This window comes from Streptomyces sp. NPDC058796 (assembly GCF_042745235.1).
Taxonomy (GTDB): domain Bacteria; phylum Actinomycetota; class Actinomycetes; order Streptomycetales; family Streptomycetaceae; genus Streptomyces.
This window is the reverse complement of record NZ_JBHYOP010000004.1, coordinates 1-115,343: the sequence shown is the minus strand read 5'-3', so window position 1 is coordinate 115,343 and position 115,343 is coordinate 1. Positions and strand designations below refer to the sequence as shown.

The window sequence follows — 115,343 nt, the reverse complement described above, 5'->3', positions numbered from 1 at the left end:
GTACGTGGGGCAGCGGCGTCGGTTGATGGAGAGTCTGCGGGAGCGGGCGGACAGTCTGGAGCGGGAGCTGCAGTTGCTCGCGGAGCGGGCGGAGGAGCGCGCGGAGTGGGCGCGTAATGAGGAGCGGACGCGGATCGCGCGGGAGATGCACGACGTGGTCGCGCACCGGGTGAGTCTGATGGTGGTGCATGCGGCGGCGTTGCAGGCGGTGGCGCGGAAGGATCCGGAGAAGGCGGTGAAGAACGCCGCGCTGGTGGGGGACATGGGGCGGCAGGCGCTGACGGAGCTGCGGGAGATGCTCGGGGTGCTGCGCAGTGGCGGGGAGGGTGCGCGGGCGGAGCGGGCGGCGGTGCCGTTGGCCGCGGTGGGGGTGGCCGCGGCGGCGGCGGCTTCGCGGGCGGTGGACGACGGGGAGCGGTCGGGTGAGGGGCCGTGTCTGTCGGAGCTGGACGAGTTGATCGGGCAGTCGGAGGCCGCCGGGATGGTCGTGGATCTGTCGGTGCAGGGGGAGGAGCGGTCGTATCCGGCGGTGGTGGAGTCGACGGCGTTCCGGGTGGTGCAGGAGGCGTTGACGAACGTGCACAAGCATGCGGCGGGTGCGAAGACGTATGTGCGGTTGGCGCATCGGGTGTCGGAGATCGCGATGCAGGTGGAGAACGAGCCGCCGCCGGTGGGGTCGTCGGAGGAGTCGGGGGCGCGGTTGCCGTCGGGTGGCAATGGGCTGGTGGGGATGAAGGAGCGGGTGGCCGCTCTGGGGGGTGTGTTTGTGTCGGGGCCGACGGATGCGGGGGGTTTCCGGGTGTCGGCGGTGATTCCGGCGGTGTCGTAGCGGCGCGGGGTGTGCGGGGTGGTCAGCCCGTGGTGAGGCGGGTGGGCTGGGTGCCGCCGACGAGGGTGGCGAGGGCCTGGTCGATGTCGGGGCCGAGGTACCAGTCGCCGGTGTGGTCGAGGGCGTAGACGCGGCCTTCGGTGTCGATGGCGAGGAGGGTCTGGCTGTCGGTCTCGGTGCCGAGGGGGCAGGCCTGGGTGTCGAGGGCGCGGCCGAGGTCGCCGAGGGTGCGGGCCATGTGGAGGCCGTGGAGGGGGTCGAGGTGGAGTGTGGCGGGGGCGATGTGGCGGCCGGGGCCGGTGGGGGAGATGTGGAGGCCGCCGAATTCGGCCCAGGCTTCCACGGCGGCGGGGAAGACGGTGTGGCGGTGTCCGGCGGGTGAGGTGTGTTCGCGCAGGGTGTCGGCCCAGATCTCGGCCTGCTTGATGTCCCAGCGTCCGGGTTGCCAGCCGGCGTCGCGGAGGGCGGCGTCGACGGGGACGGGGAAGCGGGTGGTGGAGGTGCGGTCGGCTTGCATCTGCCCTTGGTTCGTTTCGGGTGTGTGGTGCGGCGCGGGTGTGTGGTGCGGCGCGGGTGTGGTCGTCCGGTCGGCGGGGGTGCCGGTCGTCGAGGTCAGTCGTCGTCGGTCGTGGGGTCGACGATGCGGACACCGAAGTGGGCGCTGAGGGCGGTGCAGGCGCGGCAGGGTGTGGCGAAGCTGCCGTGGAGGGGGTCGCCGTCCTCGCGGATGCGGCGGGTGGTGAGTTTGGCGTGTTTGAGCGCTTTGCGGGCTTCGCCGTTGGTCATGGGTTTGCGGGAGGCGCGTTTGCTGCGGGCGGCGTCGGCGGTGGCGAGGTGGCGTGAGATGAGGATGGCTTCCGCGCAGCGGCCGGTGTAGCGGTCGCGTTGGCCGCTGGTGAGGGTGTCGAGGAAGTCCTGTACGAGGTGGTGCAGGGCGGGGGGTGTGTCGGCGCGGGTGGCGGTGCCGGTGAGGGTGGTGCCGCGCACGGAGAGGGCGGCGGCGACGGTGGGGAGTATGCCGTCGCGGCGGTGCAGGAGGGTGGGTGCGTGGTGGGCGTCCGCGCTGCTCCAGCCGATGCGGGGATCGCCGCTTCGGGGGTCGTCGGACCGCCCGGTGTGGGGTCCGGTCTGTGTCGCACTCATGATCATTTTCCCCTCCTGAGCATCCCCCCGAAGGTCACAGAGTGCCAAATCGCGTGGCTGCTGCGGAAGCTGGGGCGTGGTGACACGCCCTGTTATGGGCGTTCCGTCACGGGAGGGTGACGTCCGGTCACGGAAGCGGAAGGGTGTGTGCCGGGTGTGGGGTCCGGGCCGGTGACCCCTCTCGTCGTACCGCATAGGCTGTCGGCACCGCGTTCGCGTGCGGTGACCAGACAGTGCAGACAGACAGATCAGGCAGAGCAGACAGACGCCGCAGGGGGCAACCGCCATGACGACAGGTCGGCTCGGGCAAGCGGCCGCGCCGCCGAACGCGGCCTATGCCGGGCAGGTCGTGCATTTCCCGGATCCGGTGCGGGCGGCCCGTCACCCGAGAGGGGTACGGGTGGACGAGGGTGGTTACCCGGTCTTCTCGCCGTACGCCCGTGCGGTGGCGGAGATCGCTGATCCGCCGGAGGGTTTCGGGGTCGACGAGCTGCGGTTGACGGACTACGTGTCGGCGAACGCGGCGTTGTCGGCGTCGGGGCACGAGTTGTGGGACACGGTGCCCGCGGTGGCGACGCCGCACGGCTGGACGTGGCACCACGTGGCGGGCACGCGGCGGATGGAGCTGGTCCCGGTCGAGGTGAAGGCGCTGCTGCGGCACCACGGCGGGATCGCGACGGCGGCGGTGGACCAGGGCAAGCGTGGTACGCGGCCGTTGCAGGAGACGCGTCCGGCGCATTTCGGGCTGCCGAAGTCGGGTGTGGCGGTGACGGAGCAGCAGGTGCAGGGGGTCGAGGAGGACCTCGGGTACCGGCTGCCGGGTGCGTACCGGTCGTTCCTGAAGGCGGCGGGCGGCTGTGCGCCGGTGGGTACGGCGCTGGACGCCGAGCTGGGGCTGCTGGTGGACCAGCCGTTCTTCACGGTGCGTGAGGAGGCGGCGGTCAACGACCTGGTCTATGTGAACAAGTGTCTGCGGGACCACCTGACGAAGGACTATCTGGGCGTCGCTTTCGTGCAGGGCGGTCTGCTCGCGGTGAAGGTGAAGGGCGAGCGGATCGGTTCGGTGTGGTTCTGCGCGTACGACGACGTGCGGGACGTGGATCCGTCGTTGGCGCCGGCGGATCGGGTGGAGCGGTTGCTGCTGCCGTGCGGTGAGGATTTCGACGCGTTCCTGTCGCGGCTGGCGGGTTCTCCGCCGGAGTTGGAGACGGTGGCGAACCTGATGGTGGACGGCGGTTTCGCGCGTGCGGTGCCCGTGTCGGCGTCGGTAGGGGAGTGAGCTGGCGATGGTGACGTTCGCGCAGGCGCAGGAGCGCGCGGAGGAGTGGGTCAACGGCGAGCTGCCGGCGTATCAGCACCGTGAGGTGCGGGTGCGGGAGTTCGACCTGGGGTTCGTGGTGTGGGCCGAGGACCGTGCGGAGGGGCCGCGTTCGGACGGGGGCGCGCAGCGGCTGGTGATCGCGCGGGACAGTGGTGAGGCGACGCTGTGGCCGGCGTTGCCGGTGGGTGAGGTGATCCGCCGGTACGAGGAGGAGTACGGCCGTCCCGAGGAGGCGGCGGAGCCGGGGCCGGCTCCCGCGGCGCGGGTGGACCTGAATCAGACGTCGTTCTTGCTGAGTCCGCCGGAGTGGTTGCAGGAGGCGGCGGACAAGCTGGGGATTCCGGACCGGCGGGGGGATCGCGACACCGCGGGTGCGGGTGCGGGTGCGGGTGCTGCGGCTGGGGCGTTGCCGGAGACGCAGGCCGGTGTGCGGGGGAGCGGTGCGGGGTGGCCTGCGGCCGGTGCGGGTGATTCCGGTGCGGGCGCGGCTGCGTCCGGTGACTCCGGTGACTCCGGTGCGCCGGGTGCGCCTGCCGGGGCGACGCCCTGGGCGGGGACGGACACCAACGCCGATGCCGGTGAGGACCGTTCCGTGCCGCTGCCCGAGACGGTGTTCGCGCCGCCGCTGAGCGATGTGGACGGGGGGACCCCGCCGCCCTCGGCGACGCCGGACGCCAAGACGGCGCTGATGTCGGGCGGCAGTCAGCTTCCGCCGACGGCGCTGGCACCGGCGATCGACGATCCGAACGCGTCGGCGCCGTCCGCGGGGACGGGTGCGCCGTCGGCCGGCCCGGGGCCGTCCGCCACGCCGGCCCGCCCGCCGGCGCCGGACGCCGGGGACATCGCGGACGCCGCGACCAGCAAGGCGACCCCTCCACCGCGCCGCGGCGGTGGTTCGACCACGCCGCCTCCGCCGAGTGCCCCGGGTGTTCCGGGTGCGCGTCCGGGTGCCACGCCTCCGCCTCCGCCTTCGGCGCCCGCCGGTCCGGGCGGGCCGGCCACTCCGGCGGGTGGTTATGTGCCGACGCAGCTGGTGTCGTCGCTCGGTCCCGAGGGTCCGGGCGGCGGTCCCGGGACGCCGCCTCCGCCGAGCGCTCCGAGTACGCCGCCTCCGCCGAGCGCTCCGGGTGCGCCGCCTCCGCCCAGTGCTCCGGGTACGCCGCCGGGCGGGGTGCATCACGCCGCCACGATGCTGGCCGACCCGGGCCGGACGGGCGGCGGGGCGCCGCAGCCGCCCGGTCCGCCCGCACCTCCCGGTCCTCCGGGGGCGCCCGGCGGTCCTGCTGCGCCGCCGCCTCCGGCCGCTCCTGGCGCGCCGGGTGCGCAGGGTGGTCCCGGTGCGCCGCCGCCTCCCGCGCCTCCCGGTGTGCCCGGTGGTTCCTCGGGTGGCGCCGGCGGTGCCGTGCACCATGCGCAGACCATGCTGGCCGCGCCCCCGTCGGGCGGTCCCGGCGCCCCTCCGCCGCCTCCGGGTGCTCCGGGTGTACCCGGCGCTCCGGGCGCCGCGCAGGCCATGCCGCCCGGTGCGATGCCGCCGCCCGGTGCCGTGCCGCCGCCCGGCGGGCCGGTGCCCGGTGCGCCGCCGGCGTACGGCTATCCGCAGCCGCCGGCCGGTATGCCGACCGTCGGTCCCGGCTACCAGGCCGTGCTGCGCTACCGCGCGCAGGACGGTTCCGAGCAGCAGCTGATCCGGCGTTCGGCGCCGGGTACGCCGCACCCGGAGTGGCAGATCTTCCATGAGCTGCGGGCCATGAACGTGCCGCCGGACCAGGTGCTGGAGCTGCACACGGAACTGGAGTCGTGCGAGCTGCCGGGCGCCTACTGCGCGCGGATGATCCGGGAGCAGTGGCCGCAGGCGCGGATCACCTCCATCGCGCCGTACGGCACGGACCACGCGAGCCGGCAGCAGGGCATGCAGCAGCTGCTGGAGCACCAGGGCGAGCTGCACCAGGTGGCCGACGGGCCGGCCCGTCCGGCGCCGGTGCGGGCGCCGTTGCCCCAGGTGCAGCCGGTGCCGCCCGTTCCGCCGGAGGCGATCGGGCAGGAGCTGGCCGGGGCCTTCGGGCCGGGTGTGTTCCGGTTCGAGCAGGCCGCGGTGTCCCGGCAGGGTGTTCCGCCGGTGGTGGCGCACACGCTGGTGGCGGCGGGTCTGCCGATGGACATGGGCCCGTTCTTCTGGGCGCAGGCCCAGCCGGGGCGGCCGGTGCCGACGCTGGCGGAGCTGGCGGCGGAGCGAGGGGTGCAGCCGGCCCCGGACGCGGGTTCGTACCTCGTCGTGGGCAGTGACTTCGGCCGGGCGATCTGTGTGCAGTACGGCACGGCGGCCATCGTGGCGGTGCCGGTGGAGGCGGGGCCGGGCGGTGCGCCGGTGCCGCCGCAGTTCGTGAACACGGGGCTGCCGGAGTTCGCGCGCTGCATGGCGCTGCTGGGCCGTATGTGGCGGCTCAGGTTCGGTCTCAATCAGGAGCAGGCGGGCCGCTGGACGGTGGACTTCCAGGCGCAGTTGGCCGCGCTGGACCCGGCCGCGCTCGGGTCGCCGGAGAGCTGGTGGTCGGTGCTGCTGGAGCAGATGTGGGACGGGCTGCTGTGAGGCTGCGGCGCAGCTGACGTACGCGAGGGTGGGGCCCGGTCGGCCGGTGGGGCGACTGGGCCCCACCCTTTTGTGCGCTGTTCGCGGTCCGGTGTGTCGCATTATGAGGGCTTACATCCGGTCCATAAAGTCGGTTAAGTCCATTTACTGCGGCAGGTTCCCCACAGGGGTGATGAGCATGACCAGCGCATCGGCGTCCCCTCACGGCTTCGTGACCGTACGCGGGCGCGAGCGCGGCTACCGTCCGGCACAGGTGGAGGAGTTGACCGCGGCCCTCTCCGAGGAGCGGGACGCGGCCTGGGAGCGGGCCGCCCGGCTCACCGTGCTCGCCCGGGAGATGGGCACGGAGCTGGAGCGCCTGCGTGAGGTGGTGGCGCGGCTCCCGCCGCAGGACTACGAGGCGCTGGGGGAGGGCGCGCGGTCCCTGTTCCGGCTCGGACAGGAGGAGGCGGAGGCCGTTCGGGAGGGGGCGCGGGCCGAGGCGGACAGGCTGCTGGAGCGGGCGCGGGCGTACGCGGCCGGGGTGCGCGAGGCGGCGCGGGCGCACGCCGACGGCGTACGGGCGGAGGCTGACGAGCGGTACCGGCAGCGGCTGCTCGCGGCGCGGGCGGAGGCCGACGAGGTGCGGATCGCGGCGCGGCGCGAGGTGAAGGCCGGGCGCGGGGAGGCGCTGGCCGCACTGCGCGAGATGCGGAAGCGGACCACCGGGATGCTGGCCGAGCAGAGCAGGGAGCACGCCGAGCGGGAGGCCGCGCAGGACCGTGCGCACGAGGAGGCGTCGCGGGCCGCGGACGCGCACCACGAGGAGCTGCTGGCGCGCGCCGAGCGGGAGCTGTGCGAGGCGAGGGCGGACCTGGCCGGGGCGGAGGAGGCCGCCGTGCGGTGGCAGGAGGAGGCCCGGGCCCGGGCGTCCGAGGTGGTCGCCGGGGCCCGGGCCCGTCAGGAGCGGATCGCCCGTGAGACGGAGCGGGTGCTGCACGAGCACGGGGAGCGGTGGGACGAGCTCCAGGCCCACGTGGCGTCCGTGCGCAGCAACCTCAGTGCGCTGACGGGCCGGGCGGTGGAGTGACGTCGCACCGTCGGTGTCGTCGTCACTCCCCTCTGCGGACCGCGCCCGCCAGGATCCAGCCCTCCACCGCCTCGTAGTGCCGGCGCTGCTCCTCCGCCTTGCGCCGGCCGGAGAGCATGGTGCCCAGCCAGCCGCAGGCGAAGCCGGGGCTCCTTGCGCGGCTCGGGTCCGGTGCGGCGGACCGCAGGGAGGTGGGGGGTGGGGGCCACGCACGCTACTCGCCGGTCATGTGGGGCGCTGCGTTTTGGCCGAACTGATCGGTCGGTATGCGCCTGCCGTGCCGTTCTGGGGGTGTTACCCGCGTTGACCTGCGTCTTCGCCGGGTCCGGCGGCCCGCGAGTTCAGTCCCGGAGCACCGGGAACCGGCGCGGTGCCACCACCAGCAGCACCAGGAACGCCAGCGCCGCCGCACCCGCCGCGCCCAGGTAGACCGCGTGCACGGCGTCGGCGATCGCCCGCCGTACGGGCTCCCCGGCGGCGCCCGGGCCCAGCGCCCGGGTCACGGAGTCGAGGTCCCCGGCGCCACCCCCGCCCGCCCCGCCGAGCCGTGCGGCCAGCACCCCGTTGGCGATCGCGCCGAAGGCCGCCGCACCGACGGTCTGGCCGGTCTGGCGGCAGAAGAGCACGGACGCGGTCGCCGTGCCCCGCTCCGCCCAGCCGACGGTGGACTGGACGCCGACGATGAGCGGCAGCTGGAACAGGCCGAGCGCGCCGCCGAGCAGCAGCATCAGCAGGGTCGGCTGCCAGGCCTCGCCCGGGTAGGGGAGGAAGGGGAACGCGAACAGGAGCAGGGAGGCGGTGCCGATGCCGAGCATCGCCGTGTTGCGGAAGCCGATCCTGCGGTACACGTGCTGGCTCAGGGCCGCCGACACCGGCCAGCTCAGCGTCCACACGGACAGCACGAAACCGGCGGCCACGGGCGCGAGGCCCAGCACCGACTGGGCGTAGGTCGGCAGGAACACGGTCGGCGCCACCATGAGGACGCCCAGCGCGCCGAGCGCGAGGTTCACCGCGGCGATCGTGCGGCGGCGCCACACCCAGCCCGGGATGATCGGCTCCGCCGCGCGGCGCTCGATCACCACCACGGCCGCCAGCAGGACGAGACCGGTGGCGCACAGGGCGAGCGAGGGCGCCGACAGCCACGGCCAGGCCACCCCGCCCTGCACCAGGGCGGTGAGCAGCACGCCCCCGCAGGCGAACACGGCCAGCGCGCCCGGCCAGTCGACCCGCGCGCGCGTGCCGGTCCCCTGCCGTGAGGGCTCGTCCCGTGGCGGCTCGTGCAGGTGACGGACGATCAGCCACAGGGCGAGGGCGCCGACCGGCAGGTTGATGAGGAAGATCCAGCGCCAGTCGGCGTACGTGGCCAGCACGCCCCCGAGGCCCGGGCCCGCGACCGCCGACACCGCCCACACGGTGGACAACCGGGCCTGGATCCTTGGCCGGTCCTTGAGCGGGTACAGGTCGGCGGCGAGGGTCTGCACCGTGCCCTGCAGGGCGCCGCCGCCCAGGCCCTGGAGGACGCGGAAGGCGATGAGGGCGGCCATGTTCCAGGCCAGCGCGCACAGCAGGGAGCCGAGGAGGAACAGCGCCGCGCCCACCACCAGGACCGGCTTGCGGCCGAAGGTGTCGGAGAGCTTGCCGTAGACGGGCAGCGTGACGGTGACGGCCAGCAGGTAGCCGGAGAAGAGCCACGAGAAGAGGGAGAAGCCGCCGAGGTCGCCGACGATCTGCGGGACTGCGGTGGAGACGATGGTGGCGTCGAGCGCCGACAGCGCCATCGCGAGCATCAGCGCGGCGACGACGGCACCGCGCCGGCCTGGGCCCGTGCCGGGTGCGGCCTCGTCCACCGCGGACCTGGTGTCGTCCATCCGCGCGCCCCTTCGGTTGTGTTCCCCCTGCATCCATCCGCGGGGATCAGCTTCCCACTTGCCCCTGACGTCGCGGGAGGGTGGATGCTCGGTGCGTCCTGAGGCGGACGGCACCCTGAGTCCGGCTCCACCGGAGGGTGGACTGCCCCTAGGGGTACCTCCGTACTACGGGTCGGGGAGGGTTCGTACCGACGGAGGACGAGAGGGGCCCGGCGGCGTCCTTAATCTGGCTTTACGCCGCTGGGGGGCGGCGAACCGGACCCGTGGGGGTGGGGTTTTCCCCAGCAGAAGACTGCGCTGTACCTCAGCGCGCTCGGCACCCGGTTCCGGCCAGACTCTTCGACGTAGCAGCGACACGTTCCAGCGCACGACCCGTTGTGAAGCCCGCACCACCAGCGGTACCGCTCAGCGTGCACCGCAGGCACCGGCGGCACAGGTGATGACCGACATAGGAGACTTGACATGACATCGGCCGTAAGTATTCCCGCACACGGGAGCACTGGAGGGCGTACGGCCGTTGCCGCGCGGGCGCGGCAGGTCGTGAAGGCCTACGGGACGGGCGAGACCCGGGTGGTCGCCCTGGACCATGTGGACGTGGACATCGCCCGCGGTCAGTTCACCGCGATCATGGGGCCGTCGGGCTCCGGCAAGTCCACGCTGATGCACTGCCTGGCGGGCCTGGACACCGTCACCGAAGGCCAGATCTACCTCGACGAGACCCAGATAACCGGCCTGAAGGACAAGAAGCTCACGCAGCTGCGCCGGGACCGGATCGGTTTCATCTTCCAGGCGTTCAACCTGCTCCCGACGCTGAACGCGATCGAGAACATCACGCTGCCCATGGACATCGCCGGCCGCAAGTACGACCGGGCGTGGCTGGAGCGGGTCGTGGAGACCGTCGGGCTTGCCGGGCGGCTCAAGCACCGGCCGACCCAGCTCTCCGGCGGCCAGCAGCAGCGTGTCGCCGTGGCGCGGGCGCTGGCCGCCCGGCCAGAGATCATCTTCGGTGACGAGCCGACCGGCAACCTCGACTCGCGCGCCGGCGCCGAGGTGCTGGGCTTCCTGCGCCGGTCGGTGGACGAGTTGGGCCAGACCATCGTGATGGTCACCCACGACCCGGTGGCCGCCAGCTACGCGGACCGGGTGCTGTACCTCGCCGACGGCCGGATCGTCGACGAGATGCACCGGCCGACCGCGGAGGCCGTCCTCGACCGCATGAAGGACTTCGACGCCCGGGGGCGCACGTCATGACCGTCGTGAAGACCTCGATGCGCAACTTCCTCGCGCACAAGGGCCGCATGGCGCTCTCGGCGGTGGCGGTGCTGCTGTCGGTGGCGTTCGTGTGCGGCACCCTGGTGTTCACGGACACCATGAACACCACCTTCGACAAGCTCTTCGCGGTCACCTCGTCGGACGTGACGGTCGCCCCGAAGGACGCCGAGGCCGAGGACACGCCGCAGAGCGGGGTGCCCGAGTCGCTTCCGGCGTCCACCCTGGAGAAGATCCGCGCGGCCGAGGGCGTCAAGTCGGCCGAGGGCGCCGTCGTCTCGATGAACGTGACCGTGGTCAACGCGGACAACGACAACGTGGGAGCCACCAACGGCGCCCCGACCCTCGCCGGGAACTGGACCAAGAACGACCTGCGGTCGATGGAGATCACCTCGGGGCACGCGCCGCGCGGCCCGACCGAGGCGATGGTCGACTCCGACACCGCCGACAAGCACGACCTGAAGATCGGCGACGAGCTGCGCACCATCGCGCAGACCGGCGACTTCAAGGCGAAAATCGTCGGCATCGCCTCCTTCACCGTCACCAACCCCGGTGCCGCGGTCGTCTACTTCGACACCCCCACCGCCCAGCGCCAGCTGCTCGGCGCCACGGACCGCTTCAGCCAGTTCAACGTCACCGCCGCGTCCGGCGTCACCGACGCACAGCTCAAGCAGAACGTCTCCGCCGCCCTGGACGGCGGCTCCTTCAAGGTGCAGACCGCCAAGGAGGCGTCCGACGAAGGCCGCGCGGACGTCGGCGAGTTCATGAACGTCATCAAGTACGCCATGCTCGGCTTCGCCGGGATCGCGTTCCTGGTCGGCATCTTCCTGATCATCAACACCTTCTCCATGCTGGTCGCCCAGCGCACCCGTGAGATCGGTCTGATGCGGGCCATCGGCTCCTCCCGCCGGCAGGTCAACCGCTCGGTCCTCGTCGAGGCGTTCCTGCTCGGCGTCGTCGGCTCCGTCCTCGGCGTCGCGGCCGGTGTCGGAATCGCCGTCGGCCTGATGAAGCTGATGTCGGCGGCGGGCATGAACCTCTCCACCGACGACCTGACCATCAAGACGACGACCCCGGTGGTCGGCCTGGTCCTCGGCGTCGTGGTCACGGTCCTGGCCGCCTACCTGCCGGCCCGCCGCGCCGGCAGGATCTCCCCGATGGCCGCCCTGCGCGACGCCGGCACCCCGGCCGACGGCAAGGCCGGCTGGATACGCGGCCTGATCGGCCTGGTCCTCACCGGTGCCGGCGCGGCGGCCCTGTTCACGGCCGCCGCAGCCGACAAGGCGAGCGAGGGCTCGCTGATGCTCGGCGCGGGCATCGTGCTGTCGCTCATCGGCTTCGTCGTCATAGGCCCGCTGCTCGCCGGCTTCGTGGTGCGGGTGATCAGCGCGGTGCTGCTGCGGGCCTTCGGCCCGGTGGGGCGGCTGGCCGAGCGCAACGCCCTGCGCAACCCGCGCCGCACCGGTGCCACCGGTGCCGCCCTGATGATCGGCCTCGCGCTGGTGGCGTGCCTGTCCGTCGTCGGCTCCTCCATGGTCGCCTCGGCCACCAGTGAGCTGGACAAGACGGTCGGCGCGGACTTCATCGTCCAGGGCAACCAGCGGATCGTGCCGCAGGCGGAGAAGGCGATGCAGGGCACGCCCGGCCTGGAGCACGTCACCCGCTACAAGATGCTCGACGCCACGCTGACCTCGCCCGACGGCAAGACCGACGACGACGGCGTCACGGCCGCCGACCCGACCTACGCCCAGGACGTGCGCCGCGCGACGACCGAGGGTGAGCTCTCCGCCGCCTACGGCACCGACGCCATGTCGGTCGGCTCGGACTACGCCAAGAAGCACGGCGTGCACGTCGGCGACACGATCTCCGTCGCCTTCGAGGGCGGCGAGACCGCGAAGCTCAAGGTCGCCGCGATCACGAGCGACGACGTCGCCATCGACCAGGGCGCGCGGTACATCAGCATCGAGACGATGCGGAAGTACCTGCCGGCCGAGAACATCCCGCCGAACACGATCATGTTCGCCAAGGCCGAGGAGGGTCAGGCGGACCAGGCCTACGCGGCGCTGAAGAAGTCCCTGGACGCCTACCCGCAGTACCAGGTGGCCGACCAGACCGACTACAAGCAGGAGCTGAAGGACCAGGTCGGCCAGCTGCTGAACATGGTCTACGGCCTGCTCGCCCTGGCGATCATCGTCGCGGTCCTCGGTGTGGTGAACACGCTGGCGCTGTCGGTGGTCGAGCGCACCCGCGAGATCGGCCTGATGCGGGCGATCGGCCTCTCCCGCCGCCAGCTGCGCCGGATGATCCGCATGGAGTCCGTCGTCATCGCCCTCTTCGGCGCCCTGCTGGGCCTGGGGCTGGGTATGGGCTGGGGCGCCACGGCACAGAAGCTGCTCGCCCTGGAGGGGCTGAACGTCCTCGACATCCCCTGGCCGACGATCATCGGCGTCTTCATCGGCTCGGCCTTCGTGGGCCTCTTCGCGGCCCTGGTCCCGGCCTTCCGCGCCGGCCGCATGAACGTCCTGAACGCGATCGCGACGGAGTAGCACCCGACCCGCCGGCCACCGCACACGGGGGTTGCGGGGGAAGGGCCCGGCGCCGAGTCCACACCGACTCGGCGCCGGGCCCTTTGTACTGACACGCGGCGCGCCGCCTCTTGCCGCCGAGTCGTCCGTCACCCTGGGCGTTCATCCTTCAGTCCACCGAGTCGGGACGGGGGTCCCCGCGCGAGCGCAGCCGAGCGCGGGGAGGGCGGGCACAGGTCCGGGGGTCCGGGGGTCGGAGCCCCCTGGTACGGCCACCGTGGCGCCGTCCACCACGCGCCCCGCGCCGTCCACAGCCCCCGGCGCACGCGAGCGCAGCGTCGTACGCTGGACACCCCCGGCCCTCACCCCGCCGGGCTACTCGTGTTGTCCACCCCAGCACCCAGGACGGAAGCGCCCCCTCCATGAGCCTGCACGGTCTGCTCGACGCCGTCGTCAAGGACACCGCCCTCGCGGAAGCGATCACGGCGGCCGCAGACGGCAACCGCATGCACGTCGACCTGGTCGGCCCGCCCGCCGCCCGTGTCTTCTCGGTCGCCGCGCTGGCCCGCGAGACGGGCCGCCCCGTGCTGGCGGTGACCGCGACGGGGCGTGAGGCGGAGGACCTGGCCGCCGCCCTGCGCTCCCTGCTGCCCCCCGAGGGCGTCGTGGAGTACCCCTCCTGGGAGACCCTTCCGCACGAGCGGCTCAGCCCCCGCAGCGACACGGTCGGCCGCCGCCTCGCCGTACTGCGCCGCCTCGCCCACCCCCGCCCCGACGACCCCGAGACCGGCCCGGTCTCCGTCGTCGTCGCGCCCGTGCGCTCCGTGCTCCAGCCGCAGGTCAAGGGCCTCGGGGACCTGGAGCCGGTCGCCCTGCGCACCGGCCAGAGCGCCGACCTCGACGAGGTCGTCGAGGCCCTGGCGGCCGCCGCGTACGCGCGCGTGGAGCTGGTGGAGAAACGCGGCGAGTTCGCCGTGCGCGGCGGCATCCTGGATGTTTTCCCGCCGACCGAGGAGCACCCCCTCCGCGTCGAGTTCTGGGGCGACGACGTCGAGGAGATCCGCTACTTCAAGGTCGCCGACCAGCGCTCCCTTGAGGTCGCCGACCACGGCCTGTGGGCCCCGCCCTGCCGCGAGCTGCTGCTCACCGAGGACGTGCGCGAGCGGGCCGCAGCCCTGGCCGAGGACCACCCCGAACTGGGCGAACTGCTCGGCAAGATCGCCGAGGGCATCGCGGTCGAGGGCATGGAGTCCCTGGCCCCCGTCCTCGTCGACGACATGGAGCTGCTGCTGGACGTGCTGCCCAAGGGCTCCATGGCGGTGGTCTGCGACCCGGAGCGGGTCCGCACCCGCGCCGCCGACCTGGTCGCCACCTCGCAGGAGTTCCTCCAGGCGTCCTGGGCGGCCACGGCGGGCGGGGGCGAGGCGCCGATCGACGTGGACGCGGCCTCCCTGTGGTCCATCGCGGACGTCCGGGACCGGGCCCGCGAGCTGGACATGATGTGGTGGTCGGTCTCCCCCTTCGCCGCCGACGACGCGCTCGAAGAGGCCGACACCCTCAAGCTCGGCATGCACGCCCCCGAGACCTACCGCGGCGACACCGCCAAGGCGCTGGCCGACACCAAGGGCTGGCTCGCCGACGGCTGGCGCGCGGTCTACCTCACCGAGGGCCACGGCCCGGCCGCCCGCACCGTCGAGGTCCTCGGCGGCGAGGGCATCGCGGCCCGCCTCGACAGCGACCTGGACACGCTCAGCCCCTCCGTCGTCCACGTCTCCTGCGGCTCGATCGACCACGGTTTCGTCGACCGGGCCCTCAAGCTCGCGGTCCTCACCGAGACGGACCTGACCGGGCAGAAGGCCGCCGGCCGCGAGGGCGCCCGGATGCCCGCCCGGCGCCGCAAGACCATCGACCCGCTCACCCTGGAGGCGGGCGACTACATCGTCCACGAGCAGCACGGCGTGGGCCGCTACATCGAGATGGTGCAGCGCACCGTGCAAGGCGCCACGCGCGAGTACCTGGTCGTGGAGTACGCCCCCGCCAAGCGCGGCCAGCCCGGCGACCGCCTCTACATCCCCACCGACCAGCTGGAGCAGATCACCAAGTACGTCGGCGGAGAGGCCCCCACCCTGCACCGCCTGGGCGGCGCGGACTGGACCAAGACCAAGGCCCGCGCCAAGAAGGCGGTCAAGGAGATCGCCGCCGACCTGATCAAGCTCTACAGCGCGCGGATGGCGGCGCCCGGTCACGCCTTCGGCGCGGACACGCCCTGGCAGCGCGAGCTGGAGGACGCCTTCCCGTACGCCGAGACGCCGGACCAGCTCACCACCATCGCCGAGGTCAAGGAGGACATGGAGAAGACGGTCCCCATGGACCGCCTGATCTGCGGCGACGTCGGCTACGGCAAGACCGAGATCGCCGTCCGCGCCGCCTTCAAGGCCGTCCAGGACGGCAAGCAGGTCGCCGTACTGGTCCCCACGACCCTGCTGGTGCAGCAGCACTTCGGGACGTTCAGCGAGCGCTACGCCCAGTTCCCGGTGAGCGTGAAGGCGCTGTCCCGCTTCCAGACCGACACCGAGGCGAAGGCGACCCTGGAGGGCCTGCGCGAGGGCTCGGTGGACATCGTCATCGGCACCCACCGCCTGTTCTCCTCGGAGACCAAGTTCAAGGACCTGGGCCTGGTCATCGTCGACGAGGAGCAGCGCTTCGGCGTCGAGCACAAGGAACAGCTGAAGAAGCTCCGCGCCAACGTCGACGTGCTGACCATGTCCGCCACGCCGATCCCCCGCACCCTGGAGATGGCGGTCACCGGCATCCGCGAGATGTCGACGATCACCACCCCGCCGGAGGAGCGGCACCCGGTGCTGACCTTCGTCGGCCCCTACGAGCACAAGCAGATCGGCGCCGCGATCCGCCGCGAGCTGCTGCGCGAGGGCCAGGTCTTCTACATCCACAACCGGGTCGAGTCCATCGACCGCGCGGCGGCCAAGCTCCGCGAGATCGTCCCCGAGGCGCGGATCGCCACCGCGCACGGCCAGATGTCGGAACAGGCCCTCGAGCAGGTCGTCGTCGACTTCTGGGAGAAGAAGTTCGACGTGCTGGTCTCCACGACCATCGTCGAGTCCGGCATCGACATCTCCAACGCCAACACCCTCATCGTCGAGCGGGGCGACAACTTCGGTCTCAGCCAGCTCCACCAGCTGCGCGGCCGCGTCGGCCGGGGACGGGAACGCGGCTACGCCTACTTCCTCTACCCGCCGGAGAAGCCGCTGACGGAGACGGCGCACGAGCGCCTGGCGACCATCGCCCAGCACACCGAGATGGGCGCGGGCATGTACGTGGCGATGAAGGACCTGGAGATCCGCGGCGCCGGCAACCTGCTGGGCGGCGAGCAGTCCGGCCACATCGCGGGCGTCGGCTTCGACCTGTACGTGCGGATGGTCGGCGAGGCGGTCGCCGACTACCGGGCCTCCCTGGAGGGCGGGGTCGAGGAGGAGCCGCCGCTCGAGGTCAAGATCGAGCTGCCCGTCGACGCGCACGTCCCGCACGACTACGCCCCCGGCGAGCGGCTGCGGCTCCAGGCGTACCGGTCCATCGCCTCCGCGGGCAGCGAGGAGGACGTCAAGGCCGTACGCGAGGAACTCGTCGACCGGTACGGCAAGCTGCCGGAGCCGGTGGAGAACCTGCTGCTGGTCGCGGGCCTGCGCATGCTCGCGCGGGCGTGCGCCGTCGGCGAGATCGTGCTTCAGGGCAACAACATCCGCTTCGCGCCGGTGGAGCTGCGCGAGTCCCAGGAGCTGCGGCTCAAGCGGCTCTACCCCGGTTCCGTCATCAAGGCGGGTACCCACCAGGTCCTCGTGCCGCGTCCGAAGACCGCGAAGGTGGGCGGCAAGCCGCTGGTCGGACGCGAACTGCTCGGCTGGGTCGGGGAGTTCCTCACCTCGATCCTGGGGTCCTGACCAGGGCTTCCCAGGGGAGTCGCAGAAGAAGCCGTCCACGGGGAAGGTCCCGTGGACGGCTTCGCCGTGTTCGGGGGGCTACTGCTGATCCGGCCGGTTGCCTCCACCCTCATGCCCGAAGCCGAGCCTGTCCTCGGCCTGCTGCTGCGCGGTGTCGACGTGCTTCTCGTACTTGCCGCCGGTCCTCTGGTTGACCTGGCGTTCGGCCGCGTCGGACATCTTCCTGGACCTGTCCTTGTCCTTGCCGGCCATGCTCTTCATCTTGTCGAGGATGCCCATGCAGAGCTCCTTCCGAGACGTGACTCACTGTCGACCGTACGACAGATTTGTCCCGCATGCCCAACAAGGCCACCTATGGCCTGAACCTCTCCCTGGCTACGGTGGTGACCGCGAACGGGCAAGGGGAGGGACGCCATGGGGCGGTACGGCAGGACGCGCAACGGATGGGCCGCGTGCGCGGTCCTCACACTGGCGCTGGTCACCGGGTGCGAGGGCGTCGACGGCGAAGGCCCCACGCCGTCGGAGGAGAACGCCGGGGCGCCGGCCGCGGGCCAGGCCGTCAGCCCGCTGCGCAACCCGGACGGCACCGGGCCCGGCCTGGCCCCGGTCACGGGTGACATCGACGAGGCCACGGCCCGCGAGCTCATCGACGGCCTGAAGACCAAGGGACGCGGCCCGAGGACGGGGTACGACCGCGACGAGTTCGGCTACGCCTGGATGGACACGGCCGACGGCGTACCGTTCGCCCGCAACGGCTGCGACACCCGCAACGACCTGCTCCAGCGCGACGGCCAGGACCTGCGCTTCCGCTCCGGGTCGGACTGCGTGGTCGTCGCCATGACGCTGGACGACCCGTACACCGGCACCACCATCGAGTGGCGCAAGCAGGAGGCGAGCGAGGTCCAGATCGACCACGTCGTGCCGCTGTCGTACAGCTGGCAGATGGGCTCCTCGCGGTGGTCCGAGAGCAAGCGCGAGCAACTGGCGAACGACCCGCTCAACCTCATCCCGGTGCAGGGCCGGGCCAACTCCGCCAAGAGCGATTCCGGGCCGGCCTCCTGGCTCCCGCCCGACAAGTCGGTCCGCTGCGCCTACGCGGTCCGCTTCGCACAGGTCGCCGCCAAGTACGAGTTGGCGGTCACGGCACCGGACAAGCGGATGATGTCCCGCCAGTGCGGCGGCTGACCGGGCCGAGGCGGTCGTCGGTCCGGAGAAAACCGCTGTCCTGCCGCGTGTCCGGCTGTCTACGGTGACGCCATGGAGCCGAAGACATGGAGCTGAGGGTTTCGAGCCTCGCCGAGCGCCCGGAGATGCTGGACCGGGTCCGGGAGATGGCCGACAGCTGGCCCGCGTTCGCCGTCGAGGACCTCTCGGGCAACGCCCACTATCCGCGCATCGCGGTCGAGTTTCCTCAGTACGTGCAGTTCGCCGAGGACGAGCACGGCGAGGTCGTCGCCCACGGCCACAGCGTGCCGTTCGCCCTGCACGCCGAGGGGCGTGGCACGCTGCCCGCCCGGGGCTGGGCCGAGGTGCTCGTCTGGGCCTTCGGCGACCTGCGCCGCGGGGTGCGGCCCGACACCGTCAGCGCCGTCTCCGTCACCGTCGCCCCGCACGCGCAGGGGCGCGGCCTGTCCGGCAGGATGCTCGCCGCGATGCGCGACAACGCCCGCACCCGGGGCTTTTGCGAGGTCGTCGCCCCCGTCCGGCCCAGCGCCAAGCACCTCGAACCCCGCGCGTCCATCGAGGAGTACGCCCGCCGCCTGCGCCCGGACGGCCTGCCCCACGACCCCTGGCTGCGCGTCCACGCGCGGGCCGGGGCCACCGTCGACTCCGTGGCCCCGGCCTCCATGACCGTCTCGGGCTCCCTCGGCCAGTGGCGGGACTGGACGGGCCTGCCCTTCGACACCGCCGGGGACGTCGAGGTCCCCGGCGCCCTCGTGCCGGTGCGCTGTGAACCGGAGCGTGGCTACGCGGTGTACGTGGAGCCCAACGTGTGGATGCGGCACCCGCTCTGACTCCCGAGCCGGGGCGTTCGCGGCGGGTGCCGTACGTCGCTCAGGCGTTGCGCCCGTTCATCGCCTCCAGGTCGATGACGTCCCCGGTGGGGGCGTCGGCGGGCACCGGCTCGTCGTAGTCGCCGAAGGTGAGGGTGCCGGCGTCGTTCTCGGACTTGCTCTCGAAGCGCACCAGGTAGGGCTTGCCCTCGGAGGCGATGTAGAGCTTGCTGCGGTCCGCGCCGTCCGTCTCCCACAGGACGAGCACGGGCGTGCCGTCGACGGTGGTGGCCTCGCCGCGGGTCAGCACCGGATCGCTGTCGTCGGCGTCGCCGTCCGTGCCGTCCAGCATCGTGTCCAGGTCGCAGAAGCTCGTCATGTCCTTCGCGTCCGGACCGGTGGCGGACATCTTGGTCCACCGGCCGGCCAGCAGCGACACGAGGGCCTCCGTGTCCGCCTGCGGCTCGCCCTTGCTCTGCGCCCGCAGGAACCGCTCGTCGTACTTCATGTAGACCGCGTCGCCGGTCTTGATGAGCTCGGCCTGGCCCTGGCCGTCCATGCTCATGGTGCCCGCGCACTCGCCCTCGCGGTCCAGGGCGAGGTCGATCCGTATCGTGCCGCCGCTCTCCTCGTCTGGGACGTCGCCGGTCACGCGCAGCGAGCGGGCTCCGGTGGTGGCCTCGAGGGCGCGGTCGGAGATCTCGTCGGCGCTCAGACCGGCGAACGGCTCCGCGGACGCGGAAGCCGAGGCCGACGGTGACTTCTCCGGGTCCGCGTTCTTGTCCGCGTCCGCCTTCTGCCCGGAAGCCGGTCCGGAGGCGGACGCAGCGGCTCCGGTTCCGTCGGGCCCGTCGGCCCTCCCGAAGCCGTCCTGGCCGGACTGGCATCCGGTGAGACTCGCGGTGGCCACCGCGGTGAGGAAGAGAGCGGTGAACGTGGAGCGGCGCAGGTGCCGGCGCATGGCGGAGTCCCCCCAGGAATCCCAGCGAGCGGTGAAGGACGAACTGGTGAATGTCGTGCTGTGAACCGTGAACAGTGCGGCGGGCGCGGACCGGGGCTCAGAAGTTGCCGTTGCCGAGCAGCTCGCCGTCGGCATCGTAGACGGTCACGAGGCCGTTCTCGCTCTGCTTCCAGTCGGCGAACGCCGAGGCGATGAGCTTGGCCGGGCCCATGCCCTCGCCCATGATGCCGCCGGTGAAGTCGGTGTAGACGTCGGCGGTGTCGAGGACGTCGTTCTGCTCCTCGGCGCCCTGCACCTTGGTGACGTGGGCGACGGCCTCCTTCTCCGACGGCGTTCCGTTCTTCTCCACGAACGCCTTGAACCGGTCTGCCTGGGACGCCTTCTCGGCGGCCTTGTCCTCGGCCGGCTTCGCGTCGGACGCGCCGTCGCCCCCGGTGCCGCCGGGCTTCTCCTCGGCGCCGGCGGAGGTCCGGTTGTCGCTCTTGGCCTCGCCGCCCCCGTCGCCGGAGTTCGCCGAGACCGCCCCGATGACGACGAGCCCCACGACGGCGCCCAGCGCGACCTTGGTCTTCATGCCCATGACTGTGTCCCCTCCCGGTGCGGCAACCGCCATCCCTTGACGGCTGCCTGTTGCCGAGGTCAATAAGACCAGAGCTCGTGAACCGAGTCAACCACGTACACGCGAATGTCCGCGTACACGCCGTGAATCGGGTCGGTGTGCTGTCTCGGTATGCTCGGCGCCACACATGTGACGAGGGGAGCCGCGCCGGTGCAGGACAACGCGACTGAAGTGACCGCTGCCGGAATCGCGCGGCTCGCCGGCGTCGGCCGGGCCGCCGTGAGCAACTGGCGCCGCCGCCACGCCGACTTCCCCAAGCCGGTCGGCGGCACCGAGACCAGCCCCTCCTTCGCCCTCGCCGAGGTGGAGGGCTGGCTGCGCGCCCACGGCAAACTCGCCGAGGTCCCGCTGCGGGAGCGGGTCTGGCAGCAAGTCGTCGGCCACCCGGAAGGGCCGGTCACCGCACTCACCCACGCCGGCTGCGTCCTGCTGCTCATCCACGACCGCCCCACCCTCTGGCTGGAGGTCGGCGCCGGCTCCGACGAACGGCTCGCCGCGATGCTTCCCGAGGCGCTGGACCAGGTGCTGACCCCGCGCTTCGGCACGGTCCGCCCGGGACGCCGCAACCCCGGCGGGCGGACGGCCGCGACCTCCCCCGCAGGGACGCCGACCGGGATGCCGACCGGCACGTCGGCCGCCGCGCCGGCTGTGCCCGCCGTGCCCACTGCTCCCGCTGTGAACCCAGCCACCGGCGACCGTGCGACCCCCGGCGTTCACACGGGGGGCGCCGTCAACACCCCCGCCCTCCAGAACCTCACCGGCCCCGCCGCCCTCGCCTCCGCCCCCCTCCTGCGCGGCACCGCCGAACTCGCCGCCGAACTCGGCGCCCGGCAGGCGTTCGAGTTCCTGCTCGGCCGGCACCTCGACGCCAATCCCCGCCAGTACACGCTCACCCCCGCCGAACTGGCCGGCCTCATGGCCGAACTGGCCGGCCCCGCCCGCGCCGTCCTCGACCCCGCCTGCGGCACCGGCGCCCTCCTGCGCGCCGCCGCACCCGGCGGCCCCGTCCCCCGCGGCGCGCACGACGGCCTGTGCCTCCACGCCCAGGACAGCGCCCCCGACCTCGCCGCCCTCACCGCGCTCCGGCTCGCCCTGCACACCCGGGCCACCGTCCGCGCCGCCGCCGGCGACACCCTGCGCGCGGACGCCTTCCCCGGCCTGCGCGCCGACGCCGTCCTGTGCCACCCGCCGTTCAACGAACGCAACTGGGGACACGACGAACTCGCCTACGACGCCCGCTGGGAGTACGGCTTCCCGGCCCGCACCGAGTCCGAGCTGGCCTGGGTGCAGCACGCCCTCGCCCGCCTGCGCGACGAGGGCACCGCCGTCCTGCTCATGCCGCCCGCCGCCGCCTCCCGCCGCTCCGGCCGCCGCATCCGCGCCGACCTGCTGCGCCGGGGCGCGCTGCGGGCCGTGATCGCCCTGCCGGCCGGCGCCGCACCGCCGTACAGCATCCCGCTCCACCTGTGGGTGCTGCGCCGCCCCGGGAAGGCGCCCGCGCGGCCCGAGGTGCTGCTCGCCGACGTCGGGCAGTACACCGGCGAGGGGCGCGGACCGGACTGGCGGGCCGTCAGGGGCGCCGCCCTCGACACCTGGCGGGAGTTCGACCGCACCGGCCGCCTCGGGGAACGGCCCGGCCTGGCCCGGTCCCTGCCCGTCATCGAACTCCTCGACGACGACGTCGACCTGGCCCCCGCCCGCCACCTGCCGCCCCCCGCCGCCGACGGCCCCGGACGGCTCACGGACGTACGCGAACGCCTCGGCGAGACCCTGCGCCTGGCCACCGACCTCACCCCCGCGCCCGCCGGCATCCCGCAGCCCGGCACCGCGCCGCCCGCGCCCCGCTGGCCGCTCACCACCGTCGGCGAACTCGCCCGCGGCGGCGCCCTGCTGCTGCGCACCGGCACGAACGGCGGGCACGCGCGCGTGCCCGTCCTCACCGACCACGACGTACTCGCCGGCACCACCCCCTCGGGCACCCTCCCGGAGAGCGACGAGGAACCCGTGCTGACCGAACGCGGCGACGTCGTCGTCCCGGTCCTCGGCGGCGGCTCCGTCGCCCGTGTGATCGACGCCGCCACCGCCGGCGCCGCCCTGGGCCGCAACCTGGTCCTCCTGCGCCCCGACCCCGCCGCGCTGGACCCGTGGTTCCTCGCCGGGTTCCTGCGCGGCACCGCCAACAACCGCCAGGCCAGCAGCTACGCCTCCACCGCCACCCGCCTCGACGTCCGCCGCCTCCAGCTGCCCCGGCTCCCGCTCGACGCCCAGCTGCGCTACGGCGAACGGTTCCGCGCCCTCGACGAGTTCGAGCGCGCGCTCAGGCTCGCGGGCCGCCTCGGCGAGCAGCTCGTACGGGGGATGTACGACGGGCTGACGGACGGGTCGGTGGCACCCGGGCCATGACCTGGCGGTGATCGGTACGGCAACGGTTCGGTACAACCGGGGACCACTGTCGGCCCCGGCCTATACGCTCGGACTTTCACGCCGAACAACCCGTTCGCCCGTTCGGCACGGCATCATGGTCCAGGAGCAGTCATGTATGGCAACGGCGCCGCCGGGCCGCCGCCCTCCCGCGGCGCGGCCAACGTCACCTCCCTGCGCGTGCTGTTCGCCGCCGCCGGCTTTCTCACCTGCGGTCTGCTCTCCTGCGTCCCCCTGTTCCGGATCGCCGTGCTGCGCGGCAGCCGGCTCGACTGGACGCTGGCGTGGCTGAGCCTTCCGGCGTCCATCGGCTGCCTCGCCGTGGTCGGCTCCCTGCCGGAGACCGACCGCCGGGGGGACGTCGCGATGGCCGCCCTGCTGCTGATCGGAGCGGCGGCCAGCGCGCACTTCCTGGTGGCCGACATACGCCTGCACGCCGCGCGGCCGCCGTTCCCCGGCCCGCAGTCGTACCCCGGCCACCAGCCGTACGCCGTCCCCGGTCCGCACTACGCCCAGACGCAGCCCGCCGTCGGCCCGTACCCGCCCACGTACCCGTCGCAGTCCCCGCTGCGCCCGGACCCACGGCACGCTCCCCCCGGGGTCCAGACACCCGTGCCTCAGCCGCCCGTGCCCGGACCGGCGGTGGCCCGCACCCCCGTGCCGCAGCCGCCCGCCCCCACGCCGCCTCCCCAGCACCCCGCCCCCGCCCGCATCGACCAGGTCCGTGCCGAGCTCGACGAGCTCAGCGACTACCTGCGCAAGCACGACGGCACGGGCGACGGCCGCGGCGGTGGCAGCCACGAGGGCGGAAGGTGACCGTGGCGACCGGACGCGTCGTCGCCGGCCGGTACGAGCTGTCCACGCTCATCGGGCAGGGCGGCATGGGACAGGTCTGGACGGCCTACGACGGGCGCCTGGACCGGCGCGTGGCGGTGAAGCTGCTGCGCCCCGACAAGGTGGCCGGCCAGGAGGCCGACGAACTGCGGCGCCGCTTCGTGCGGGAGTGCCGGGTGACCGCACAGGTCGACCACCCCGGTCTGGTCACCGTGCACGACGCGGGCAGCGAGGGCGAGGAGCTGTTCCTCGTCATGCAGTACGTCGACGGCGCCGACCTCTCCGACCACCTCGCCGAGAACGACCCCTACCCCTGGCAGTGGGCGGTCGCCGTGGCCGCGCAGCTGTGCGCCGTACTGAGCGCCGTGCACGCCGTGCCGATCGTCCACCGCGACCTCAAGCCGCGCAACGTGATGGTGAAGCAGGACGGCACCGTCACCGTCCTCGACCTCGGCGTCGCCTCCGTCATGGACGCCGACACCACCCGCCTCACCCACACCGGCACCCCCATCGGCTCGCCCGCCTACATGGCGCCCGAACAGGCGATGGGCGGCGCCGTCGGTCCGTACACCGACCTGTACGCACTCGGCGTACTCCTGCACGAACTGCTCAGCGGAGACGTCCCCTTCGCGGGATCGACCGCACTCGGCGTGCTCCACCGGCACCTGTACGAGCCGCCGCTGCCCGTGCGCCGCATCCGCCCCGAGGTCCCCGAGGCGCTCGAAACCCTGGTCCTGCGCCTGCTCGCCAAGGATCCGCAGCACCGCCCCGCCTCCGCCCAGGAGGTCTACGAGCACCTGGCCCTGCTGCTGCCCGCGCGCTCCATGCCCACCGGCGGTCCCCTCGACCCCACCCGCCCCTTCGTACGCCCGCACGCGCCCTGGCCCGACCGGGCCCGCACCCCCGCGCCCCGGCCCGCCCCCGCCCCGCCGGCCGCCGAGGCCGGCAAGCCGGACGTCGCCCGCGCCGTGGACGACGTCAAACGCCTCCTCGGCGAGGGCCGCATCACCCAGGCCGTCGACATCCTCGGCGCGATCCTGCCCGCCGCCGCCGAACAGCACGGCGAGCGTTCCCCGGTCGTGCGCACCCTGCGCAAGCAGTACGCGGCCACCCTCATGGACGACGGCCAGTACCGGCGCGCCCTGCCCGAGCTGCGCCGCCTCGCCGACGAGCGTGCCGCCGAGGCCGGCCAGGCCGACCCCCAGTCCCTGCGTCACCGCTACGACGCCGCCCAGTGCCTGGAACAGCTCGGCGAACCGGCCGCCGCCCTCGCCGAGTACCGGGTGCTGCTGCCGTACTACGAGAACCAGTACGTCGCCGGCGACCCCGACCTCGCCCACGACGTCCGCCGCCGCATCGGCCACCTGCTCCTCGCCCTCGGCGACCGCGCCGCCGCCCACGAGACGCTGGGCCGGCTGCTGCATGACGTGGAGCACCTGCACGGCCCCGGCCACCCGCTCGCGGCGGAGATCCGGCGCACCCTGCAGTGGCTCGGCCAGGTACGCGGCTGACGGCCACCACCCCGGCCGGGGCGCGGCGGTGCCGGAAGTCCCGGTGAATCGTTGGTCGAATGGGTTGGCCAGAGCCGGACCACTGCCTACCATCGATCATCGCAAGACTTTGTGCACCGTCGCACAATCTCCTCGGGAGGTTCCCTTGCACCGCCGCCGTCGCACCGCGCTCCTGTTCACCGCCGCGATCGCCGCCGCGGCGCCCCTGCTCACCGCGTGCGGCAGCGACGCGCACCCGGGAGCCGCCGCCGTGGTCGGCGACCAGCGGATCACCGTCGCCCAGCTGGAGAACCGGGTCGACGAGGTGCGCGAGGCACAGCGGGCCGCCGTCCCCGACGACGCCCAGTACCAGCAGGTCCTCGCCAGGACCGGCAGCCTCACCCGCGACACCCTGCACGGCATGGTCCTCGACCGGGTGCTGCACCGGGCCGCCGAGGACGCGGGCGTGACCGTCAGCCGCAAGGAGGTCCAGGAGCTGCGCGGGGGCCTGGAGGAGCAGGCCGGCGGCCCCGAGCAGCTCGAGACGCTCTGGCTGCAGCAGTACGGCGTGGCCCCCGACCGCCTGGACGACAATCTCCGCGTCCAGCTGGAGGCCCAGAAGCTCGCCGAGAGCCTCGGCACCGACACCAGCCGGCCCGAGTTCTGGCAGGCCCTGGCGAAGGCGTCCGACCAGCTCGACATCGACCTGAACCCGCGCTACGGCGACTGGGACGTCCAGAAGAGCAGCCGCGTCGACACCGAGACCCCGTGGGTCCGGGAGATCACGGCGTCACAGACCCGGCAGACGGCGTAACGGTCCTGCGGGACACCACCCGCGACCCTTGTGGACAAGCCGGCCCGGCCCCCTGTGGACAACTCGGGGGGCCACCGGCCTCGTGCGTTACGTTCTGAAGGTGAACGCAACCAGCGCCGACACCACCTCCGGCACCGCTCCCGACCCCGGCCGCATCGTCCTGCTCACCACCAGCCACCGCGTCGCCCCCGGCCTGCTGTCCTGGCCCGCCTGGCAGGCCCTGCGCACCGCCGACCGCGTGCTGTGCGCCGACGGCGCGCACCCGCAGCTGCCGTACCTGCGCGAGGCCGGCATACGGGTCGACGAGGCCGCCCCGGCCGCCGAGGAGCTGGTCACCGCCTGCGCCGGCGGGCACACCGTGGTCGTCGTCGCCACCGGTGAGGGCGAGCCCGCCCTCACCGACGGGCTGGCCCGCCTCGCGGGCTCCGGCCGCGTCTCCATGCCGGACCTGGAACTGCTCCCGGCCTCCTACGACCTCCCCGGCGCCCGCCTGCTCGACCTCGTCCAGGTCATGGACCGCATCCGCGTCGAGTGCCCGTGGTCCTCGCAGCGCACCCACAAGGGCCTGGCCAAGTACGCGATCGAGGAGGCGTACGAACTCGTCGAAGCGATCGAGGACGGCGACCGCGACGAGCTCCGCGAGGAACTGGGCGACGTGCTCCTCCAGGTCGTCTTCCACGCCCGTATCGCCGAGGAGGACCTCGAAGCCCCGTTCTCCGTCGACGACGTGGCCGCGACCATCGTCGACAAGCTCGTCCACCGCCACCCGCACGTCTTCGGCGACGCCACGGCGACCACCCCCGAAGAGGTCAGGGAGCACTGGCTGCGCACCAAGGCGGACGAGAAGCAGCGCGCCTCGGTCACCGACGGCGTCCCCCTCGGCCAGCCCGGCCTGGCCCTCGCCGCCAAGCTCGCCTCCCGGGTCCGTTCCGCGGGCCTCCCGGTCCCCCTGCCCTCCGGCGAGGGCGTCGGCTACGAACTGCTCGCCCTGGCCGCCCGCGCCGAAGCAGAGGGCACGGACCCCGAGGCGGCCCTGAGAGCGGCGGCCCGGGCCTACCGGGACGCGATCAGGGAGGTCGAGGCATGACCGGCCCGGCACCCGTCCCCGCCCCGGCCCCGGGACCCGAGCTGTTCACCTGGGAGTTCGCCGCCGACCCGTACCCCGCCTACGCCTGGCTGCGCGAGCACGCCCCGGTGCACCGCACCCGGCTGCCCAGCGGAGTGGAGGCCTGGCTGGTCACCCGGTACGCGGACGCCAGGCAGGCGCTCGCCGACCCGCGGCTGTCCAAGAACCCGGCCCACCACGACGAGCCCGCGCACGCCAAGGGCAAGACCGGCATTCCGGGGGAGCGGAAGGCCGAGCTGATGACCCACCTGCTGAACATCGACCCGCCGGACCACACCCGGCTGCGCAGGCTGGTCAGCAAGGCGTTCACGCCCCGCCGGGTCGCCGAGTTCGCGCCCCGGGTGCAGGAGCTGGCGGACGACCTCATCGACCGGTTCGCGCAGACCGGGAGCGCCGACCTGATCCACGAGTTCGCCTTCCCGCTGCCCATCTACGCCATCTGCGACCTGCTCGGCGTCCCCCGTGAGGACCAGGACGACTTCCGGGACTGGGCGGGCATGATGATCCGTCACGGGGGAGGACCCCGGGGCGGGGTCGCGCGGTCGGTGAAGAAGATGCGGGGCTACCTCGCCGACCTCATCCACCGCAAGCGTGCCGCGCTGCCGGCCCAGCCCGGCCCCGGCGAGGACCTGATCTCCGGCCTGATCCGCGCCTCCGACCACGGCGAGCACCTCACCGAGAACGAGGCCGCGGCGATGGCCTTCATCCTGCTCTTCGCCGGCTTCGAGACCACCGTCAACCTGATCGGCAACGGCACGTACGCCCTGCTCACCCACCCCGAGCAGCGGGACCGCCTGCAGAGGTCCCTCGCCGCCGGCGAGCGTGCGCTGCTGGAGACCGGCGTCGAGGAACTCCTGCGCTACGACGGCCCGGTGGAGATGGCCACCTGGCGCTTCGCCACCCGGCCTCTCTCCCTCGGCGGGCAGGACATCGCGCCCGGCGACCCCGTCCTCGTCGTCCTGGCCGCCGCCGACCGGGACCCGGAGCGCTTCACGGACCCGGACACCCTCGACCTCGCCCGCCGGGACAGCCAGCACCTGGGGTACGGCCACGGCATCCACTACTGCCTCGGGGCCCCGCTCGCCCGGCTGGAGGGACAGACCGCGCTCGCCACGCTCCTCACCCGCCTCCCGGACCTCCGGCTCGCCGCGGAGCCGGAGGAACTGCGCTGGCGCGGCGGGCTCATCATGCGAGGTCTGCGCACCTTGCCCGTGTCCTTCACACCCGTTGCAACATCGGCGGGTCATGGTCCGCCCCCGAAGTAAAAGTGACACGCGCTCAACTTTGTGATCTTCACGTGATCTGCGCGGCATGAACTTGTGACAAGCGATCATCTGCCTATACGTTCACGGATCAACGTGGCCTGAGCATTACCGCCGCGCGGTCCCCGCTGTCTCGTGAAAGGTCGTCGCATGCTCTCCGGGAACGGTCGTCACCGTCGCCCCCGCCAGGCCCCCGCCCTGGTCGTCGCCGCCGGAGTGACCGGCTCCGCCATCGCGATCCCCCTCCTCGGCGCCACCGGCGCCCACGCGGCCGACGGCGCGAACTGGGACCGGGTCGCCGAGTGCGAGACCGGCGGAGCCTGGAGCCAGAACAGCGGCAACGGGTACTACGGCGGCCTCCAGATCTCCCAGGAGGCCTGGGAGCGGTACGGCGGCCTCGAGTACGCGCGGAGCGCCGACCAGGCCAGCCGCTCCCAGCAGATAAGAATCGCCGAGAAGATACACGCGGACCAGGGCATCGCCGCCTGGCCGACCTGTGGTCTGCTCGCGGGACTGGGCAACGACTCGGGGATCGTGGACGGCGCCACGGGTTCGGCCGGGGACGGCTCGCCGGGGACCGCGGACCCCTCGCAGGCGCCCACCGCTCCGGAGACGAGTGACCCGTCCGGCACGGCCGACCCGTCCGGGTCTACGGGCACGTCCGGCTCGACGGCTTCGGGCGAGGCGTCCGACCCGGCCGCCGGGGCGTCGCCTTCGTCGTCTCCTTCGCCGACTTCTGACCCTTCGTCGACCGATGAGGGCGAAACGCCCAAGACGGGCGCATCGGCCGAATCCGGCTCGGCGGCAAGTGCCGACCCGCAGGAATCCGGCAGCTCGTCCACCGGTACCACCAAGACCGATGAAACGGACAAGGTGGGGCAGAGTGACGGTTCTTCGGCGGCCGCCGGTGGTGGGGAGTCGGGTGCGGGGCGGCACCGTGGTGACAGTGCCGACGAGAGCGCGACGAGCGGCCGCGCGGACGACCGTGCGGACGCCTCTTCGGGCCGGCACGCCTCGCGCGGTGAGGGTGAGGCCCGGGAGGCCGTGGACGGCTCGTACACGGTCCGTTCCGGCGACAGTCTCTGGGGCATCGCCGACTCCCTTGAGCTCGACGGCGGGTGGCGTTCGCTCTACGCCGGCAACAAGGACGTCGTCGGGTCCGACCCGGACCACATCCTGCCCGGTCAGACGCTCACGGTCACGGGCGAATCGGGCGAAAAGTAGGGGGAGTTCACGTCACGGTTAGAGGCTGTATGTCCGTTTTGGATCTCGTGAGAGATAGGTCTCAGAAGCCGTGATCGTCTTTGAAAAACCGCGGAGCGCGTGTCTACGGTCATGACCGCTCGCCACCGCGGGCCCCGGCTGCCGCAACGCCGAATCCTGCCAGCGGCCGTACGGGAACAGTCGTCGCTTCGAGCGCCGCAGGCAGGAGCGGGGGACCCAAGGTAGGTGCCGCACCGGGCAGTTGAGCCGGAGCGGCTAGGGGTGAAGCCGAGTTCCGCGAGGAACCCGGCCGGGCAACTCAACCGGCCCGAACCCGACAGCTCACCTCGCAGGCGTCGGTGAGGGGATCAACCATGCTGTTTTCCGGCAAGGGCAAGCACCGCCGCCCGTCCAAGGCCACCCGTATCGTCGCCGTCGCCGGTGTCACCGGTGCCGCCGTCGCCGCCCCGCTGATGGCGGCCGGCAACGCCTCCGCCGCCACCGCGTCCGAGTGGGACGCCGTCGCGCAGTGCGAGTCCGGCGGCAACTGGTCCATCAACACGGGCAACGGTTACTACGGCGGCCTGCAGTTCTCCGCCTCCACCTGGGCCGGCTACGGCGGCACGCAGTACGCCGCGACCGCCGACCAGGCGACCAAGGCGCAGCAGATCGAGATCGCCGAGAAGGTGCTCGCGGGCCAGGGCAAGGGTGCCTGGCCGGTCTGCGGCACCGGCCTGTCGAACGCCGCGTACACCGGCGGCGGCTCCGAGAGCCAGGACAGCGGCTCCTCGCAGAGCCAGGACAGCGGCTCCACCGCCGAGCGCTCCACCGAGCAGAAGGCCTCCCGCTCCGACGAGCGCCCGGCCGCCGAGCCGAAGGCCGAGAAGCCCGCCGAGAAGAAGACCGTCACCACCCCGACCGGCAAGAAGGTCGAGAAGGGCGACGGCGAGTACAAGGTCGTCAAGGGTGACACCCTCAGCTCGATCGCCGAGGAGCACGACGTCGAGGGCGGCTGGGCGAAGCTGTTCAAGCTGAACGACGACATCGTCGACGACGCCGACCTGATCTACCCGGGCCAGCAGCTGCACCTGAAGTAAGCGGCGGCCCCCTGCTCCCGCCCCGGTGCGTGTTCCCCCGTACGCACCGGGGCGGGTTTTTCACGCCCCGGATCCGTCCGCGATTGCGAACGGGTTTTCGGAAACGTCTTTGTTCCGTTCGGAAACAATTTACTCTCGGTTCTGTCCAGCGGGTGGGCGATCGGCTGGCCGATCGCCCGGAGCCGGTTAGGCTCGGTCCCGCAGAGCCGCCGCGGTCCTCGGACCCGCGCGCGTCACACCGAAGCGTCACATTGAAGAAGGAGATGCTCGTGCCGTCCATCGACGTCGTCGTAGCCCGGGAAATCCTGGACTCCCGAGGCAACCCCACGGTCGAGGTCGAGGTCGGCCTCGACGACGGCAGCACGGGTCGTGCCGCCGTTCCCTCCGGTGCCTCCACCGGCGCCTTCGAGGCCATCGAACTCCGTGACGGCGATGCGGGCCGTTACCTGGGCAAGGGCGTCGAGAAGGCCGTCCTCGCCGTCATCGAGCAGATCGGCCCGGAGCTGGTCGGCTACGACGCCACCGAGCAGCGCCTGATCGACCAGGCCATGTTCGACCTGGACGCCACCGACAACAAGGGCTCGCTGGGCGCCAACGCCATCCTCGGCGTCTCCCTCGCCGTCGCCCACGCCGCCTCCGAGGCGTCCGACCTCCCGCTCTTCCGCTACCTGGGCGGTCCCAACGCGCACCTGCTGCCGGTGCCGATGATGAACATCCTGAACGGCGGCTCGCACGCCGACTCCAACGTGGACATCCAGGAGTTCATGATCGCGCCGATCGGCGCGGAGTCCTTCTCCGAGGCCCTGCGCTGGGGTGCCGAGGTCTACCACACCCTGAAGAAGGTCCTGAAGAGCAAGGGCCTGGCCACCGGCCTCGGCGACGAGGGCGGCTTCGCCCCGAACCTCGGCTCCAACCGCGAGGCCCTCGACCTCATCCTCGAGGCGATCAAGGAGGCCGGCTACACCCCCGGCGAGCAGATCGCCCTCGCGCTCGACGTGGCCGCCTCCGAGTTCTACAAGGACGGCGCCTACACCTTCGAGGGCAAGACGCGCTCGGCCGCCGAGATGACCGAGTACTACGCCGAGCTGGTCGACGCGTACCCGCTGGTCTCCATCGAGGACCCGCTGTTCGAGGACGACTGGGAGGGCTGGAAGACCATCACCGAAAAGCTCGGTGACAAGGTCCAGCTCGTCGGCGACGACCTGTTCGTCACCAACCCGGAGCGCCTGGCCCGCGGCATCGACGAGAACGCCGCCAACGCGCTCCTCGTCAAGGTCAACCAGATCGGTTCGCTGACCGAGACCCTGGACGCCGTGGAGCTGGCCCAGCGCAACGGCTTCAAGTGCATGATGTCCCACCGCTCCGGCGAGACCGAGGACGTCACCATCGCCGACCTGGCCGTCGCCACCAACTGCGGCCAGATCAAGACCGGCGCCCCGGCCCGCTCCGAGCGCGTCGCCAAGTACAACCAGCTGCTGCGCATCGAGGAGATCCTCGACGACGCCGCGGTGTACGCCGGCCGCAGCGCCTTCCCCCGCTTCAAGGGCTGAGCGCCGCTCCTGTAGGCAGCGTCGTACGTACGTCCCCGTACTCGGTCCCGTACCGTGTGCGGGGACGTACGCACGTGTGGACTTAAGGCGGGGACAGACATGGCGGTGAAGGACCGGGACCGTTTCTCCACCGCGACCAGGATCCGGATCATCGGGGAACAGACCGCGGCCCGGGTCTACCGTTCGCAGACCAAGCGCCAGGCCCGCCGCTCCCGCCTGACCGGCCGGGCCGCGCTGCTGGCGATGGTGCTCTGCTCGCTCGTCGTCGCGCTCGCCTACCCGATACGGCAGTACGTCGCCCAGCGTGCCGAGATCGCCGACCTCCGGCGGGAGCAGCAGGAGACCCGGGAGCGGGTCGAGCAGCTGCGCGACCTCAAGGCGCGCTGGCAGGACGACGCCTACGCCGAGCAGCAGATCCGGCTGCGGCTGCACTACGTGATGCCGGGGGAGACGGGCTTCATCGTCGTCGACCCGGACGCGGCCCGGCAGGCCCGCGCCGAGGCGGGTGCCGCCGACCGCCCCTGGTACCGGAACGTGTGGGACGGCATCGACAAGGCCGACGCCGCCGGCCGGCGGTGAACCGGCGGAGCCGGCCGTGAACCGACCGTGCCGGCAGTGACTCAACAGGAAGACCAGCAGAGAACAGTCATGCAGACTCCCCCGCCGACCACCGAGCGCACCGAGCCCACCGACGCGGACGTCGAGGCGTTCAAGCAGCAGCTCGGACGCCCCCCGCGCGGCCTGCGGGCCATCGCCCACCGCTGCCCCTGCGGACAGCCGGACGTCGTGGAGACGGCACCGCGGCTGCCCGACGGCACGCCCTTCCCCACGCTGTACTACCTGACGTGCCCGAAGGCGGCCTCCGCCATCGGCACACTGGAGGCGAACGGCGTGATGAAGGAGATGACCGAGCGCCTGGCCACCGACCCGGTGCTGGCCGCCGCCTACCGGGCCGCGCACGAGGACTACATCCGGCGCCGCGACGAGATCGAGGAGCTGACCGGCTTCCCGAGCGCGGGCGGCATGCCGGACCGCGTGAAGTGCCTGCACGTCCTGGTCGCCCACTCGCTGGCCGCCGGTCCCGGCGTCAACCCGCTGGGCGACGAGGCGATCGCGATGCTGCCCGAGTGGTGGCGCAAGGGACCGTGCGTGACGGTCTCCGAGACGGACGGGGAGGACGCCAAGTGACCCGGGTCGCCGCCGTCGACTGCGGTACGAACTCCATCCGCCTGCTGGTCGCCGACGCGCACCCCGCCACGGGCGAGCTGACCGACCTGGACCGCCGCATGACCATCGTGCGGCTCGGGCAGGGCGTCGACCGCACCGGGCGGCTGGCGCCCGAGGCGCTGGAGCGGACCTTCGCGGCCTGCCGCGAGTACGCCGCCGTCATCAAGGAGCACGGTGCCGAGCGGCTGCGCTTCGTGGCCACCTCCGCCTCCCGGGACGCGGAGAACCGGGACGTCTTCGTGCGCGGGGTGCTGAACATCCTCGGTGTGGAGCCGGAGGTCGTCACCGGCGACCAGGAGGCCGAGTTCTCCTTCACCGGGGCCACCAAGGAGCTGGCGGGACGGGACCACCTCGACAAGCCCTACCTGGTCGTCGACATCGGCGGCGGCTCGACCGAGTTCGTGGTCGGCGAGGACCACGTGCGCGCCGCCCGCTCCGTGGACGTCGGCTGCGTGCGGATGACCGAGCGGCACCTGGTGCACGACGGCGCGGTGACCGACCCGCCCACCCAGGCCCAGGTCGCGGCGGTGCGGGCCGACATCGAGGCGGCCCTCGACCTCGCCGAGGAGACGGTTCCGCTGCGCGAGGCACGCACCCTGGTGGGGCTGGCCGGTTCGGTGACGACCGTCTCCGCGATCGCGCAGGACCTGCCGGAGTACGACTCGGCCGCCATCCACCACTCCCGCGTCTCGCTGGAGCGCGTACGGGAGATCACCGACTGGCTGCTGCGCTCCACCCACGCCGAGCGCGCGGCCGTGCCCTCCATGCACCCCGGGCGCGTCGACGTGATCGGCGCGGGAGCCCTGGTGCTGCTGGCGATCATGGAGCGGACGGGCGCCGAGGAGGTCGTGGTGAGCGAGCACGACATCCTCGACGGCATCGCGTGGTCGCTGGCGTAGGCCTCCGCGGTCGCGGTCTGAGCAGTACGGACGACGATTGAGCGGGCCCCCGGGGGCCCTTCGGGGCCTCCCGATGACGTCCTGTCGGGAAACTTCGTGAAGTTCTTCACAAGGAATTGGGCCCGGTCGGGCGGAGAAAGCGTGCTCGTTGACCCTTTTGGGGGTTCAACTGCCCTTTGAACGTGTTCAGGACGGTGTCCCGGAAGGGGGTCGGAGGGGGTCTCCGGCGGGCTGGTTCACCGTCCCCGGCGGTGCGGAGGAGCAGCTCACGCGGCATTGACAACGGAGTGCGGTACACGCTGGTTCCACTGCTCGCCATGATCTCCGTCACTTGGGCGGCGGATGGTAACACAGCCCTCACATGAGCTTGTGAAGGGGCGCACGATCGACCCCCCTGGGGCGGGTGGATACTCGATGGCATGAGCACCACGGAGCGTCCCAGGATCCTCGTAGTAGGCGGTGGGTACGTAGGCCTGTACGCAGCTCGACGCATCCAGAAGAAGATGCGTTACGGCGAGGCGACCGTCACCGTCGTCGACCCGCGGTCGTACATGACCTACCAGCCCTTCCTCCCCGAAGCCGCCGCCGGCAACATCTCCCCGCGGCACGTCGTCGTCCCCCTGCGGCGCGTGCTTCCGAAGGCGGAGGTCCTCACCGGCCGGGTCACCACCATCGACCAGGACCGCAAGGTCGCCACGATCGCCCCGCTGGTGGGCGAGGCGTACGAGCTGCCCTTCGACTACCTGGTCATCGCCATGGGCGCGGTCTCCCGCACCTTCCCGATCCCCGGCCTCGCCGAGCAGGGCATCGGCATGAAGGGCATCGAGGAGTCCATCGGTCTGCGCAACCACGTCCTGGAGCAGCTCGACAAGGCCGACTCCACCACCGACGAGGAGATCCGCCGCAAGGCGCTCACCTTCGTCTTCGTCGGCGGCGGCTTCGCCGGCGCGGAGACCATCGGTGAGGTCGAGGACATGGCCCGCGACGCGGCCAAGTACTACAAGAACGTCTCCCGCGAGGACATGCGCTTCATCCTCGTGGACGCCGCCGACAAGATCCTCCCCGAGGTCGGCCCCAAGCTCGGCCAGTACGGCAAGGAGCACCTGGAAGGCCGCGGCGTCGAGGTCTACCTGTCCACCTCCATGGACTCCTGCGTCGACGGCCACGTGGTGCTGAAGAACGGCCTGGAGGTCGACTCCAACACCATCGTGTGGACGGCCGGCGTCAAGCCGAACCCGGCCCTGTCCCGCTTCGGCCTCCCGCTGGGCCCCCGCGGTCACGTCGACTGCGCGCCCACCCTGCAGGTACAGGGCACCGACTACATCTGGGCCGCGGGCGACAACGCGCAGGTGCCCGACCTCGTCGGCCGCAAGGCGGGCAACGAGAACGCCTGGTGCCCGCCGAACGCCCAGCACGCGCTGCGCCAGGCCAAGGTCCTCGGCGACAACGTCGTCTCCGGCATGCGGGGCTTCCCGCAGAAGGAGTACAGCCACGCCAACAAGGGCGCGGTGGCGGGCCTCGGCCTGCACAAGGGCGTCGCGATGATCGTCATGGGCAAGATGAAGATCAAGCTCAAGGGCCGTCTCGCCTGGTACATGCACCGCGGCTACCACGGTCTCGCGATGCCGACCTGGAACCGCAAGATCCGCGTCTTCGCGGACTGGACGCTCGGCATGTTCCTCAAGCGCGAGGTCGTCTCCCTCGGCGCCATGGAGACCCCGCGCGAGGAGTTCTACGAGGCCGCCAAGCCTGCTCCGGCCGCGCCGAAGGCCGACCAGAGCGACAAGCCGGCGGCGAAGACCGAGGCCAAGGCCTCCTGACCGCCGGTCGCTGCCAGCCGTAGCAGTCCCCCGAAGGGGCCGCCCGCCATCCGTGGTGCGGGCGGCCCCTTCGCGTTGCCCGCGCACACCCGGCGACAGAGCTGGTGGTGTGTACAAGTATTTTGCTGAGTCGTAACGCGCGCCGGGGACTGTGCGGCGGGCTCCCAGGTGTTTACGTGGTGATGGACATTCCGGGATCGCTCGTCACGGAGGTACGCCATGGCTGATGCCGCGCTGCGGCTGCAGAACCTCTTCGAACAGTTGCTGGGAGCGCCCCTCCCGGTGCGTATCCGCGCCTGGGACGGTTCGCAGGCGGGTCCGCCGGGAGCCCCCACCCTCGTCGTCCGCAACCGCCGGGCTCTGCGCCGGCTGCTGTTCAAGCCGGGCGAACTCGGCCTGGCCCGCGCCTGGGTGGCCGGCGATCTCGACATCGACGGAGACCTCTACACCGCCCTCGGACTGATGGCCGGACTGATCTGGGAGCGCGGCGAGGACGCCCGTACGCTCGCCGGGGCGCTGCGCGACCCCGAGGTGCGGGCCGCCGTGCGCGGCCTGGTGAAGCTCGCCGGTCCGCCGCTGCCGCCCGCCCCGCCGCCGGAGGAGGTCCGCCGGGCCCGCGGCCACCTGCACACCAAGCGCAGCGACCGACGCGCCATCAGCCACCACTACGACGTCGGCAACGACTTCTACGAGCTCGTCCTCGGCCCCTCCATGGTCTACTCCTGCGCCTACTGGCAGGCCCCGGAGGCCGAGGGCGGCACACTGGAGGACGCCCAGCGCGACAAGCTCGAACTGGTCAGCCGCAAGCTCGGTCTGAGCCCCGGTCAGCGCCTGCTCGACGTGGGCTGCGGCTGGGGCTCCATGGCGATCCACGCGGCCCGCGAGCACGGCGTGAGCGTCGTCGGCATCACCCTCTCCCAGGAGCAGGCCGCCTACGCCCGCAAGCGGGTCGCCGACGAAGGACTGACCGACCGGGTGGAGATCCGCGTCCAGGACTACCGGGACGTCGCCGACGGGCCGTACGACGCCATCTCCTCGATCGGCATGGCCGAGCACGTGGGCGCCGAACGCTACCTGGAGTACGCCGCCGACCTCCACAAGCTCCTGAGACCCGGCGGGCGGCTGCTGAACCACCAGATCGCGCGGCGCCCCCAGCGGGACGAGTCCGCCTACAGCGTGGACGAGTTCATCGACGCCTACGTCTTCCCCGACGGCGAACTGGCGCCGCTCGGCACCACCGTGACCCTGCTGGAGCGCGCCGGGTTCGAGGTGCGCGACGTGGAGTCGATCCGCGAGCACTACGCGCTCACCCTGCGCCGCTGGGTCGCCAACCTGGAGTCCGAGTGGGCGGCGGCGCTCCGGCTGGTCAGCCCCGGCCGGGCCCGGGTGTGGCGGCTGTACATGGCCGCCTGCGCGCTCTCCTTCGAGCGCAACCGCATCGGCGTCAACCAGGTCCTGGCGGTGAAGACCCCCGAGGCGGGCGGCTCCGGGCTGCCGCTGCGCGCCCGCACCTGGAACTGACCCGCCCCGCGCGCGACGCCGAAGGGCCCCGCTCCGGTCGGAACGGGGCCCTCCTCGTACGCGCCGGCTGCCCGGCCGCACCGTCGCGCCTCTCACTCGGCCTACTCGGCCTACTCGGCCTTGATCGCCTGGAGCATGTTGAGCCGTGCCGCCCGCCGGGCCGGCCACAGTGCGGCCAGGACGCCCACGACGGCGGCCAGCAGCAGGAACACGCCCATCCGGCCCCAGGGCAGGACCAGTTCGTACGTCGCGATCGTCGAGCCCATCAGCTCACCGGCGGCCCAGCCGAAGAACACGCCCAGGCCGATGCCGAGCACCCCGCCGAACAGGGAGATCACCAGGGACTCCAGGCGGACCATCCGCTTGATGCCCTTGCGGTCCAGGCCGATGGCCCGCAGCATGCCGATCTCCTGGGAGCGTTCGAAGACCGACATGGCCAGGGTGTTGATGACACCGAGCACGGCCACGATCACCGCCATGGCCAGCAGGCCGTAGAGCATGTTCAGCATCAGCGTGAACATCTTGGCGATCTCGTTGGAGATGTCCTTCTTGTCCTGGATCTTGATCGCCGGGTTGGTGTCGAGCGCCTTCTGCAGGCTGTCCTTGGCGGCCGCGGAGGCCCCGTCGGCCATCTTCACCATGACCTGCATGTCGACCGGGTCGGTCAGGTGCGGGGTGAGGACGGAGTTGTCGAGCATGATGCCGCGCAGCATGTCGTTGCCCTCGTAGACACCCGCGACGGTGAGCCGCTGCTTCTCGCCGTCCTCGTAGGCGACGGTGAAGTCCGAGCCGGCCTTCCAGCCGTTCTCCTTCGCGGTGTCGCCGTCCACGACGACCTTGGTGCCGCCGACTTCGAACGCGCCCTGCTCGACCTTCAGGTCGGTCAGCTCGGTGATCGTGGAGCCGTTGACGCCGGTGAGGTACTCCGTGTCGCCGCCGATGCGGGCGGGTGAGTTGCGCAGCGGGCTGACGGCGGTGACGCCGTCGGCCTCGCCGAGCTTCTCGCCCACGTCCGGCGAGAGCCAGTTGCCGTTGGCCATGGAGACCACGTAGTCGGCCTCGATCGCCGCCGACGCCATCTTGTCGATCGACTTCTGCAGGCTGCCGGCCATCACGGTCATGCCGGTGATCAGGGTCAGGCCGATCATCAGCGCGGAGGCGGTGGCGGCGGTGCGGCGCGGGTTGCGCACCGAGTTCTGCCGGGCGAGCTTGCCGGAGACGCCGAACACGCGCAGCACCGGAGCGGCGGCGGCGATCAGCGGGCGGGAGAGCAGCGGCGTCAGGATGAACACGCCGATGATCAGCAGCACCGCGCCCAGGCCCATCGGTGCCTGCCCGTCCGTGCCGCCCATCGTCGTCGCCGCGAGGACGACCGCGATGCCGGCGGCCGAGACCAGCGCGCCCAGCGTGTTCCGCAGCACCAGCGACTTGGTCGTGGCCTTGGCGTGCACGCTGCTCATCGCCGCGACCGGCGGGATCTTCGCCGCCCGGCGGCCCGGCAGCCAGGCGGCCAGCATGGTGACCAGGACGCCGACCGCGAGGGCCGCGACGATCGTGCCGGACGAGACCACCAGCGGGCCGTCGGGCACGACCTCGCCCATCGAGCCCATCAGGGCGCGCATCCCGGCCCCGATGCCGATGCCCGCGAGCAGTCCGGTCACCGCGGCTACCACGCCGACGACGAACGCCTCGATCAGCACCGACCGCGTCACCTGCCGGCGGGAGGCGCCGACCGCCCGCATCAGGGCGAGCTCCTTGGTGCGCTGGGCGACCAGCATGGTGAAGGTGTTGGCGATGATGAACGTGCCGACGAAGAGCGCGATGCCGGCGAAGACCAGCAGCCCCTGCTTCATGCCGCTCATCGACGAGGCGATCGCCTCCGCCTGGTCGTCGGCCAGCTCCTGGGCGGTGGTGGTCTCGACCAGGCCCTTCGGCAGCGCCTTGTCCAGCTCCGCCTTCAGCGCGGCCTGGGTGACGCCGTCCTTCGCCTTGACGTCGATCTCGTCGTACGCGCCCGCCTTGCCGAAGAGCTTCTGCGCGGTCGCCGTGTCGAAGAGGGTGAGGCTGCCGCCGGCCGCGACACCGCCGTCGTCGGTGGTGAAGACGCCGACGACCTTCGGCGTGATGACCGGGCCGTCGACGGACATCCGCACGGTGTCCCCGACGCCGTAGCCGGTGCGCTCGGCGGTCTTGGAGTCGATGAGGATCTCGCCCTCGCCCTTGGGCGCACGCCCGTCGGTCAGCGGGTACCGGGGGTCCTTCTCGCCCCAGTAGTTGCCGCCCTTGGTGCTCCAGCCGTCGCCGATCAGGTCGCCGTCCTTGTCGGCGACCGCCGTGAATCCGGAGACCACGCCGATGGCGGAGGCGGCGCCCGGCACGCGGGCGCTGTCCTCGACGAGGGCCTGCGTCAGCTCGGGCTGCTCGCCGACCTTGTCGCCCTCGGCCTCCTGGAACTCGGGGGTGACGGCCACGTCGACGTGGTCGAAGCCCTTGGCGGAGCTGTTCTGCAGGGCTCCGGAGATGGTGTTGGTGAAGACCAGGGTGCCCGACACGAACGCCACGCCGAGCATCACGGCGAGCACGGTCATCAACAGCCTGGCCTTGTGCGCGAGAACGTTGCGCAAGGCGGTACGGAACATGGGTCTTCTCTGTCCGGAGGTACGTGCGAGGGGGGCGGGGACGGGTCGGCTCAGCTGGTGCGGCCCTTGGCGTCGAACCGCTTCATGCGGTCCAGCACCGAGTCGGCCGTCGGCCCGTACACCTCGTCGACGATGCGTCCGTCCGCGAGGAACACCACCCGGTCCGCGTAGGCCGCGGCCACCGGGTCGTGGGTCACCATCACGACCGTCTGCCCGAGCTCGCGCACCGAGTTGCGCAGGAAGCCCAGCACCTCGGCGCCCGAGCGGGAGTCGAGGTTTCCGGTCGGCTCGTCACCGAAGATGATCTCCGGCCGGGAGGCCAGCGCCCGGGCCACGGCCACGCGCTGCTGCTGACCGCCGGAGAGCTGGGAGGGCCGGTGGCCGAGCCGGCCGGAGAGGCCGACCATCTGGATCACGGAGTCCAGCCACTGCTTGTCCGGCTTGCGGCCCGCGATGTCCATCGGGAGGGTGATGTTCTCCAGGGCGGTGAGCGTCGGCAGCAGGTTGAAGGCCTGGAAGATGAAGCCGATCTTGTCGCGGCGCAGCTTGGTCAGCTGCTTGTCCTTCAGTGAGCCCAGTTCGGTGTCGCCGATGCGCACCGAGCCGGAGGAGAAGGTGTCCAGTCCGGCGACGCAGTGCATCAGCGTGGACTTGCCGGACCCGGAGGGTCCCATGATCGCGGTGAACTCGGCCTGCCGGAAATCGACGGAGACCCGGTCCAGGGCGACCACCTGGGTCTCACCCTGGCCGTAGATCTTGGACAGCTCCGTGGCGCGCGCGGCCACGGTGGTGGACCGGTCGGCTGGGGATCCCCCCGGGCGGAGTCCGGGGGAGGGTGCGGTGGTCACGGGAAGGGTGCTCCTGTCGGTACGGCGTGTGTTCGGGGGCGTTCTCCATCCTTCCGGCCGCGGGGCGCCGTGTAGTCAGCCGCTGTTCCGGTTCCGGGGGGCGACTCCGGTCGGACGGCGAGCACCCGTGTACTACCTGAGGATGACGGGCGACCCTGACCCGCCGGGTGACACGGAGGGGCGCCGTAACGGGGCGGGCGCCCTTGAAGAGACGGTGAAATTCCGTCATTCCGCATGCGTGGCCGGGCGCCACGGGCAAGGCTGTTGGCAAGTGAGGATGGGTACGCCCCGAAGCTGATGACCCCTCAGGCGCCAATAAAATAAGACAACATCGGTCCGCCCGGCCCCTGCGTGAGGGGCGTGCCCCGATAGGCTCAAGGGACTCGACGCGGAGCCCATGGCCTGCCCGGATGGTGGAATGCAGACACGGCGAGCTTAAACCTCGCTGCCCCTTCGCGGGCGTGCCGGTTCAAGTCCGGCTCCGGGCACTCTCCCGCAATGCGCGCCGACCGGCGTTTGACCTCAAGCAAACTTGAGTTTCTAGGTTCCTCCCCAAGCGGCCGTCGAGGCCGTCACCGTGGTCGTCACGAAACGAGGAACCCTCATGTCTGCCATGCCTTCCGTTTCCCGCTCCCCGTTGCGGATCGGTGTGATCGTCGGCAGTGTGCGCCCCGGCCGGTTCGCCGACACCGTCGCGCGGTGGTTCGTCTCCGAGGCGGGCCGGCGCGACGACATGGACGTACACGTCATCGACCTGTCGGAGCCCGCGCTCGCCGCGGAGCTGGGGCTCTCCCCCGGCGAGGCCGGGACGCCGGCCGGTACTCCCGGCCTCGCCGAGCGCATCGGCGGGCTCGACGGCTTCGTGGTCGTCACCCCCGAGTACAACCACGGCTACCCGGCCTCGCTGAAGCTGGCGATCGACCACGTTTACGCCGAGTGGCGCGCCAAGCCGGTCGGCTTCGTCTCCTACGGCGGCATGGCCGGCGGCGCGCGGGCGGTGGAGCAGCTGCGGCAGGTCTTCGCCGAGCTGCACACGGTCACGCTGCGCGACACCGTCGCGTTCCCCATGGCCTGGGAGAAGTTCGACGAGGAGGGCCGCCCGTTCGACGGGGTCGCTCCCGCCAAGGCCGCCGCCGTCCTGCTGGACCAGCTCGAATGGTGGGGCCGGACCCTCCGCGAGGGCCGCGCCGCCCGTCCGTACGGAGGCTGACCGGCACTGCGCGACGGTCCGCGGTGATTCGCCGCGGACCGTTGACAGCGGCGCCGTGCGGCCGGAGACTCACCCCAGCGTTCAGTGAAGGATTTTTCACCAGGCGAACATTTGGCGACGACGCCGTACGACCCATGGAAGGGACGACCGATGCGCACCACCGTCGGGATCATCGGGGCCGGCCCCGCCGGACTCCTCCTCGCCCGCCTGCTGCACAACGCGGGGATCGACTCGGTCGTCCTGGAGAGCCGCGACCGCGCCTACGTCGAGCGGCGGCAGCGCGCCGGAATCCTGGAGCAGGGCACCGTGGACGTCCTGCGCGCGGCCGGGGCGGGGGAGCGGATGGATCGCGAGGGGCTGCGCCACGACGGCATCGAGCTGCGGTTCGACAGGCGCCGCCACCGCGTCGACTTCCCCGCGCTCACCGGCGGCAAGTCCGTCATGGTCTACGCGCAGACCGAGGTGTGCAAGGACCTGATCGCCCTCCAGCTCAAGGAGGGCGGCCCGCTGCTCTTCGAGGCCGAGGCGCTGGCCGTGGAGGGCGCCGAGACCGGCCGCCCGCGCGTCCGCTTCCGGCACGAGGGCGTCGAGGACGTCCTGGAGTGCGATTACGTCGTCGGCTGCGACGGTTTCTGGGGTGTCGCGCGCAAGGCGGTCCCGGCAGGACTGAGCCGGACCTTCGAACGGACGTACCCTTTCGGCTGGCTCGGCATCCTCGCCGACGTCGCCCCCTCGCACGACGAGCTGGTCTACGCCCGCCACGACCGCGGCTTCGCCCTCCTGTCCATGCGCTCCCCGTCCGTCTCCCGCCTCTACCTCCAGGTCCCCGCCGACACGGACGCCGAGAGCTGGAGCGACGAAGAGATCTGGGCCGAGCTGGAGCGCCGCTTCGAGACCGACGACGACTGGACGCTCCGGCGCGGCCCGATCACCCAGAAGTCGGTCACCCCGATGCGCTCCTACGTCCACGAGCCCATGCGGCACGGCCGCCTCTTCCTGGCCGGCGACGCCGCGCACATCGTGCCCCCCACCGGCGCCAAGGGCCTCAACCTCGCCGTCGGGGACGTCGTCACCCTCGCCCGCGCGCTGTCCCGCCGCACGGAGACCGGCTCCGACGACCTCCTCGACGCCTACTCCGCGACCTGCCTGCGCCGCGTCTGGCAGGCGGAGCGGTTCTCGTACGACATGACGACGCTCCTGCACCGCGCTCCCGACGCCACCCCCTTCGAGGACCGGCTCCAGGCGGCCCGCCTCGACCGGATCGCGTCCTCCCGTGCCGCGGAGACCGACCTGGCCGAGGCCTACACCGGATTCCCGATCGGGTGAGCGGCGCGGGGCCGCGCGCACGACCCCGGCCGTGAGGGGAATCACTGATCGGCGTAGCGTGTTGACCCGCAGGTGCAGGGAAAGATCCTCCCCAGGCAGTAGGGTCATTCCTTTGCCGTTCCATTACTCTTGAGCCAAGGCTGCGCAGTGTGGCCATGGAGGAGTGAAATGAGGAGCAGAAACCCGGTCTTCTCGCGACGGGGGTTCAGCCGCGACAACGGCTACGCGGGCTTCAACACCGCGCCGCAGGCCGGGGGTCCCGCTGTCGCCACCCAGGGCAACCCGTACGCCCAGCCCGCGGGGGCCAACCCGTACGCGCAGAACCCGTACGCGACGAACCCGTACGCCCAGCAGGACCTGCAGCACGGCGCGCCGCCGCAGGCGCCGGCCGGCGCCGGCCGGATGACGATGGACGACGTCGTCATCCGCACCGCGAGCACACTCGGCACGCTCATCGTGACGGCCGCGCTCGCGTGGGCGCTGCTGCCCGTGGACGACGCCAACATCGGCCGTTCCTACGGCATCGGTATCGGTGCCGCGCTGATCGGCATGGTCCTGGCGCTCGTCCAGTCCTTCAAGCGCAAGGCGTCTCCCGCGCTGATCCTGACGTACGCGGCCTTCGAGGGTGTCTTCCTCGGCGTCGTCTCCAGCGTGGTCGACAACCGCATCGCCGACGGCGCGGCCATGCAGGCCGTGATCGGCACGATGGCGGTCTTCGCCGGTGTGCTGATCGCGTACAAGGCCGGCTGGATCCGCGTCAACCGCCGCTTCTACGGCTTCGTGATGGCCGCCGCGCTCGGCTTCGTCTTCCTGATGATGGTGAACCTGCTGTTCGCCGTCTTCGGCGGCGGCGACGGCCTCGGCTTCCGCAGCGGCACGCTCGGTGTCGTCTTCGGCATCGTCGGCATCATCCTCGGCGCCTGCTTCCTCGCCATGGACTTCAAGCAGGTCGAGGACGGCCTGGCCTACGGCGCCCCGCGCGAGGAGGCCTGGCTCGCGGCCTTCGGCCTCACCCTGACGCTGGTGTGGCTGTACCTGGAGTTCCTGCGGCTGATCGCGATCCTGAACAGCAACGACTAGCGCCGGTCCGCGACGACGGACGTCGGTCGACAGTGAAGGGCCCCGGGCTTGACGCCCGGGGCCCTTCGTCGTCGTGGCGGCGCGCGCTCAGCCGAGCCTGCGGGCGGCCCTTCTCAGGTCGTACTCGTGGATGATCGCCTTCGCGTGGCCGTACGCGAGGTTGTGTTCGTGGCGGAGCCAGCTGACCTTCTCCTCGAAACGGAAGAGGGCGGGGCCGTCGTCGACGGCGCGCAGCCAGTCGGAGATCTCACGACCGGTGCAGTGGGGGATGCGGGCGAGCATGTTGCGATGGGTCTCCTCGGAGAAGACTTGGGACATCGGCGCCTCCGGACGAAAGGGGATGTAAGCCGGTCCTTCAGGTCACCGTGCCTGAGCGTTCGCCCGTTGGCAACAGTCCCGGAGGGGCGCGTACGCTCGCGCCGTGGTTGATACGACGCCTTTGACCCGTGCCGTGGACGACTTCGCCGACCGGTTGCGGGCCGCCCCGCAGAGCAGGCTGCAACGGGGGGCCGCCGCCGAGGCGCTGGAGCTGGCCAGGGAGTTGGCCCGGCGTGCCCAGCTCATGGAGGAACCGGGGGCCGAGCCCAGACAGATGCCGGACGCGGGGATGTTCGCCGCAGCCGACCAGATCGCCGTCGCCGCGCACGACTTGGCCCTCGTACTGACGGACGAGGGCCAGGTGGAAGAGGCGGTGCGGCTGGTGGAGGAGGCCCGCAAGCGGGCCGGGGTCTGACGGCCCGGGCGGGCCGAGTGGGGGGCGGGTACTAGAGGGACGCGATGACCCGGTCCGCCAGGATGTACACGTTCTCCTCGCCGCACGCGAAGGTCAGCGTGTAGGCGCCGGAGATCCCCGAGCCCCCCAGCAGGTACGGCGTCTTGCCCGCGCCCAGTGCGGCGGCCAGGCGCTCCGCGGTCTCCCGGTGCCCCGGCGTCATGCAGAGGGTGGTCCCGTCGGCGAAGACGTACACGTCCAGCGTGCCCAGCGGGCCCGGGCGGACGTCGGCCAGCGCGACGCTCGACTCGGCCAGCTCCTCGAGGGTGGCGACGGTACGCTCGTGGTCGCCGACGGCCGGTGACGGGTTCGGTACGAAGTCCGGGTGCGAGGGGTGCCGGCGACGGGCGGCGGCCAGCTCCGCGGACTCCCGCGGGCCCGCGTCCTGCGCGGTCGCCTCGTCGGTGTCCGCTCCCGGCTCGGCCACGGACTCCATGCCCGCGAAGTCGGCCTGCCGGGGCAGGAACAGCTCACTGTCGGCCAGGCCGAGCAGCAGCGGCGCGTCGGAGGCGTCGCGGGACTCCTGGGCGGCCCAGAAGGCCCGTGCCTCGGCGAGCTCCCGCTCCCGCTCCTCGGCGAGCGCCTCCGCGACGGCGGCGCGTATCTCCTCCGCGTCGGCGGTGGTGCGGGCGGCGGGCACGCGGCCCCGTGTGGCGGCGGCGTGGCTCTCGGCCAGCTCGGTGCGCAGGGCCGCCACCTGCCGGCGCAGCACCAGGATGCTGCGCAGGACGGCAACGCCCACGGCGCCGGTGGCGGCCGTGGTGAGCAGCAGGGCGATCGGCATGGCGCTCACTGACGTACTCCCGGTTCAAAGTCGACCCCCGACTTCCTACATCAGCTTGAAGGGAGGACTAACCGCCTGTCAGTGCGTAACGTCACGAAACGGACAGGACTTTGGGCCCGGAAGGTAGGGGTGTTGCTGGTCTGACCTGCGTAAATCAAGGGTGCGGGAGAGGTAGGTCACATCCTGGGGGAGTTTGGGTCACAAAACGACCCGGAACCCCGGGGTGAACGGGGCGCCGGGTCGTCGTGTCACGCTGGGTTCCCCAGGCGCTACTGACGGTTCTTCAGTGGTGCGGCCGACGGGTCAGCTCAGGCGCTCGATGACCATGGCCATGCCCTGGCCGCCGCCGACGCACATGGTCTCCAGGCCGAACTGCTTGTCGTGCGTCTGGAGGGAGTTGATCAGCGTGCCGGTGATGCGGGCGCCGGTCATGCCGAAGGGGTGGCCGACGGCGATGGCGCCGCCGTTGACGTTCAGCTTCTCCAGCGGGATGCCGAGGTCGCGGTAGGAAGGGATGACCTGCGCGGCGAAGGCCTCGTTGATCTCGACCAGGTCGATGTCGTCGACGGTCAGCCCGGCGCGGGACAGCGCCTGCTTGCTCGCCTCGACCGGGCCCAGGCCCATGATCTCGGGCGAGAGGCCGGAGACGCCGGTGGACACGATGCGGGCGAGCGGGGTCAGACCCAGCTCGCGGGCCTTGGTGTCGCTCATGATCACGAGGGCGGCGGCGCCGTCGTTGAGCGGGCAGCAGTTGCCGGCGGTGACCAGGCCGTCGGGGCGGAAGACCGGCTTCAGACCCTGGACGCCTTCCAGGGTGACGCCGGCGCGCGGGCCGTCGTCCTTGGAGACGACGGTGCCGTCGGGCAGCGTGACCGGGGTGATCTCGCGCTCCCAGAAACCGTTCTTGATCGCTTCCTCGGCGAGGTTCTGCGAGCGGACGCCGAACTCGTCCATGTCCTGCCGCGTGATCCCCTTGGCGCGCGCCAGGTTCTCGGCGGTCTGGCCCATCGCGATGTACGGGTCGGGGACCAGGCCGTCCTCGCGCGGGTCGTGCCAGGTCGTGCCCTCCTGCTCGGCGACGGCGGCGGTACGGGCCTCCGCCTCGGCGAACAGCGGGTTGTGCGTGTCGGGCAGGCTGTCGGAGTTGCCCTTGGTGAAGCGGGAGACCATCTCGACGCCGGCCGAGACGAAGACGTCGCCCTCGCCGGCCTTGATCGCGTGCAGGGCCATGCGGGAGGTCTGCAGGGACGAGGAGCAGTACCGGGTGACGGTGCAGCCGGGCAGGTGGTCCATGCCCATCTCGACGGCGACGATCCGGCCGAGGTTGTTGCCCTGCTCACCGCCGGGCAGGCCGCAGCCCAGCATCAGGTCGTCGATGTCCCGGGGGTCCAGCTCGGGGACCTTGGCGAGGGCCGCCTGGATGATCGTGGCGGCGAGGTCGTCGGGGCGCAGGTCCTTGAGGGAGCCCTTGAAGGCGCGGCCGATGGGGGAGCGGGCGGCAGAGACGATCACGGCTTCGGGCATCACGGCTCCAGTGGCGTCGCGGGGATGAGGCGGCTGGTTGGGAAGTTACCCGGCCGTATGGCCTGGGTCACGGGTGCGGGGGTGTGACATGGGCCGCAACTTTCTAAGCGCTTGCTTTTGCCGTCGCAGGTTTGGCGGCCCCCTGTGCGGCGGGCTCGTGGCGGGGCCTGCCAGGGCTGTGCCCCCGGGCCCCGCTTCGGCCTGGACGGCCTCGGCCTCAAACGCCGGACGGGCTGGTGGGTTCCGCTTCCGCCACCCTCCGGCGCCGGCGCCGCTTGAGCAGCGCCCACGGCCCCCGCGGCCCCGACGGCATCGCGGCCGCGACCTCCGTGCCGGCCTCCGAAGCCGCCTCGGCCGCCGCCCGTGCCACCGGCAGGAAGCCCTCGCGGCGCAGTGCGTCGGGGCGCTCCTCCTCGGCCGGCCACAGGCCGAGCGCGGCGCACACCGAGGGCAGTACGGCCATGGCGGCGGTCGCGTACCCCTCGGCGGAGGGGTGGTAGTTGTCCGGCCCGAACAGCTCCCGCGGGTTCTGCGCGAACTCCGGGCCCAGCAGGTCGCCCAGGGACACCGTGCGCCCGCCCTGCTCCACGACCCCGATCGTCTGCGCCGCGGCCAGCTGCCGCGAGGCCCGCCGGGCCAGCCAGCGCAGCGGCTGCCGCACGCGCTCGATGGTGCCCAGGTCGGGGCAGGTGCCGACCACCACCTCCGCACCGGCCGTGCGCAGCCGCCGTACCGCGCCCGACAGGTGACGGACCGAGCGGGTGGCCGGCATCCGGTGGGTGACGTCGTTCGCGCCGACCATGATCACGCAGATGTCGGGGACCGTGCCCGGGTCGGCGAGCACCAGGGCCACCTGCCGGTCCAGGTCGTCCGAGCAGGCCCCCGGCAGCGCGACCGAGTCCAGTTCCACCGGCCGCTCCGCCACCGCCGCGAGCCCCGAGGCCAGCAGCGCGCCCGGGGTCTGCCCGGCCCGGCGCACGCCCTGGCCCGCGGCTGTGGAGTCACCCAGCATCGTCAGCCGCAGGGGCGGCTCACCGGCCGTCGGCAGGCCGCCGCCGTACAGTCCCCGCGCGTTCGGCACCCGGTCGGGTCCGCCGATGCCCACCCGGCGCCTGGCCAGCTGCACCTCCGCCAGCAGCAGACCGACCGTGGCCGCACCGGCCAGCCCGATGCCGCCGCCGCCGTACGCCGCGCCGGCCGCGATCCGCCGGGCCACCCGCGCCCTCGACATGCTCGTCATACGTCGCCGCCACCTCCTCCAACCCGTACACCCACTCCTTGCCCCGTACGGACGGTCGCCCAATCTCAACGGGGAGTGAACGGAGGAGTGAACGACCGTCACGGGGCACGGGCGGGCCGCCAGGCCATAGGCTGGCCGGACCGATAGACGACCACATCTTTTGCAGCATCCGGAGACCACGGTGCAATTCCACGACTCGATGATCAGCCTCGTCGGCAACACCCCGCTGGTGCGGCTCAACAGCGTGACCAAGGGCGTCAGGGCCACCGTCCTGGCCAAGGTGGAGTACTTCAACCCCGGCGGCTCGGTGAAGGACCGCATCGCCCTGCGCATGATCGAGGCCGCGGAGAAGAGCGGCGAGCTGCGGCCCGGTGGCACGATCGTGGAGCCGACCAGCGGCAACACGGGCGTGGGCCTGGCGATCGTGGCCCAGCAGAAGGGCTACAAGTGCATCTTCGTCTGCCCTGACAAGGTGTCCACCGACAAGATCAACGTACTGCGCGCGTACGGCGCCGAGGTCGTCGTCTGCCCCACGGCGGTCGACCCGGAGCACCCGGACTCCTACTACAACGTCTCCGACCGCCTGGTCCGCGAGACGCCGGGCGCCTGGAAGCCGGACCAGTACTCCAACCCGCACAACCCGCTCTCCCACTACCACTCGACCGGCCCCGAGCTGTGGGAGCAGACGGCGGGGAAGATCACCCACTTCGTCACCGGCGTCGGTACCGGCGGCACGATCTCCGGCACCGGGCGGTACCTGAAGGAGGCCAGCGACGGCGCGGTGAAGGTGATCGGCGCCGACCCCGAGGGGTCCGTCTACTCCGGCGGCTCGGGACGTCCGTACCTCGTCGAGGGCGTCGGCGAGGACTTCTGGCCGACGGCGTACGACCGGGAGGTCGCCGACGAGATCGTCGCCGTCTCCGACAAGGACTCCTTCCAGATGACCCGCCGCCTCGCCAAGGAGGAGGGGCTGCTGGTGGGCGGGTCCTGCGGCATGGCGGTCGTGGCGGCGCTGGAGGTGGCGTCGAGGCTCGGCGAGGACGACGTGGTCGTCGTACTCCTCCCGGACAGCGGGCGCGGCTACCTCAGCAAGATCTTCAACGACGAGTGGATGGCCGACTACGGCTTCCTGGAGGACGCCGGTCCGAGCGCCCGCGTCGCCGACGTCCTGAACCACAAGGAGGGCGGTCACATCCCCTCCCTCGTCCACATGCACCCGGACGAGACCGTCGGCCAGGCCATCGAGGTGCTGCGCGAGTACGGCGTCTCGCAGATGCCGATCGTCAAGCCCGGCGCCGGCCACCCGGACGTGATGGCCGCCGAGGTCGTCGGCTCGGTGGTGGAACGCGAGCTGCTGGACGCCCTGTTCGCCAAGCGGGCCTCGCTGGAGGACCCGCTGGAGAAGCACATGTCCTCCCCGCTGCCGCAGGTCGGCTCCGGTGAGCCCGTCGCCGACCTGATGACGGTGCTCGGCGCGGCCGACGCCGCGATCGTCCTCGTCGAGGGCAAGCCGACCGGTGTGGTGAGCCGTCAGGACCTGCTGTCCTTCCTGGCCAAGGGCAAGTAGGGACTTCGCGGAAGTGGTACGTGCGCGTCACGTCCGCGCAGCAGTCGCTTAACACGGGACCGGCAGAGTGAACGGTGTCGGCAGGGACCGGGTGGGGGCACCTCCCAGGCGCTGAGCACCGGGGGAGGCTCCCCGGTCCCGCCGGCGTCGTACGGCGTCACGGACCTTCCGGAGCGGCTCCCGGACCTCCAAGGCGCCACGGACGCGCCGCCGCCCGGCCGTGAGGCCCGGCACCGCGCGCGTCCACCGCGGGGACCGCCGTCGTCCCGCCCCCCAGCGATGGGGGTGCGGCGGTCCCCGCGCGGTCCTTCCGCAGAGGCTGGGCCTTCACTCGTCCCAGGTGTCGCCCTTGTCGGTCCGGCGGCGGCCCGAGAACAGGCCCGGGTTGGTCCGGGCCACCTGGACGACGTTGACCCCGACGATGCCGGCCCAGGCGACCAGCAGTCCGGGGAGGTCGGCGACGCCGCCGCCGATCGCCGACAGGGGGACCGCGAGCACCAGCGAGACGATGCCGAAGCCGAAGCGCTCCCCGAAGGAGTCCGTCGGCCTCGGCGACCGGCTGTCGCGGGCCGTCGCCATCTGCCGCTCGGCCATCTGCCGCCGCACCCGGCGTTCCACCGCGCCGTCGATGCGCTGGTCGACCTTCTCCAGGAACGAGTCGACCAGCGCGGACTCGTATTCCTCCCCGAGCTCCCTGCGCGTCTGCAGGGTGGCGTCGAGTTCCTTCTTGAGGTCGGTGTCCCGCCCGTCCATTCCCGTCATGCCACCCAAGGTAGGCAGCCGGGACGCCGTCGACACTGGGGTTAGCCCCCGTTTTGCGGCGGGGGCGTACGGGAGGGGCGCCGCACGTCGTGCCGGCCACCGCCCCGCTGTATAACGGTATGCAGGAATCGGGGCACCTGAATAGGGACGAAGTAGGGCGAGGGGGAGCACCTCATGAGCGGGACCAGCGGCACCGGGGGCGGCGGCACCGACAGTCCGGCCGTGCGGCTGCAGGCGCTGTTCGAGGGGCACCGGCTGACGCCGACCCAGCGTCGCATCGCGCACAGCATGGTGCGCCGCGCCTCCGACGTGCCCTTCCTGTCCAGCGTGGAGCTGGCCGAGCTGGCCGGCGTCAGCCAGCCGTCCGTGACCCGCTTCGCCGTCGCCCTCGGCTTCGACGGCTATCCGGCGCTGCGCCGCCACCTGCGCGAGGTGGCCCCGGCCGAACCGGTGGCGGACACCGCCTCCTGGAACGAGTACCAGCAGGCCGTCGAGGCCGAGATCGAGAACCTGCGCCACCTGGCGGAGGCGCTGGCCGACCCCGGGCCGGTGCGGGAGGCGGGCCGGACCCTCGCCGCGAGCCGGCCTCTGCCTGTGCTCGGGCTGAGGGCGGCGGCGGCCCAGGCGCACGGCTTCGCCTATTTCGCCGCCAAGGTCCACGCCGACGTCCGGCTGCTCGACGAGGGCGGCACGATGCTCCACGACCGCATCGACGCTGCCGTCCGGGCGGGGGCGAGCGCCCTGCTCTGCTTCGCCCTGCCCCGCCATCCGCGCGAGGTCGTCGACGCGCTCGCCCACGCCAAGGGGGCGGGGCTGACGGTGGTGGCCGTCGCCGACTCGGCCTTCGCGCCGGTCGCCAAGGTGTCCGACCTGCTGCTGCCCGCCGCCGTCGGCACCGGGCTCGCCTTCGACACCGCCTGCGCGCCGATGCTGCTGGGCCGGGTGCTGCTGGAGGCCATGTGCGACGATCTGCCGGACGCCCAGGCCCGGCTGGAGGAGTTCGACGCGAAGGCGGCGGCGCGGGGGCTCTTCGTCGACTGAGTCGCGTGGGGCGGCCGGGCGCGCCGGCGCCGGTGTCGGCGCCGCGTTCTCAGATTCGTCTCAGCTTTCCCCGCTAACCTGCCTCGCCGCACACCCTTCAGACGCATCGCAGGCAGCACAACGGGACAGGAGGCCGGACGTGGCGCGCGGAGGACAGGGGCTGGCTCGGGTCGCGGTCGTCGTACGGGCGGGGGCGGCGCCACTGTGGTGGCTGGGCGTGTCCGCGGCGGGCATCGGGTTGCTGGTGCCGGGACTGACCGGGCGCCGGATCGGGGTCCTGGCCGGAGCAGCCCTGTTCGTCGTCGCGGTGGCCGTCGTCGCCACCGTACGCCGCAAGCGGTACACCTCCCTGGCCGGCTCGGCCGCCCGCGCGGGCAAGCACGACGTGCTCCAGGACCGCGCGGTGACCCTCCGCAACTGGCGCCGGGGCCACCGCTGGTGGCTGCTCCTCGCCTTCCTCGCCGCCCTGGGCAGCGACTTCGCCGTCCCGGCCGCCGCCGGGCTGCTGATGGCCGGCTGCGGCGTGGGCCTGTGGCTGAAGTCCGCCTGGATCGGGCGCCGCGAGCAGGCCGGGGACGCCCTGCTGTGGGTCCGCGTCGACTGGCTCGCCCGGGGCGGCGGCCGGCCGGCGGGCAAGGCGGTCAAGGCCTACCGCAGCACGGGCATCGCGGCGGGCGACGCCGCACCCGGCGGGGCACGGCGGAAGGCGGCGGCGCTGGTGTGATGCCGGGGTGTCGGTGCGGGTGCCGGTGCGGCGCTGATGGCGGTGCGCCTACCGGTGCGGTGCGGTGCGGTGCGGTGCGGTGCGGGCGCGGGGTGCGACGTGGCTGGTCGCGCAGCTCCCCGCGCCCCTGGGGCGTCACCTCAGCCGTGTCGTGAGCGCGTCCGCGTGCGCCCCGCCCGCCTCCGACACGATCTCCGCCACCGACTGGGCCTCCCGCACGGTCGCGAAGGCGACACCCCCAAAACCGTCCGTCCTGAACCCGTACACCCCGGGACGCGCCAGCGAGTTGTACGCGTAGTGGTGCGCGAAGTAGTACGCGCCCGTGTCCAGCGCCGCCGCGTAGTCCCCCTGCTCGAGCAACGGCAGGGCACGCCCCGCCGCCAGCAGGTCGCCCGCGAAGCACGCCGGGCCCGCCACGTCCTGCACCACGTCCGGCCCCGCCTTCGGCAGCCCCTTGCCGTCGTACGCGGCGATCCGCAGCGGCCACGCCCCCGGCGCGTACACCGTCCGCGTGGCGACCTGCACGCCCGCGTGCGTCACCGCGACCGGCCGGCCCCCGGCGCTCTTGGCGTACTCGACGCGCGCCACCACCGTGCCGTGCTTGGCCAGCAGTGACCGCCCGAACTCGGTGACCAGCCCGTACCGCCCGTCGAACAGTCCCGGCACCGTCTCGCGCAGCACGCGCGCGTACTCGGCGTACGTCGGGGCCGTCTCGTCCGACGCGAAGTTCACCGGCAGTCCGCCGCCGATGTCGAGCGTGTCGACCTGCCGGCGGCCGGCCCGCTCGTTGATCTCCTCGGCGAGCGCGTACGTCTCCGCCACGCCCTCGGCCATCAGCGCCAGCGGGATTCCCTGGGAGCCGGTGTGTGCGTGCAGCCGGGTCAGCCACGGCCGCTCCACATAGGCCCGCACCACCCACTCGCGGACGCCCTCGTCGCGCAGCGCCACCCCGAACTTCGAGGTCGCCGTCGCCGTCGACAGCGCCTCGATGGAACCCCCGCCGACCTGCGGGTTGACCCGGATGCCGAGCGGGGAGCGGCTCGTCGCGCCGGCCATCAGGGCGTCGATGCGCGCCAGCTCCTGCGGGTTGTCCGCGTTGACCGCGATGCCCAGCGCCAGCGCCTCCCGCAGCTCCTCCTGCGTCTTGGCGGGCGAGTCCAGCACCGTCCGCTCCGGCGGCACCCCCGCCGCCCGGGCCAGGGCCAGCTCGCCCGGGCTCGCGACCTCGGCGCCGATGCCCTCCTCGTGCAGCAGCCGCACCACCGGGACCAGCGGGGTCGCCTTCACCGCGAAGGCGTGCAGCACCGGGGTCCCGGGGGCCGTCACCCCTTCGAACGCCGCCCGCAGCGCCGCCGCCGACTCGCGTATCCCGGCGACGTCCAGCAGCCCGACGATGGGGGTGCCGGGCCCGAGCAGCCCCTGCTCCACCGCCGCCCGCACCGCCTCGTCCCGCCGCGCCGCCCGCTCCGCGTCGGTGCCGCCCACGTCCGTGCCGTCGCTCACGCGTTCCTCCGTTCCTTCGTGTGCCTGCTGACCGGTCCGCACATCCAGCCAAACATCCGCGACGCGCCCGCGCCGGGACACGGACGTATTGACTAGTTCTATTCACGAGGCGAGTATGTGAATATCCGCAGTAATAATCCGCCGGCAAGCCACCAGGAGGCAGACGATGTCCGGACCCCGCCCTGTCCGCGCGCCACGAGGCACCACGCCGAGCGCCCTGGGCTGGCAGCAGGAGGCCGCCCTGCGGATGCTCCAGAACAACCTGGACCCGGAGGTCGCCGAGCACCCGGACAAGCTCGTCGTCTACGGCGGGACGGGGAAGGCGGCCCGCGACTGGCGCTCCTTCGACGCGATGGTGCGGACGCTTCAGACCCTCAAGCAGGACGAGACGATGCTCGTCCAGTCCGGCCGCCCGGTCGGCGTCATGCAGACCCACGAGTGGGCCCCGCGCGTCCTCATCGCCAACTCCAACCTGGTCGGCGACTGGGCCAACTGGGAGGAGTTCCGCCGCCTGGAGGCCCTCGGCCTGACCATGTACGGGCAGATGACGGCCGGCTCCTGGATCTACATCGGCACCCAGGGCATCCTCCAGGGCACCTACGAGACCTTCGCCGCCGTCGCCGCCAAGAAGTTCGGCGGCACCCTCGCCGGGACCGTCACCCTCACCGCCGGCCTCGGCGGCATGGGCGGCGCCCAGCCCCTCGCCGTCACCATGAACGACGGCGTCGCCATCTGCGTCGACTGCGACCCGCGCGCCATCGACCGCCGCATCGAGCACCGCTACCTCGACGTGAAGGCCGACTCCCTCGACCACGCCCTCCAGCTGGCCACCGAGGCCCGTGACCGGCGCGAGCCGCTGTCCATCGGCGTCCTCGGCAACGCCGCCGAGCTGGTGCCGCAGCTGCTCGCCATGGGCGCCCCCATCGACATCGTCACCGACCAGACCTCGGCCCACGACCCGCTGGCCTACCTGCCCACCGGGATCGCCTTCGAGGACATGGCCGACGCCGCCGCCAAGGACCCGGCGGGCTTCACCGCCCGCGCCCGCGAGTCCATGGCCCGGCACGTCGAGGCCATGGTCGGCTTCCAGGACGCCGGCGCCGAGGTCTTCGACTACGGCAACTCGATCCGCGGCGAGGCCCAGCTCGCCGGATACGACCGGGCCTTCGCCTTCCCCGGCTTCGTACCGGCGTACATCCGCCCGCTCTTCTGCGAGGGCAAGGGCCCCTTCCGCTGGGCCGCCCTGTCCGGCGACCCCGCCGACATCGCCAAGACCGACAAGGCGATCCTCGACCTCTTCCCGGAGAACGAGTCCCTCGCCCGCTGGATCAGGATGGCCGGTGAGCGCGTCCACTTCCAGGGCCTGCCCGCCCGGATCTGCTGGCTCGGCTACGGCGAGCGCGACAAGGCCGGTGAGCGGTTCAACGACATGGTCGCGAGCGGCGAGCTGGCCGCACCGGTCGTCATCGGCCGCGACCACCTCGACTGCGGCTCCGTCGCCTCCCCGTACCGCGAGACCGAGGCGATGCTCGACGGCTCCGACGCCATCGCCGACTGGCCGCTGCTCAACGCCATGGTCAACGTGGCCTCGGGCGCGTCCTGGGTCTCCCTGCACCACGGCGGCGGCGTCGGCATGGGCCGCTCCCTCCACGCCGGTCAGGTCACCGTCGCCGACGGCACCGCACTCGCCGGCGAGAAGATCCGCCGCGTCCTCACCAACGACCCCGGCATGGGCGTCATCCGGCACGTCGACGCCGGTTACGACATCGCCGAGTCGGTCGCCGGGGAGCGGGGCGTGCGGGTGCCGATGCGCGAGGGTGCCGAGGCGCGCGAGGGTGACGGCGCGTGAGCTTCCACAGCATGTGGGCGGAGCTGCTGCCGGTCGGCCGCAGCTCCGCCTCCGGCGGCTACCGGCGCTACGCCTGGACCGGGGCGGACGCCGACTGCCGGGACTGGTTCCGTCAGCAGGCCGAGGCGCGCGGGCTGGCCTACGAGGTGGACCGCAACGGCAACCAGTGGGCCTGGCTCGGTGACCCCGCCGAGGGGGACGCTGTCGTCACCGGCTCCCACCTGGACTCCGTGCCCGACGGCGGCGCCTTCGACGGCCCCCTCGGCGTCGTGTCCGCCTTCGCCGCTCTGGACGAACTGCGCGGGAGGGGAGCGCGGCTCACCAGGCCCCTGGGCATCGTCAACTTCGGCGACGAGGAGGGCGCCCGCTTCGGTCTCGCCTGCGTCGGCTCCCGGCTCACCGCCGGCGCGCTCACCGTCGAACAGGCCCACCGCCTCACCGACGGCGAGGGCATCACCCTCCCGCGGGCCATGGAGGCCGCCGGGCACGACCCGGACGCCATCGGCCCCGACCCCGAGCGGCTCTCCCGCATCGGCGCCTTCGTCGAGCTCCACGTCGAACAGGGCCGGGCCCTCGACCTGTCCGGCGACCGGATCGGCATCGCCTCCGCCATCTGGCCGCACGGACGCTGGCGGTTCGACTTCCGGGGCGAGGCCAACCACGCCGGCACCACCCGCCTCGCCGACCGCCGCGACCCCATGCTGTCCTACGCCGAGACCGTCCTCGCCGCCCGCCGCGAGGCCGAACTCGCCGGCGCCGTCGCCACCTTCGGCAAGATCGGCGTCGAACCCAACGGTGTCAACGCCATCCCGTCCCTGGTGCGCGGCTGGCTCGACTCCCGCGCCGCCGACCAGGCGACCCTGGACACCGTGGTCACCGGCATCGAGAAGGCCGCCCGCGAGTACGCCGCCGCCCACGGCGTCGACCTCGGCGTCGAGCGCGAGTCCTTCACCCCCGTCGTCGAGTTCGACCACGCCCTGCGCGACGAACTCGCCCGCATCCTGGGCCGCGCCGCGGAGCTGAAGGTCCCCGTCCTCGGCACGGGTGCCGGACACGACGCCGGAATCCTCTCCGGACGCATCCCGACCGCCATGCTGTTCGTGCGCAACCCCACCGGTGTCTCGCACTCCCCGGCCGAGTACGCCGCCGAGGACGACTGCGTGGCCGGGGTGAGAGCACTCGCCGACGTACTGGAAGGGCTGGCCTGCACGTGACGACCACCGAGCGGACCCGGACGTACTGGCTGGAGCGCGCCTGGCTCGGCACCCACGTCGAGCCGGGCGTCGCCGTGGACGTGGGCGACGACGGCCGCATCGCCGCCGTCCGCACGGACGTCCCCGCTCCGCCCCCGGGCGCGGAGCTCCTGCGCGGCCTGACTCTGCCGGGACTGGCGAACGCCCACTCGCATGCCTTCCACCGAGCCCTGCGCGGCACCGTCCAGGTCGGCTCGGGCACCTTCTGGACCTGGCGCGAGGTCATGTATTCCGTCGCCGACCGGCTGGCCCCCGAGACCTACCTCGACCTCGCCCGCGCGGTGTACGCCGAGATGGCCCTGGCCGGCATCACCACCGTCGGCGAGTTCCACTACGTCCACCACGCCCCCGGCGGCACCCCATACGCCGACCCCAACGCGATGGGGGAGGCCCTGATCCAGGCCGCCGCCGACGCCGGTATCCGCATCACCCTCCTCGACACCTGCTACCTGTCCTCCGGCTTCGGGCAGCCCCCGAACCCCCACCAGCGCCGCTTCTCCGACGGGACGGCGGACGCCTGGGCGCAACGCTGTTCAGATCTCCAGGAACGGGATCACGCACGGATCGGGGCGGCGGTCCACTCGGTGCGAGCCGTGCCCGCCGACCAGTTGGCGACCGTGGCACGGTGGGCCGAGGAGCGGCGGGCCCCGCTCCACGTGCACCTGTCCGAGCAGACCGCCGAGAACGACGCCTGCCGCGACGCCCACGGGTGCACACCCACCCGGCTCCTCGCCGACCACGGCGTGCTCGGACCCCGCACCACCGGCGTCCACAACACCCACCTCACCGACGAGGACATCGCCCTGCTCGGCGGCAGCCGCACCGGCACCTGCATGTGCCCGACCACGGAACGGGACCTCGCCGACGGCATCGGCCCGGCGGCCGCCCTCCAGCAGGCGGGCTCCCCGCTCTCCCTTGGCTCCGACAGCCACGCCGTCGTCGACCTGCTGGAGGAGGCGCGCGCCATGGAGCTGAACGAGCGCCTGCGCACCCGCACCCGAGGCCACTGGACCGCCGCCGCCCTGCTGCGCGCCGCGAGCGCCGACGGCCACGCCGCCCTCGGCTGGGACGACGCCGGGACCATCGAGGCCGGGGCCCGCGCCGACCTCGCCACCATCGCGCTCGACTCGGTCAGGACGGCCGGGCCGCTGCCCAGGCTCGGCGCCGAGACGGCCGTATTCGCGGCGACCGCGGCGGACGTACGGCACACGGTCGTGGGCGGACGGCACGTCGTACGCGACGGGGTCCACACCCTCGTACCCGACGTGCCGCAGGCCCTCGCGCGGGCCGTGGACGCCCTGCGCTCCTAGCGACGAACACCGCCGGCCCCCGCTCCCGCCCCCACGAGGACGTCAAGGACACCATGAGCAGCAGCACCGTCATCACCAACATCGCCGCACTCGTCACCAACGACCCCTCCCTCGGTGACAACTCCCCCCTTGGTCTGGTCCGGGACGCGGCCGTCGTCATCGACGGCGACCGTGTCGCGTGGACCGGTGAATCAAGCAAAGCACCCGCCACTGACAATCGGGTCGACGCCGGCGGCCGGGCCGTCCTCCCCGGCTTCGTCGACTCCCACTCCCACCTCCTCTTCGGCGGCGACCGCACCGAGGAGTTCAACGCCCGCATGTCCGGCCGCCCCTACAGCGCCGGCGGCATCCGCACCACCGTGGCCGCCACCCGCGCCGCGAGCGACGCGGAACTGGAGGCGGGCCTCACCCGCTACCTCGAAGAGGCCCTGCGCCAGGGCACCACGACCTTCGAGACCAAGTCCGGCTACGGGCTGACCACCGCGGACGAGTCCCGCGCCCTGCGCGTCGCCGCCCGCCACACCGACGAGGTGACGTTCCTCGGCGCCCACATCGTCGCGCCCGAGCTGGCCGACGACCCCGCCGCCTACGTCGCGCTCGTCACGGGCGAGATGCTCGACGCCTGCGCCCCGCACGCCCGCTGGATCGACGTGTTCTGCGAGAAGGGCGCCTTCGACGGCGACCAGGCCCGCGCGATCCTCACCGCGGGCAAGGCGAAGGGCCTGCACCCCCGCGTCCACGCCAACCAGCTCTCCTACGGTCCCGGTGTGCAGCTCGCCGTCGAACTCGACGCCGCCAGCGCCGACCACTGCACCCACCTCACCGACGCCGACGTGGACGCCCTCGCCGGCAGCCGCACCGTCGCCACGCTGCTGCCCGGCGCCGAGTTCTCCACCCGCGCCCAGTGGCCCGACGCCCGCCGCCTGCTCGACGCGGGCGCCACCGTCGCCCTGTCCACCGACTGCAACCCGGGCTCCTCCTTCACGTCCTCCGTGCCCTTCTGCATCGCCCTCGCCGTGCGGGACATGGGGATGACGCCGGACGAGGCGGTCTGGTCGGCCACCGCGGGCGGTGCCGCGGCCCTGCGCCGCGACGACGTCGGCCGCCTGACCCCGGGCGCCTACGCCGACCTGACCCTCCTCGACGCCCCGAGCCACGTCCACCTGGCCTACCGGCCGGGCGTCCCGCTGGTCAGCGGCGTGTGGCGGCGCGGCGCACGGGTCGTCTGATCCCCTCCGGAACGGGGGCCCGATCTTTCCCGGACCGGGGCGAGCGGGCCCCTCCGCGACGGCTCAGCGGGCGGCTCCGGCCCGCCACCGCTGGTCGGACCGCCCGGAGTCCGCCCCGACGAGCACCACCGAGTCGCCCCCGCCCGGCGTCACCGCCCGCTCGGGGGCGATGCCCGGGTGGATCACCCCACGCGCGTCCACGGCGAACCGCAGGTTCTGTCCGTTGCGCCCGTCCACCGAGTCGCACTCCCAGATGCCGACGCCCTCGTCGACGGAGCCGCGGCTGTCCAGGCAGAAGTCGTCGTCGGCGTACGACTGGACCACCCCGCGCCCGGCGTCGGCCCGCCACAGCTGGGTGGGGGAGGACGTACAGGGCGCCGTCACGACGTCCGCGCCCTTCTCCAGCTCGCCGTCGATGTCCAGGCACCGGCCCGAGGCGACGTTCACCACCTGGGCGTACGTGCCGTCCGGCGCCCGGTACGACGGCGCGGAGGGCGTAGGCGACGGCCGCGCGGTGCGCGACGGCGTCGGGCTCGGCTCGGAAGAGGGCGGTCTTGAGGTGACCGAGGGGGAGGGCGAGGGAGTGGGGGAGGCGGAAGGCGTCGCGGGGACGGTGGCCGTCACCGTCACCGGCGGCGGTCCGGCCGGGGAGCGGGACGACGCGTTCGCCGCCGGAGCGGACGGGGCGTCGTCCGGTGAAAGCAGCAGGAAGAGCAGCGGCACCAGGGCCACGCCCAGGGCCGCCGAGGCCAGGGCGAAGCGGCGGGAGGGCGGCCAGGTCCCGGGCAGCACGGGCGGAGCGCCGGCGCCCGGCGCCTCCGGCTCGCGTGCCGCGTACGCCGTGCCCGCCCATGGCAACAGGCCCTCGGCGAGGGCGGTACGGGGGGAGTCCCGCAGCGTGCGCTGCTCCTCGTGGGCCGCCGTGCAGTGCGGACAGTGCGTCATGTGCGCGTGCAGGTCGGGACTGTCCCGGGGGCCGTCGGGCCGTACCGACTCCTCGATGAGGCGCCGGAAGTCCACGCAGCGGGGGTCGTCGGAGGCCGCCAGCCGGGACCGCAGGCAGGCCCGCGCCAGTGACTGGAGCGCGGGGGCCGTGCCGTAGGTGACGTCCCGGCCGCCGAGGCCGAGCAGCGCGGCGGTGCGGTCGGCGGGCTCCCGTTCCACCACGTCGTACCAGAGCAGGCCCTGAGCGCGGGACGGCAGCGAACGGAAGGCCGTGAGCAGGGGCGGGACCGGGCAGCCGGAACCCCCGGTGTTCAGGACGAGGAGCAGGCCCGGGTCCGGCCCGGCGGAGCGCTCGTCGGCCGCCCACTCGGCCGCGACCTCCCCGGTGAGCAGGAGCAGGCGGTGCCGCCACGGCCCGCCCGTGTCGGTGCCGCGGACCGCCTGGCGGGCCGCCAGGGTGAAGGCCCGGGCGGCCAGTTGCCGCGCCGCCGAATCCCCGGCCGCGCACAGGCGGGCGTAGGCGAGGACCGACGGCTGGTGCCGGGCGCGCAGTTCCCGGAGCGCCGGGCAGGCGGTGGGCGGGTCGGCGTGGAGCAGTTCGGTCAGCCGCGCGTCGGAAGCGCCGGCGCAGGTCTCCTCCCCGGCCCGGTCACCGCTGTCGGTCCTGTCGCCCCGCGCCATCCGTCCGCCTCCTCGCACCACGTCGCACCACCGCGCCGGTGCTGACGTACCGGCCAGTTTGGAGGGTGCTCATAGTGGTGGAACGAGGTCCGGGAGGAAAGAGGTGTCCCCGGGTAACAGGCCGTGGTTCCGGGCCGCGAGCCGGGTCCGCCGGGGCAGCCCGAAGGGGGGCGGCCCGGCATGCGGACCGCCCCCCTGGAGGGCAAGCGTCACCCGGTGAGGACTACTCCTCGACCGTGAGCCCCTTGCGCAGCTTCACGAGGGTCCGCGACAGCAGACGTGAGACGTGCATCTGGGAGATGCCGAGCTCCTCGCCGATCTCCGACTGGGTCATGCCCGCGACGAAGCGGAGGGAGAGGATCTTCCGGTCCCGGGAGGGGAGCTCGGCGATCAGCGGCTTCAGCGACTCGACGTACTCGATGCCCTCGAGCCCGTGGTCCTCGTAGCCGATCCGGTCGGCCAGCGCTCCCTCGGCGTCGTCCTCCTCCGGCTGGGCGTCCAGCGAGGAGGCGGTGTAGGCGTTGGAGGCGGCCATGCCCTCGACGACCTCGTCCTTGGACAGGCCGAGGTGTTCGGCCAGCTCCGTCACGGTGGGGGCGCGGTCGAGGCGCTGGGCCAGCTCGTCGCCCGCCTTGGCCAGGTCGAGGCGCAGCTCCTGGAGGCGGCGCGGGACGCGCACGGACCACGAGGTGTCACGGAAGAAGCGCTTGATCTCGCCGATGATGGTCGGCATCGCGAACGTGGGGAACTCCACACCACGCGACAGTTCGAAGCGGTCGATCGCCTTGATCAGGCCGATCGTGCCGACCTGGATGATGTCCTCCATCGGCTCGCTGCGCGAGCGGAAGCGGGAGGCGGCGAACTTGACCAGCGCGAGGTTGAGCTCGACGAGCGTGTTGCGTACGTACGCGTACTCGTGCGTGCCTTCCTCCAGCGACTCCAGTCGCTCGAAGAGGGTCCTGGACAGGGCCCGGGCGTCCGCGGGAGCGACCTCGTCGTACGCGGGGATGTCCGGAAGCCCGGCGAGTGCGTCGTCGTCATGTGCGACGACCGCGTCGTGGTGCTCGATGGGATCCAGATGTTCCGGAGGGAGTGTCGACGTCGCTTCTTGGGTACGCGATCCGTCGAGCCGGGGTGACATGATGTCCTCCATCGTTCTCGGCATACGGCTGCCGAAGCCAGTTACGTGCACTGCGGTGTGCGGCGCCTCCAAAGCCGGCCGTGTCGGTTTACGTGTCTTACTAGCCCTACCGGGTTTACCGAGCCCACCGCAAGTGTGTTCTGTGTGAGTATGTCCGTTTGTGTGCGGTTGTTCGGGTGTCGGAGTGCGGTGGGAAGGCGTAGTGTTCGAGGGCGTCAGCAAGCAGTCACGACCTCGGGAGAGAGAAACGGCATGGACCGCGGGACGGTCGGCAGTGCCCAGTCGGGCCGGCTTCTGGTCGAAGTACGGGAAGAGGGCCCCAGTGCCGTCGTGACACCGGCGGGTGAGTTGGATCACCACACCGCCGATCTGTTGCGCGAGCCGCTGGAGGACTGTCTCGCCAAGGGATTCAACCGGCTCGTCGTCGACTGCTCGCGCCTGGAGTTCTGCGACTCCACGGGACTCAACGTCCTGCTCGGCGCGCGGCTGAAGGCGGAGGCCGTGGGGGGCGGTGTGCATCTGGTGGCCATGCAGCCGGTGGTGGCTCGCGTGTTCGAGATCACGGGGGCCGAAGCGGTCTTCACCCTCCATGACACGCTTGAGGCCGCGCTGGTCGACCAGTCCGGCTGAGCTGCTCCTTGTCCGGCCGACGGCGGGTCCCGTGCGCTCCCTGGGGCGGGCGTTCCCGCCTCGTCCGGAGTTCCGTGCCGAATACAGGGGTGTTCGGACGGTCCGGTCGGGCAGGAGACTCCCTGAACCGACTGTGTACGACGTACGACTTTGAAACGTGAACTGGTGAATCGGTGAGGTGAAGCGCTGATGAGCACCACCCGGCCCTACTCGCCGGGCGACCGCGGTCCGGAGCCCAGCGGCGCTTCCGGGGCGTCCGAGGGGGGCGTGCCCGGGTCCGGGGAGTCCGAGGGGGGCGTGTCCGCGGGGCACGCCGCCGTGATCGGCGCGTCCGGATCGCCTTCGGCGCCGCCTTCCCCGTCCATGGGGACGTCCACGGGTGCCTCCGGGCGCGGTGGCGGGCGGCAGGTACGCAGGCTGAGCTTCGACGACCAGAGCGGGGTCGTGCCGCTCGCGCGTGACTTCACCCGGCAGGCGCTGCACGCCTGGGGCTGGCTGCCGTCCGCCACCGCGGACCAGCGGGCCGCCGCCGAGGACGTACTGCTCGTGGTGTCCGAGCTGGTCACCAACGCGTGCCTGCACGCCGAGGGGCCGGACGAGCTGTGGATCACCTGCGAGAAGAAGGTGATCCGGCTGGAGGTCTCCGACCGGGGCACGGGGCAGCCGGCGCCGCGGACGCCGCACCGCGCCGGGCGTCCCGGCGGACACGGCATGTTCATCGTGCAGCGGCTGTGTCTGGACTGGGGCGTCGTACGGACGCCGGGAGTGGCCGGCAAGCGAGTGTGGGCGGAGCTGGGGGCACCGGGGTAGGGATCGGGCTTTGTCGCCCACCCGCCCGTTCGTCTCGACCGGCCAAGCGGTGACCGTCGCCCGCGGCTCCACCCCGGAGCCCGGCCGCTGATGCCTCTCCCGCAGACCTTCCGGCTCCGTCTCGACCCGTCGGGTCCGTTCCGTCGCCGTGCGTCTGGTCCCGCGGCCTTCACAGTCCGGTTTCAGGGCGTCGGCTTCCGTGGCCGTCCCTGCCCTTGGTCCCGTTGGCCTCGCTCCGGGCGGGGGCTTGGTCTGCCCCCCGTCCGCTCTGGCCCTCTGCGGGCCCCGCTCCGAGGCTCCGGCTCCGTCTTGCCCTGCGCCCGCCGCTGCCCCAGTTCTGACCCCGCCAGGAGCTCCACACCGGCGCCGGACTCGCCCCGTCGGGCCTCGTCCCCGTCTCGTCGGTGCCAGTCGGTGCGGCCCTCGCAGCCTTCCGTCCGCCCGCCCTCTCGCCGCGCAGCCCGGCCGCATGGCCGCACCCGCCTCCGGGCCCCGCCACGCCCGCCGCTCCGCGCGGCCCGCTCAGCCCCGCGCGGCCCACTGCCCCCACAAAGGCCGAAGGGTCACCGCCCCCACCCGGGATGCGGTGACCCTTCTCGGATCTCAGAGCCGTACAGCCAAGCCGGCAGGCCTCAGCGCACGTCGCCCATGAGTTCCTTGACGCGCTTGCGGTACATCCAGATCGCGACACCGGCGAAGACGGCCAGGGCGGCCTCCGCGGCGACGATGCCCGTCTTGTTGAGGTCGACGCCGGCGATGGAGAGCAGGCCGGTCGTGGCGTCACCGGCGGTCACGGCCAGGAACCAGACGCCCATCATCTGCGAGGCGTACTTCACGGGCGCCATCTTCGTGGTGACCGACAGGCCGACCGGGGAGAGCATCAGCTCACCGCAGGTCTGGACGAAGTAGATCGCCACCAGCCACAGCGCGGCCGCCTTGTGGCCGCCGTCCGCGATGGCCAGCGGGGCCAGGAAGAGGAAGAAGGACGCGCCGACCAGCACCAGGCCGAACGAGAACTTCACGATCGTGCTCGGCTCCTTGCCGCGGCGGGCGAGCGCCAGCCACACCGTGGCGAAGACCGGGGCCAGGGCCATGATGATGACCGGGTTGACCGACTGGAACCAGGAGACCGGGAACTCCCAGCCGAAGACGCTGGTGTCGGTCGAGGAGTCGGCGAAGATCGCCAGGGTCGAACCGCCCTGGTCGTAGATCATCCAGAAGACGGCCGCGGCGACGAAGAACCAGATGTACGCCGACATCTTGGACTGCTCGGCGCGGTCCAGCTCCTTGTCGCGCTTGATGCGGGTCAGCACCAGCACCGGGATGATCACACCGAGCAGGGTCAGCGGGACCAGGATCCAGTTCAGCGTGTAGTTGCCGGAGAAACCGACGATCGCGTAGAAGACGACGGCGAGCGCGGCCCAGAACGCGGCCTTGCGCAGCGTGGAGGTCTTCTCCTCGGCCGACAGCGGCTTCGGCACGACGCTGGAGTGCGGGGCCAGGTGGCGGCTGCCGATCAGGAACTGGACGACGCCCAGGCCCATGCCGACCGCGGCGAGCGCGAAGCCCAGGTGCCAGTTGACGCTCTCACCGATGGTGCCGATGATCAGCGGCGCCGCGAAGGCACCGAGGTTGATGCCCATGTAGAAGACGGTGAAGCCACCGTCGCGGCGCGGGTCGTCGGGGCCGCTGTAGAGCTGGCCGACCATCGTGGAGATGTTGGCCTTCAGCAGACCCGAGCCGATGGCGACCAGGCCGAGGCCCGCGAAGAACGTGCCGGAGGACGGCAGCGCCAGCGTGAGGTGGCCGAGCATGATCACACCGCCGGCGACGGCGACGGTCTTGCGGGGGCCCCAGACGCGGTCGCCGAACCAGCCGCCCGGCATCGTGAGCAGGTACACCAGGGAGAGGTACACCGAGTAGATCGCGGTCGCGGTGCCGGCGTTCATGCCGAGACCACCGGGAGCCACCAGGTACAGCGGGAGCAGAGCCCTCATGCCGTAGTAGGAGAAACGCTCCCACATCTCGGTCATGAAGAGAGTGGCCAGTCCGCGGGGGTGGCCGAAGAAGGTCTTCTCGGACCCGGGGGTGCCCGGGGTGACCGAGTCCTTCGTCAGGCTGGACGCCATGGTCGATCCTTGCTGGTCGGGACGCGCTCATGAGGCGATGCGCGCCCGGTGGGGGGCGGCCGGCACCGGCGGCCTTCCCCGCCCGTCCCACGCCTGAGGGATTCCGCTCCGGATTGCGAAGCGGTGGGCGGCGGCCACCGGGATCCACGCCTCGCGTACGTCACTGCACGCGGTGAGGCCCGGCCACAGGTCATTCCTTTCAAGGCCGGCCGTGGGGGCCGGCCCGCACACAAAAGAGACCTTCAGCGTCGAACTGTCGCCAAAGGTCCTCTGGGTGCTGCAGGCGCTGATTCACCATACGGCAGGACACCGCCCGGTATGGAAGGACTTGAGACGCGGATCACAGGTAAGACTGGAACCGCGAACGATCATTCGAAGGTCCATCACAGGATGGCACCCCGCACCCGCAGGTCGCGGGGCGGGGTCGGCCGGGCGGCTCGCCGGGCCGGTGTCCGGCTTGTCCACGGGTGGGCCGGGGGCGCGGGAGCCTTGGGACGATCACGGCCCGGGCCCTGCTCCGGGCGGACTACCATCAGCTCATGACCCGTGTACTGCTCGCCGAGGACGACGCGTCCATCTCGGAGCCGCTGGCCCGCGCACTGCGCCGGGAAGGGTACGAGGTCGAGGTGCGTGAGGACGGACCCGCCGCACTCGACGCCGGGCTGCGGGGCGGCATCGACCTGGTCGTGCTGGACCTGGGCCTGCCGGACATGGACGGGCTGGAGGTCGCCCGCCGGCTGCGGTCCGAGGGGCATGCCGTGCCGATCCTCATCCTGACCGCGCGCGCCGACGAGGTGGACACCGTCGTCGGTCTCGACGCCGGCGCCGACGACTACGTCACCAAGCCCTTCCGCCTCGCCGAGCTACTCGCCCGGGTCCGCGCCCTGCTGCGGCGCGGTGCCGTCGAGCCCCCGCAGCCGCCCGCCACGCACGGCGTGCGCATCGACGTCGAGTCGCACCGCGCCTGGATGGGCGAGGAGGAGCTCCAGCTCACCGCCAAGGAGTTCGACCTGCTGCGGGTGCTGGTGCGCGACGCGGGCCGGGTCGTCACCCGCGACCAGCTGATGCGCGAGGTCTGGGACACCACCTGGTGGTCCTCGACCAAGACCCTCGACATGCACATCTCCTGGCTGCGCAAGAAGCTGGGGGACGACGCGGCGAACCCGCGCTACATCGCCACCGTGCGCGGCGTGGGCTTCCGTTTCGAGAAGAACTGACCGCGACGAGAACCGACCCGCGACCACGACTCGCGGACCTGCCCGGGTAAGAGGACATGCGCCGACGACTGATCCAGTCCACGCTCGCCGTGGTGCTCGTCGTGATCGCCGTTTTCGGCGTCTCGCTGGTCATCGTCGAGACCCGCACGATCAGCAGCACCGCCCAGGAGCGGGTCGACCTGGAGGCCGTGCGGCTGGCCAGCATCGTGGACAGCCGCCTGCTCGGCACCGGCTCCGTGGACGCCGCGTTCCTGCGTGAGCAGATCCGGGACGCCCGGTACGCCGAGATCCGCATCCCCGGCGAGCCTGTCATCGAGGTCGGCAGCCGGCCGACCGGCGAGGTCATCCGCGGCAAGGCCACCGGCGAAGAGGGGGAGACGGTCCTCGTCGAGGAGCCCAGCTCCTCGGTGACCCGCGAGGTCGGCCGGACCCTGCTGATCATCGGACTGGTGTCGCTGCTCGCGGTGGTCGCGGCGGTGCTGCTGGCGATCCGGCAGGCCAACCGTCTCGCCTCCCCGCTCACCGACCTCGCCGAGACCGCCGAACGCCTGGGCTCCGGCGATCCGCGCCCCCGCCACAAGCGCTACGGCGTCCCCGAGCTGGACCGGGTCGCGGACGTGCTGGACTCCTCCGCCGAGCGCATCGCCCGGATGCTCACCGCCGAGCGCCGCCTGGCCGCCGACGCCTCCCACCAGCTGCGCACGCCGCTGACCGCGCTGTCGATGCGACTGGAGGAGATCACCCTCACCGACGAGCCGGAGACGGTGAAGGAGGAGGCGACGATCGCGCTGTCGCAGGTGGAGCGGTTGACGGACGTCGTGGACCGGCTGCTGACGAACAGCCGCGACCCGCGCAGCGGCTCCGCCGTCACCTTCGAACTGGACGACGTCATCCAGCAGCAGATCGACGAGTGGCGGCCCGCCTACCGCAGCGAGGGGCGGGCGATCGTCAGCTCCGGCAAACGGCATCTGACGGCGGTGGGCACCCCGGGCGCGGTCGCCCAGGTGCTGGCCGCGCTGATCGAGAACTCCCTGATGCACGGCGGCGGCACGGTGGCCCTGCGGACCCGGGTGACCGGCAACCAGGCGGTCGTCGAGGTCACCGACGAGGGCGCGGGCGTACCCGGCGACCTGGGGGCGCGGATCTTCGAGCGGGCGATCAGCGGGCGGAACTCGACCGGCATCGGCCTGGCCGTGGCCCGCGACCTGGCGGAGGCGGACGGCGGACGGCTGGAGCTCCTGCAGAGCCGGCCCCCGGTCTTCGGCCTGTTCCTGTCCCGCACTCCTCCGCCGAAGGCGTCGTCCGGAGACTCGAAGGACACGGTGCGCTAGCCCTCCTCAGCGGTGGGCCGCCGGGGTGCCGTCCGTGGCGCGGACCGTTGTCGGGTGCTCGTGCTCCAGGAAGGTCTCCGCCCGCGTCACCGGCTCCCGGGCCGGCAGTGTGCGGAAGACCCAGGTGCGGTACGACCAGAAGCGGAACAGCGTGCCGAGGCCGATGCCGAGGAACTTGAAGATGTTGCTCTGCAGCGGGCTGTCCCAGCCGAAGCCGTACGTCGCCGTGTAGAGCACGCCGTTCTCGATCACCAGACCGACCGCGCTGAACAGCAGGAACAGCGACATCTCCCGGGTGCGGTGCCCCTTGTCGCGGTCCCGGTAGGTGAAGTAGCGGAAGCCCAGGTAATTGAAGACGATCGCGACGACGGTCGCGATGATGCTGGCCCGCACCACCGCGAGGTCGGTCACGTGCCGCACCAGGTTGAAGACCAGCAGGTTGACCAGCACCCCCGCGCCGCCCACCGCGCCGAACTTCACGATCTCACGGACCAGCCGGTCGATCCGTCCCCGCAGCGTGCCGCGGGGTCCGGGGGCAGCCGGGGGAGCCGTATGAGCACCCGAGGAACCATGTCCCATGGTCGTGCAGGCCCCCGTCCGTCGGTTGGCGTCAATCCGTTCATGCTAACCACCCGGACGCGCGATCTTCCTGCGGACGGACCCGGGGCCAGGGCCGGGGGCCGCGGGAAGGGCCGGGAAACGGCCGGTAAACATGTGGGCCCCGCGCGGCCGATACGCTAGGGGTGTGACGTTCCCCGTAGTCGGCATGGTCGGCGGTGGCCAGCTCGCTCGTATGACACACGAGGCTGGCATCCCGCTGGGCATCAGGTTCAAGCTTCTCAGTGACACTCCCCAGGACTCCGCGGCGCAGGTCGTGAACGAAGTCGTCGTCGGCGACTATCGCGATCTGGACACGTTGCGCGAGTTCGCGCGCGGCTGTGACGTGATCACCTTCGATCACGAGCACGTGCCGACCGAGCACCTCAAGGCCCTGGAGGCGGACGGCATCCCCGTGCGCCCCGGCCCCGAGGCGCTCGTGCACGCCCAGGACAAGGGCGTGATGCGCGCGAAGCTCGTCGCGATCGGCGTGCCCTGCCCGCGCCACCGGATCGTGCGCGACCCGGCCGACGTGGCCGCCTTCGCGGCGGAAGGAGCCGTCGAGGGCGACGGTTTCCCCGTCGTGCTCAAGACGGTCCGCGGCGGGTACGACGGCAAGGGCGTGTGGGTCGTGGACTCCGCGGAGGAGGCCGCCGAGCCCTTCCGGGCCGGGGTGCCCGTGCTGGCGGAGGAGAAGGTGGACTTCGTCCGCGAGCTCGCCGCCAACGTGGTCCGCTCCCCGCACGGACAGGCGGTGGCCTACCCCGTCGTCGAGTCGCAGCAGGTCAAGGGCGTCTGCGACACGGTGATCGCGCCCGCCCCCGGCCTCGACGAGAACCTCGCCCTGCGGGCCGAGGAGATGGCGCTCAGCATCGCCAAGGAACTGGACGTCGTCGGTCACCTGGCCGTCGAGCTGTTCCAGACCCGCGACGGCCGCATCCTCGTCAACGAACTGGCGATGCGCCCCCACAACTCCGGCCACTGGTCGATGGACGGCGCGATCACCTCGCAGTTCGCCAACCACGTCCGCGCCGTCCTCGACCTCCCCCTCGGCGACCCGCGCCCGCGCGCCAAGTGGACGGTGATGGTCAACGTCCTCGGCGGCGACTTCCCCGACATGTACTCCGCGTACCTGCACTGCATGGCCCGCGACCCGCAGCTAAAGATCCACATGTACGGCAAGGACGTGAAGCCCGGCCGCAAGGTCGGCCACGTCAACACCTACGGCGACGACCTGGACGACGTGCTGGAGCGCGCCCGTCACGCTGCCGGCTACCTGAGAGGGACGATCACCGAATGAGCCAGGCCAGCCCGGTCAGTCCAGTCGTCGGCATCGTCATGGGGTCGGACAGCGACTGGCCCGTCATGGAGGCCGCCGCCAAGGCACTCGACGAGTTCGAGATCCCCTACGAGGTCGACGTCGTCTCCGCGCACCGCATGCCGCACGAGATGATCGCGTACGGCGAGCAGGCGGCCGGACGCGGGCTGAAGGCGATCGTCGCCGGGGCCGGGGGCGCCGCCCACCTGCCCGGCATGCTCGCCTCCGTCACCCCGCTGCCGGTCATCGGCGTGCCGGTGCCGCTGAAGTACCTGGACGGCATGGACAGCCTCCTGTCCATCGTGCAGATGCCGGCCGGCGTGCCGGTCGCCACCGTCTCGGTCGGCGGCGCCCGCAACGCCGGTCTGCTGGCCGCCCGCATCCTCGCCGCGCACGACGAGGAGCTGCTGGCCCGGATGCGCGACTTCCAGCAGGAGCTCAACGACCAGGCCACCGAGAAGGGCAAGCGGCTGCGCAACAAGGCCGCGGGCTCGGCGGCCGGCTTCGGCTTCGGGAAGTGACCCGGATGACCTCCCTCGACCAGGCCCGGGAGCTGCTGCGCGAGTTCCCCGTCGTCGACGGCCACAACGACCTGCCCTGGGCGCTTCGCGAGCAGGTCCGCTACGACCTCGACGCCCGGGACATCGCCGCCGACCAGTCCGCCCACCTGCACACCGACCTGGCCCGGCTGCGGGCCGGCGGCGTCGGCGCGCAGTACTGGTCGGTGTACGTCCGCTCGGACCTGCCCGGCGCGGTGACGGCGACGCTGGAGCAGATCGACTGCGTACGGCGGCTGATCGACCGGCACCCGGGGGAGCTGCGTGCCGCGCTGACCGCCGCCGACATGGAGGCCGCCCGCGCCGAGGGCCGTATCGCGTCCCTCATGGGCGCCGAGGGCGGCCACTCCGTCGACAACTCGCTGGCCACCCTGCGCGCCCTGTACGCGCTCGGCGTGCGCTACATGACCCTCACTCACAACGACAACGTGGCGTGGGCGGACTCGGCGACCGACGAGCCAGGCGTCGGCGGCCTGTCGGCCTTCGGCCGCGAGGTCGTGCGGGAGATGAACCGCGAGGGCATGCTCGTCGACCTCTCGCACGTGGCGGCGACGACGATGCGCGACGCGCTGGACACCTCCACCGCGCCGGTGATCTTCTCCCACTCCTCCTCCCGCGCCGTCTGCGACCACCCGCGCAACATCCCGGACGACGTGCTGGAGCGGCTGCCGGCCAACGGCGGCATGGCGATGGTGACGTTCGTGCCGAAGTTCGTGCTCCAGGCCGCCGTGGACTGGACGGCCGAGGCCGACGACAACATGCGGGCGCACGGCTTCCACCATCTGGACGGCAGCCCCGAGGCGATGAAGGTACACGCCGCCTTCGAGGAGCGCGTCCCGCGCCCCGTCGCCACCGTCTCCACGGTCGCCGACCACCTCGACCACATGCGCGAGGTCGCGGGCGTCGACCACCTCGGCATCGGCGGCGACTACGACGGCACGCCCTTCACCCCGGACGGCCTCGGCGACGTCTCGGGCTACCCGAACCTGATCGCCGAACTCCTCGACCGCGGCTGGTCCCGGGCCGACCTGGCCAAGCTGACCTGGAAGAACGCGGTCCGGGTGCTGGGCGACGCGGAGGACGTGGCCCGCGGGCTCCAGACGACGCGGGGACCGTCCAACGCGTCGTTGGAGGAACTGGACGGCTGAGCCGTCTCCCATCGGGGGCGGGGCCGCCGGCGCAGCCGGCCGCCCCGCCCCCGTATGCGGAGGAGCGGTCCCGCACCGGGGTGGGCGCGGGCGCACGGGCGCCGGCGAGCGCTCGCTGCGCCGACCTCACCGCCGGACGTGCTCACGTCCACCGGACGATCACCGGCCCGTTCCGCTCCCGGGCCACCCCGGACGAGGCCGTCGACGCGGTCCGAGGCCGAGCACCGTACCCCCGAACGCCCCACCCACCAGGAAGCCCGTACCGCTCCGTGCGACGGTGACCGTAACGCACGACGACCGTACGGAGCCCGCCATGGCAGACCTCCAGGACGACCTGCACACCAGCACCGAGGCCGCCGGGCTCGACGACCTGCCCGTGTCGTCCGCCGCCGAGGTCTTTCCCCCGGAGCCCTACGCGCCCGTGTCCGACCCGGGCGACGAGCCGCTGTCCCGGGCCCGCGCGGTGCTGGCCGCCCACCCCGTCGCCGACGGCTACAGCGGTCTGCCCTGGGCGCTCAAGCACCTGCCCTGGTACGACCTGGAACTGGGCGAGACCGCCGTCGACACCGATGTGCCGCGGCTGCGCGAGGGGCACGTGGGCGCGCTGTTCTGGTCGCTGCACCTGCCCGACGCCATCGACGGCGACCGGGCCGTCGGCGCGACCCTGGAGCAGCTGGACCTGATCAAGACGGTCGTGCGCGCCCACCCGGAGGGCCTGCGCCTCGCCTACGACGCCGGGCAGGCCATCGACGCCCGCAACTGCGGCCGGGTCGCCGTGCTGCCGGGCCCCGCGGGTGCCGCCGCCATCGGCGACTGCCTCGGCATCCTGCGCTCACTGCACGCCCTCGGCCTGCGCGTGCTCACCCTCACCGGCGCGTCCTGGGCGAGCGAGGCGGGGCTGACCCGGTTCGGCGAGGAGGTCGTCCGCGAGATGAACCGGCTCGGGGTGATCGCCGACCTCTCCGGCGCCTCGCCCGAGACCGTCCGCCGCACCTTCGCCGTCTCCAAGGCGCCCGCGCTGTGCACCCGCTCCGCCGCCCGTGCCCTGCGTCCGCACCCCGCCAACCTCCCCGACGACCTGCTGGTGGAGCTGGGCGCGGCCGGGGGCCTGTGCATGGTGCCGCTCACCGCCGAGCAGACCGGCCCGACCGTCCGGGACGTCGCCGACCACCTCGACCACGTCCGCTCGGTGGCCGGCCCGCAGAGCGTCGGCCTGTCCGGCACCTACGACGCGGGCACGGCGCACCCGCTGGAACTGGGCGACGCCTCCTGCTACCCGCGGCTCATCGCCGAGCTGCTGCGCCGGGGCTGGGACGAGGCGGACGTAGCCATGCTGACCTGGGGAAACGTCCAGCGCATGCTCCGCAGTGCGGCCTTCACCGCCCGCGCGGCCCAGCTGCGCCGTCAGCCGTCGACGGCGACGATCGCCGACCTCGACGGCTGACCCGGCGGAAGGCTGACTCAGTGCTCGATCCGGCACAGGCAGAACGGATGCCCCGCCGGATCGGCGTACACCATGAAGTCCTTCCTCTCCCGGTCCTCCAGGTCGAGGGGCCGGGCACCGAGCGCGAGCACCTTCTCGTGCGCCGCGTCCATCTCCTCCCAGGTCGCCCCGCCGTCGAAGTCCAGGTGGAGCTGCTGGGCGTTGCGGTCGGAGCGCGGCCACTCCGGAGGGGTGAGCTCCGCGACCCGCTGGAAGGACAGCCGCGGCCCGCCCGGCACCTGGAGCACCACCCAGTCCGGGTCCCGCTCGTCGGGTGTGCCGCCTCCGACCCGGGCGTAGAAACGGGCCAGCTCGGCCGGCTCGGTGCAGTCGACGACGACGGAGCGGAAATGTGCCACGGGTGCCATCGGGTTCCTCCCGGTGATGTCGGCCGGCTTCAGCAGGCGCAGAGGCAGAACGGGTGCCCGGCCGGGTCCGCGTAAACCCGGAAGGAGCGGGAGCGGTCCTCCGCGTCCAGCGGCCTCGCGCCCAGCTCCAGCACGGCCTTCTCCGCCGCGTCCAGGTCCTTCACGTCGAGGTCGAGGTGGAACTGCTGTGCCCCGTCGGGGCCGGGCCACTTCGGCGGTACGTACTCGGGGGCGCCCTGGAAGGCCAGCGTCCGTCCGCCGGGCAGGTTCAGGTCGACCCACTCGTCCTGGCCGTCGCTCTTGTCCTCGACGGTGCCGCCGAGGACGTCGGCGTAGAAGCGGGCCAGGGCGTGGGGGTCGGGACAGTCCAGGACGACGACGCCCAGTTCGGCGACAGCCATGACTTCCTCCTTGAAGTCCGCGGTCCGTGTCGACCGCGCGGTTACCTGTAAGGGCCGGGTAGCCGGTAACGGTTACTCCATGCTCCCCTATTGGCGGTAACGTCGCAAGCATGAATGACAGATCGCCCGCACCGGGGGGCTTGGATCTGGTCGAGAAGCTGGTGAACACGATCGACCTCGAGACCGGCGTCGACTCGCTGGACACACCGGAGGGCCGGGCGCGTTTCGGTCTCACGGAGGACGACGCGCCCCGGGCCCGGGAGCTGCGCGAGTCCCTGCGCGCGGTCCTGCTCGCCCACGCCGGCCACCCGCCGCACCGCGCGGTGACCCCGCTCGGCGAGCTGCTGGCCGCCGCCCCGCTGGTGGTGACGGTCGACCCGGCCGACGGCGCCGCCGCCCTCGCCGCGGTCCGCGACGGCTCCCTGACCGCCCGCGTCGCCGTCGCCGTCGCCGAGGCACTGGTCGCGGGGACGTGGGCCAGGCTCAAGGCGTGCGAGGCCGTCGACTGCCACTGGGCGTACTACGACCGCAGCCCGGCGGGACGCGGCCGCTGGTGCTCGATGCAGGTGTGCGGGGCCCGCGCCAAGATGCGCCGGTACCGGGCCAAGGGGACGTGAGGAACGAAGCGATGCACCGGCCGCGAGGCCGCCCCCTGGGGCAGAATGCCCACGACGCCGGTTCGGCCGACTGAGCCTCTGCCGAACCGGCGTCACCCTTCACGGCACGTGGCGGTCAGGCCGTCGGACGGCCCATCGCCCGGTACGTCCACCCGGCCTTGCGCCAGGCCACCGGGTCCAGGGCGTTGCGCCCGTCCAGGAGCACCCGGGCCGCCACGGCCTCGCCCAGCACCTGAGGGTCCAGCTCGCGGAACTCCCGCCACTCGGTGAGGTGCAGGACGACGTCGGCGCCCCGCACCGCCTCCAGCGCGGAGTCGGCGTACCCGAGCGTCGGAAACAGCCGCCGGGCGTTGTCCATGCCCTTCGGGTCGTACACCGTCACCTGCGCGCCCTGGAGGTGGACCTGCCCGGCCACGTTCAGCGCGGGGGAGTCCCGGACGTCGTCCGAGTCGGGCTTGAAGGTGGCGCCGAGCACCGCGACCCGCTTGCCCAGGAACGGGCCGCCGCCCAGCGCCTGCCGGGTCAGCTCCACCATCTGGCCGCGCTGGCGCATGTTGATCGAGTCGATCTCGCGCAGGAAGGTCAGCGCCTGGTCGGCGCCCAGCTCACCGGCGCGCGCCATGAACGCCCGGATGTCCTTGGGCAGACAGCCGCCGCCGAAGCCGATCCCGGCCCGCAGGAACTTCTTCCCGATCCGGTCGTCGTAGCCGATCGCCTCCGCCAGCTTGGCGACGTCGCCGTCGGCCGCCTCGCACACCTCCGCCATCGCGTTGATGAAGGAGATCTTGGTGGCGAGGAAGGAGTTGGCGGAGGTCTTCACCAGCTCGGCCGTGGGGAAGTCGGTGACGACGAAGGGCGAACCCTCCGCGACCGGCGTCGCGTACACCTCGCGCAGCAGCCGCTCCGCCCGCTCGCTGCGCACGCCGACCACGATCCGGTCCGGGTGCAGCGTGTCCTGCACGGCGAAGCCCTCACGCAGGAACTCCGGGTTCCAGGCCAGCTCGGCCCCGTCACCGGCCGGGGCGTGCTCGGCGAGGTAGGCGGCCAGCCGGTCGGCGGAACCCACGGGCACGGTGGACTTGCCGACGACCAGCGCGGGCTTTGTCAGGTGCGGAGCCAGCGACGCCAGCGCGGATTCGACGTACGACATGTCACAGGCGTACTCGCCGTGCTTCTGCGGCGTGTTCACACACAGGAAGTGCACGTCCCCGAAGGCCGCGGCCTCGGCGAAGTCGGTGGTGAAGCGCAGCCTGCCGCTGGACCCCTCGATCCCGGCGACGTGCTTGCCCAGCAGCTCCTCCAGCCCCGGTTCGTACATCGGGACCGCGCCCCGCTGGAGCATCTCGATCTTCTCCGGCACCACGTCCAGGCCCAGCACCTCGAAACCGAGCTCGGCCATGGCCGCCGCATGGGTGGCGCCGAGATAACCGGTGCCGATCACGGTGATCCTGAGGGCCATGGGTGCTCCAGACGTACGGCGTGGGGTGCGCGCCCGAGCATATCCGGGGCGCCGGGAAAGCCTCGCGGCCGGCTGTCGTCAAGCTCACCTATCCACGAACCGGGGCAGGCTCTAAAATTTGGGTTACTTAACGGTAGTTAGCGTGCCCAGCATCACAGCGTTTTGGAGCGTGAGAGACCTTGGCCGGATCGGCTGACTTCGACCTGTACCGCCCGTCCGAGGAGCACGACATGCTCCGCGACGCCGTCCGCTCCCTGGCCGAGGCGAAGATCGCGCCGTACGCCGCCGCGGTGGACGAGGAGGCCCGCTTCCCGCAGGAGGCGCTCGACGCCCTGACCGCGAACGACCTCCACGCGGTCCACGTCCCCGAGGAGTACGGCGGCGCGGGCGCCGACGCCCTCGCCACCGTGCTCGTCATCGAGGAGGTCGCCCGCGCCTGCGCCAGCTCCTCCCTCATCCCCGCCGTGAACAAGCTCGGCTCGCTGCCGGTGATCCTCTCCGGCTCCGAGGAGCTGAAGAAGAGGTACATGACCCCGCTCGCCAAGGGCGACGGCATGTTCTCCTACTGCCTCTCCGAGCCCGACGCGGGCTCCGACGCGGCCGGCATGAAGACCAAGGCCGTCCGCGACGGCGACCACTGGATCCTCAACGGCGTCAAGCGCTGGATCACCAACGCCGGCGTCAGCGAGTACTACACGGTGATGGCCGTCACCGACCCCGCCAAGCGCTCCAAGGGCATCTCCGCCTTCGTCGTCGAGAAGTCCGACGAGGGCGTCTCCTTCGGTGCCCCGGAGAAGAAGCTCGGCATCAAGGGCTCGCCGACCCGCGAGGTCTACCTCGACAACGTCCGCATCCCCGCCGATCGCATGATCGGTGAGGAGGGCACCGGCTTCGCGACGGCCATGAAGACGCTGGACCACACCCGCATCACCATCGCCGCCCAGGCCCTCGGCATCGCCCAGGGCGCCCTCGACTACGCCAAGGGCTACGTCCAGGAGCGCAAGCAGTTCGGCAAGCCGATCGCCGACTTCCAGGGCATCCAGTTCATGCTCGCCGACATGGCCATGAAGATCGAGGCCGCCCGCCAGCTCACCTACGCGGCGGCCGCCAAGTCGGAGCGCGGCGACAGCGACCTGACCTTCCAGGGCGCCGCCGCCAAGTGCTTCGCCTCCGACGTGGCCATGGAGGTCACCACGGACGCCGTCCAGCTCCTCGGCGGCTACGGCTACACCCGTGACTACCCGGTGGAGCGCATGATGCGCGACGCCAAGATCACGCAGATCTACGAGGGCACCAACCAGGTCCAGCGCATCGTCATGGCGCGCAACCTGCCGTAACCGGCACGCGCGCCGGACGTCCGGGAGGCTCAGTCCTCGTACCCCTCCGCCACCCGCCGCTCCCGCAGCTCCATGATCGCGCGGCGGCGGGCCAGGCGGTGGGTGCGGCGGATCTGGGCCTCCTGGTAGCGGCGCTTGTCCTTCTCGGTCTCGGGGATGACCGGCGGGACCGTGCGGGGCTTGCCGTCGGCGTCCACCGCGGCGAAGACCAGGTAGGCCGAGCCGACCTGGGTGGCGGGCGTGGACTCGTTCCAGCGCTCGGCCAGGACCCGTACGCCGACCTCCATCGAGCTGCGGCCGGTCCAGTTGACCTGGGCCTTCACATGGACGAGGTCGCCGACGCGGACCGGTTCGAGGAAGGCCATCTCGTCCATGGACGCGGTGACGGCGGGGCCGCCGGAGTGCCGTCCGGCCACGGCACCCGCCGCGTCGTCCACCAGTTTCATGATCACGCCACCGTGGACCGTGCCCAGGAGGTTGGTGTCGCTGTGGGTCATGATGTGGCTCAGGGTGGTGCGGGACGCCGAGGTCGGCTTGCCCGGGATCTCCGGAGTCGCCGACCGCGCGGCCGAGGCCTGTTCTGCCTGGTCTGTCATGGCCTCCACCTTATGCCGGGACGACAGGCGCGTGATTTGTGTCAGCTTCGCAACAGCGCCGCCCCTATTTTCCGACGACCCTTGTATGGCGCTCAGGGCGGACCTGCACACTGGTGCGCATGAATGATTGGCCCGAGGGATGGTCCGGTGACAACCGCGGCGGCGGGTACGGACGCGGCAGCGCGAGCGCGCGGCCCGAGAGCGCCCGTGTGATGCGTCAGGTCCGTCGCGGCGCGCCGCCGCCGTCCGGCCCGGGCCCGTCGGCCCCGCCGTACGGCGCCGGGGTGCCGCAGCAGCCGTCGTACGTCGACGGTCAGGGCCACGGGGGCTACGACAGCGGCTACAACACCGGCCAGGTCTACGGCAGCCCCGGCGGTCGTGGCCCCGCCGGTCCGGGCCCGCGCCAGGGCCAGGGCCGGCCCGCGCCCGACTGGCGGCGGCGGATCAAGTGGACCGCGATCACCGTGGTGACCGCGCTGGTCGTGACCACGGTCGGCACCTACTTCTGGGCCGACTCCAAGCTCAACCGCGAGGTCGACCTCTCGAAGGTCATCGAGCGGCCCGAGGCCGGCGAGGGCACCAACTACCTGATCGTCGGCTCCGACAGCCGCGAGGGCATGACCGACGAGCAGAAGAAGGACCTGCACACCGGTTCCGCCGAGGGCAAGCGCACCGACTCGATGATGATCCTGCACACCGGGGACAACGGGTCGACGCTGATCTCCCTGCCCCGTGACTCGGACGTGGAGATCCCGAGCTTCGTCGGCTCCGAGTCCGGCAAGACGTACAAGGGCACCGGCCGGCACGTGAAGCTGAACGCCGCGTACGCGGAGGACGGCCCCGAGCTGCTGGTGCGCACCATCGAGTACAACACCGGGCTGCGCCTGGACCACTACGTCGAGATCGGCTTCGCCGGCTTCGCGAACATCGTGGACTCGGTCGGCGGCGTCGAGATGGACATCCCGCAGGACATCAAGGACCCGAAGTCCGGCGCCGACTTCCAGAAGGGCAAGCAGACCCTGAACGGCGAGGAGGCCCTAGCCTTCGTCCGTACCCGGTACGCGCTGGCCGGCTCCGACCTGGACCGCACGAAGAACCAGCAGAAGTTCCTGTCGGCGCTGGCCAATCAGGTGGCCACCCCGTCGACCGTCCTCAACCCCTTCAAGCTGTACCCGACGATGGGCGCCGGCCTGGACTCCCTGATCGTCGACAAGGAGATGGGCCTGTTCGACCTGGCGAGCATGTTCTGGGCGATGAAGAGCGTCAGCGGCGGCGACGGCACGTCGATGAACATGCCGGTCTCGGGCAGCGTCGGCGGAAACCTCAAGTGGGACGACGCCAAGGTGAAGAAGCTGGTCGAGCAGCTGAAGAACGACGAGAAGGTCACCGTGACGGGCAACTGAGCCCGCCACCGGTCACCGCTTCCCGCAGACCACCTCGTCGCCCCGCACCACCGTGCCCGGCTCGCGCGGCGGGTCCGCCGGCTTCACCTTCACGACCTCCTCGAAGCCGGCGCCCGCGATCACCTTCAGCATCGGGCCCTGACCCTTGACCGGCCGCAGTTCGCTGCCGGGCAGCGCGGCGGCCAGCGACTTCGCCGAGCGGTCCCAGCGGGGGTCGAAGGCGACGACGGTCCGCTCGACCGCGCGGTCGGTGGCGTTCCTGGGCACCTTGGTGGTGCGGAAGCCGGTCGCGGCCAGCGCGTCGTCCACCCGCTTGCCGAGCCCCGGGGTGCGGGTGCCGTTCTCCACCTGGACCCGGATCTGCTTCGGGTCCACCGGGACCCGGACCGGCGCCGGGCCCTTCGGCTTCGGCTTCGGCTCGGCCAGCGGCTCGTCCTCGCGCAGTGCGTCGAAGATCCGCTCGGACTCGGCGGGGTCCCACTTCAGGGTCGAGCCGACGCCCTTGACGGCGAAGCCCATCTGCCCGATCGGCACGGTGGTGAACTCGGACGACGACGGCGAGAAGTTCCGCATCGCCCGCCCCAGCGCCAGCATCTCGTCGGTGCCGAAGCCCTTGTCGGCCCGCACCGAGCCCAGCACCGCCTGGGTGACATCCCGGAACTTCAGCGGGTTCAGCAGCAGCCCCGAGGACGTCGCCCGGTCGATCAGGGCGGCCAGGAAACGCTGCTGGCGCTTCATCCGGCTCAGGTCGGAGGCCCCGTCGAGGTGCCGGGCGCGGACGTACTGCAGCGCCTGCCCGCCCATCAGCGTGTGCGTGCCGGCCGGCAGGTCGAGCCCGGTGTGGCTGTCCTTGAGCGGCTCGGCGGTGCAGATCTGTACGCCGCCCAGCACGTCCACGGTCCTCATGAAACTGGTGAAGTCGACCTCCAGGTAGTGGTCGATCTTCACCCGGGTCATCTTCTCCACCGTGCGGATGGTCAGCTGCGGGCCGCCCTCGGCGTAGGCGGCGTTCAGCTTCACCGGGTGACCCTTGTGCTGTTCGCCGGTGGTGCGGTCGGTGTGGTCGGGCGTCTCGGCGTAGGAGTCGCGCGGCAGGCTGACCACGCTGGCGCGCTCCCGGTCCTCCGAGATGTGCACGATCATGATCGTGTCGGTGCAGTGGCAGGGGGCCCCGCCCAGCCGGTACTTCTGGCGCTGCTCCTCGCTGATCCGGTCGCGGCCGTCGGTGCCGACCAGCAGGACGTTCATGCCGTCGCCGGCCCGCGGCCGGTTCTTCATGTCCTTGAAGGCGTCGACCCGCGTGATGTCCGAGTCCAGGCCGGAGAGCACCGCGTGCCCGATCCCGGCGGAGGCGAGCACCACCACCGACAGCGCGGTCACCGCCCGCGTGGCCCAGCGCGGCCGCCTGCGCCGTACGGGGGGCCGGGGCGGGCGCCTGGAGGCTCCGCGCTGCGGCGGAGGGACGCCCCGGGACGTGGCGGCCGGGACCCGGGGGGAGCGGGGCGGCGTGGGCAAGGTGACACCTCCGCGGGGGACGGGCCGTGCGGCCGGACGTGCGATCCGTGAGCACCGTAGGCCCATACGATCTGCGGCCCGGGGCTGCGACCCCCGCGGCGCGCACCCGTGTCCCCCGTTCGCGGTAACGTGAGCACCGATGAACGCCAAGTCCGACGTGCGGCTGCCCGCCGTTTCCGTGATCATGCCCGTCCTCAACGAGGAACGGCACCTGCGCGGCTCCGTCCGCGCCATCCTCGCCCAGGAGTACGCCGGCGAGATGGAGGTCGTGATCGCCCTCGGTCCCTCGACGGACCGCACGGACGAGATCGCCGCCGAACTCGTCGCCGAGGACCCCCGCGTCCACACCGTGCCCAACCCCACCGGCCGCACCCCCGCCGCGCTGAACGCCGCGATCAAGGCGTCCCGCCATCCGGTCGTCGTGCGTGTCGACGGCCACGGCATGCTGTCGCCGAACTACATCGCCACGGCCGTACGGCTCCTGGAGGAGACCGGCGCGCAGAACGTGGGCGGCATCATGCACGCCGAGGGCGAGAACGCCTGGGAGGACGCCGTCGCCGCCGCGATGACGTCGAAGATCGGCGTGGGCAACGCCGCCTTCCACACGGGCGGCGAGGCCGCCCCGGCCGAGACGGTGTACCTGGGTGTCTTCCGCCGCGAGGCGCTGGAGCAGCAGGGCGGGTACAACGAGGAGTTCATCCGCGCCCAGGACTGGGAGCTGAACTTCCGCATCCGCGAGGCCGGCGGTCTGATCTGGTTCTCGCCCGAGCTGCGGGTCTCCTACCGGCCCCGCCCGTCCGTGCGGGCACTGGCCAAGCAGTACAAGGACTACGGCCGCTGGCGGCACGTCGTCGCCCGCTACCACGCCGGCTCCATCAACCTGCGCTACCTCGCCCCGCCGACCGCCGTGTGCGCGATCGCCGCCGGTGTCGTGGTGGGCGCGGCGCTGACGCCGTGGGGCTTCGTCGTCCCCGGCGGCTACCTGGCCGCGATCGTCGCCGGGTCGCTCCCGGCCGGCAAGGGGCTGGGGCTGAAGGCGCGGGCGCAGATCCCCGTCGCGCTGGCGACCATGCACATGTCCTGGGGCTGGGGTTTCCTGACCAGCCCCAAGTCGCTGGCCAGGAAGGTCATCGCCTCGCGGCGCCCGGCGGTCCAGCCGGACGCGGACGCCGCCGGGACGCGGTGACGTCCGTCAGGACCAGGTGAACGCCGGGTTCACGTGCATGCAGGCGCTGTCGTCCGCGCCGTTGAGCGCCTCGGCCGACTCCGGGACCGTGTTGTCGGACTCGGGTGCCTCGTACGCCGTGCCCTCGCGCCAGTCGGCGCCGACGACGAGGGTGACGCCCGAGACGTCGGTCGACCGCTGCACCGAACCCGCCGGGATGCCGAGGGACTTGGCGACCCGCCGCGCGTCGCCCTCGAGGTCGGCGCTCGGGTAGCGGACGGTGGTGCGCTCCTCGCGGGGCAGCACCGAAGGGTCGGCGACGGCCTGGCCGAAGCCCCGCTCCACCAGCAGCCCGGCGACCGTGTTCGCGCGTCCGCGGGCCGCCGCGAGGGTGTCGGTGCGGGTGCCGTTGCGGACCTGGACCGCGATCTCGCCGTCGGGTGCGGCGGTGTCGGCCGGTTCCTTCGGCGCCTGCGAGGGCTCCTTCTGCTTCGCGTCCCTGCCGTCCAGCGCGATGTCCTCGCGCACCAGCCGGAACAGCTTCTCGGCGTCCTCGGTGGGCTCCACGCGGGCGCCCACGTAGCGGTTGGGCATCGTGGTCATGGTGATGCGCTCCGGCTCCACCTTGCGCAGTTCGTTGCTGAGGTCGTACAGCTTCTTGACGGTGTCCAGGCCCGGGTCGACGGTCAGTGCCCGGGTGGCCTCCTCGGCGAGCCTGCGCAGCTTGTTCGGGCTGCTCAGGGTGGCGTTCTCGCGCAGTGTGCGGACCAGCGAGTTCAGGTACATGTGCTGGGCTTTGGCCCGGGCGAGGTCGCTGCCGTCCTCGAAGCCGTAGCGGGTGCGCAGCCACTGCAGGGCCTGCTCGCCCTTGACCGGGTGGGTGCCCTTCTCCAGTTTCAGGCCGGAGCCGTGGCCCTTGCTGTCGCGCGAGTGGATATTGGCGTCCACGCAGACCGGGACGCCGCCGACGGCGTCCGCCATCGACACCACGCCCGCGAAGTCGACCATGACGAAGTGGTCGATGTGGATGCCGGTGAGCTCCTGCCAGGTGGCGACCGTGCAGCCGGGACCGCCGTGGCCGAGGCTCTGGTTGGTCATCGTCCGGCCCTCGCTCGCCGGGTAGACCTTCCCGTCGTCCGGGTCGGTGCACTTGGGGATGTGCACGAGGGTGTCGCGGGGCATGCTGACGACCGACATGTTGCTGCGGTCGGCGGACAGGTGCACCAGCATCTGGACGTCCGCCAGCGGCGTCGAGCCGAACGTCTCCCGGGCGCCGCCCAGTTGCTGGTTCTCCTCGCTGTCCCGGGCGTCGGAGCCGATCACGAGGATGTTCAGCGGGGTCTGCCCGGCCGCGTTCGGCGTCGGCGCGGCGACCTTGTTGTCGCCCAGGTTCAGCGGGTCCTTCCTGATGTTGCTGTTGAGGTGCTCGTAGTAGAGGTAACCGGCGCCCGCCGTGCCCACTATGAGCACGGCGAGTGTCAAGGCCGTCCAGCGCAGCACCCGGCGGCCCCGGCCCTTGCGGCGTCTGCCGGCCGCGTCGCCGCCCCCGTCACCGGCCTCGTCGACGGCTGCCCCGGGCCGCTCGGCGGCGTCCGGCGCACCCTGCCGCGTTTCCTCCCCCTGCACACTGCTCCGCGTCATCTCCGCGTCCCCTCCCGCCCCCGCGCCCCCGCGCGGGCCCGTCGCCGCCCTGTGAGACGTACGGCGGACCCGTCAGGTCAACTGGCGCACAGCTTCTGGTCGGCCGTGGTCTTGTCCACGTCCGGCGTCTTCACGGACGTCGCGTCGAGCTTGATACCGGCGCCCTTGAAGTCCTTGCCGAGGGTGAGGGTCATGGTGGGCAGGCCCTGGGCGTTGGTGACGCTCTCGCCGGGTTTCATGGCGGCGCCGGACAGGCCGAGGATCTCGGCGAGGGCGCGGGCCTGGTCGGCCTGGTCGGGGGCGTATTCCAGGGTGGTCCTGGCGATCTCGGCGTCGGCGTTGCCGGCGTTCTCGGACTTGGTGACGCCGGCTGTGGTCTGGAGGTAGTTCAGTTCCTGCTGGGCGCTGCCCGCCGGGGCGCCGCCGTTGAGGATGCGGACGCGTACTTCGGAGGGGTCGGACTTCTCGCCCTCCAGGCGGGCGGCGACGGCGGCGGCCTCCTTCTTCTTCTCCGCCTTCTCCTTCTTCTCGACCTCGGTGAAGGAGATGTCGTTCCTGATCGTGTTGAAGACCTGTTCGGCGGTGCCCGGCGCGAGGACGACCGTCACCGGCTTCGGCTCGTCCGGGTTGTCGACCACCGGCACCGTCATGAACGTGATGTTCTTCGTCGGCACCTTCTTCAGCTCCAGGGCGATGTCCTTGAGCGTGCCCACGTTGCCGATGGGCTTGTCCACGGTCAGCGCCTTGGTGGCGGCCTCGGCGAGCTTCACCAGCTTGGTGGGGCTGGTGAGGGTGTCGCTGGAGGCCATCTTCCGCATCAGCGAGCCCAGGAACTGCTGCTGGACCTTGATGCGGTCCAGGTCGCCCTCGTTGCCGAAGGCGTGCCGGGTGCGGACGAAGGCGAGGGCCTGCTCGCCCTCGACCCTGGACTCACCGGCGGGCAGCTTCAGGTGGGACTTCGGGTCGTCGACGGCGTGCTCCACACAGACGTCGACGCCGTCGACGGCGGTGGTCAGCGTCTTGACCGCGTTGAAGTCGGCCATCATGAAGTGGTCGGGCTTGATGCCCGTCGCCTCCGTCACCGTGCGCATGGTGCAGCCCGCGTTGCGGCCGTCCTCGCCGAGGCTCCGGTTGAAACGGACGTTCTGCTCCCCGGGGACGATCTCCGTCGAGCCGTCCTCCTGTGTGACCTCGCAGTCGGGGATGTCGACGATCAGGTCGCGGGGGATGCTGAGCGCGGTCGCGTTGGAGCGGTCCTCGGCGACGTGCAGCAGGATCGTGGTGTCGGCGTGGCCGACGCTGCCCGCGTCGCCGTAGCCCTCGTTGCCCGCGCCGGTGCGCTTGTCGGTGCCGATGATGAGGATGTTGAAGGCTTCGTCCTTCTTGAAGCTGCTGCTTCCGGCGCTGCCCACGTCCGTCGTCGTGACGTTGCCCTCGAGGTGCTTGAGGTAGAGGTAGCCGCCGACACCGGCCGCGAGGACGACGAACGCGGTGCCGCCGCCGCCCCACAGCAGGGCCTTCCTGCCCTTCGGCTTCTTCTTCGCCGGACGGCGTCCGCGCCGCCCCGGCGCCGGCTCCTCGGGGGCCGAGCGGCGTCGCCGCTGGGGCGGGACCTCCCGGCCGGGCGTGGCCGTGCGGCCCGCCGTGCCGGTGGTGCCGCCGTCGTCGGAGGAGGAAGTGCCGCTGTCGCGGGGGGCCGGCCTGCGAGGGCCCGGCACGGGTGACTGCGGTGCGGAAGGGGGCAGTCGCAGTTCGTATTCACCGGTGCGCGGATTCAGTACCCACTGGTCTGCGGGGTCGACGTCGTCTGCCCGCCCACGTCCTTGCGCGTCCACGGTCTCCCAATCCTCCGTAGGGGCCACGCGGCACCTTCTGCCGGAAGGCGCACGATAAAGGGTCAACATGTGCACGACGCCAGGGCGGACCTCGCGGCGGGGGCACCGGAGCGCTCACACTATCCGCCCGGTTCGGCGTGGAACTACTCCGGTGGCGCGCCCGCCATCCCTACAAGCGGGCAAATCCCTCCTATTTTCCTGAGTTCCTACCATCGGTAGGGCGCGTACACATCCATGCACTTACCGGCGTCCGAGCCGTTGAGGGCGTCGCTGTTGTCCGGCAGGTCCCCGGCCTCGGGCTTCTCCTGTCGCGGGTACGACGTGCCGGAGCGCCAGTCGGCTCCCACCACGAGCGTGATCCCCGACACGTCCGCGGACCTGCGCACGGAACCCGCCGGGATCCCCAGTGCCTCGGCCACGCGCCGCGCGTCCCCCGCCGTCTCCGGGCCCGGGTAGCGGACCACGGTCTTCTCCTCGGCGAGGGCGGCCGAGGTGTCCGTGGCCGCCTTGGCGAACCCCTTCCGCGCCAGCGCCTCGGCGACCGCGCTCGCCCGGCCACCGACCGGGCCGAGAGCGGCGGAGCGGGTGGCGTTCTGTACGAGGACGCCGATCTCCGCGTCGGGGGCGGCCGGGTCCTCCCCGGAGGCTCCCCTGCCCTCGCCCTTCCTGCCTTCGTCCCCGGCGTCCTCGCCGCCCCTGTCGTCGAAGGACACGTCCTCGCGGAGCATCGTCCACATCTTCTCGGCGTCACCGGCCGGGAGCAGGTGGTTCTTGTCCTGGGGGTCCTCGACGGTGGGCATCGTCGTCATGGTGATGCGGTCCGTGGGGACGGTTTTCAGCTGCATGCCCAGGTCGTAGAGCTCCTTGACCGTGCCGATCTCCCGCGACACCGTCAGGGACTTCGTGGCGGCCTCGGCCAGGTCCATCAGCCGGCCGGTGTCGGTGAAGACGTTCTGCCCCTTCAGGGTGCGGATCATCGAGTTCATGTACATGTGCTGCGCACGGGCACGCAGCAGGTCGCTGCCCCAGGCGTGCCGGGTGCGCAGCCACTGGAGCGCTTCCTCGCCCTTGACCTTGTGCGAGCCCTTCGTCATCTTCAGCCCGGAACCGCCGGGCACGGCGGGCAGCGGGCGGTCCCACACGTTCTGGTTGACGCAGACCTCGACGCCGCCGACGGCGTCCGCCATCGCCACCACGCCCGCGAAGTCGATCGTCATCCAGTGGTCGACGTAGACGCCGGTGAGGTTCTCCCAGGTGGCCAGCGTGCACCCGGCGCCGCCGCGGCCCAGCGTCTCGTTGATGATGGCGTTGGTGGACGGGTACTTCTCACCGGTCTTCGGGTCCGTGCACGCGGGGATGTCGACCCTGGTGTCCCGGGGGATGCTCACCACGGCGGCGCTCTTGCGGTCCGCGGAGAGGTGGATGAGCATCTGCACGTCGCCCAGGGGCGGGTTGTCGCGGTGGTTCCGGCCGCCGCCCAGGGCCACGTTGGCGTCGGAGGCGCGGCTGTCGGAGCCGATCAGCAGGATGTTCAGGGGCGTCTGCCCGGCCGCGTTCGGCTCGGGCTTGTCCGCCTTGGAGTCGCCGCTGCTGCGCTCGCCCTTCTGGATGTTGCCGTTCAGGTGCTCGTAATAGAGGTATCCGGCGCCGGCCGTGCCGAGTATCAGCACCGAGAGGACTGTCGCGGACCATCGCAGCGCGCGGTGCCGACGGCCGGAGCGACGCCTCCCGGCCCTCCTGTCCGGGCCGGGGCCGTCCCCGGAGTCCCCGCCGCCCCGGGCGGCACCCGGTCGTGTCCGCTCCCCGTGCACACTGCTCTGCGTCATGTCCCTCTTCCCACCCTCGTCCCCGCGAACGTGCCTCGGCGACCTCTCCGTGCGCACAGTTGGACGTACGAGGTGCTCCGTTGGCTGTACGGCGGCGCCGACGGACTGTCGTACTGTCAGACGCTCTCGGGGCCCGTCACGTCACTTCGCGCACTCGACCTTGTCCGCCGTGGACTTGTTGGCCCCCTCGGGAACCTCGGCCGGCGCGTCGAGCTTCGCTCCGGCCTCCTTGAAGTCCTTGCCGAGGGTGAGGGTCATGGCGGGCAGGCCCTGGGCGTTGGTGACGCTCTCGCCGGGTTTCATGGCGGCGCCGGACAGGCCGAGGATCTCGGCGAGGGCGCGGGCCTGCGCGGCCTGGTCGGGGGCGTACTCCAGGGTGGTCCTGGCGATGTCGGCCTCGGCGTTGCCCGCGTTCTCGGACTTGGTGACGCCGGCCTCGTTCTGGAGGTAGCGCAGTTCCTGCGAGGCGCTGCCGTCGGGGGCGCCGCCGTTGAGGATGCGGACGCGGATCTCGGAGGGGTCGGACTTCTCGCCCTTCAGGCGGGCGGCGACGGCGGCCTTCTCCTTCTTCTCCTTCTCCGACTCCTTCTTCTTGACCTCGGTGAAGGAGACGTCGCTCTTGATCATGTCGAAGACCTGCTGGGCCGGCCCCTCCTGGAGGACGACCGTCGCCTTGACCGTCTCGGCGGGGTTGTCGCGCACCGGCACCGTGGCGAAGGTCAGGTTCTTGGTGTTGAGCTTGCCCAGTTCCAGCCCGAGGTCCTTCAGCCTGCCGATGTCGTCCAGCTTGGAGTCGACGGTCAGCGCCTCGGTCGCGGCCTCGGCCAGCTTCACCATCTTCGAGGGGCTGGTGAGGGTGTCGTCGGACTTGAGCTTGCGCATCAGCGAGCTGAGGAACTGCTGCTGGATCTCGATGCGGCTCAGGTCGCCGCCGAAGCCGACGGAGTGCCGGGTGCGGACGAAGGCCAGGGCCTCCTCGCCCTCGATGGTGTGCTTGCCCTTCGGCAGGTTCAGGTGCGAGTCGGGGTCGTTGATGTCCTTCGCCAGGCACACCTCGACTCCGCCGACCGCCGAGGTCAGCGTCTTGACCGCGTTGAAGTCGGCCACCATGAAGTTGTCGGGCGTGACTCCCGTCAGCTCGGTGACGGTGCGCATGGTGCAGCTGGGCGTACGTCCGCTCTGGCCGAGGCTGTTGTTGAATCGGACGCCGGTGGACCCGGGGATGACCTTCATCGTCCCGTCCTCCTGCGTGGTGGGGCAGTCGGGGATGTCGACGATCAGGTCGCGGGGGATGCTGAGGGCGGTGGCGTTGGAGCGGTCCTCGGCGACGTGCAGCAGGATCGTGGTGTCGGCGTGCCCGGCGCTGCCCGCGTCGCCGTAGCCCTTGTTGCCCGCGCCGGTGCGCTTGTCGGTGCCGATCAGCAGGATGTTGATCGCCTCGTCCTTGCGGAAGCCTCCGGTGCCGGCGCCGTCGTCGGGCAGCGACTGGATGTTGTCGTTGAGGTGCTGCAGGTAGAGGTACCCGGCCGTGCCCGTGGCGAGGACCACGAACGCCATGGTGCCGACGGTCCACAGCAGGATCTTCCTGCCCTTCGACTTCTTCTTCGCCGGACGCCGCCGTCCCCGCCGTCCGGGAGGCGGCTCCTCGGGCGCCGAGCGGCGCCTGCGGGGAGGGGGGACCTCACGGCCCGGGGCGGACGGGGGAGAGGGGGCTGCGCTGCGGGGGCCCGGGATTCTCGACTCCGGTGCGGAAGGGGGTGGTCGCAGTTCGTATTCACCGGTGCGCGGGTTGAGTACCCACTGGTCTGCGGGGTCAATGTCTTCCGCCCGCCCACGGCCTTGCGCGTCCACGGTTGTCCGAATCCTCCGTCGGGGCCACGCGGCGCCCTCCCCTCGAGGCGCCAGGTCTGGCTCACTGAGTGCGCGGCCCCGGGCATCACCTCGTGGCCGGGCACACCGGCCCGATCACATTAGCCTCACCGTTCCTCACCGGGCGACGCCCGTGACACATTCCACGAACCTTACAACTGGGCATTCCGGCGCATTTATTGGACAACTGTCCGCACTTCCGTGCTCGTGCCGCGTACCGCTCGTCCCGTCCTGGAATGCGTTTTACTCGCAGATGTCTTCGGCGGCGGTGTTCCCGCTGAACGTCGGTGCCGGGGAATCGCCGGTTCCGGATTCTCCGGATTCTCTTGGCTCCCGGGGGCCGGGCGACGCCTCCCCGTCGGTCCCCGCCGCGACCGCCACGGGCTTGTCCGTCCGCAGGCGGGTGAACAACTCCTCCGCGTCCGGCTCCACGAGTTGGTCGCGATTGGCGTCACCCGCGTACGACTCCCGCGGCACGGTCAGGAATTGCACGCGCCCGGTGGGAATGTCGCGGAGACCCCGTACGAGGTCGTACAGACCACGAAGGTTCGCCAGATCGGGGTCCGTCGTGAGCGAGGAAGTGGCCGCGTCGAGAACGGGATACAGCTTCACGGGATTCAGCAGGACGCCATTGCTCTGCACCTTGTTGACGAGGGCGCCCAGAAAGCGCTGCTGCCGGTCCATCCGCTCGGTGTCGCTGCCGTCACCGAGCGATTTGCGGGCCCGGACGTAGCCGAGGGCCTGCTCCCCGTCGAGCGTCACCCGGCCCGCGGGCAGCCGCAGCTCGGCGGCCTCGTCGTTCACCGGCTCGCGCAGGCACACCTCGACGCCGTCGAGCGCGTCGACCATCTCCTTGAAACCCTCGAAGTCGACGACCACGTGGTGGTCGATCCGGATGCCGGTCAGCTTCTCGACCGTCCGGACCGTGCACGCCGATCCGCCCACCTCGTAGGCGTAGTTGAACTGGGCGAACACGGGCTCCGAGCGCTTCCCGTCCGAGCGGCGGCAGCCGGGCACGTCCACCATGAGGTCGCGGGGGAGGGAGACGGCGGTGGCGCTGTCCCGGCCCGCGGCCAGGTGCAGCAGGATCGTGGTGTCCGACCGTTCGGTCCCGTCGTTGCGCCCGTAACGGGCGTTGCCTTCGCCGGAACGGGTGTCCGACCCGATCACCAGGACGTTCTGCGCGCCGCGGACCAGCGCGGTGGGCCGCTCCCTCTCGTACCGGGCGAGCTCGGCGGCCGCCGCCTCGTCCGCGGTGATGTTGCCGCTCAGCTTGGCGTAGACGGCCCATCCGCCCCCCACGGCGCCGGCGGTCAGCACGGCGACCCCGGCCCCGGCCCACCCCAGCCGTCGCCTCCGACGCCGCCGCCGCAGCCCGTCCCCGGTCGCGGACGCCCCCGCACCGGCCCCGGGGTCACCGAGGGGCGTGCCCGCGTCGTCGTCGCTCACGTCTTACTCCGTCCCGCACACGTGCGCTCCTACGACCATGACCCGAGCGGACGCGGAAGACGGAACGGGGCTACGCCGAACGGGGCCCCGCGGATGGCACGGGCGGGCGCCGGGGGCGCCCCCTCCGGGGAAGGCACCCCGCCAGCGCCGGGCCGCGCGCCCCCCGCCGGTGCCCGCCCGACGTCGGACACGCACCCCGCCTCACCCCGACGCCGGCGGGCACCTCACCGAGCCGTGGCCGAAACCCGCTCCGCCTCGATCCGCTGGTCCAGCACCCCGTCCCCCGCCCGTTCCAGATGCCGGCACAACACCACCGACCCCCCACTCGCCAACGGCCCGTACAACCCCGCGCTCAACCCCTCCCACGTGTCGTACGGCAGCCCCGACAGAATCCGCGCCCCCGGCCCCGTCAGCCCCAGCCCCGACGCCTCGGCCCGAGCCCGCTCCACGACCTCCGCCCCGCTGAACTCCCGCCCGGCCACGATCAGCGCGGGCGCCTCCGGATCCACCGGCACGTACGGTGCGAACCGGTCCCCCTGCCCCGGCACCTCCACCGCGTAATCGGCGAAGCCCTCCGGCACGGCCGGTGCGAACCGCCCCCCGAGCGGCCGCAGCGCCAGCGCGATCCGGGGACCCGAGCACGCCCGCGCCGCCTCCAGCGACTGCGGGTCGGGCCCGCTCACCACGACGTCCGCCGCCGCGGCGTCGCCCGCCACGTCGGCGACCACACCCACCGACGCGCACGCCAGCAGCCACACCGCCGTCTGCCAGTGCGCGGGCAGCAGCAGCGCGACCCGGTCGCCGGGTTCGACGGACAGTTCGTCCTGGAGCAGATTCGCGGTCTTGGCCACCCAATTGGCGAAGGTGGCCACGGACAGTTCGACGCGTTCGCCGGTGGCGTCGTCGTAGAAGGTCACCAGCGGGCGTCCCGGGTCCGCGGCGAGCGCGGAACTCAGCAGGTCGGCAGGGGTGCGATCGGTCGCGTTCATCCGCGCAAGGGTACGCGGGCCCGCCCCCGCGCACCGAGCGTACGGCGTACCGCACCGCCACCGGATCGGGCGAAAACACCCTACGGCCCGTCAGTTCACCATTGGACAGATTTGTACATGAATGACCACGATCCCTTGCATGCGTGGATTCCTTGCTTCCTCGATCGGTGTCACGTGTGCGGCGGCCCTGGCCCTTCCGCTCACCCCGCCCGCGTCGGCGGCAACCACCCCCGCGAACCGAGGAGCGACGCCGGCCGGGGCGTACGCCCCCGGCAGCACCCAGTCGCTGCCCCTCGCCCCCCTCGGCCGGGACCGCGCCCCCGGCGCAGCCGAACAAGGCGTCCCCCGCCGGGGCGTACCGCACTTCTCGATGGTCGGCGTCGTCTGGGACGACCCGGCCACCGAACTGCACGGCCAGGTCCAGGTCCGCACCCGCGCCGCCGCCACCGGCGTCTGGTCCGGGTGGCAGGAGTTGGAGACCCACAACGCCGACCACGCCGCCGACCCCGGCACCCCCGAGAGCACCTCGGGCCGCGTCCGCGGCGCCACCGCACCGCTGTGGGTGGGCGAGTCCGACGGCGTGGAGGTCCGGGTGCGGGCGGACAGCGCGCCGGGGGCCGCCCGCACCGCCTCGCACACCACCGGATCGGCCCGGCACACGGCCTTCGCGCTGCCCACCGGCATGCGCCTCGAACTCGTCGACCCCGGCGGGGGAGCCCCGCCCGCGCCGGAGGACGGCCCTCGCACCACCACCGCCGGCCCCGCCCCGCTCGGCGCCCGCGAGATCCCGGCGGAGCGGCAGCGGGCCAAGCCGTACACCGGCCCCCGTCCCGGCATCACCACGCGCCGCGGCTGGGGCGCCGACGAGAAGTTGCGCGAGAAGAAGCTCGTGTACACGAAGAAGGTGAAGGCGGCCTTCGTGCACCACTCCGCCACCGGCAACAACTACCGCTGCTCGCAGGCCCCGTCAGTCATTCGCAGTATCTACCGCTACCACGTCAACAGCATGGGCTGGCGTGACCTCGGCTACAACTTCCTCATCGACAAGTGCGGAAAGATCTACGAGGGACGGGCCGGGGGAGTGGGCAAGCCCGTCCTCGGAGCGCACACCTACGGCTTCAACTCCAACAGCATGGGCATCGCCGTACTCGGCACCTACAGCTCCAAGAAGCCGTCGTCCGCCGCCGTGAAGGCGATCGCCCGGCTCACCGCGTGGAAGCTCGGTCTCTCCGGGATGAATCCGCGCGGAAAGACATACCTGAAGTCCGGTGGTGGCAATCTCTACCGAAAAGGTAAGAAGGTACGACTGAACGTCATCTCCGGGCACCGTGACGGCTTCGCCACGAGCTGCCCAGGCAAGAAGCTCTACGGCAAGCTCGGCACGGCCCGCTCGACGGCGGCGAAGTACCAGGGCCGCTGAGGGCGGCACACCGCACGACCACCGACGGCGCCGAGGAACGGTCTGCATACACTGGCCGGCCGAAAGACAGTTCGGCCGGTCCCGGCAGGAAGCAGAGACGACGGTGACAGAAGCGATCCTCCTGGTCGGGGGCAAGGGGACGCGGCTGCGTCCGCTGACGGTGCACACACCCAAGCCCATGGTCAGGGCGGCGGGGGTGCCGTTCCTCACGCACCAGCTGGCGCGGGCCAAGGCCGCGGGCGTCGAGCACATCGTCCTCGCGACGAGCTATCTGGCCGAGGTCTTCGAGCCGTACTTCGGCGACGGCTCGGCCCTGGGGCTCCACCTCGAGTACGTCACCGAGGAGGAGCCGCTCGGCACCGGCGGCGCGATCCGCAACGTGGCGTCCCGGCTGCGCTCCGGCCCCGAGGAGCCGGTGCTGATCTTCAACGGCGACATCCTGACGGGCCTGGACATCGGGGCGCTGGTGCGCACCCACGAGACGACGGGCGCGGACGTCTCCCTGCACCTGACGCAGGTGACCGACCCGAGGGCGTACGGCCTGGTCCCGACGGACGACACGGGGCGGGTGCTGGCCTTCCTGGAGAAGCCCCAGACCCCCGAGGAGATCGTCACCGACCAGATCAACGCGGGCGCGTACGTCTTCCGGCGCTCGGTCATCGACACGATCCCGGCGGGGCGGCCCGTCTCGGTCGAACGCGAGACCTTCCCGGAACTCCTCGCCACCGGAGCGCACCTCCAGGGCATGGTCGACTCCACGTACTGGCTGGACCTGGGCACGCCGGCGGCCTTCGTGCGCGGCTCGGCGGACCTGGTCCTGGGCCGTGCCCCGTCCCCGGCGATACCGGGCCGCTGCGGGGACCGCCTCGTCCTGCCCACGGCCCGGGTGGCACCGGACGCCAAGCTGGCCGGCGGGACGGTGGTCGGAGAGGGCGCCTTCGTGGCGGAGGGGGCGCGCGTCTTCGGCAGCACGATCCTTCCGGGCGCGGTCATCGAACCCGGCGCGGTCATCACCGACTCCCTCATCGGCACGCGCGCCCGCGTCGGCACCCGTTCGGTCCTCACGGACACGGTCATCGGGGACGGCGCGGTCATCGGCGCCGACAACGAACTCCGCTCCGGCGCCCGCATCTGGTGCGACGCCCACATCCCGCCGGCGGCACTGCGCTTCTCGTCCGACGCGTAGGGCTCCGGCGGTGGGGCGGGGCGGGGTGCCTGCGGCGGCCTGTGCGGGTTGGGTGGGGGTGCGCGTAGCGCGTTCGGCTGTGCTGTGGGTCGGGGCCGCGCCCGGGGGTGTCCGTCCTCGTAACGGCGCGGAATCGGCCGGCCACAGAAGTGAACGGCGCGGAGGCGCCAGCCGCTGCGGGCGGGCACCCCCGACACGTCTCCTTCCCGCCGTACGCGGACAGCCGCCCGCGCGGGGGCGCGCAGCCGCCGCGTGGGTGCTGCGCCGGCGTGCGCGGCTGCGGGGCGCCGTCCCGCCCCGGCTGCGGGCAGTCGTGCCTCCCCAGTGCCTGAACGGCCGGAGAGGTGCCCCCAGGGCGGCACGGGCGGGCGGTGGGGGCACCTCCCGCCCGAGCGAAGCCGAGAGTGAGCGAAGCCGAGAGTGGGGGAGGCATCCCGTGGCGCCGGGCCGCGCGACCCACCCCCGACGCCCACACCCGCGCCGGGTGCGAAGGAGACCCCGGTCGACGCGCCCCACCTCACCCGCCGACCCCTACCGTCACAACCGCTCAATACCCCGCGGAGCCATCCGCGGCGCCCGCCGCCCCGGTGCCCGCCCGCTCAGCAGCACCAGCCGAGCCGCCCGATGCCGCTGCCCGGCATACGGCTCCAGCAGCCGCAGCATGACGGAGTCGTCCGCGTACCGGTCCCCGCCCAGAGCGAACCCCACGATCCCCGGCAGGTGCAGGTCCCCCACCGTCACCGCGTCCGGCGCACCGTGACTGCGCTGCACGGTCTCCGCGGACGTCCACGGCCCGATCCCGGACACGATCTCCAGCCGCTCCTGCGCGGCCGCCGGCTCCATCCCGGCCGCTTCCTCCAGCCGCGCGGCGACCCGCACCGCCCGCAGGATCGTCGACGCCCGCTTGTTGTCGACGCCGGCCAGGTGCCACTCCCAGGACGGGATCAGCGCCCACGTCCGCGCCGCCGGCATGACGTACATCCGCGCGGGCGCGGGCCCCGGTGCCGGCTCACCGTACTTCCGTACGAGCAGCCGCCACGCCTGGTACGCCTCCAGCGTCGTGACCTTCTGCTCCAGGACCGAGGGGATCAGCGACTCCAGGACCAGTCCGGTCCGCGTCAGCCGCAGCCCCGGACGCCGGTGCGCGGTGTGCGCCAGCAGCCTGTGCCTCGGCACGAACGCGGACGGGTCGTCCTCGGCGCCCAGGAGCCGCGGCAGCTGTTCGAGCAGCCATTCCGCTCCCGGCCCCCAGGCCTCGCCCCGCACCTCGCCGCCGCGTGCGGTGACCCGCAGGGTGCCGGGCCCGGCGGGCGTCCGGCTGGCCCGCCACACCGACCCGTCCGGCATCGTCCGGAAGGTCGGGTCGCCCGGCCCGCGCCGCAGCGGCCCGAGGACCAGCCCCAGCTCCAGCGGCCCGTCCGGCACCCACACCCGTGCCTTGCCCGGTGCGGCGGCCTGCCGGGGCACGGCGGGCGAGGGCGCGACGGTGTCCCCGCCGCGCACCGTGGCGCGCGTGGGGCGGGGAGCGAAACGTCCTGCCACGAGAGAGGTCCTTGGGACGAGGGGAAGGAGAAGCTTCTACGAGGGTAGAGGCTCGCCCGGACAGCTCACCGGACCTCGATGAACGCCCCGGCCTCCCGCTCCGGCCGGGGCCGGGGTTCCTCCGCCGGGTGACCGACGGCGACCGCGCCCATCGGGTCCCAGTCGTCCGGCAGTCCCAGTACCTCCCGTACGACACTTCTGCAGAACATCGTCGAGGACACCCAGGCCGAACCCAGCCGCTCCCCGGCGAGCGCGACCAGCAGGTTCTGCACGCCCGCGCCGGCGGCGACCACGAACATCTCCCGCTCGGCCCCGTCGCGCCGCTCGTCCCCGTAGGTGTGCGAACCGTCCATGACCAGGCAGGGGACGACGAGGTACGGGGCGTCGCGCAGGACGTCGCCGCGCCGGATCCGCTTGGTGATGGATTCCTCGGTCTTGCCGTCCCGGCGCAGGTCCGCGACCCAGGCGTCGCGCATCGCGTCCAGCAGGCGGGTGCGGGAGTCCTCGGACTCCAGGAGTACGAAACGCCACGGCGTCGTGTGGTGCGGGGCCGGTGCCGTCACCGCCGCCGCCACCGCGCGGCGCACGGCGCCGGGGTCGACGGGCTCGTCGGTGAAGGCCCGTACGGTACGGCGCTGGGTGACCGCCTGCCGGACCGCCTCGGAGGTGCCCAGCCGGAACATGTCGCCGTGTGCCCCGCGGACCAGCGCGCGGGCGCCCTCCCCGTCCTCCTCGCAGACCGCGTGCGGGAGGCCGCGCACGACGGCGACCGGCAGACCCGCGGCCTTGCCCTTGACCAGGTCGCCCGCGGCGGCGAGTTCGTCGGCGGTGGCGACGATCGTGGCGCTGAGCGGATTGCCGTGCGTGTCGGTGCCGCCGCGCAGGTCGTCCAGGACGCGGACGCCCGCGGCGCCGATGGCCATGTCCGTGAGGCCGGACCGCCAGGGGCGGCCGAAGGTGTCCGTGACGATCACGCCGACGTCGACGCCGAGTGCGGCGCGCAGGCCCTCGCGCAGGGTGCGGGCGGAGGCGTCGGGGTCCTCGGGGAGCAGCAGGACCGTGCCGGAGGCGGTGTTGGAGGCGTCCACCCCGGCCGCGGCCATGACCAGACCCTGGCGGTTCTCCACGATGCGCAGCGTGCCGCGCCGGGCCACCACCCGTACCGTCTCCGCGTCGATCGCGGCCTCCCGGTCGGCGGCCCGGACGATCCGGCCCTCGGCCTTCGAGACGATCTTGGAGGTGACGAGCAGCACGTCCCCGTCGGCGAGGGCGGGCTCGGCCGCCGCGATCAGCTTGGCCAGGTCGTCGCCGGGCGCCACCTCGGGCAGGCCGGGGACGGCCCACACCCGGTAGCCGGGAGCGTCGTCGATCATGCCTCGCGCACCTCCTCCGCCAGCGTCAGGGCCTCCCGTGCCATCTGCGCGGTCGCGTCGAGGTCGGTCATCATCAGCGGCACGGCGCGGCACAGGATGCCGGCCGCCTTCACGCGTGTGACGGACTCCGCGTCGACCGTGTCGACGAGCCAGCCGTCGAGCAGCCCCGAGCCGTAGTGCTCGGCGACCGCCGCGGCGGTGGACTCCACGCCGACCGCGGCGAGGACCTTGTCGGCCATCCCGCGCACGGGCGCGTCCCCGACGATCGGGGAGAGGCCCACCACCGGCACCCCGGCGTCGGCGATCGCCTCCCGGATGCCGGGCACGGCGAGGATCGTGCCGACCGAGACGACCGGGTTGGAGGGCGGGAAGAGGATGACGTCCGCCTCCGCGATGGCCTCCAGCACGCCGGGGGCCGGCTTCGACTGCTCGGCGCCGACGGGGACGACCGCCTCGGCGGGGACGGAGGCCCGCAGCCGTACCCAGTACTCCTGGAAGTGGACCGCCTTGCGTTCGCCGTCCAGTTCGACCGCGACGTGGGTCTCCACGCGGTCGTCGGTCATCGGGATCAGGCGTACGCCGGGCTTCCAGCGGTCGCACAGGGCCTCGGTCACCGCGCTCAGCGGGAACCCGGCGGTGATCATCTGGGTCCGCACGATGTGCGTGGCGAAGTCGCGGTCGCCCAGGCCGAACCACTCGGGGCCGGCACCGTACGCCGCGAGCTCCTCCTTCAGGTGGAAGGTCTCGTCGGACCGCCCCCAGCCCTGCTCCTCGTTGATGCCGCCGCCGAGCGTGTACATCACCGTGTCGAGGTCCGGGCAGACCTTCAGCCCGAACAGGTGGATGTCGTCCCCGGTGTTGCCGATGACCGTGATGTCCGCGTCCGGCGCGGCCTGCTTCAGACCACGCAGGAACCGGGCACCGCCGATGCCGCCTGCCAGAACCACAATGCGCATGGCCCCAGTCTTGCAGGCGGGTACGACAGTGCGTCAGGCAGTCGTCACCGCGCCCGTGTCCGTGTTCCGCGCGGTGGCCGAGCACTGCGGGGAGTGCATGGGCATCTCGGTCAGGCCCGGGAAGTAGACGTGCAGGCTGACGGCCGGCTCCAGCGCGTCGTTGACCACCTCGTGCACGTGTCCCGGGGCGAAGACCTTCTGCGTCCCCGGCCGCAACGCGCGCGTGCCGCGTTCCGTGTGCTCGGTGAGGGCGCCCTCCAGGACGGTCCACACGCCGGAGGAAGGGCCGTGGTCGTGGCGCCCGCTGCCCTGGCCGGGCAGCCAGGACAGAAGCCAGACCTCGTAACCGGGGCCGGTGCGCAGCCGGTGGTACCAGCGCGTCGTCGCGTCGTACCGGACGAGGTCCTGCCACGCGGACCGGTCGGCGGCCAGGGAGCGGACCAGGCCGGTGAACTCGGCGACGGTGGCCGGGTGCTCGCGCGGCGCCTGGAGGAGGTGGGGGACTTCGAGGATGTCGCCGGCGATCTGGAGGTCGCTGTCGCTGTTCATGGGTGGGGTGAGTCCTCGGCGGGAGAGTCAGGAGGAGAACAGGAGAAGGGAAAGTCGCGGGATCGCTCAGTGCGCCCTGGTGGGGCGGGGAGAGACAGGCACGGGTCGCGTGGACCCGGGAAACGGCCGGAGCGCGGTAGGGCTCAACAGCCGGAACAGCAACAACAGCTACGGCGAACGTGGGCAGCACCGTGTGACCCGGCGGTGCGGGTCGGGGTGAGCGCCAAGTTCGCGAGCATGCCCACAAGGACAGCGGCTCACACCGGCACTGTCAACTCGATGCCCGTTATGTGGGACATGTTTCACCTCATCCGGTTCATCTGGCAGATGAAAGGTTTGCTCAGGCGGCTTCCAGGACACATGGCGCACAAGCCGGGCGCACAACCCCCGTTGCGATCCTGTGATCCGAATGTGATCAGCTTCGCTTCGGCGTGTGTATCGGAACGGGATCGAACGCCCGGGCGTCCTTCCTGGTGCGGACTCTGCGCGGGGCGGGTGCCCCGGTGGGCCTCGTTGGGATGTCAAGGTTTATGGCGATTTGAACACTTTCCGCATGGCCTTGGTTCCGCAGAGTGAATAAGGGGCCCAATAGCAGATCCCGGCTTGACTCGCCCGGAGCAGCACACTTGTAATTTCACTCGTGTCGTTCAGCCGGAATCGATAACGGCTGGATCACGGGGACGCGAAAGACAGACGAGGGGCGCACATGACCGAGCTGGTGCAGCAACTGCTGGTCGACGACGCGGACGAGGAGCTCGGCTGGCAGGAGCGCGCACTGTGCGCCCAGACCGACCCCGAGTCCTTCTTCCCCGAGAAGGGCGGCTCCACCAGGGAGGCCAAGAAGGTCTGCCTCGCCTGTGAGGTCCGCTCCGAGTGCCTCGAGTACGCCCTTGCCAACGACGAGCGTTTCGGTATCTGGGGCGGCCTCAGCGAGCGCGAGCGCCGCCGGCTGAAGAAGGCCGCCGTCTGACACGACGACGGGAACTGCGGTGACGGCCCCCCTCGGGTGGGTTGTCCACAGGCGGCGGGCCGTCGTTCGGCCCAGCCGATAGTGTGGGCGCTCGTCCGAGACGCCCCGCCACGCCCAACAGGCACGGGCGTCCACCGCAGTCCACCGAACCGGGGCCCGTACCTCGATGTCCGTGCACAGCCACACGGCAGCCCAGCAAGACCTCGCTGCCACACCTGAGTTCCCGCGTCACGTCGTGACCGCGGTCCTCGTCGCCCACGACGGAGCCCGCTGGCTGCCCGACGCGCTCACCGGGCTGCTCGGCCAGGAGCGCCCCGTCCAGTACGCCGTCGCCGCCGACACCGGCAGCGCCGACGACTCCGCCCGGCTGGTCACCGAAGCCCTCGGCGACGGCCACGTGCTCCACCTCGCCCGGCGCACCGGCTTCGGCCAGGCCGTCGAGGAGGCCGCCCGCATCGCGCCCGTCCTCACCCCGGAGGACCTGCCGTACCTGAAGCGGCCGAGCGGCTGGGACCCCGTCACCCGCACGTGGCGCGACGACGCCTACGACATGCCGGAGCTTCCCCACGGAGAACCGGTCCAGTGGCTGTGGCTGCTGCACGACGACTGCGCCCCCGAACCGGACGCCCTGGCCCAGCTGCTGCGCGTCGTGGACAACGAGTACGAACTCGGCCGCGACGACGTCGCCGTCGTCGGCCCCAAGCTCCGCGGCTGGTACGACCGCAGGCAGCTGCTGGAGGTCGGCGTCTCCATCGCCAACTCCGGCCGCCGCTGGACCGGCCTGGACCGCCGCGAGCAGGACCAGGGCCAGCACGACCACGTGCGGTCCGTCCTGTCGGTGTCGTCCGCGGGCATGCTGATCCGGCGTGACGTCTTCGAACGGCTCGGCGGGTTCGACCGCCGGCTGCCTCTGATGCGCGACGACGTCGACCTGTGCTGGCGTGCCAACGCCGCCGGACTCCGCGTCCTCGTCGCCCCCGAGGCGGTCGTACGCCACGCCGAGGCGGCCTCCCGCGAGCGCCGCACCGTCGACTGCGCGGGCCGCACCACCGCCTCCCCGCACAAGGTGGACAAGGCGGGCGCCGTCCACACCCTTCTCGTCAACACCCGCACCGCCGCCCTGCCCTGGGTGCTGCTGCGCCTCGTCCTCGGCACCCTGCTGCGCACCCTCGCCTACCTCGTCGGCAAGGTCCCCGGCCAGGCGCTCGACGAGATCCGCGGCCTGCTCGGCGTCCTGCTGCGACCCGAGCGCATCCTCGCCGGACGGCGCGAACGCGGCCGCCCGCAGGTCGAGAAGGACGAACTGCGCCCCCTCTTCCCGCCGCCCGGCGCGACCATCCGCGTCACCGTCGAACAGGTCGCCGGCAACCTCGTGGGCGCCTCCGACGCCGAGGCGGCCGCGGGCGCCGGACGGCACGGCGGCGCCATCGAGTCCGGCCCCGGCGGCGACGACGCCGACTTCCTCGAGGTCGAGCAGTTCTCCCGCCTCAAGCGCATCGCCCGCAAGCCCGGCCCGGTGCTCTTCCTGATCCTGCTGTTCGTCTCCCTGGCCGCCTGCCGCGCCCTGTTCGGCGGCGGCGCACTGGCGGGCGGCGCCCTGCTGCCCGCCCCGGCAGGCGCCGGCGAGCTGTGGTCGCGGTACGCGGACGCCTGGCACACCGTGGGCACCGGCGGCACCGCCTCCGCGCCGCCCTACCTCGCGATCGTCGCCACGCTCGCCTCCCTGCTGCTCGGCTCGGCCGGCCTCGCGGTCACCCTGCTGCTGGTCTGCTCCGTGCCCCTGGCCGGCGCCACCGCGTACTTCGCCTCCCGCCCGCTGGTGCCCTCCCGGCTGCTGCGCGCGTGGGCGGCCGTCGCCTACGCCTTCCTGCCCGCCGCCACCGGCGCCCTGGCCGGCGGCCGCGTCGGCACCGCCGTCCTCGCCGTGCTGCTCCCGCTCATCGCCCGCGCGGGCGCCGCCGCGGCCGGACTGACGGGCTCCTCCGGTACCCGCGGAAGCTGGCGCGCCACCTGGGCGTACGCCCTGCTGCTGACGATCACCACCGCCTTCACGCCCGTCGTGTGGCCCATCGCGCTGCTCCTCGGAGCCGGCGTCCTGGTGCTGCGCCGCGGCGACATCACGGCGTACGGGCCGCGCTTCCTGGCCCAGCTCGGCACCCCCCTGCTGCTCCTCGCCCCCTGGTCCCTGTCGCTGCTGCCGTTCGGCTTCTTCGACGAGGCGGGGCTCGAGTACGGCGCCTCGGCCGCCTCCGCCCTCGACCTGCTCGGCGCGAGCCCCGGCGGCCCCGGCACGGTCGGCGGGCTGGTCCTCATCGGCATCGTGCTGGCCGCGCTCGCCGCCCTGCTGCGCTCGGAGCGGCAGCCGGCCATCCGCACCGCCTGGGCCGTCGCCCTGGTCGCCCTGGTCTTCGCGGTCTTGTCCAACCGCTCCGCCTGGGCCGGCCCCGCCACCCTCGTCTACGGCATCGCCCTCCTGACCGCCGCGGCACTGGGCGCCGACGGGGCCCGCTTCCGCGTGGCGGAGCAGAGCTTCGGCTGGCGCCAGCCGGTCGCCGCGCTGATCGCCCTCGCCTCGGCCGTCGGCCCGCTGATCGCCGCCGCCGGCTGGATGATCGGGGGCGCCGACGGCCCCCTGGAGCGCCGCGACCCCACCCAGGTGCCGGCGTTCGTCGCCGAGGAGAGCCGCACCCGAGACCAGGCCCGCACCCTCGTCCTCGACAGCGACTCCGCGGCCCACGTGAGCTACATGCTGGTCCGCGGCTCCGGTGCCCGCCTCGGCGACGGCGAAGTGGCCGCCGGTGACGGCGGGAACAGCCGCCTCGACAAGGTCGTCGCCAACCTGGTGGCCGGTTCCGGCGCCGACCAGGCCGACCAGCTCGGCGGCTTCGCCGTGCGCTACGTCCTCGTCCACAAGGGCGCGCCCCGCGAGGTCACCCGAGTCCTGGACGCCACGCCCGGCCTGAGCCGGCTCAGCCAGCAGGACGGCAGCGGGCTGTGGCGGGTGGACCAAGAGGTGGCGCGCGCGACCATCGTCTCCGGCGCGGGCACCGAGGACGGCTCCGGCGACGGTAACCGTGCCGGTGCCGGTGAGCCGCAGCCCGTCGCGGCCGGCCCCGTCGAGATCCACACCGAGGTCCCGTCCGGCCCCGAGGGCCGCGTGCTGCGCCTCGCCGACACCGCCGCAGACGGCTGGACGGCCACCCTGGACGGCAAGCCGCTCACCCGCACCACGGTCGACGGCTGGGCCCAGGGCTTCGAACTCCCCGGCTCCGGGGGGAAGCTGGACGTCACCTACGACGGTCCCCTCACCCACACCCTCTGGTTGTGGGCCCAGGGCCTCCTCGCCGTCGTCCTGGTCGTCCTCGCCCTGCCCGGCAGGCGCCGTGACGTCGACGACGACCTGCCCGACGAGCCGCTCGTCCCGGCCCAGGCCGTCGAGGGCGAGGGGCGCCGGGCCCGGCGGCTGCGGGCCCAGGCGGAGGCGGAGACGGCGGCCGATGCGGCGGACGGTGACGGGGCCGTGCCGCCCGTCGAGGCCCCGGTGCCCGTTCCGCAGCAGCAGAACTACGGCGACTGGGACCAGGCGGCGTACGCCCCGGCCGAGTACGGCTCCTACGGCGCGTACGGCGGCGGGCGACACCCGAGCGCCCAGGAGCAGTACGACGCGGGCGTCTACGGACGGCAGGCGTACCAAGGGGACCCCTACCAGGCGGACGCCTACCCGAGCGGTCAGGGCGGTCCCGGTGGCACGGGCGGCCAGGGCGGCGGGTTCGCGGCGGGGCAGTACGACCCGTACGCCTACGGCGATCCCTCCGGCCCGTCCCAGGCCGGCGCGTACGACCCCGCCTACGGCCAGGCATACGGCCAGGGCGGATACGACACGCCGTACGACCCCTCCCAGCCCCACCACCCCCACGGCACCGGCAATGAGCGTCCCGACGGGAGCCAGCAGTGAAGCGCACCACCCTGTCCCTGTTCGCGGGCGCCGCGGCGCTCACCGCCGTCACCGGGTTCGCGGCCGTCTCCGCACCGGACGACACCGGCGCGGACACCGCCGGGCCGGCCGCCGTACTGCCCGTGGAGCGCACCAGCCTGCTCTGCCCGGCGCCCAGCAACTCCGACCTCGCCGAGACGTCGTACACCTCCTTCACGCCCGTCACCAAGGGCGCCGACGAGAAGGGCACGGCCGCGCTCGAGGCGGCGACGGCCGAGTCGGAGGACGAGAAGGAAGACAACACCGGGGAGGAGAAGGAGGGCAAGGAGGACAAGGGCGAGAAGCCGGGGGGCAAGGCGGACAAGCCCGTCGTGCAGCCCGAGGAACCCGGCACGCCCGCCGCCGGCAAGGCCTCCGGTGCCGACACGCCCGCGCTGATCGGCACCGCCGAGGGAAGTCACGCCCCCGGCTGGACCGTTCAGCAGACCACCGAGGTCGCCGCCGGGACGGGCCGCGGACTGCTGGGCCTCAACTGCACGGCGCCGGACACGGAGTTCTGGTTCCCGGGCGCCAGCACGGCGGCCGGCCGTACCGACTACGTGCACCTCACCAACCCCGACGACTCCGCGGCCGTCGTCGACATCGAGCTGTACGGCAAGGACGGCGCCCTGAAGTCCACGGTGGGGGAGGGCATCACCGTTCCGCCGAACTCCAGCGAGTCCCTCCTGCTGTCCACGCTCAGTGACGAGGAGCAGACCGACGTGACCGTGCACGTCGGCGTGCGCAGCGGCCGGCTCGGGGCCGCGGTGCAGGCCCTGGACGACAAGACCGGCGGCGACTGGCTGACCGCCGCCGCGGACCCGGCGGGCGAGTTGGTGCTGCCGGGCATCCCCAAGGACGCCACAGCCGTCCGCCTGGTGCTGTTCACTCCCGGTGGCAGCGACGCGGACCTGAAGGTGCGGCTCGCCTCGCCGTCCGGGACGATCACGCCCGCCGGGCACGAGACCGTGCACGTCAAGGCGGGCATGACGACCGGCGTCGACCTCGGCGAGGTCACGCGCGGCGAGGCCGGTTCGCTGGTCCTGACGCCGACGAGCGGGTCCGTGCCGGTCGTGGCCGCGGTCCGGGTCGTGCGGGGCGAGGGCGGCGAGCAGGAGTCGGCGTTCATCCCGGCCTCCGACCCGGTCGGGGCACGCGCGACGGCCGCGGACAACCGCGCCAAGAGCACGACACTGTCCATCACCGCGCCGGAACAGGCCGCGAAGGTCAAGGTCACGGCATCGGCGGGCACCGAGGGCGGCACGACGGCGAGCAAGACGTTCACGATCAAGGGCGGCACGACCCAGAACGTCGAGGCGCCGGTCCCGGCCGGTCTCGAGGGCGCCTACGCCCTGACCGTCGAGACGGTCTCGGGCGGCCCGGCGTACGCCTCACGCACCCTGACCGGCGAGGACGACGACGTGGCGTCCTTCACGGTCCAGACCCTTCCGGACGACCGGGGCATGGTCCCGGTGCCGAAGGCGGAGGAGGACTTGAGAGTCCTGCAGCAGTGACCCGCCCCGCCCCGTCCCGGCTGTGGGCGGCACCGCGCAACGCCGGCCCACCGCACCCGGCCCCGCCCGCCCGCGGCGCGGCTTCCGCTCAATCCTCCCCGTACCGGGGATCCACCGTCTCCGGCGTCAGCCCCAGCAGCTCCGCCACCTGCTCCACGACGACCTCGTGCACCAGCGCCGCCCGCTCGTCCCGCCCCTTGGTCCGGATCTCGACCGGCCGCCGGTACACGACCACCCGCCCCCGCCGCCCGTCCCGCGAGGGCACCGTCCCGCCGAGCGGCACGGCCTCGTCGCTCCACGCCTCCCCGGCCCCGCCGCCGTCCAGTCGCGGCACGTCGAGGACGAGGAAATCGATGTCGGCGAGCTGCGGCCACCGCCGTTCCAGGCGTTCCACGGAGTCCTGCACGAGGTCCGCGAACACCTCGCCGCGGCTCGCGGCGAGCGGTACCTGAGGGGGCGCGATCGGGCCGCGCATGCCCCGGCCGTGGCGATCACGGCTGCGGGGCCCTGGTCGGCGGGCGTCACGGGGCGTCACGGGGTTGTCCATCACTGGTGAAGGGTAGTCCCCGCCGGTTCCGCGCGCCGGACCGCACACGCACACCGGGGCAGCGCCGCAGCCCGCCGCCCGCCCTCCGCGCGGTCTTCCCGTCCGCATGTCGCCGAATGACCATTCCAGCCAAGCTTGGGCTCAATTCGGTATCTCTCGGCGACCGCCAATCTCAAGGCAAATGTCCCGTTCGCCTCGTTTCCTGACCGCTCACCGACCCGTCCGGGATCCCGGACCAGGTCGTCCCCGCAGGTCAATGAGGGACATCCGAAGGGCGGTGTGTCCCGTTTCACACCACGACACGGTGGTGTGACCTGGTGGAGAGTCGTCGCGGCCCGCTCAAGAGTGCGGTACCGTCCAACATCGTGAGCCCTGTACGTCGCTGTTCGCGCACCGCCTGCGGCCGTCCCGCCGTCGCGACGCTGACGTACGTCTACGCCGACTCGACCGCGGTCCTCGGCCCGCTCGCCACCTACGCCGAACCCCACTGCTACGACCTGTGCGCCGAGCACTCCGAGCGCCTCACCGCCCCGCGCGGGTGGGAGGTCGTCCGTCTCCTCGACGGCTCGGCCCCGGCCCGTCCCAGCGGCGACGACCTGGAAGCGCTCGCCAACGCGGTGCGCGAGGCGGCCCGCCCCCAGGAGCGGGCGGCGGAGGCCGGCGGCGGTTCCCGCGCGGCCGACCCGATGGAGGTCGCGCGCCGCGGCCACCTGCGCGTGCTGCGCTCGCCGGACAACTGACGCCACTCCAGTCCCTTCCGCGGCGAACCGTTGCTGCAGATCCGTTTACCGCACACCCATTGACGTCACCTTGTCGCGGACACGACCATTCCGGAAGTCGCGAGAAACCGCTTTCGCATGGCGGAATCCGGGGTGGCGCCCGTGTACGTCCAGGAACTGGAACCCGTCGCCGGTTCGCTCGGCCTGTCCGCGCTGGTGGCGGCCCTGCCCCTGGTGATCGTCCTCGTCCTGCTGGGCGGCGTCCGCATGAAGGCGCACCTGGCGGGCCTCACCGGCCTCCTGGCGGCCGTACTCGTCGCCTGGCTCGCCTACGGCATGCCACTGGACCAGACGGCCTCCAGCGCCGTACAGGGCGCCGTGTTCGGGCTCTTCCCCATCCTGTGGATCGTCGTGAACGCCCTGTGGGTGTACCGCATGACCGTCCGCACCCGGCACTTCGACATCCTCCGCCGCTCCTTCGGACGGCTGTCCGACGACCCGCGCATCCAGGCCCTGGTCGTCGCCTTCTGCTTCGGCGCGCTGCTGGAGGCCCTCGCGGGGTTCGGAGCGCCCGTCGCGATCTGCTCGGTCATGCTCGTCGCGCTCGGCTTCGACCCGGTGCGCGCCGCCGTCGTCTCGCTCGTCGCCAACACCGCCCCGGTCGCCTTCGGCGCGATGGGCACCCCCGTGGTCACGCTGGCCCAGGTCACCGGGCTGCCGCTGGAGGACGTCGCCTCCGTGGTGGGCCGCCAGACGCCCCTGCTGGCCCTCGTCGTGCCGCTGCTGCTGGTCGCCCTGGTGGACGGGCGGCGCGGGCTGCGCGAGACCTGGGTGCCCGCGCTGGCCTGCGGCGTCGCCTTCGCCGTCGCCCAGTTCGTCGCCTCCAACTACGTCTCCCCCCAGCTCGCCGACATCGGCGCCGCCCTCCTCGGCGCCGGCGCCCTGGTCGCGGCGCCTCAGGCCCGCAGGCCCGCCGCCGAGCCCGTACGCACCGCCGTCCTCACCGGCGTACGCAGCGAGGAACTGGACGAGCGGGACCCGCGCCGCGAGGTGGTACGGGCCTACGCGCCCTACGCGCTGATCGTCGGCGTCTTCTCCGTCGCGCAGATCCCGGCGGTCAAGGACTGGCTGGCGCGGGCGACCCAGACGTACGACTGGCCGTTCCTGGACGTCACCGGCCCGGAGGGAAACCCCGTCGGCGGCAACGTCTTCTCGCTGCCGATCGTGTCCACCGGCGGCACGCTCGTGCTGCTCGCCGGTCTCGCGACGGCCGCCGTCCTCGGCGTGCACGCGCGCGTGGCGGCCAAGGAGTGGCTCGCGACGGTGCACGAGCTGCGGTTCGCGATCCTCACCGTGACCTCCGTCCTCGCCCTGGCCCATGTCATGAACCTCTCCGGGCAGGCCGCGACCATCGGCCACTTCGTCGCGGCGGCCGGGGCCGGCCTCGCCTTCCTGTCGCCGGTGCTGGGCTGGTTCGGCGTCGCCGTCTCCGGCTCCGACACCTCCGCCAACGCGCTCTTCGGCGCCCTCCAGGTGACCGCCGCGCGGGAGTCGGGTCTGTCGCCGGAGCTGCTCGCCGCCGCGAACAGTTCGGGCGGCGTGCTCGGCAAGATGATCTCCCCGCAGAACCTCACGATCGCCTGCGCGGCCGTCGGTCTCGCGGGCCGCGAGGGGGACCTGCTGCGCAAGGTGCTGCCCTGGAGCCTGGGCCTGCTGCTGGTGATGTGCCTGATCGTGGTCGGGCAGTCCACGCCGGTCCTGGGCTGGATGCTGCCCTGACCTTCCAGCACCCCACGGCGCCCGGCCGGCGGTTGCGGGTAGTTTGTGGGCTCCGACAGGACTTTCAGGAAGGTTGGCCGTGGCTGCTGATCTGTCGCAGATCGTGAAGGCGTACGACGTACGTGGTGTGGTCCCGGACCAGTGGGACGAGTCGCTGGCCGAGCTGTTCGGCGCGGCCTTCGTCGAGCTGACCGGCGCGAGCGCCATCGTGGTCGGCCACGACATGCGGCCCTCGTCCCCGGGCCTGTCCGGCGCCTTCGCGCGCGGCGCGGCGGCCCGTGGCGCCGACGTCACGGAGATCGGCCTGTGCTCCACCGACCAGCTCTACTACGCGTCCGGCGCGCTGAACCTGCCGGGCGCCATGTTCACGGCCTCGCACAACCCGGCGAGGTACAACGGCATCAAGCTGTGCCGCGCGGGCGCGGCTCCCGTCGGCCAGGACACGGGCCTCGCGGAGATCCGCGCGCTCGTGGAGCGGTGGAGCGAGACCGGCGCCCCCGAGCCGGCCGCGCGCCCCGGCACGGTCACCCGCCGCGACACCCTCGCCGACTACGCGGCCCACCTGCGTTCCCTCGTCGACCTCACCACCATCCGCCCCCTGAAGGTGGTCGTCGACGCGGGCAACGGCATGGGCGGCCACACGGTCCCCTCGGTCTTCACCGGCCTGCCCCTCGACCTCGTGCCGATGTACTTCGAGCTGGACGGCACCTTCCCCAACCACGAGGCCAACCCGCTCGACCCGGCCAACCTCGTCGACCTCCGGAAGCGCGTCCGCGAGGAGGGCGCCGACCTCGGCCTCGCCTTCGACGGCGACGCCGACCGCTGCTTCGTCGTCGACCAGAACGGCGACCCGGTCTCCCCGTCCGCCGTGACCGCCCTGGTGGCCGCCCGCGAGCTCGCCCGCAACGGCGGCCAGGGCACCGTCATCCACAACCTGATCACCTCCTGGTCCGTCCCGGAGGTGGTGCGGGAGAACGGCGGCACGCCCGAACGCACACGCGTGGGCCACTCCTTCATCAAGGCCGAGATGGCCAGGACCGGCGCCATCTTCGGCGGCGAGCACTCCGCGCACTACTACTTCCGCGACTTCTGGAACGCCGACACGGGCATGCTGGCCGCCCTCCACGTCCTCGCCGCCCTCGGCGGCCAGCCGGGTACCCTGTCCGCCCTGGTCGCCCAGTACGACCGCTACGCGGGCTCGGGCGAGATCAACTCCACCGTCGCCGACCAGGCCGGCCGCCTCGCCGCGATCAGGGCCGCCTACGAGGGCCGCGACGACGTCACCCTGGACGACCTCGACGGCCTCACCGTGTCGTCGGCCGACTGGTGGTTCAACGTCCGCCCCTCCAACACCGAGCCCCTGCTCCGCCTGAACGCGGAGGCCCGCGACGAGGCGACGATGACGAAGATCCGCGACGAGGCCCTGACCATCATCCGCGGCTGACGCCACCCCTCAGCTGCGGGCAGTCGTGCCGCTGGGGCGGCACGGATGGGCGCAGCGGCACCCCGCAGCGCCGGGCTGCGCGACCCGCCCCCGGCCCGCACCGACGCCGGGCACCCCGCAGCGCCGGGCCGCATACTCCACCCGGCCCCACGCCGGTGCCCGCCCGACCCGCCCCGCACCCAGGCACCCGCCCCCACACCGGCGGTACCCTGACCAGCACATCCACACAAAACCCAACCGCCCCCGAAGGGAACCCCCATGCCGCTCGAAGCCGGCCTCCTGGAGATCCTCGCCTGCCCGGCCTGCCACGCCCCCCTCAAGGAGCAGGACGCCGAGCTGATCTGCACCGGCCGGGACTGCGGCCTGGCGTACCCGGTGCGCGACGGCATCCCCGTCCTCCTCGTCGACGAGGCCCGCCGCCCCGAGTGACCGACGGCCGGCCGCCATCCGCCGCGCAACCCGAAGAACGCTCCCGGCGATCGGAGACAGCCGCCATGCTCGACGAAACGCTCCTCGACTCCCCGGAGCGCCTCACGGAAGCCGACCGCCGCGGCCTCCTGCGCGGCGCCGCCGAGGCAGGCGCCCGCGTACGCACCGCCGCCCGGCACGCCGCCGAGGCAGGCGTCGGCAACCTCAAGCCCGACGGACGCCCCCGCGCCGTCCTCATCGCCGGCCCCGGCGCCGCCGCCACCCACGCCGCCGACCTCCTCGGCACCCTGGCAGGCGCCGGAAGCCCCGTCACCCGCCTCCCGCCCACCGGCGTGGCCCCCGCCGCCGGCGCCCTGCGCTGGGAGCTGCCCGGCTGGGCCGGCTCGGTCGACCTCCTGCTGATCGCCACCCCCGACGGCACCGAACCGGGGCTCGCCCTGCTCTCCGAACAGGCCTACCGCCGGGGCTGCACGGTCGTCGCCGTCGCCCCCGCCCGCTCCCCGCTCAGCGAGTCGGTGAACGCCTCGCACGGCCTGTTCATCCCCATGGCGACCGCGCCCTACGACCACGACGAACCCCTCGCCGGCGCCGCCCCCGGCGTGCTGTGGGCGCTGCTCACCCCGCTCCTCGCGCTCCTCGACCGCACCGGCCTGCTCGAAGCGCCCCCCGAAGCCGTCGAAAAGGTCGCCGACCGCCTCGACCGCATCGCCGAGCGCTGCGGGCCCGCCATCGTGACCTACAGCAACCCCGCCAAGACCCTGGCGGCCGAGGTCGCCGACTCCCTCCCCGTCATCTGGACCGAGGGCACCTCCGCCGGCCCGGCCGGCCGCCGCTTCGCCGCCGCCCTCGCGGAACTGTCCGGCACCCCGGCCGTCGTCGCCGAACTCCCCGAGGCCCTGGACGCGCACAACGCCCTGCTCGCCGGCCGGCTCGCCGCCGGAGCCGACCCCGACGACTTCTTCCGCGACCGCGTCGAGGACGCACCGGCCCTGCACGCGCGCGTGGTGCTCCTGCGCGACCGCCCCATCGGCGGACTCACCGCCGCCCCGGGCGCCCGCGAACTGGCCCTCGGGCACGACACGCCGATCAGCGAACTGGAACCCGAGGCGGGCGGCGAGCTGGAGACCCTCGCCGAACTGATCGCCATCACGGATTTCGCCGCCGTTTACCTGGCGCTCGCCTCGGGCGCCTGATCTCGTACGCACCACCGCGTACACCTCAGTACGCCAAGGACACGCACCGGCAGAGAGAGCCCATGGACCGCCTCGACAACACCGTCCGCCCCTACGCCTGGGGTTCCACCACCGCGATCCCGGCCCTGCTCGGGACCGAGCCGACCGGCGAACCGCAGGCGGAGATGTGGATGGGCGCCCACCCCGGCGCCCCCTCCCGCACCGGCCGGGGCACCCTCGCCGACGTCGTCGACGCCGACCCCGAGAAGGAACTGGGCGCCGCCTCCGTGGCCAAGTTCGGCCCCCGGCTGCCCTTCCTCCTCAAGCTCCTCGCCGCCGGCGCCCCGCTCTCCCTCCAGGTCCACCCCGACCTGTCGCAGGCCAAGGCCGGCTACGAGGACGAAGAGGGCCGCGGCGTCCCCCTGGACGCCCCGCACCGCAACTACAAGGACGCCAACCACAAGCCCGAACTGATCTGCGCCCTCACCGAGTTCGACGGGCTGTGCGGCTTCCGTCCGCCCGCCGAGACCGCCGACCTCCTCGACGGTCTGGGCATCGACTCCCTCAAGCCCTACGTCGACCTGCTGCGCGCCCACCCCGAGGACGCCGCCCTGCGCGAGGTCCTCACCGCGATCCTGACCGCCGACCCCGAGGACATGTCCCGCACGGTCACCGAGACCGCGGCCGCCTGCGACCGCCTCGGGGGCGCCTACGCGCCCTACGCCGACATCGCCCACCACTACCCGGGCGACCCCGGCGTCCTCGCCGCCCTGCTCCTCAACCACGTCCGGCTCCAGCCCGGCGAGGCCCTCTACCTCGGCGCCGGCATCCCGCACGCCTACCTCGACGGCCTCGGCGTCGAGATCATGGCCAACTCCGACAACGTCCTGCGCTGCGGCCTGACCCCCAAGCACGTCGACGTCCCCGAACTCCTGCGCATCGTCCGCTTCGAGGCCGGCGACCCCGGCGTCCTGCGCCCGGAGGCGTCCCCCGACGGCGAAGAGGTCTACGAGACCCCGATCGACGAGTTCCGCCTGTCCCGGTACGTCCTCCCCGAGGGCGCCGCCGCCCACGACCTCACCCTGCCCGCACCGCAGATCCTGCTCTGCACGGCCGGCACCGTACGGACGGGTGAACACGAACTGACGCCCGGCCGCTCCGTCTTCGTCCCGGCCGGCGAGAAGGCCGAAGTGTCCGGAAACGGCACGCTTTTCCGGGCCACCGTGCGCGTCTGACGGCGACCGACGCCTCGTCGCGAGGCATCCGGCACCGGACTGAGAGGCACCCGACGGGGCATGCGGCACGTCGGGGCCCCGAGGGCTGCAACAATGGCGCACCGCAAAGGAGGGGGCGAAGCCGGTCAACGGCCGCGCCCCCACCGGCGTACGGACGCGAACGAAGCAGACCGGGCAAGTGAAGGCGAAGGGACAACGCGACACATGAGCGCGTCAGGCGGAACCAAGGCGATCGTGGCGGCACTGCTCGCCAACCTCTCGATCGCGGTAGCGAAATTCGTGGCGTTCCTCTTCAGTGGATCGTCGTCGATGCTCGCCGAGTCCGTGCACTCCCTCGCCGACTCCGGCAACCAGGGACTCCTGCTCCTCGGCGGCAAGCGCGCCCAGCGCGCCGCCACCCCGCAGCACCCCTTCGGCTACGGCCGGGAACGCTACATCTACGCCTTCCTCGTCTCCATCGTCCTCTTCTCGGTCGGCGGCATGTTCGCCCTCTACGAGGGCTACGAGAAGATCAAGCACCCGCACGAGATCGAGCACTGGTACTGGCCGGTGGGCGTGCTGGTCTTCGCGATCATCGCCGAGGCCTTCTCCTTCCGGACCGCCATCAAGGAGTCCAACGCCCTGCGCGGGAAGAAGTCCTGGAAGGAGTTCGTCCGCCACGCCAAGGCCCCGGAGCTGCCGGTCGTCCTCCTGGAGGACCTCGGCGCCCTCGTCGGCCTGATCCTCGCCCTCGGCGGCGTCGGAATGGCCCTGCTCACCGGTGACGGCGTCTGGGACGGCATCGGCACCCTGTGCATCGGCGTGCTGCTCATCCTCATCGCCCTGGTCCTGGCCGCCGAGACCAAGTCCCTGCTGCTCGGCGAGGCCGCGGGCACCGAGGCCGTCCAGCAGATCGAGGCCGCGATCGTCGCGGGCGACACCGTCACCGGCGTCATCCACATGCGCACGCTCCACCTCGGCCCCGAGGAACTGCTCGTCGCCGCCAAGATCGCCGTCCGCCACGACGGCACGGCCACCGAGATCGCCTCCGCCATCGACGCCGCCGAGGCCCGCATCCGCGAGGCCGTCCCGATCGCCCGCGTCATCTACCTGGAACCGGACATCTACAGCGAGACCGAGGCCGCCAAGGGCCCGGACCGCGAGGCCACCCCCGGCGGCCCCAGCACACCCCCCGCCGCCCACTGACCTCGCTCCACCTGAGCCACCGGGCCCGCCGATCCACTCGGCGGGCCCGTCGGCGTCCCGACCGGGGGCCGACCCGTCACGCTTCGTGAACGTCCGGAAGTCTTCGGAGGCGGACTGGGGGCGGCGGGCGCCACCGGTGTAGCTTGGGACGGAGCCAGACGTCGCTGCTGATGGCGGTCGGGCGGTCCAGGTGCGGACCGGCCGAGGGAGAGAGGGCCTCCGACGGACTGCGCTGCGCGTACGCGGGCATGCCTGTGTCCTCATTCTGGGCACCCCTGTGTCCGCCGCCGCGCAGGTCAGCCGTACCCACCCTCGACCCAACACGAGGAGCAGCTCGCATGACGACTGTCGACAACCGACAGGACTTCAAGGTCGCCGATCTCTCCCTGGCCGCCTTCGGCCGCAAGGAGATCACCCTGGCCGAGCACGAGATGCCCGGCCTGATGGCGATCCGCAAGGAATACGCCGAGGCCCAGCCCCTCGCCGGCGCCCGCGTCACCGGCTCCCTGCACATGACCGTGCAGACCGCCGTGCTCATCGAGACCCTGGTCGCCCTCGGCGCCGAGGTCCGCTGGGCGTCCTGCAACATCTTCTCCACCCAGGACCACGCCGCCGCCGCCATCGCCGTCGGCCCGAACGGCACGCCCGACAACCCGCAGGGCGTCCCGGTCTTCGCCTGGAAGGGCGAGACCCTGGAGGAGTACTGGTGGTGCACGGAGCAGGCCCTGTCCTGGCCGAACACCCCCACCGGCGGCCCGAACATGATCCTGGACGACGGTGGTGACGCCACCCTCCTGGTCCACAAGGGCGTCGAGTACGAGAAG

At 72.5% G+C, this 115,343-nt stretch carries 93 protein-coding genes, 1 tRNA gene and 1 riboswitch (1 of these 95 running past the window's edge); of the genes, 60 read left to right on the top strand and 34 right to left on the bottom strand.

The features are described 5' to 3' along the window. Positions 1-829: the 3' portion of a sensor histidine kinase gene (locus ACFW47_RS12345; protein WP_386281126.1), read on the top strand. Its footprint begins 497 nt before the window's first position; the window shows 829 of its 1,326 coding nt (coding positions 498-1,326); its start codon lies off the left edge, out of view; the stop codon is at positions 827-829. Positions 830-851: 22 nt separating this feature from the next. Here the strand turns inward: ACFW47_RS12345 and ACFW47_RS12340 are convergent, their stop codons facing one another. Continuing rightward, on the bottom strand, positions 852-1,346 hold the full coding sequence (locus ACFW47_RS12340; protein ID WP_386281128.1) for an SUKH-3 domain-containing protein: 495 nt from the start codon (positions 1,344-1,346) through the stop codon (positions 852-854). Between the two features lie 95 nt (positions 1,347-1,441). After that, entirely contained in the window at positions 1,442-1,972 is a 531-nt protein-coding gene (locus tag ACFW47_RS12335) for a YwqJ-related putative deaminase (RefSeq protein WP_386281130.1), read from the bottom strand. Between the two features lie 286 nt (positions 1,973-2,258). On the opposite strand from ACFW47_RS12335, the gene ACFW47_RS12330 reads away from it, so the two are divergent. The 3 genes from ACFW47_RS12330 to ACFW47_RS12320 all read left to right on the top strand — a co-directional run bounded on the left by ACFW47_RS12330 (position 2,259) and on the right by ACFW47_RS12320 (position 6,952). Further along, positions 2,259-3,251, top strand: coding sequence for an SMI1/KNR4 family protein (locus ACFW47_RS12330; RefSeq protein ID WP_386281132.1), 993 nt, complete (start codon positions 2,259-2,261; stop codon positions 3,249-3,251). Between the two features lie 7 nt (positions 3,252-3,258). Next, entirely contained in the window at positions 3,259-5,883 is a 2,625-nt protein-coding gene (locus tag ACFW47_RS12325) for an SUKH-4 family immunity protein (RefSeq protein WP_386305728.1), read from the top strand. Positions 5,884-6,061: 178 nt separating this feature from the next. Then, positions 6,062-6,952 carry a cellulose-binding protein gene (locus ACFW47_RS12320; RefSeq protein WP_386281138.1) on the top strand — a complete coding sequence of 297 codons (891 nt, stop codon included), beginning with the start codon at positions 6,062-6,064 and terminating at the stop codon, positions 6,950-6,952. A gap of 341 nt (positions 6,953-7,293) precedes the next feature. On the opposite strand, the gene ACFW47_RS12315 is transcribed toward ACFW47_RS12320, so the two are convergent. Then, positions 7,294-8,820 carry an MFS transporter gene (locus ACFW47_RS12315; RefSeq protein ID WP_386281140.1) on the bottom strand — a complete coding sequence of 509 codons (1,527 nt, stop codon included), beginning with the start codon at positions 8,818-8,820 and terminating at the stop codon, positions 7,294-7,296. Between the two features lie 462 nt (positions 8,821-9,282). Here ACFW47_RS12315 and ACFW47_RS12310 point away from each other — a divergent pair, with 462 nt between their 5' ends. The 3 genes from ACFW47_RS12310 to mfd all read left to right on the top strand — a co-directional run bounded on the left by ACFW47_RS12310 (position 9,283) and on the right by mfd (position 16,570). Further along, on the top strand, positions 9,283-10,071 hold the full coding sequence (locus ACFW47_RS12310) for an ABC transporter ATP-binding protein (protein WP_386281142.1): 789 nt from the start codon (positions 9,283-9,285) through the stop codon (positions 10,069-10,071). Then, the gene (locus ACFW47_RS12305; RefSeq protein ID WP_386281144.1) at positions 10,068-12,635 is read left to right on the top strand and encodes an ABC transporter permease; all 2,568 of its coding nucleotides are present in this window, start codon (positions 10,068-10,070) and stop codon (positions 12,633-12,635) included. Before ACFW47_RS12310 ends, ACFW47_RS12305 begins: the two co-directional genes overlap by 4 nt. A gap of 401 nt (positions 12,636-13,036) precedes the next feature. Next, the gene (mfd, locus tag ACFW47_RS12300) at positions 13,037-16,570 is read left to right on the top strand and encodes a transcription-repair coupling factor (RefSeq protein ID WP_386281146.1); all 3,534 of its coding nucleotides are present in this window, start codon (positions 13,037-13,039) and stop codon (positions 16,568-16,570) included. Between the two features lie 78 nt (positions 16,571-16,648). Here the strand turns inward: mfd and ACFW47_RS12295 are convergent, their stop codons facing one another. After that, positions 16,649-16,849, bottom strand: coding sequence for an antitoxin (locus tag ACFW47_RS12295; RefSeq protein ID WP_386305726.1), 201 nt, complete (start codon positions 16,847-16,849; stop codon positions 16,649-16,651). Positions 16,850-16,984: 135 nt separating this feature from the next. Between ACFW47_RS12295 and ACFW47_RS12290 the strand changes: the two genes are divergently transcribed. Both ACFW47_RS12290 and ACFW47_RS12285 read left to right on the top strand, forming a co-directional pair. Continuing rightward, complete coding sequence (locus ACFW47_RS12290; protein WP_386305724.1) at positions 16,985-17,755, top strand: HNH endonuclease family protein; 771 nt, start codon at positions 16,985-16,987, stop codon at positions 17,753-17,755. Positions 17,756-17,841: 86 nt separating this feature from the next. Further along, a complete protein-coding gene (locus ACFW47_RS12285) occupies positions 17,842-18,585 on the top strand; it encodes an N-acetyltransferase (RefSeq protein WP_386305722.1) in 744 nt (247 codons plus the stop codon). Positions 18,586-18,625: 40 nt separating this feature from the next. On the opposite strand, the gene ACFW47_RS12280 is transcribed toward ACFW47_RS12285, so the two are convergent. Both ACFW47_RS12280 and ACFW47_RS12275 read right to left on the bottom strand, forming a co-directional pair. Beyond that, complete coding sequence (locus tag ACFW47_RS12280; protein WP_386305720.1) at positions 18,626-19,525, bottom strand: hypothetical protein; 900 nt, start codon at positions 19,523-19,525, stop codon at positions 18,626-18,628. Between the two features lie 97 nt (positions 19,526-19,622). Then, positions 19,623-20,105, bottom strand: coding sequence for a hypothetical protein (locus tag ACFW47_RS12275; protein ID WP_386305719.1), 483 nt, complete (start codon positions 20,103-20,105; stop codon positions 19,623-19,625). A gap of 150 nt (positions 20,106-20,255) precedes the next feature. Here ACFW47_RS12275 and ACFW47_RS12270 point away from each other — a divergent pair, with 150 nt between their 5' ends. The 14 genes from ACFW47_RS12270 (at position 20,256) to ACFW47_RS12205 (ending at position 37,408) form a co-directional block, all read left to right on the top strand. Next, positions 20,256-22,547, top strand: coding sequence for an N-6 DNA methylase (locus tag ACFW47_RS12270; RefSeq protein ID WP_386281157.1), 2,292 nt, complete (start codon positions 20,256-20,258; stop codon positions 22,545-22,547). 132 nt (positions 22,548-22,679) lie between these two features. Beyond that, positions 22,680-23,381 carry a hypothetical protein gene (locus tag ACFW47_RS12265; RefSeq protein ID WP_386305717.1) on the top strand — a complete coding sequence of 234 codons (702 nt, stop codon included), beginning with the start codon at positions 22,680-22,682 and terminating at the stop codon, positions 23,379-23,381. A 38-nt stretch (positions 23,382-23,419) separates the two neighbouring features. Continuing rightward, positions 23,420-24,910 (top strand): serine/threonine protein kinase PkaE, encoded by a 1,491-nt coding sequence (gene pkaE / locus ACFW47_RS12260; RefSeq protein WP_386281267.1) that lies wholly within the window; start codon positions 23,420-23,422, stop codon positions 24,908-24,910. A 145-nt stretch (positions 24,911-25,055) separates the two neighbouring features. After that, positions 25,056-25,703 carry a SurA N-terminal domain-containing protein gene (locus ACFW47_RS12255; RefSeq protein WP_386281161.1) on the top strand — a complete coding sequence of 216 codons (648 nt, stop codon included), beginning with the start codon at positions 25,056-25,058 and terminating at the stop codon, positions 25,701-25,703. 100 nt (positions 25,704-25,803) lie between these two features. Then, positions 25,804-26,790 carry a nucleoside triphosphate pyrophosphohydrolase gene (locus ACFW47_RS12250; RefSeq protein WP_386281163.1) on the top strand — a complete coding sequence of 329 codons (987 nt, stop codon included), beginning with the start codon at positions 25,804-25,806 and terminating at the stop codon, positions 26,788-26,790. Beyond that, complete coding sequence (locus ACFW47_RS12245) at positions 26,787-28,094, top strand: cytochrome P450 (protein ID WP_386281165.1); 1,308 nt, start codon at positions 26,787-26,789, stop codon at positions 28,092-28,094. The genes ACFW47_RS12250 and ACFW47_RS12245 overlap by 4 nt, the downstream gene beginning before the upstream one ends. Positions 28,095-28,241: 147 nt before the next feature. Further along, a complete protein-coding gene (locus ACFW47_RS12240; RefSeq protein WP_386305715.1) occupies positions 28,242-29,315 on the top strand; it encodes a transglycosylase family protein in 1,074 nt (357 codons plus the stop codon). 183 nt (positions 29,316-29,498) lie between these two features. Next, positions 29,499-29,665: riboswitch (cyclic di-AMP (ydaO/yuaA leader) on the top strand. A 3-nt stretch (positions 29,666-29,668) separates the two neighbouring features. Further along, a complete protein-coding gene (locus ACFW47_RS12235) occupies positions 29,669-30,391 on the top strand; it encodes a transglycosylase family protein (RefSeq protein WP_386281169.1) in 723 nt (240 codons plus the stop codon). 269 nt (positions 30,392-30,660) lie between these two features. Then, on the top strand, positions 30,661-31,941 hold the full coding sequence (eno, locus tag ACFW47_RS12230) for a phosphopyruvate hydratase (protein ID WP_386281171.1): 1,281 nt from the start codon (positions 30,661-30,663) through the stop codon (positions 31,939-31,941). 99 nt (positions 31,942-32,040) lie between these two features. Continuing rightward, positions 32,041-32,520, top strand: a complete 480-nt coding sequence (locus ACFW47_RS12225; protein ID WP_386281173.1) for a septum formation initiator family protein — start codon at positions 32,041-32,043, stop codon at positions 32,518-32,520. A gap of 69 nt (positions 32,521-32,589) precedes the next feature. Next, entirely contained in the window at positions 32,590-33,129 is a 540-nt protein-coding gene (locus tag ACFW47_RS12220) for a DUF501 domain-containing protein (RefSeq protein WP_386281175.1), read from the top strand. Beyond that, a complete protein-coding gene (locus ACFW47_RS12215) occupies positions 33,126-34,067 on the top strand; it encodes an exopolyphosphatase (protein ID WP_386305714.1) in 942 nt (313 codons plus the stop codon). Before ACFW47_RS12220 ends, ACFW47_RS12215 begins: the two co-directional genes overlap by 4 nt. A 419-nt stretch (positions 34,068-34,486) precedes the next feature. Beyond that, entirely contained in the window at positions 34,487-35,887 is a 1,401-nt protein-coding gene (locus ACFW47_RS12210) for an NAD(P)/FAD-dependent oxidoreductase (RefSeq protein WP_386281179.1), read from the top strand. A gap of 219 nt (positions 35,888-36,106) precedes the next feature. Beyond that, the gene (locus tag ACFW47_RS12205) at positions 36,107-37,408 is read left to right on the top strand and encodes a class I SAM-dependent methyltransferase (RefSeq protein ID WP_386305712.1); all 1,302 of its coding nucleotides are present in this window, start codon (positions 36,107-36,109) and stop codon (positions 37,406-37,408) included. Between the two features lie 110 nt (positions 37,409-37,518). Here ACFW47_RS12205 and ACFW47_RS12200 read toward each other — a convergent pair whose 3' ends face one another. Beyond that, positions 37,519-40,047, bottom strand: a complete 2,529-nt coding sequence (locus tag ACFW47_RS12200) for an ABC transporter permease (protein ID WP_386305711.1) — start codon at positions 40,045-40,047, stop codon at positions 37,519-37,521. 50 nt (positions 40,048-40,097) lie between these two features. Then, positions 40,098-40,895: an ABC transporter ATP-binding protein gene (locus ACFW47_RS12195; protein ID WP_386281185.1), complete on the bottom strand. Its 798-nt coding sequence runs from the start codon at positions 40,893-40,895 to the stop codon at positions 40,098-40,100. Between the two features lie 404 nt (positions 40,896-41,299). Here ACFW47_RS12195 and ACFW47_RS12190 point away from each other — a divergent pair. The 4 genes from ACFW47_RS12190 to ACFW47_RS12175 all read left to right on the top strand — a co-directional run bounded on the left by ACFW47_RS12190 (position 41,300) and on the right by ACFW47_RS12175 (position 44,511). Beyond that, positions 41,300-41,383 (top strand) — tRNA-Leu (locus tag ACFW47_RS12190). A 116-nt stretch (positions 41,384-41,499) separates the two neighbouring features. Next, entirely contained in the window at positions 41,500-42,105 is a 606-nt protein-coding gene (locus ACFW47_RS12185) for an NADPH-dependent FMN reductase (RefSeq protein ID WP_386305709.1), read from the top strand. A gap of 150 nt (positions 42,106-42,255) precedes the next feature. Next, positions 42,256-43,431: a 4-hydroxybenzoate 3-monooxygenase gene (locus ACFW47_RS12180; RefSeq protein ID WP_386305707.1), complete on the top strand. Its 1,176-nt coding sequence runs from the start codon at positions 42,256-42,258 to the stop codon at positions 43,429-43,431. Between the two features lie 168 nt (positions 43,432-43,599). Further along, positions 43,600-44,511 (top strand): Bax inhibitor-1/YccA family protein, encoded by a 912-nt coding sequence (locus ACFW47_RS12175; RefSeq protein ID WP_386281192.1) that lies wholly within the window; start codon positions 43,600-43,602, stop codon positions 44,509-44,511. 87 nt (positions 44,512-44,598) lie between these two features. On the opposite strand, the gene ACFW47_RS12170 is transcribed toward ACFW47_RS12175, so the two are convergent. Next, positions 44,599-44,829, bottom strand: coding sequence for a DUF4287 domain-containing protein (locus ACFW47_RS12170; RefSeq protein WP_217248364.1), 231 nt, complete (start codon positions 44,827-44,829; stop codon positions 44,599-44,601). Positions 44,830-44,932: 103 nt separating this feature from the next. On the opposite strand from ACFW47_RS12170, the gene ACFW47_RS12165 reads away from it, so the two are divergent. After that, the gene (locus tag ACFW47_RS12165) at positions 44,933-45,244 is read left to right on the top strand and encodes a hypothetical protein (protein WP_386281195.1); all 312 of its coding nucleotides are present in this window, start codon (positions 44,933-44,935) and stop codon (positions 45,242-45,244) included. Positions 45,245-45,275: 31 nt separating this feature from the next. Here ACFW47_RS12165 and ACFW47_RS12160 read toward each other — a convergent pair whose 3' ends face one another. The 3 genes from ACFW47_RS12160 to ACFW47_RS12150 form a co-directional block, all read right to left on the bottom strand. Further along, entirely contained in the window at positions 45,276-46,076 is an 801-nt protein-coding gene (locus ACFW47_RS12160; protein WP_386281197.1) for a hypothetical protein, read from the bottom strand. Between the two features lie 294 nt (positions 46,077-46,370). Beyond that, positions 46,371-47,591 (bottom strand): acetyl-CoA C-acetyltransferase, encoded by a 1,221-nt coding sequence (locus tag ACFW47_RS12155; RefSeq protein ID WP_386281199.1) that lies wholly within the window; start codon positions 47,589-47,591, stop codon positions 46,371-46,373. Between the two features lie 217 nt (positions 47,592-47,808). Then, on the bottom strand, positions 47,809-48,831 hold the full coding sequence (locus tag ACFW47_RS12150) for an SGNH/GDSL hydrolase family protein (RefSeq protein ID WP_386281201.1): 1,023 nt from the start codon (positions 48,829-48,831) through the stop codon (positions 47,809-47,811). Between the two features lie 181 nt (positions 48,832-49,012). Between ACFW47_RS12150 and ACFW47_RS12145 the strand changes: the two genes are divergently transcribed. After that, complete coding sequence (locus tag ACFW47_RS12145; RefSeq protein ID WP_386281203.1) at positions 49,013-50,398, top strand: cystathionine beta-synthase; 1,386 nt, start codon at positions 49,013-49,015, stop codon at positions 50,396-50,398. Positions 50,399-50,725: 327 nt separating this feature from the next. Here ACFW47_RS12145 and ACFW47_RS12140 read toward each other — a convergent pair whose 3' ends face one another. Then, entirely contained in the window at positions 50,726-51,151 is a 426-nt protein-coding gene (locus tag ACFW47_RS12140; protein WP_386281269.1) for a hypothetical protein, read from the bottom strand. 183 nt (positions 51,152-51,334) lie between these two features. Between ACFW47_RS12140 and ACFW47_RS12135 the strand changes: the two genes are divergently transcribed. Further along, positions 51,335-52,201: a MurR/RpiR family transcriptional regulator gene (locus tag ACFW47_RS12135; protein WP_386281205.1), complete on the top strand. Its 867-nt coding sequence runs from the start codon at positions 51,335-51,337 to the stop codon at positions 52,199-52,201. Between the two features lie 139 nt (positions 52,202-52,340). Then, positions 52,341-52,925: a hypothetical protein gene (locus ACFW47_RS12130; RefSeq protein WP_386305706.1), complete on the top strand. Its 585-nt coding sequence runs from the start codon at positions 52,341-52,343 to the stop codon at positions 52,923-52,925. Between the two features lie 135 nt (positions 52,926-53,060). On the opposite strand, the gene ACFW47_RS12125 is transcribed toward ACFW47_RS12130, so the two are convergent. Further along, complete coding sequence (locus ACFW47_RS12125) at positions 53,061-54,428, bottom strand: diaminopimelate decarboxylase (RefSeq protein ID WP_386305704.1); 1,368 nt, start codon at positions 54,426-54,428, stop codon at positions 53,061-53,063. Between the two features lie 166 nt (positions 54,429-54,594). On the opposite strand from ACFW47_RS12125, the gene hutU reads away from it, so the two are divergent. Genes hutU through hutI form a run of 4 tightly spaced genes read left to right on the top strand, consistent with a single transcriptional unit; the run spans position 54,595 to position 60,069 of the window. Next, entirely contained in the window at positions 54,595-56,277 is a 1,683-nt protein-coding gene (gene hutU / locus ACFW47_RS12120) for a urocanate hydratase (RefSeq protein ID WP_386281212.1), read from the top strand. Then, positions 56,274-57,491: an allantoate amidohydrolase gene (locus ACFW47_RS12115; RefSeq protein ID WP_386281214.1), complete on the top strand. Its 1,218-nt coding sequence runs from the start codon at positions 56,274-56,276 to the stop codon at positions 57,489-57,491. Before hutU ends, ACFW47_RS12115 begins: the two co-directional genes overlap by 4 nt. Next, positions 57,488-58,840, top strand: a complete 1,353-nt coding sequence (locus ACFW47_RS12110; protein WP_386305702.1) for a formimidoylglutamate deiminase — start codon at positions 57,488-57,490, stop codon at positions 58,838-58,840. Before ACFW47_RS12115 ends, ACFW47_RS12110 begins: the two co-directional genes overlap by 4 nt. Positions 58,841-58,893: 53 nt before the next feature. Next, positions 58,894-60,069, top strand: a complete 1,176-nt coding sequence (gene hutI / locus ACFW47_RS12105) for an imidazolonepropionase (protein ID WP_386281218.1) — start codon at positions 58,894-58,896, stop codon at positions 60,067-60,069. A gap of 63 nt (positions 60,070-60,132) precedes the next feature. On the opposite strand, the gene ACFW47_RS12100 is transcribed toward hutI, so the two are convergent. Continuing rightward, the gene (locus ACFW47_RS12100; RefSeq protein WP_386305700.1) at positions 60,133-61,695 is read right to left on the bottom strand and encodes an RICIN domain-containing protein; all 1,563 of its coding nucleotides are present in this window, start codon (positions 61,693-61,695) and stop codon (positions 60,133-60,135) included. A gap of 223 nt (positions 61,696-61,918) precedes the next feature. Further along, positions 61,919-62,848 (bottom strand): RNA polymerase sigma factor SigF, encoded by a 930-nt coding sequence (locus ACFW47_RS12095; RefSeq protein ID WP_386281223.1) that lies wholly within the window; start codon positions 62,846-62,848, stop codon positions 61,919-61,921. A gap of 240 nt (positions 62,849-63,088) precedes the next feature. Here ACFW47_RS12095 and ACFW47_RS12090 point away from each other — a divergent pair, with 240 nt between their 5' ends. Next, complete coding sequence (locus tag ACFW47_RS12090; RefSeq protein WP_386305699.1) at positions 63,089-63,466, top strand: STAS domain-containing protein; 378 nt, start codon at positions 63,089-63,091, stop codon at positions 63,464-63,466. Between the two features lie 189 nt (positions 63,467-63,655). After that, entirely contained in the window at positions 63,656-64,276 is a 621-nt protein-coding gene (locus ACFW47_RS12085; RefSeq protein ID WP_386305698.1) for an ATP-binding protein, read from the top strand. Positions 64,277-64,908: 632 nt separating this feature from the next. On the opposite strand, the gene ACFW47_RS12080 is transcribed toward ACFW47_RS12085, so the two are convergent. Further along, complete coding sequence (locus ACFW47_RS12080; RefSeq protein ID WP_386288292.1) at positions 64,909-66,405, bottom strand: MFS transporter; 1,497 nt, start codon at positions 66,403-66,405, stop codon at positions 64,909-64,911. A gap of 539 nt (positions 66,406-66,944) precedes the next feature. Between ACFW47_RS12080 and ACFW47_RS12075 the strand changes: the two genes are divergently transcribed. Together ACFW47_RS12075 and draK are read left to right on the top strand one after the other, a co-directional pair. Further along, positions 66,945-67,622, top strand: a complete 678-nt coding sequence (locus ACFW47_RS12075) for a response regulator transcription factor (RefSeq protein WP_272590932.1) — start codon at positions 66,945-66,947, stop codon at positions 67,620-67,622. A gap of 56 nt (positions 67,623-67,678) precedes the next feature. Then, positions 67,679-68,953, top strand: a complete 1,275-nt coding sequence (gene draK / locus ACFW47_RS12070) for a two-component system sensor histidine kinase DraK (protein WP_386288294.1) — start codon at positions 67,679-67,681, stop codon at positions 68,951-68,953. A gap of 6 nt (positions 68,954-68,959) precedes the next feature. On the opposite strand, the gene ACFW47_RS12065 is transcribed toward draK, so the two are convergent. Continuing rightward, positions 68,960-69,532 carry a GtrA family protein gene (locus ACFW47_RS12065; protein WP_386288296.1) on the bottom strand — a complete coding sequence of 191 codons (573 nt, stop codon included), beginning with the start codon at positions 69,530-69,532 and terminating at the stop codon, positions 68,960-68,962. A 133-nt stretch (positions 69,533-69,665) separates the two neighbouring features. Here ACFW47_RS12065 and ACFW47_RS12060 point away from each other — a divergent pair, with 133 nt between their 5' ends. The 4 genes from ACFW47_RS12060 (at position 69,666) to ACFW47_RS12045 (ending at position 74,017) form a co-directional block, all read left to right on the top strand. Then, positions 69,666-70,850, top strand: coding sequence for a 5-(carboxyamino)imidazole ribonucleotide synthase (locus ACFW47_RS12060; protein WP_386288298.1), 1,185 nt, complete (start codon positions 69,666-69,668; stop codon positions 70,848-70,850). After that, on the top strand, positions 70,847-71,389 hold the full coding sequence (gene purE / locus ACFW47_RS12055; RefSeq protein WP_386288300.1) for a 5-(carboxyamino)imidazole ribonucleotide mutase: 543 nt from the start codon (positions 70,847-70,849) through the stop codon (positions 71,387-71,389). Before ACFW47_RS12060 ends, purE begins: the two co-directional genes overlap by 4 nt. Positions 71,390-71,394: 5 nt before the next feature. Continuing rightward, entirely contained in the window at positions 71,395-72,573 is a 1,179-nt protein-coding gene (locus ACFW47_RS12050; protein WP_386288302.1) for a dipeptidase, read from the top strand. 313 nt (positions 72,574-72,886) lie between these two features. Then, positions 72,887-74,017, top strand: coding sequence for a dipeptidase (locus tag ACFW47_RS12045; RefSeq protein WP_386288304.1), 1,131 nt, complete (start codon positions 72,887-72,889; stop codon positions 74,015-74,017). A gap of 17 nt (positions 74,018-74,034) precedes the next feature. Here the strand turns inward: ACFW47_RS12045 and ACFW47_RS12040 are convergent, their stop codons facing one another. Together ACFW47_RS12040 and ACFW47_RS12035 are read right to left on the bottom strand one after the other, a co-directional pair. Then, the gene (locus ACFW47_RS12040; protein ID WP_386288306.1) at positions 74,035-74,424 is read right to left on the bottom strand and encodes a VOC family protein; all 390 of its coding nucleotides are present in this window, start codon (positions 74,422-74,424) and stop codon (positions 74,035-74,037) included. 29 nt (positions 74,425-74,453) lie between these two features. Continuing rightward, on the bottom strand, positions 74,454-74,825 hold the full coding sequence (locus tag ACFW47_RS12035; protein WP_386288307.1) for a VOC family protein: 372 nt from the start codon (positions 74,823-74,825) through the stop codon (positions 74,454-74,456). Between the two features lie 110 nt (positions 74,826-74,935). Here ACFW47_RS12035 and ACFW47_RS12030 point away from each other — a divergent pair, with 110 nt between their 5' ends. Continuing rightward, entirely contained in the window at positions 74,936-75,442 is a 507-nt protein-coding gene (locus ACFW47_RS12030) for a CGNR zinc finger domain-containing protein (protein WP_386288309.1), read from the top strand. A 115-nt stretch (positions 75,443-75,557) separates the two neighbouring features. Here the strand turns inward: ACFW47_RS12030 and ACFW47_RS12025 are convergent, their stop codons facing one another. After that, the gene (locus tag ACFW47_RS12025; protein ID WP_386288311.1) at positions 75,558-76,901 is read right to left on the bottom strand and encodes a UDP-glucose dehydrogenase family protein; all 1,344 of its coding nucleotides are present in this window, start codon (positions 76,899-76,901) and stop codon (positions 75,558-75,560) included. Between the two features lie 179 nt (positions 76,902-77,080). Here ACFW47_RS12025 and ACFW47_RS12020 point away from each other — a divergent pair, with 179 nt between their 5' ends. Continuing rightward, positions 77,081-78,238: an acyl-CoA dehydrogenase gene (locus ACFW47_RS12020; RefSeq protein ID WP_386288312.1), complete on the top strand. Its 1,158-nt coding sequence runs from the start codon at positions 77,081-77,083 to the stop codon at positions 78,236-78,238. Between the two features lie 29 nt (positions 78,239-78,267). Here the strand turns inward: ACFW47_RS12020 and ACFW47_RS12015 are convergent, their stop codons facing one another. After that, entirely contained in the window at positions 78,268-78,834 is a 567-nt protein-coding gene (locus tag ACFW47_RS12015) for an acyl-CoA thioesterase (protein ID WP_386288314.1), read from the bottom strand. A gap of 119 nt (positions 78,835-78,953) precedes the next feature. On the opposite strand from ACFW47_RS12015, the gene ACFW47_RS12010 reads away from it, so the two are divergent. Then, positions 78,954-80,237, top strand: a complete 1,284-nt coding sequence (locus ACFW47_RS12010; RefSeq protein ID WP_386288316.1) for an LCP family protein — start codon at positions 78,954-78,956, stop codon at positions 80,235-80,237. 12 nt (positions 80,238-80,249) lie between these two features. Here ACFW47_RS12010 and ACFW47_RS12005 read toward each other — a convergent pair whose 3' ends face one another. Further along, complete coding sequence (locus ACFW47_RS12005; RefSeq protein WP_386305696.1) at positions 80,250-81,617, bottom strand: LCP family protein; 1,368 nt, start codon at positions 81,615-81,617, stop codon at positions 80,250-80,252. A 274-nt stretch (positions 81,618-81,891) separates the two neighbouring features. Between ACFW47_RS12005 and ACFW47_RS12000 the strand changes: the two genes are divergently transcribed. After that, a complete protein-coding gene (locus tag ACFW47_RS12000; RefSeq protein WP_386305695.1) occupies positions 81,892-82,938 on the top strand; it encodes a glycosyltransferase family 2 protein in 1,047 nt (348 codons plus the stop codon). Positions 82,939-82,944: 6 nt separating this feature from the next. On the opposite strand, the gene ACFW47_RS11995 is transcribed toward ACFW47_RS12000, so the two are convergent. The 6 genes from ACFW47_RS11995 to ACFW47_RS11970 form a co-directional block, all read right to left on the bottom strand. After that, on the bottom strand, positions 82,945-84,558 hold the full coding sequence (locus tag ACFW47_RS11995; RefSeq protein WP_386305694.1) for an LCP family protein: 1,614 nt from the start codon (positions 84,556-84,558) through the stop codon (positions 82,945-82,947). Between the two features lie 77 nt (positions 84,559-84,635). Further along, positions 84,636-86,393, bottom strand: a complete 1,758-nt coding sequence (locus ACFW47_RS11990; protein ID WP_386288324.1) for an LCP family protein — start codon at positions 86,391-86,393, stop codon at positions 84,636-84,638. Positions 86,394-86,599: 206 nt separating this feature from the next. Continuing rightward, positions 86,600-88,219: an LCP family protein gene (locus ACFW47_RS11985; RefSeq protein WP_386305692.1), complete on the bottom strand. Its 1,620-nt coding sequence runs from the start codon at positions 88,217-88,219 to the stop codon at positions 86,600-86,602. A gap of 141 nt (positions 88,220-88,360) precedes the next feature. After that, positions 88,361-90,070, bottom strand: a complete 1,710-nt coding sequence (locus ACFW47_RS11980; RefSeq protein ID WP_386288328.1) for an LCP family protein — start codon at positions 90,068-90,070, stop codon at positions 88,361-88,363. Positions 90,071-90,331: 261 nt separating this feature from the next. Continuing rightward, positions 90,332-91,537: an LCP family protein gene (locus ACFW47_RS11975; RefSeq protein WP_386305691.1), complete on the bottom strand. Its 1,206-nt coding sequence runs from the start codon at positions 91,535-91,537 to the stop codon at positions 90,332-90,334. 224 nt (positions 91,538-91,761) lie between these two features. Beyond that, entirely contained in the window at positions 91,762-92,526 is a 765-nt protein-coding gene (locus ACFW47_RS11970; RefSeq protein ID WP_386288332.1) for a TIGR03089 family protein, read from the bottom strand. A 139-nt stretch (positions 92,527-92,665) separates the two neighbouring features. On the opposite strand from ACFW47_RS11970, the gene ACFW47_RS11965 reads away from it, so the two are divergent. Together ACFW47_RS11965 and ACFW47_RS11960 are read left to right on the top strand one after the other, a co-directional pair. Continuing rightward, the gene (locus ACFW47_RS11965; protein WP_386305689.1) at positions 92,666-93,946 is read left to right on the top strand and encodes an N-acetylmuramoyl-L-alanine amidase; all 1,281 of its coding nucleotides are present in this window, start codon (positions 92,666-92,668) and stop codon (positions 93,944-93,946) included. 103 nt (positions 93,947-94,049) lie between these two features. Next, positions 94,050-95,132, top strand: a complete 1,083-nt coding sequence (locus ACFW47_RS11960; protein WP_386288335.1) for a sugar phosphate nucleotidyltransferase — start codon at positions 94,050-94,052, stop codon at positions 95,130-95,132. A gap of 537 nt (positions 95,133-95,669) precedes the next feature. Here ACFW47_RS11960 and ACFW47_RS11955 read toward each other — a convergent pair. The 4 genes from ACFW47_RS11955 to ACFW47_RS11940 form a co-directional block, all read right to left on the bottom strand. Next, positions 95,670-96,674 (bottom strand): DNA-3-methyladenine glycosylase family protein, encoded by a 1,005-nt coding sequence (locus ACFW47_RS11955; protein ID WP_386288337.1) that lies wholly within the window; start codon positions 96,672-96,674, stop codon positions 95,670-95,672. A gap of 65 nt (positions 96,675-96,739) precedes the next feature. Continuing rightward, positions 96,740-98,047, bottom strand: coding sequence for a coenzyme F420-0:L-glutamate ligase (locus ACFW47_RS11950; protein ID WP_386288339.1), 1,308 nt, complete (start codon positions 98,045-98,047; stop codon positions 96,740-96,742). Beyond that, the gene (gene cofD / locus ACFW47_RS11945; protein ID WP_386288340.1) at positions 98,044-99,003 is read right to left on the bottom strand and encodes a 2-phospho-L-lactate transferase; all 960 of its coding nucleotides are present in this window, start codon (positions 99,001-99,003) and stop codon (positions 98,044-98,046) included. Before cofD ends, ACFW47_RS11950 begins: the two co-directional genes overlap by 4 nt. A 33-nt stretch (positions 99,004-99,036) precedes the next feature. Continuing rightward, entirely contained in the window at positions 99,037-99,552 is a 516-nt protein-coding gene (locus ACFW47_RS11940) for a cysteine dioxygenase (protein WP_386288342.1), read from the bottom strand. A 706-nt stretch (positions 99,553-100,258) separates the two neighbouring features. Here ACFW47_RS11940 and ACFW47_RS11935 point away from each other — a divergent pair. The 3 genes from ACFW47_RS11935 (at position 100,259) to ACFW47_RS11925 (ending at position 106,009) form a co-directional block, all read left to right on the top strand. After that, the gene (locus tag ACFW47_RS11935) at positions 100,259-100,522 is read left to right on the top strand and encodes a WhiB family transcriptional regulator (protein WP_003975777.1); all 264 of its coding nucleotides are present in this window, start codon (positions 100,259-100,261) and stop codon (positions 100,520-100,522) included. A 166-nt stretch (positions 100,523-100,688) separates the two neighbouring features. Beyond that, positions 100,689-104,477 carry a glycosyltransferase gene (locus ACFW47_RS11930; RefSeq protein WP_386305688.1) on the top strand — a complete coding sequence of 1,263 codons (3,789 nt, stop codon included), beginning with the start codon at positions 100,689-100,691 and terminating at the stop codon, positions 104,475-104,477. Then, positions 104,474-106,009, top strand: a complete 1,536-nt coding sequence (locus tag ACFW47_RS11925) for a DUF5719 family protein (RefSeq protein ID WP_386305687.1) — start codon at positions 104,474-104,476, stop codon at positions 106,007-106,009. The genes ACFW47_RS11930 and ACFW47_RS11925 overlap by 4 nt, the downstream gene beginning before the upstream one ends. 88 nt (positions 106,010-106,097) lie before the next feature. Here ACFW47_RS11925 and ACFW47_RS11920 read toward each other — a convergent pair whose 3' ends face one another. After that, entirely contained in the window at positions 106,098-106,484 is a 387-nt protein-coding gene (locus ACFW47_RS11920) for a metallopeptidase family protein (RefSeq protein ID WP_079187566.1), read from the bottom strand. Between the two features lie 389 nt (positions 106,485-106,873). Between ACFW47_RS11920 and ACFW47_RS11915 the strand changes: the two genes are divergently transcribed. From ACFW47_RS11915 to ACFW47_RS11880, 8 genes are all read left to right on the top strand, one after another. Then, positions 106,874-107,296 carry a DUF3499 domain-containing protein gene (locus ACFW47_RS11915; RefSeq protein WP_386288349.1) on the top strand — a complete coding sequence of 141 codons (423 nt, stop codon included), beginning with the start codon at positions 106,874-106,876 and terminating at the stop codon, positions 107,294-107,296. A gap of 141 nt (positions 107,297-107,437) precedes the next feature. Next, on the top strand, positions 107,438-109,054 hold the full coding sequence (locus ACFW47_RS11910) for an L-lactate permease (RefSeq protein WP_386305928.1): 1,617 nt from the start codon (positions 107,438-107,440) through the stop codon (positions 109,052-109,054). Between the two features lie 79 nt (positions 109,055-109,133). Next, entirely contained in the window at positions 109,134-110,498 is a 1,365-nt protein-coding gene (locus ACFW47_RS11905; RefSeq protein WP_386288351.1) for a phosphomannomutase/phosphoglucomutase, read from the top strand. Between the two features lie 258 nt (positions 110,499-110,756). Then, the gene (locus tag ACFW47_RS11900; RefSeq protein ID WP_071828489.1) at positions 110,757-110,927 is read left to right on the top strand and encodes a Trm112 family protein; all 171 of its coding nucleotides are present in this window, start codon (positions 110,757-110,759) and stop codon (positions 110,925-110,927) included. Positions 110,928-110,992: 65 nt separating this feature from the next. Next, entirely contained in the window at positions 110,993-112,120 is a 1,128-nt protein-coding gene (locus ACFW47_RS11895; protein ID WP_386288353.1) for an SIS domain-containing protein, read from the top strand. Between the two features lie 62 nt (positions 112,121-112,182). After that, positions 112,183-113,334 (top strand): mannose-6-phosphate isomerase, class I, encoded by a 1,152-nt coding sequence (gene manA, locus ACFW47_RS11890; RefSeq protein ID WP_386288355.1) that lies wholly within the window; start codon positions 112,183-112,185, stop codon positions 113,332-113,334. Positions 113,335-113,538: 204 nt separating this feature from the next. Further along, complete coding sequence (locus tag ACFW47_RS11885; RefSeq protein WP_386288356.1) at positions 113,539-114,519, top strand: cation diffusion facilitator family transporter; 981 nt, start codon at positions 113,539-113,541, stop codon at positions 114,517-114,519. 338 nt (positions 114,520-114,857) lie between these two features. Continuing rightward, positions 114,858-115,343 (top strand): adenosylhomocysteinase (locus ACFW47_RS11880; protein WP_386305685.1); only part of this gene is annotated, 486 nt, incomplete at its 3' end.

What these genes read in the sequence shown, in the direction of transcription:
- ACFW47_RS12340 (WP_386281128.1), bottom strand. Translation starts at nt 1,346, where the DNA reads ATGCAAGCCGACCGCACCTCCACCACCCGCTTCCCCGTCCCCGTCGAC.
- ACFW47_RS12335 (WP_386281130.1), bottom strand. Translation starts at nt 1,972, where the DNA reads ATGAGTGCGACACAGACCGGACCCCACACCGGGCGGTCCGACGACCCC.
- ACFW47_RS12330 (WP_386281132.1), top strand. Translation starts at nt 2,259, where the DNA reads ATGACGACAGGTCGGCTCGGGCAAGCGGCCGCGCCGCCGAACGCGGCC.
- ACFW47_RS12325 (WP_386305728.1), top strand. Translation starts at nt 3,259, where the DNA reads ATGGTGACGTTCGCGCAGGCGCAGGAGCGCGCGGAGGAGTGGGTCAAC.
- ACFW47_RS12320 (WP_386281138.1), top strand. Translation starts at nt 6,062, where the DNA reads ATGACCAGCGCATCGGCGTCCCCTCACGGCTTCGTGACCGTACGCGGG.
- ACFW47_RS12315 (WP_386281140.1), bottom strand. Translation starts at nt 8,820, where the DNA reads ATGGACGACACCAGGTCCGCGGTGGACGAGGCCGCACCCGGCACGGGC.
- ACFW47_RS12310 (WP_386281142.1), top strand. Translation starts at nt 9,283, where the DNA reads ATGACATCGGCCGTAAGTATTCCCGCACACGGGAGCACTGGAGGGCGT.
- ACFW47_RS12305 (WP_386281144.1), top strand. Translation starts at nt 10,068, where the DNA reads ATGACCGTCGTGAAGACCTCGATGCGCAACTTCCTCGCGCACAAGGGC.
- mfd (WP_386281146.1), top strand. Translation starts at nt 13,037, where the DNA reads ATGAGCCTGCACGGTCTGCTCGACGCCGTCGTCAAGGACACCGCCCTC.
- ACFW47_RS12295 (WP_386305726.1), bottom strand. Translation starts at nt 16,849, where the DNA reads ATGGGCATCCTCGACAAGATGAAGAGCATGGCCGGCAAGGACAAGGAC.
- ACFW47_RS12290 (WP_386305724.1), top strand. Translation starts at nt 16,985, where the DNA reads ATGGGGCGGTACGGCAGGACGCGCAACGGATGGGCCGCGTGCGCGGTC.
- ACFW47_RS12285 (WP_386305722.1), top strand. Translation starts at nt 17,842, where the DNA reads ATGGAGCTGAGGGTTTCGAGCCTCGCCGAGCGCCCGGAGATGCTGGAC.
- ACFW47_RS12280 (WP_386305720.1), bottom strand. Translation starts at nt 19,525, where the DNA reads ATGCGCCGGCACCTGCGCCGCTCCACGTTCACCGCTCTCTTCCTCACC.
- ACFW47_RS12275 (WP_386305719.1), bottom strand. Translation starts at nt 20,105, where the DNA reads ATGGGCATGAAGACCAAGGTCGCGCTGGGCGCCGTCGTGGGGCTCGTC.
- ACFW47_RS12270 (WP_386281157.1), top strand. Translation starts at nt 20,256, where the DNA reads ATGCTCGGCGCCACACATGTGACGAGGGGAGCCGCGCCGGTGCAGGAC.
- ACFW47_RS12265 (WP_386305717.1), top strand. Translation starts at nt 22,680, where the DNA reads ATGTATGGCAACGGCGCCGCCGGGCCGCCGCCCTCCCGCGGCGCGGCC.
- ACFW47_RS12245 (WP_386281165.1), top strand. Translation starts at nt 26,787, where the DNA reads ATGACCGGCCCGGCACCCGTCCCCGCCCCGGCCCCGGGACCCGAGCTG.
- ACFW47_RS12240 (WP_386305715.1), top strand. Translation starts at nt 28,242, where the DNA reads ATGCTCTCCGGGAACGGTCGTCACCGTCGCCCCCGCCAGGCCCCCGCC.
- ACFW47_RS12235 (WP_386281169.1), top strand. Translation starts at nt 29,669, where the DNA reads ATGCTGTTTTCCGGCAAGGGCAAGCACCGCCGCCCGTCCAAGGCCACC.
- ACFW47_RS12225 (WP_386281173.1), top strand. Translation starts at nt 32,041, where the DNA reads ATGGCGGTGAAGGACCGGGACCGTTTCTCCACCGCGACCAGGATCCGG.
- ACFW47_RS12220 (WP_386281175.1), top strand. Translation starts at nt 32,590, where the DNA reads ATGCAGACTCCCCCGCCGACCACCGAGCGCACCGAGCCCACCGACGCG.
- ACFW47_RS12210 (WP_386281179.1), top strand. Translation starts at nt 34,487, where the DNA reads ATGAGCACCACGGAGCGTCCCAGGATCCTCGTAGTAGGCGGTGGGTAC.
- ACFW47_RS12205 (WP_386305712.1), top strand. Translation starts at nt 36,107, where the DNA reads ATGGCTGATGCCGCGCTGCGGCTGCAGAACCTCTTCGAACAGTTGCTG.
- ACFW47_RS12200 (WP_386305711.1), bottom strand. Translation starts at nt 40,047, where the DNA reads ATGTTCCGTACCGCCTTGCGCAACGTTCTCGCGCACAAGGCCAGGCTG.
- ACFW47_RS12185 (WP_386305709.1), top strand. Translation starts at nt 41,500, where the DNA reads ATGTCTGCCATGCCTTCCGTTTCCCGCTCCCCGTTGCGGATCGGTGTG.
- ACFW47_RS12180 (WP_386305707.1), top strand. Translation starts at nt 42,256, where the DNA reads ATGCGCACCACCGTCGGGATCATCGGGGCCGGCCCCGCCGGACTCCTC.
- ACFW47_RS12175 (WP_386281192.1), top strand. Translation starts at nt 43,600, where the DNA reads ATGAGGAGCAGAAACCCGGTCTTCTCGCGACGGGGGTTCAGCCGCGAC.
- ACFW47_RS12170 (WP_217248364.1), bottom strand. Translation starts at nt 44,829, where the DNA reads ATGTCCCAAGTCTTCTCCGAGGAGACCCATCGCAACATGCTCGCCCGC.
- ACFW47_RS12155 (WP_386281199.1), bottom strand. Translation starts at nt 47,591, where the DNA reads ATGCCCGAAGCCGTGATCGTCTCTGCCGCCCGCTCCCCCATCGGCCGC.
- ACFW47_RS12150 (WP_386281201.1), bottom strand. Translation starts at nt 48,831, where the DNA reads ATGACGAGCATGTCGAGGGCGCGGGTGGCCCGGCGGATCGCGGCCGGC.
- ACFW47_RS12140 (WP_386281269.1), bottom strand. Translation starts at nt 51,151, where the DNA reads ATGGACGGGCGGGACACCGACCTCAAGAAGGAACTCGACGCCACCCTG.
- ACFW47_RS12135 (WP_386281205.1), top strand. Translation starts at nt 51,335, where the DNA reads ATGAGCGGGACCAGCGGCACCGGGGGCGGCGGCACCGACAGTCCGGCC.
- hutU (WP_386281212.1), top strand. Translation starts at nt 54,595, where the DNA reads ATGTCCGGACCCCGCCCTGTCCGCGCGCCACGAGGCACCACGCCGAGC.
- hutI (WP_386281218.1), top strand. Translation starts at nt 58,894, where the DNA reads ATGAGCAGCAGCACCGTCATCACCAACATCGCCGCACTCGTCACCAAC.
- ACFW47_RS12100 (WP_386305700.1), bottom strand. Translation starts at nt 61,695, where the DNA reads ATGGCGCGGGGCGACAGGACCGACAGCGGTGACCGGGCCGGGGAGGAG.
- ACFW47_RS12095 (WP_386281223.1), bottom strand. Translation starts at nt 62,848, where the DNA reads ATGGAGGACATCATGTCACCCCGGCTCGACGGATCGCGTACCCAAGAA.
- ACFW47_RS12090 (WP_386305699.1), top strand. Translation starts at nt 63,089, where the DNA reads ATGGACCGCGGGACGGTCGGCAGTGCCCAGTCGGGCCGGCTTCTGGTC.
- ACFW47_RS12085 (WP_386305698.1), top strand. Translation starts at nt 63,656, where the DNA reads ATGAGCACCACCCGGCCCTACTCGCCGGGCGACCGCGGTCCGGAGCCC.
- ACFW47_RS12080 (WP_386288292.1), bottom strand. Translation starts at nt 66,405, where the DNA reads ATGGCGTCCAGCCTGACGAAGGACTCGGTCACCCCGGGCACCCCCGGG.
- ACFW47_RS12075 (WP_272590932.1), top strand. Translation starts at nt 66,945, where the DNA reads ATGACCCGTGTACTGCTCGCCGAGGACGACGCGTCCATCTCGGAGCCG.
- draK (WP_386288294.1), top strand. Translation starts at nt 67,679, where the DNA reads ATGCGCCGACGACTGATCCAGTCCACGCTCGCCGTGGTGCTCGTCGTG.
- ACFW47_RS12065 (WP_386288296.1), bottom strand. Translation starts at nt 69,532, where the DNA reads ATGGGACATGGTTCCTCGGGTGCTCATACGGCTCCCCCGGCTGCCCCC.
- ACFW47_RS12060 (WP_386288298.1), top strand. Translation starts at nt 69,666, where the DNA reads ATGTGGGCCCCGCGCGGCCGATACGCTAGGGGTGTGACGTTCCCCGTA.
- purE (WP_386288300.1), top strand. Translation starts at nt 70,847, where the DNA reads ATGAGCCAGGCCAGCCCGGTCAGTCCAGTCGTCGGCATCGTCATGGGG.
- ACFW47_RS12050 (WP_386288302.1), top strand. Translation starts at nt 71,395, where the DNA reads ATGACCTCCCTCGACCAGGCCCGGGAGCTGCTGCGCGAGTTCCCCGTC.
- ACFW47_RS12045 (WP_386288304.1), top strand. Translation starts at nt 72,887, where the DNA reads ATGGCAGACCTCCAGGACGACCTGCACACCAGCACCGAGGCCGCCGGG.
- ACFW47_RS12040 (WP_386288306.1), bottom strand. Translation starts at nt 74,424, where the DNA reads ATGGCACCCGTGGCACATTTCCGCTCCGTCGTCGTCGACTGCACCGAG.
- ACFW47_RS12035 (WP_386288307.1), bottom strand. Translation starts at nt 74,825, where the DNA reads ATGGCTGTCGCCGAACTGGGCGTCGTCGTCCTGGACTGTCCCGACCCC.
- ACFW47_RS12030 (WP_386288309.1), top strand. Translation starts at nt 74,936, where the DNA reads ATGAATGACAGATCGCCCGCACCGGGGGGCTTGGATCTGGTCGAGAAG.
- ACFW47_RS12025 (WP_386288311.1), bottom strand. Translation starts at nt 76,901, where the DNA reads ATGGCCCTCAGGATCACCGTGATCGGCACCGGTTATCTCGGCGCCACC.
- ACFW47_RS12015 (WP_386288314.1), bottom strand. Translation starts at nt 78,834, where the DNA reads ATGACAGACCAGGCAGAACAGGCCTCGGCCGCGCGGTCGGCGACTCCG.
- ACFW47_RS12010 (WP_386288316.1), top strand. Translation starts at nt 78,954, where the DNA reads ATGAATGATTGGCCCGAGGGATGGTCCGGTGACAACCGCGGCGGCGGG.
- ACFW47_RS12000 (WP_386305695.1), top strand. Translation starts at nt 81,892, where the DNA reads ATGAACGCCAAGTCCGACGTGCGGCTGCCCGCCGTTTCCGTGATCATG.
- ACFW47_RS11995 (WP_386305694.1), bottom strand. Translation starts at nt 84,558, where the DNA reads ATGACGCGGAGCAGTGTGCAGGGGGAGGAAACGCGGCAGGGTGCGCCG.
- ACFW47_RS11985 (WP_386305692.1), bottom strand. Translation starts at nt 88,219, where the DNA reads ATGACGCAGAGCAGTGTGCACGGGGAGCGGACACGACCGGGTGCCGCC.
- ACFW47_RS11970 (WP_386288332.1), bottom strand. Translation starts at nt 92,526, where the DNA reads ATGAACGCGACCGATCGCACCCCTGCCGACCTGCTGAGTTCCGCGCTC.
- ACFW47_RS11965 (WP_386305689.1), top strand. Translation starts at nt 92,666, where the DNA reads ATGCGTGGATTCCTTGCTTCCTCGATCGGTGTCACGTGTGCGGCGGCC.
- ACFW47_RS11950 (WP_386288339.1), bottom strand. Translation starts at nt 98,047, where the DNA reads ATGATCGACGACGCTCCCGGCTACCGGGTGTGGGCCGTCCCCGGCCTG.
- cofD (WP_386288340.1), bottom strand. Translation starts at nt 99,003, where the DNA reads ATGCGCATTGTGGTTCTGGCAGGCGGCATCGGCGGTGCCCGGTTCCTG.
- ACFW47_RS11940 (WP_386288342.1), bottom strand. Translation starts at nt 99,552, where the DNA reads ATGAACAGCGACAGCGACCTCCAGATCGCCGGCGACATCCTCGAAGTC.
- ACFW47_RS11935 (WP_003975777.1), top strand. Translation starts at nt 100,259, where the DNA reads ATGACCGAGCTGGTGCAGCAACTGCTGGTCGACGACGCGGACGAGGAG.
- ACFW47_RS11930 (WP_386305688.1), top strand. Translation starts at nt 100,689, where the DNA reads ATGTCCGTGCACAGCCACACGGCAGCCCAGCAAGACCTCGCTGCCACA.
- ACFW47_RS11920 (WP_079187566.1), bottom strand. Translation starts at nt 106,484, where the DNA reads ATGCGCGGCCCGATCGCGCCCCCTCAGGTACCGCTCGCCGCGAGCCGC.
- ACFW47_RS11900 (WP_071828489.1), top strand. Translation starts at nt 110,757, where the DNA reads ATGCCGCTCGAAGCCGGCCTCCTGGAGATCCTCGCCTGCCCGGCCTGC.
- ACFW47_RS11895 (WP_386288353.1), top strand. Translation starts at nt 110,993, where the DNA reads ATGCTCGACGAAACGCTCCTCGACTCCCCGGAGCGCCTCACGGAAGCC.
- manA (WP_386288355.1), top strand. Translation starts at nt 112,183, where the DNA reads ATGGACCGCCTCGACAACACCGTCCGCCCCTACGCCTGGGGTTCCACC.
- ACFW47_RS11885 (WP_386288356.1), top strand. Translation starts at nt 113,539, where the DNA reads ATGAGCGCGTCAGGCGGAACCAAGGCGATCGTGGCGGCACTGCTCGCC.